A 112,789-nucleotide genomic window follows, 5' to 3' on the forward strand; every position below is an offset into this window, starting at 1 on the left:
GGAGCGAATCCGCACCCAAGGTGTGGTCAGACGGCGAGTTCGGCCACCCGATTCCGGGCGGCCGCCAGCGACTCCGACAGGCGGTCACCGCCGAATTCGTCGTTGCCCACGTAGACGAACTGCAGATCGTCGATTCCGATGAACCCGAACACGGTTCGCAGATAGGGCTCCACCTGGTTGAGGGCGGCCAGCGGTCCATCGGACTGGTATCCGCTGTCGCCGGTCGAGACGATGAAGAACGCCCGCTTGCCCGGCGGCAGCAGTGGCGCATAGGGATCGGGGAGTTCCGGGTCGAAGGAGAAGGTGCGCCCGACGCGCACGACCTGATCGATGTAGGCCTTGAGCATGGCCGGAATCCCGAAGTTGTACATGGGAACTCCCACCACCAGCACGTCGGTACCGAGCAATTCGTCGACCAGTTCGTCGCTGACCGCCAGATCGGCGCGCATTTGCGGGGTCCGCCGCGCCGGTTCGGTGAACGCGGCGGCGATCCAGCCTTCGGTGAGGTGCGGCGGCGGTTCGATGCCGAGATCGCGTCGTGCCACGGTGACCTCGGAATGCTGCTGGACCCAGCGGGTGACGAAGTCGTCGGTGAGGCTGCGGGTGTGTGAGCGGGCGCCGCGCGGGCTGGCATCGAGATGAAGCAACGTGGTCATACCGGGAAGCGTGCCGCAGCGGCGCGCTGCGCGTAAGAACGCACAATTCTGTGACTCGGTACCATTCTTGTCACCATGACTCGACGCAAAGACGACCTGCACCTGGACTGCCCGATCGAGGTGACCCTCGATGTGATCGGCGGCAAATGGAAGGGAATGGTGCTGTATCAGCTGATGGAGGGCACCGCCCGGTTCAACGAACTGCGTCGTGTCATTCCCGGCGCCACCCCGCGCATGCTGACCCTGCAATTGCGCGAACTCGAACGCGACGGTGTGATCACCCGCACCGTGTACCCGGAGGTGCCGCCGCGCGTGGAGTACGAGCTCACCGAGTTCGGCCGCAGCCTCGGTCCGCTGCTGGAATTGATGGAGCAGTGGGGCGAGCGGTACCTCGTCGAGATCCGCGATGCCGTACCCGCTCGGGTCGCCGAAGCCAGCTGAGTACCGGGCGCGGCCGCGCGCTCAGCCGCGCAGTGCGTCGACCGCGAGCCGGGCCGCCCGCGACATCGCCAGGTCGACATCGATACGGCGCGAACCCAATTCGTCGGTGCGGGCGAAGATGGCCAGCGCGTAACGGCCGCCGTCCGGGTACTCGACCATCCCGGCCTCCATGTGCAGGCCGGGCAAGGTCCCCGTTTTCGAGGCTACCCGCACTTCGTCGGGGAAGCCGGCGGCTATCCGGGTCCAGGATATTTGGTGCCGCAACAGGTTTCGCGTCGCCGCGCACGCCGCCGCGGTTCCGGCGGCATCGCGCCAGATCAGGCTCAACAGCCGGGTGATCTCCCGGGCGGTGCTGGAGGTGGTGTGCTCCGGCTGGAAGACCCGCATCTGTGCCACCTGCCCCGGGGTGAGCGTCGGGTAGATCGCCGCGAACTCGCCCCCATTCCGTGCGCCCACGTCGGCGAGCATCGATTCGAGCAGCTGACGGGGCCCGCCGATCACCCGGGTGCGGTCCAAACCGAGTTCGGCGGCGAGCAATCCCGGTGTGTCCCTGCCGATCCGGTGGAGCAAGAGATCCGCGGCGGTGTTGTCGCTGACCGACATCGCGAAGTAGGCCAGGTCCCGCAGCGACACCTCGATATCGTCCGCGCACCCCGCGGTGCCCCAGCCGCCGAGCCGGTCCTCGGCGCGGATCAGCACCCGCTCGGTGGGATCGATCTGGCCCGCGTCCACTTGCCTGCAGAACTCCAGCACCAGCAGGATCTTGAAGATCGACGCGATCACCACCTGTTCGTCGCCGCCCAGCGTGATCTCCCGGCCGTCGGCGATATCGACCGCGTGCAGCGTGCCCCGCACCGGCACCTCGTCGAAGACCTCCCGAATGCGTTCCGATGCTGCCACTCCGCCACGATAACCGGGGCTCATACGCGATCGCATATCGTGGGTCGGGTGGACCTCGCCCGGCATTTGCACTACTTCCTCACTGTCGCCGGTGAATTGCATTTCGGGCGGGCCGCCGAGACGCTCGGCATCGCGCAACCGCCGCTGAGCCAATCGATCCAGCGCCTGGAACGTGAACTCGGGGCTCAGCTGTTCGACCGTTCCCGCCGGAGCATCTCGCTCACCGCGGCCGGAGAGCTGCTGGTCGAGGAGGCCCGCGCGCTGCTGGCCGCCGAGCAGCGCCTGCGCACGGTGCTGCGCAAAGCGGCGGCGGGCGAGCTCGGTATGTTGCGCGTCGGCGTGCTCGCGGAAACGCCCGCGCCCACCTTGCAGGCGCTGCTGCGGCTCTTCGCCGAGCAGGCGCCGGCGCTCACCCTCGACCTGCAAGAGCTCACCACCGCCGAACAACTCCGGCTGCTCGCGACCGCGGAACTGGATGTGGGACTGGTGCTGCAGCCGATCGATGCCCCGGAACTGGTCCAGGGCCCGACCGCGGCGGTCCCGCTCGGCGTGGTGCTGCCGCGCACCTCGCCACTCGCCCGCCTCGCCGAGGTGGACCTGAGCGACCTCGCCGGCCACGACCTGATCCTGCCGCCCCGGGCGACCGCCCCGGGGTGGCATGACCACGTGCTCGAGGTATGCCGCACCCGCGGCTTCGAACCCGCGCGAATCCGGCACGCCCGCAACCCGGAATTCGCGCTCGGCCTCGTGCTGGCCGGCAACGGGGTGACGTTCCTGCAGGAAACGCTGGCCCGTCGCGAACCGCGGGCGGCCTGGCGGCCGCTGTCCGATCGCCCGCTCGTGCGCCGCGTTGTCGCGGTGTGGTCCGGGGCCGCCGCGCATCCGGCGGTGCCGCGCTTCGCCGCGGCCGCGACGGCCGTGCTCGCCGCCGACAACCTGCCGACGCCCCTGCTCACGCCCGACGCCGGTCAACCCTGGTCCGTCGTCTACTCGCGGAACCCGGTCGATCCGCTGCGATGATCAGCGGAGAACGGCGGCAACGTCTTTCGCCGCCGCGGCGACCAGCGGGTTGTCCAATGGGGCGTTCGCGTCCGCGTGCGTGGACAGCACGGCGATCACGATCGGAGCCCCGCCACCGGCCGGCCAGGTGACGGCCACGTCGTTGGCTGAACCATAGGCACTGGAGGTGCCGGTCTTGTCGCCGGTCGTCCAGTCGGCGGGCAATCCCGCCCGAATCCGGCTGCCGCCGGTGGTACTGGCTTTGAGCCACGCCACCAGTTGGTCGCGCTCCGGTGCGGGCAATGCGTCACCGAGGGTCAGCACTTGGTAGTCGCGGGCGATCGCGGCCGGTGTCGTGGTGTCGCGCTCGTCACCCGGGATGGCGGTATTGACTTCGGGCTCCCAGCGATCGAGCCGCGACACCTGATCACCGATGCCGCGCAGGAATTCCGTGACGGCCTGCGGTCCACCGAGCAGCTTCAGTATCTCGTTGGCCGCGGCATTGTCGCTGTAAGCGATTGCGGCGTCGCACAATTCGCGCACTGTCATTCCGGTGGCGATCCGTTTGCCGGTCACCGCCGAACCTTCGGCTTTGGCCACGTCGGCCTCGGTGAAGCGAATGACCTGTTCGTAGTAACCGCTGGCCAGCGGATGCGTTTTGAGCAGCGCCGCGCAGGCGAGCGTCTTGAAAGTGGACAGCATCGGGAATCGCTCGTCCGCTCGATGGCCGACGGTTTTCCCGGAGCCGGTGTCGATCCCGAACACCCCGAGCCGCGCTTGATGGCGGCTTTCGAGATCGGCCAGCTGAGAGGCAACCGCCGGGGCGGAGGAGACGGCCGCCGGTTCGGTCGCGGTGCTCCCGCACGCACCCGCCAGGGGCAGCAGTGCCGCCAGCAGCAGCACCATCGATTTGTTCTTGATCATGGGAACACGACAACACGCCATCGGCACGGCTGTCCAAGACCAAACCGGGTGTCTGCCGATATCTGAACTCATATCGGACCAGCGTGAGCCAGGTGACGAAATATCCGGGACCACCTCGGACGTTGCAACCTCGTATGCCCTTCGCACTCTCGATCCTGGATCTGGCGACCGTCACCCGCGGCCAGACCGCACGGGACAGCTTCCACAACAGCGTCGCCCTCGCGCAGGCCGCCGAACGCACCGGCTACCGCCGGGTCTGGTACGCCGAGCACCACAACATGCGCTCCATCGCCTCGAGCGCCACCAGCGTGCTGATCGGCTATGTCGCGAACCACACCGAATCGATCCGCCTCGGCGCCGGCGGCATCATGCTGCCCAACCATTCACCGCTGGTGATCGCCGAGCAGTTCGGCACCCTGGAATCCCTGTTCCCGGGCCGGATCGACCTCGGGCTCGGCCGCGCGCCCGGCAGTGACCAGAAGACGATGTACGCGCTGCGCCGCGATCCGGCCACGGCCGAGAACTTCCCGCGCGACGTACTGGAGTTGCAGGGCTACCTGACGGGGAACACGCGCGTCTCCGGCGTCCAGGCCGTGCCCCGCGCCGAAACCGTTGTCCCCCTCTACATTCTGGGTTCCTCGCTGTTCGGCGCACAGCTCGCCGCCCACCTCGGCCTGCCCTACGCCTTCGCCTCGCACTTCGCGCCCGACGCCCTGCACGAGGCCGTCGCCGTCTACCGCGACACCTTCAAACCCTCCGAACAGCTGGCCGAGCCCTACGTCATGGCCGGAATCAACGTCTTCGCCGCCGAGGACCACGACGCCGCGGTCGAACAGAAAACCATCGCCTACCGCACCCGCGCCCGCGCCATGATCGCCCGCGGCCCCGCCGCCGGCGACTTCACCGACGAGGAAATCGACGCCTTCCTCGCCTCGCCCAACGGCAGTCAACTAGCCGGCATGACCCGCTACACCGCCGTCGGCACCCCCACCGAAGTCCGCGCCTACCTCGAGGACTTCGCCGGCTCCATCGCCGCCGACGAACTGATCACCACGCACCAGGCCGGTGAGATCGACGACCGCGTGCGCTCGGTGGAGTTGACCGGCCAGGTGCTGGCGGACGTGTCCGCGTCGATCTGAAGGGTCCCCGCTGGGGTAGGTGGTCAATCCCACGCGAACAACCGCCAATAGGGCAACGGCGGCACTTTTGCGCCCGGATCGAGGTCGAGCGGCTCGACCTCGACCTGGTAACCAGGATTCCAAAGCCTTAAGGCCACAACGAATCGCGCGATCACATCCGGTGGCGCGGTATAGCTGAGGGTCGGGTGTTTCGGTGCTCCGAAATCGACTTTGACCACTCGTCGTGGCAATCCGTCATCGGTGTTCATGCGCGCCCCTGCCCTTGCGGTCGGTCGTTCACCCCGTGGCCGGCCTCGAACCATCCTGTCGATGGGGTCTGGCTGCCCAGCCTTCCTGCGAGGATCGCCGCTGAGCAGTGGCACCGGCAGTGGCACGCCGACTCGGTCGCCTGTCCGGATGCTGGTCCGGCAGTAGTGGCATCGGGGGTGGCATTCGCGCCGCTGTGGCCGCAATGCTGGCGGCTCTCGACCGCACAAGGGGAAGATCGACAGATGGGCAGCGGTACCGGCGACCTGATCCGGCAACTTCGCTTGGCTAAAGGGTGGTCCCAAGGCAGACTCGCCGATGAGTTGTGCAAGTCGTCGGGCGCGAATATCGGTCGCGAATACATTTCGCGGCGTTGGGAATCCGGCGAGACCGAGCCGTCGTCGTTCTGGCTGCGGCACCTGGCGACTGTGTTGGATTGCGCACCGGAAATGCTGGCGGCCGACGTGCACCGCCGGGAGTTCCTTTCGCATCTGGCCGCGACAGCGGTCGCGCCCGTCGTCGCCTCGGACCTACTGGCGCAAGGCTTTTCGGCACGCCTGCATCGTTTCGGACCCGGCGTCGACGAATGGGAATCCAGGCTGGCCATCTACGGCACCGACTACATGAGCCAGGGTGCGGCCGACATTCAGCGCCGACTGGCCGCTGACCTGGTCGTGCTGCAGCAACAACTGGACACCCCGCGCCTGTGGGCCGTGGCCGCCCGGCTGATGACCTTATTCGCCAAGACGTACCCCGGTTCGGATGGCACCAAGGCGATCCGGTGGTACGAGATGGCCGCCGTCGCCGCCGACCGGTCCGGCGACACCACGATCCGGGTGTGGGTTCGCGGCCGCGCCGCCATCGCGCTCGGCTACGAAGGGGCCGCGTTGCCGGTCGCGCACAAGTTCGCTGACGAAGCCCTCGGCATCGACGACCGACCGAGCCTCGGCCGTCTCAACGCACTGTGGGGCAAAGCGCACGCGGCAGCGATCCACGGTGATCAGGGCACAGCGATGGCCCTCGCCGATGCCGGCCGCCGCGAATTCGACCGTTCCGGATCAGTGGACCAGACCTCCGACTACGCGGTGCCGTGGTGGCGTGTGAACGTCTTTCAGTCACTGCTGGCCGCCCGACTCGGGGACGAGCGGCTGGCAACCGCCGCCCAGGAGGCAGCGCGCGCCGAACTGCCAGCGACACTGCCCCGCTTCCGAACCCACCTCGACATGCACCAGGGCTTGATGCTGGTTCGAGCCGGCGATCCCCGGGCAGGCATGAAACTGGCACATGCCGCACTGGACGCGCTTCCCCCGGAGAAGCACTCCCTGACATTGCGGTTGCTCATGGATGAGATCACGAGAACCTCAGCCCATACCCGGCGGCCGTAAGAACGCGATCGGTCTCCTATGCCGAGCGGGCTCCTACCCCGCGTGCGGCAACGTTCCCGAGCGGAATCGGCCAGGCGCGAGTCCGTGCTGCCGTTTGAAGGCGGCGGCGAACGCGTACTCGGAGGTGTATCCGACCTGGTCGGCGATGGCGGCCAAGGTGGCGTCGGTGTCGCGCAGGAGTCGGGCGGCGGTGGTCAGGCGCCACCAGGTGAGGTACGCCAAGGGGGCGCGCTCCACGAGGGCGGTGAATCGGCGGGTGAGGGTGGCGCGGGACATTCCCGCCAGCGCGGCCAGTTCCGGGATGGTCCACTGGTGAGCGATGTTCTCGTGCATCGCGCGCAGGACGGCCGCGATCCCTGGATCGTGCAGGGCCGCAGCCCATCCGGTGGCGGGGTGGTTCGTTTCGCCCAGCCAGGTGCGCAGGATCAGCAGGAGCAGCACGTCCAGGAGGGCGATCACGGTGCTGCTGCTGCCCGGCCGGTCGTGCTCCAGCTCGGCGGCCAGCAGTTCGACGGTGGCGCGGACCGAGGCGTCGTGGCCGAGTCGGGCGGGCAGGTGCAGGACCGGCGGCAAGCCGTCCAGTAGCGGGTGGGCTCGGGATGGGTCGAGTTGGTATGCGCCGCAGAGCAATACCGTTTCGGCATCGGTCTCGCCGGGGATCGCGGTCAGTGCGTGCCCGATGCCGTGCGCCAGGAAAGCGACGTCTCCGACGCGCAGGGTGCTGGGTGCGCCGTGGTCGGGAACGAGCAGGCAGGAACCGGCGAGCACGATGTGGAACCCCGCGCCCGGTGCCGCGGGGAAATAGTCGTGCCAGGGTGCGACGCGCCGAGTGTGTGAGGAGTGCGGCACCCCGATCCGCATCGCTGAAATCACGTCGCTCAGGACATCCACCAATCCAGTGTGGCACAGGCGCAGTCATGAGCTTTTCGCGTATCAATCTGAGCTCGGGAATCATTGGCTGACTCGAGCGTCCTGCCTACGGTGAATTCATGTCGAATCACACCATTGCTGTCTACGGCGCCAGCGGTTTCCAGGGTGTCCTCGTGCTGGCCGAACTCGCTCGCCGCAACATCACCACCCGCGTCACCGGCCGCGACGCCGACAAGCTCAAAGCGGCTGCGGCACAGGCAGGTATGCCCGGCGCGGAGGTGCGCGCGGCCGAAATCGACGATCACGCCGCGCTGGTGGCCGCCTTCAGCGGCGCGGATGTGGTCCTCAACTGCGCGGGTCCATTCACTCCCACCGGTGACCGTGTCCTCGCCGCCATTATCGAGGCCGGGGCGCACTATGCCGACACCTGCGGGGAGCAACCGTTCCTCCAGCACGTCTACGAGACCTATTCCGCCGCAGCCGAATCCGCCGGTGTCACCATCGTCCCCGCCGCCACCGACGGCGGTATCCCGGGTGACCTGCTCGCCCACCTGCTGGGCGACCACCTCGGCCCGCTCGCCGAACTCACTTCCGTGCACCGCTTCGGCGGCGAGACGACCATGTCCCGCGGCTCGCTGCGCACCATGCTCGGCATTTCCGATGCTATGACCGACGGGGGAGTGGCCTACCTCGACAATGCTTGGCAGCACGGGCCTTTCGCCCCCTTCGTACCCGTGATTCTTCCCGGTGCGCCGGAACCCGTTGCCCTGGCGCCCTTCCCACTGCAGGAGCCCGTCTCCGTACCCCGTCACCTCCAGGTGCGCACCGTTCGGGGCGCGGTGGAGGAGTCCACCCGCGCGCTCTTCGCGACCCCGTTGACGGACGACATGATCGAGTCCCTGCCGGTCGGCCCGGACGACGCGCAACGGGCAGCCTGCACCTGGACCATCGTGCTGGACGCCGTCGCCGAGGACGGCCGCCGCGCACGCGGCGTCGTCACCGGACCCGACACCTACGGCACCACCGCGCTGACCGCCGTGGAAGCGGCGCTGCGGCTCGCCACCAGCCCGCCGTCCGCCGGCGTCCTCGCGCCGGCGCAGGCGTTCGACCCGGCCGATTTCCTCGCGGCACTGCGACCACACGGCCTGCGCTGGACCATCGAAGATCGCTGATCACGTGAGCTGTTTCACTGCGGGCTCGTGCGATGGCGAGGGGCATCCGCACCGCTGATGGGCACACACCAATTCCCATCCGGACCAGATGTTCGTGGCCGTGATGGCGTGCTACTGGCCGAGCAATGGCGAGACGGCGGCTCAGCGCTCGCCGGCCTGACGGTGGCAGGATTTCCGAACGCCTATTTGATCGTCGGCCCGAACTCCTGCAACAACGTGATCCGCGCTCGCCGACGTAACGTCGGCGAGCGCGGTCCCACCATTTACCCGAGCGGGCCGCACGGATACTGAGGGGTCGGATGCCCCGCGCTGCCGCCCCACCAGAGTGCCCATTGGAACATGCAAACCAGCCCGGACGCGCTGGCGCTACCCGTCGTCGATCCGCTTGCCCCGGGGCCGGTCTCGGCCAGTGCGGTAGGCGCGCCCACTCCCAGCATCGCGCATGCGCCGACTACCGATACGGTGGCGATCGCCCGTCGAAAACTCATATGGCTCTGTCCTTTTCGATCTGTTGATCCCGACCTCGGTCCATCAAATCCATACGGCGTTTGCTGGGCAAGACCAGGGTTCCCCGGGCAGAGGATGCTTTGGCATAGCTCGGCCGGACCTTGCCCACGCGGGCGCAGGACCTTGGCCGTACGCGTACTGCACCGACAGATCGCAGGGCAGCTCGGCCACGTGCCCGGTGGCTTTGACGTTCTATTCGGTCACCCCACACATCGTGCACCGGCACGCATGCCATCGCCCAGAACCCCGAGCCGGAAATCGAGCTGACGTGCCCGGAGGCCGATAATCGCGATCACGGTCGGCCCAAGGGCGCAGGATCGGCCTGTCAACCGAACAGCACGGGCAGCTCTGGATGAAGCCGGTGGGCATGGAAACATCTGGATCTGGTGCTCGAGGATCCGTGTTGTGGACAGGGGCGGCAGTTCATCGATGTAGAACCAGTCGACGGCCGCAGTCTCTAGCGGATCTGGTACGCCGCCGTCGACGATGACGTCGCAGAGGTAATACATCTTCAGCACGGAGAACAGCAGCGGGGGTGGGTGGCCCTGGGTGTCACGGTCCAAGGCAGCCACTAGCTTTCGCGGCTCCACAGTGAGCCCGGCTTCTTCCCGCACTTCCTTGACCACAGTTTGTGCTGTGGACTCGCCAGCGTCGCACCTGAGAATGCCCCGCTCAGCGCGATTGAGGGAGCTGAAGCTCTCGCCGCGATCCGGACCCTCGTTGTGAACCGCGACCTTCGCGCGGCAAAACGAATGCTACGAAGAGCAGAGAAGCGAATGGGAGAGCAGACCTCGGGGAGTAGTTCTCGAGATTGCTGGCACGCTGCGCCTCAACAACCACGATGACGCGCTCCACAAAATACGAATCCTGTGGCTGCGAAACACGCAGTACCGTCCGTTGATCGAAGCCTGTATACCGAAAATCGATAACCGCCAACATATTCCCCGCCAATCATCATCTGGCGTCGACCTGTACGCACAACTCATAAATTTCTGGTGTGACAACAGCGGACCTAGCAACACCGACCAAAGCGACCGCAACACTGGCTACATTGACGAGATCTGACATCGTGATCTAGTTGATCTTCGTCCGAACTTCCCGATCTGAGCTCGGGACAAGCGTTCCACCGGCGAGCTGCCGCAACACTCTCCGCATTGAATTTGAAAACTCGGAGTCCTGCTACGCGGGGCGGTCGGCAGTGACCGACCATCCGGGGCTGCAGGTCGTCTCCGGTCAGCTGGCTTGCGACATGGTCGACCGGCGACTTGGGTAACGGCAGGATAGCGATAGAAAGCTACTCGGAAAAGCTCAGTGCCCTTCCTCGATCGCTCGCCATCGCTCCACGGAGGACGCTGTCCCGAGTTCCGCTCGTGCTGCAGGGTTCTCGGCGTAGAACGTTAGATAGCGGAAGAGAGTGGTACCGTCGACTGAATAGCGCGGGCATTCCAGGAAGATCCAGCCAGCGAGAGGCAGGCGGTCCAATTGCCACAGCCGTCGTGTCTTGCCGTTTAGTTCCAGGCTCGGTGTGGTGAAGCGCGGCTCCGTGCCGGCCACGCCGGTCACGATGATCAGTGGCACCCGTTCGAACGCAGTACCCACTTTGGCAAAGTCCCAGCCCAGGGATGATTGCGAACTCCAGCCGTAGTGGATTATCTCGGTTTCGGTGATCGCGATTCGGCCGCGCCGTAGTCTTCCGGCGACAGCAAGCATTGGTGTGGATCCAGAGAATAATCCGATGCTGGCAAACACCACGACCAGTGGCCAATGGGTACGCCAAGCGGCTCCTGCAGTCTCGATTGCGGCAGCAGTGAATATGGTCGCGAAACACAGCCAGAATGCTTGATACAGCCCAAAGTAGGCACTCGAGCCAGGCACAACCGTTGCTGGTATGCCGTGTTCTCGATCAAGCCTGACCGCGGACCGGTAGGCAATTCTGAGATCCGCAAGGATTCCCAACGCGAGGACGAAGACCATCGCGAGACCGAACAGTGCAACATATTTCGAGACAACCTGTGCCGCAGCATCCCCACTGCGCCACATAGCCAGCGCGCCGACAGCGCAGAGAACAACTAGCCCGAAGAGTACGACCGTCGACATGACGCGCTTTGTTACCTGCCGGGGTGATCCTGGCCATGGACGACGAGGCTGGTTTTTCTCAGAAGATTGCATTCCACGCCTTCGAGACACCGCCACCGATCGCGTTACCAGCCCCCTCGAGCGCGTTCGCTCCGCCGTCAACCGCGCTGCTCACGCTTAAACCGTTCGTGTACATCGAATCGATCGCTCCCGAGGTGAAGAGGCCTACCGCCGCCCCGCCGAGCGCCCCAACGGCAGTTCCCACAACGGGTACCGGTATTAATGTGCCGATCGCCGCACCCGCGGCAACCGAGGCAGCGAAACCGCCTACTCCGGAGACAATGGCCTGCTCGGGGTCTTTTCCGTTATAGATGTCATATGCGACACCCACGACTGCTAGCGCGCCACCTGCTCTCAAGCCGATCTTCGCGCCGTTTGCTTTGGCCTTTGCGGCATCGTCTAACGCCTCGCCAGCGTTTTTGAACAGTGTCCGGCTCCAGTCAACGTCTCGATAGAGGGCCGCTCGCGGGGTGCCTGCTGGGGCATTCTTGGCCTCGATCAGCGTTTTGAGAGCGTCACTGGACAGCACGGCCGAATTTGCCAGAAGCGTTGACGAGTGTTTTGTAAACAGGGTGCCTGCGGCGCCGTTTACCAGATCTCCAACGACGACAAACCACTTATCCTTGACATCGTTCTGCATGTTTTTCCACGTAGACCCCCAGAAACCCTCCTTTCCCCGTACTTCTTCCGCCGCCTGTGCGGCAGTGTTGTAAGCCGCTATCTTGTCGCCGTCGCTCTCGCTAGGCTTCTCGATGACCTGTTCCTTGACGGACAGACCCGCAGCGGTGGCGTTCCTGCGAATCGTCTCCATGTCCGCCTGCGCCTGTTGCACTTGACCCGCGAGAGTGTCGAACTCCGTGGCGTATCCCCGGACCTTGGTAACAAATTCGTCGGTCTTCGTGGCCGTGTTCCGCACTTTTGTTGCGAAGGCATCACCCGCCGCACCCTCCCAAGCGGAATCAGCTTGGACCTTCACTTTGGCGAGATCGTCTGCAGAGGCCGACAATTGGCTAGCCAACGTGTCACGGAGCCATGCAGCTACGGCGCGAATGCTCGTAGGGTCACCGTCGATCTTGGTATCAATAGACATTGCTACCCCAGCTTCCACGTCTCAAGAATAATTGTGTCAGCTATGGTGTCGTCCTGTTCCTTGTATTTCTTTGCAGCCTCCGTGACAGCATCAGCGCTCGCAGCCAGGCCCACTACGAGTTGTCCGGCACCGTCCAGCACCACCGATAGGATGGCCAACACGGACGGCGTTACAGTTCCGGCGTCGATGCTGTCTGGTGTTTTTTTGCTCGTGCCATCGAGTTCCGTACTCGACGTCGCGAGCGTAGTTGCGATGGTTGCCAGCGTGTCCAGATCGATATTCATCTCTGTCATGCTCGCGGGTTCCCTCTATGCTCTTCGGGAATAAAAACATCCAGGAGCAGGATGTCGAAAGGCCGAGCCTGATATAGAGCATCAAGCGAAACCGTGGTAGTCCACATCCATGGCTGATCACTTCCGCAACATTCATGAAGACGATCCAGAGCCGAGTAGGCCATGCACGCAATCCGGCCGTCACGGGTCTTTCTCATCATGATCTGCGCGTCTTCAATTTCTTGAACCTCCGCCAGCACCGGCAGGTAGACGACTGGAGGAAAGTTCTTTGGCATGGGTTTGGGGGCAGGCCGCATCCCGATGGCCGACGCGTCGGGACGTGCAGGGGCTCCCGGCGCCGGAGGGGTTGGATCGGCAGGATAGGGGGCCGACTCCGAGCGGGGCGTTCCGTAGGAGGAGGCCTGGCTGTAGGAGGCGGGCGGGGCGACGTCCCGGGATGGAGCGGCGTCCGCAGGAGAGGATTTGGGCGTCGGCCGGAGCGGCACCTCATCCCAATCTTCGTCAGGGTCGTCGTAGTGGTTGTAGAAGGGCTGGCCAGCCATCACTGCACCTCTTCGTAGGCGCTGGCCGATGATGCGGACAACGTGATCTTCTCCGGAATCGGCATACCCCCCGTTCGTGTGCCGCCGCCACTGAGCGGACACCACCGGTCGTTTGGTTGACCAAACGTGTCGCTCCGAGGCACTATACGAAAGTCAGTGTGCACGAGCAAACATCGCTCGATGCCCACAGGTTCGCTGCCAAATTCGCCGACCTTCCGGCGGACGCGCGTTACGGCGTGAGTCTCGACTGGAGCAGCGTCATCGAAGGCGATGTCAACCGCATCGAGATTAACAGGCGAACCATGTAAGGCCGAGCCACTTCGGCCTGCTCCGGAACTGAGTCCTCCTCGCGAAGCAGACCGAGCGGAGTCACTAAAAGTGTGCCAGGACCGCTCCCAATTTGGGTGGCACCGATTCGGGGATTGCTGCGTCCAATCTTGTATGAGCGACCACTCTTTAAGGGATCGGTGCGCGGCACCCCTGGACAACGAGGAGCGCCCGCGCGCGGGCTCTGGCCGTGCTGCCGGTACGCCGGGTCGGATGTCCAGATCCGACTAACCACACCGACTTCGAGGACAGGCCCTAGTGCGCAGCTGGGGCACGCGGATGGGGCCGGAATCGCGACTCACTACTACATCGATCCCAACGGCTACGGTAAGCGACTGGTGGTCGACAACACGGACGCCCTCGAAGACCTCAAACCCACGAAAGTTGGAGCAAAGTTGGACTCTGAGGCCCTCGCCGTGTGATCTACGGCCCATGACCTTGGTGTTTTGGGCCCCCCGGGTAAAATCGGTGGTTCTTGTGCTCGATTCGCCGCACAATCGAGCAGCAACCGCCCAGCACCGCCCAATCCGTAAGGAGCCCGTCTGTGATCACCGCGACCGACCTGGAGGTCCGGGCCGGAGTCCGCACCCTGTTGACGGCCCCGGGGCCGGCGCTGCGGGTGCAGGCGGGCGACCGGATCGGTCTCGTCGGGCGCAACGGCGCGGGCAAGACCACTACGCTGCGCATTCTGGCGGGCGAGGGCGAGCCGTACGCCGGAAAAATCGTGCGCTCCAGCGATATCGGCTATCTGCCGCAGGACCCGAAAGAGGGCAACCTGGACGTGCTGGCGCGTGACCGCGTGCTGTCCGCGCGCGGGTTGGACACCCTGCTGCACGATATGGAGAAGCAGCAGGCCCTGATGGCGGAGACTGCCGACGACAACGAACGCGACAAGGCGGTCCGCAAGTACGGCCGGCTGGAGGAGCGCTTCTCCTCGCTCGGCGGCTATGTCGCCGAGAGCGAAGCTGCCCGCATCTGCAACAGCCTGGGCCTGCCCGACCGGGTGCTCGGCCAGTCGCTACGCACGCTGTCCGGTGGTCAGCGCCGTCGAATCGAATTGGCGCGCATCCTGTTCGCCGCTTCCGACGGCAGCGGCGGTCGTTCGGACACGGTGTTGCTGCTGGACGAGCCGACCAACCACCTCGACGCCGACTCCATCACCTGGCTGCGCGGCTTCCTGCAGAGCCACGACGGCGGCCTCATCGTCATCAGCCACGATGTGGAGCTGCTGGCCGACGTGGTGAACAAGGTGTGGTTCCTGGACGCCGTGCGCGGCGAGGCCGACGTCTACAACATGGGCTGGAAGAAGTATCTCGACGCCCGCGCCACCGACGAGCAACGCCGGGTTCGTGAGCGCGCGAACGCGGAGAAGAAGGCGAGCGCGCTGAAGGCGCAGGCCGCGAAGCTGGGCGCGAAGGCCACCAAGGCCGCCGCGGCGCACCAGATGACCAAGCGTGCCGACAAGCTGATGGCGAGCCTGGACGAGGTCCGGGTGGCCGACAAGGTAGCGCGGATCAAGTTCCCGGAACCCGCGCCGTGCGGCAAGACGCCGATGATGGTCAAGGATCTGACCAAGCTCTACGGCTCGCTGGAGATCTTCACCGGTGTCAATTTCGCCATCGACAAGGGCAGCCGCGTGGTCATCCTCGGCCTCAACGGCGCGGGCAAGACGACGATGCTGAAGCTGCTGGCCGGCGTCGAGACGCCTACCGCGGGCGGTCTGGAGCCGGGCCGTGGCCTCAAGGTCGGATATTTCGCGCAGGAGCACGACACCCTGGACGACAACGCCACCGTGTGGGAGAACATCCGGCACGCCTCACCCGACGCCGGGGAGCAGGAGCTGCGAAGCCTGCTGGGCGCGTTCATGTTCAGCGGACCGCAGCTCGAGCAGCCCGCGGGCACGCTCTCCGGTGGTGAGAAGACCCGGCTGGCGCTGGCGGGCCTGGTGTCCTCCTCGGCCAACGTGCTGCTGCTCGACGAGCCCACCAACAACTTGGATCCGGTCTCACGCGAACAGGTGCTCGATGCGTTGCGCACGTATCAGGGTGCGGTCGTTCTGGTGACGCACGATCCGGGTGCGGCGGAGGCTTTGTCACCGGAGCGGGTCATTCTACTGCCGGATGGCACGGAGGATCACTGGTCGGCCGAATACTTGGAACTTATTCAGCTTGCGTGATTTTCATCACAAACACCCGTTGATCACGGCCGCATAGTTGCTTAGCCTGGAATGACGCGCTGCTCGGCGACTCGGAGGTAGCCATGAGCGATCGGCCATCATCAGGCAAGTCCACATTGGGTAAGGGCACCCGCGTCACGGGGAAGTCACGTGACCGGTTGCAATCCCAACTCAAGAAGCAGTACGAGGCGGGTGCCAGCATCCGGTCATTGGCGCGGGCGACGGGGCGCTCCTACGGCTTCATCCACAATGTGCTGGTGGAGTCGCATGTGCAGCTCCGCAGCCGCGGCGGCGCCAACCGGCGCAAGGCACAGTAGGAACTAGTACCCCGGAACCGCTCCGTCACCCTCGACCAGCAGGTTGGCGAGGCTGCGGAACATAGGCAGGCCCGTCTTGATCTCGAGATAGGCGAATTGGCCCTGCGGATTGACCTCGAGGAAGTAGTACGCACCATCGAGGCCGAGTCGCAGGTCCAAGACGCCGAAACTCAGGCCCAGCGCGCCCATCAGGGTGGCCAGAGACTTGCTGACCGAGGCGGGCAACTGTTCCCGGCTGAACTCGACCGAGGTGTCGAGGCGGGAATCGACGCGCCCGACACCTGCCTGCGAGTCGATTCGTACCGCCCACTCGACCCCGTCCACCCAGACCACGCGCAGATCGCACTCGGCGTCGATGTAGTCCTGGAACGTGGTCGGGGCGGAGCGGATGCCCGCCAGTTTCGGGAAGTCGGCGCGGGTGATGATCCTGGTTTCGGCGAATTCACCGCGGCCGGTGCCGGTGCGCTTGTAAACCACTGCGCCGGGCCGGGATTCGGTGAAGCTCCGGGCCTCGTCGGGATCGTTGGTGATCAGTGTCTCCGGCACCGAGAACCCGGCCCGCTGCGCGGTTTCCAACTGCACGATCTTGCGGCTCGCGGTGCGGTCGGCGCCGGGGTCGTTGATCCAGGCAGCCGGGATGGACCAGAGCAGGCCCTGGATGAACCCGTCGCATTCGGCCTGCCGGAACGCGTCGTCGGAGGCGCGCACGCCGCCGGGCACCTGCGCCGGATGCGGCCGTCGCCACCACACCGAGCGGACGTCGTCCAGGCCCAGCACGTGCGACATGGAGCGGGAGGTGCCGTGCCGGTCCAGCCGGAAGCTGCCGGACTCGCGCGGGAAGTCACGCAGGTCGAGATGAATCGGGTTGAGCCCGTGGTGTTCCCGCAACGTCGCCGCCATCGCGGTGGCGTGCAGATCGTCGGTTTCGGAGACGATGAGGACCGAACCGGGGCGGCGCGCCACCATGGCGGATCAGTCGAGACTGTCGCAGCTGATGCCGTCGTCGCTGCCGTTGTGCGATTTGGTCTGGCAATAGGTGAAGGTCGCGCCGTTGCCGCCCGCGACGTCGACGAGCTGCAACCGGTCGGCCCATGATGCCGTGAGTTGTTGCAGCAGTTCGTCACCCAGCGCCGCCGACGGTTCCGCGGCGAGAGTCATCGGCCGGTTGACCAGATCGATCCGACGGCGCTGGGTGAAGTCGGCGAACGCGCCGGGGCGGATGTCGACCAGCACCGAATCACCGGCGGTCGCGGGGCCGGCCAGGGTCGCCGAATCCAGGATGCGCAGCACGTCGGAGCGGCGGAAGGTCCACGTCCCCTCCTCGACCCGCACACTGATGTCGCACGGCGATTCGGCCACCAGAACGCCCTGCAGAGCGGGAATGCGATCGCCCGACGGCACGGAACCCGGGAGATTGATTGCGTCCGTCATAACGTGCACTCCGATCTGCTCGCGATTAGCCAGGGCCCCCGAGCGGGAACTGGATCATAACGCGGGCAGATCCCTGTTCGGCCCGGTTCGAAAGATTTCAGCACCGGTGGCAAACCGGGTCCAGGAACCGGATGGGCTTGCACCGAAAGATTTTCGGTGACCTGCCACCCAGCATCGAGCAATCCGGGAGCTATTTCCGGGTGGCAGATTTTCCGGGCGAATTGCCCAGAATTGGCGGCGCTTTCGCGAGGAAGTGTGTTATTGCAGGCCGAACAGCTCCGGGCGCTCGGCGAAGGCGCGGAACCGCGCCCGCGGATCGGCCACCAGCTTGCGTGCGGTCAGGTCCATCACGCCGCCGGTCACTGTCACCAAGGCGGAGACGGTGCCGTCGAGTTTGCGGATTTCCTGGCGCATCCGGAAGGTCTTGCCCTCGGTCCATTCGAATTCGCAGGTCACCGTGATCTCATCGCCGGCGCGGAGCTCCCGCTGGTACTTGATGTTGTTCTCCAGGACCACCGGGGCGTAACCGGTGGTCAGCAGTTTGTCCTGCCCCACTCCGGCGGCGCGCAGCAATTCCCAGCGGGCGTGCTCGGCGTACTGCAGATAGACGGCCTGATTCACGTGGCCCAGGCTGTCGAGTTCGTAACCGCGTACGGTAATGGGGACAGAGAAGGTCATGCCCTGGCGAACCTGCCCGGACCGCGGGTTTGTTCCCGTTTCACCTGATAGCTGGACCACATTTCCGCGGCGCGGCTCTCACCGCCGGTTCGCGTTGCGCTCGGCCCACCACTGCGGCGCGTCGACGAAGTGGTTGTCGAATTCCTCCTGGGAGGCCAGCAACTCCTCGAAAGTGGACTCGCCCTTGCCGATCCGGTCCAGCAGCCGGAAGTACTCGAACCGTTCCACGCCCGGCATGAGCGCGATCAGGATCCGCGCCGAGCTGTCCGGGCCGGCGCCGAACGCGTGCGGCATGTACTTCGGCACCACGATCGACCCGCCCGCGCCGACAGTGACGATCTTGTCCCCCGTGAGCACCTGCAGATCACCCTCGGCGACGTAGAACAGCTCGTCGGAGGTGGTGTGGAAATGCGGCGCGGCCCCGTCCGCGCCCCGCGCCATGGTGACCTCCACGGTGCTGACCGCGCCGCCGGTCTCGTTCGCGTCGATGAGCAGCCGGACCTGGGTGGCGGGAGTGCCGAGGATCTCGGCTTCGTGAGGCTGACGGATGGCGGCGGGGCGGGTGGCGACGGTGCTCATGGGAACTCCAGGTCATTCGCTGGTTGATAATTCGTTACCGAACTATATCTTGGCGAATAGAATCCTGTCCATGGGCGAATCGAAAAAGGACGCGGTCGACCTCATCGCGGACCAGTGGCATCGGGAGCGACCGGAACTGGACCTGCGGGCGATGGCCATCCTGGGCCGGCTCGGCCGGCTCATGGCCGTCGCCATGCCGAAGATCGAAGCGGTGTTCACCGCACACGGCTTGCAGGTGGGTGAGTTCGATGTGCTTGCGGCACTGCGCCGTTCGGGGGAGCCGTTCGAGCTCAACCCCTCGGTCCTCGCCGACACCCTGATGCTGTCCCGGGCCGGTATGACCGGCCGTTTGGATCGGCTGGAATCCGCCGGTCTGGTCCGCCGCCGCGCCGACGCCGCCGACCGCCGGGCCGTGCGCGTGGCACTCACCGAGCAGGGCCGGGAATTGATCGACCGAGTCGTCGGCGAGCACATCGAGAACGAAACCCGGTTGCTCGCCGCCCTTTCCGCGCGGGATCGCGGTGAACTCGACCGCATCGTGCGAGTACTACTGGAAAGCTTGGAGGCGGAGTCCTAGCGCGACCCCGCCTCCAAGCCGGGCAGCAGGGTCACGGTTTATCCGGCTTCACCGCATCCTTGATCTTGCCGACCAGTCCCGCCTCGGTGCCGAACGCGTTCGAGCGGGGTTCGCCCTGCGAGCCGTCGTAGGTGACGTACAGCTTCGGGTCGGGCGCCGGAGCGGAAGCCTTCTCGCCCAAGGGCTGCGGGTCCCGGATGAAGCCGTTCTTGTGCACGCCGTCGGGAGCCATGCCGGTGGCCCACATGCCCTGATCGGACTGCGTGCCATCGGACAGATGCCACAGGCTGGTCGCGTGTTCGGAGTGTTCCTCGTCGAGCAGCGCGTTCGGTGCGATGGTGTCCTCGATGCCATCGGCCTTCAGCTGGGCGATAGCGGACAACCAGAGGTTCTGGTGATAGGTGTCGCGGGCCAGGTTGAACTTCAACATGTCCTTGACGCCCGGGTCGTCGGTCATGTGGTACAGCCGTGCGGTCTGGATGCGACCCTGGGACTCGGCGGTCACATTGGCCCGGAAGTCGGCGAGCAGATTGCCGCTCGCGACGATGTAGCGCCCGTTCCACGGGACGCCGTTGCTGTCCGACAGTGTCGGCCCGCCGCCGGAAACGATCGCCTGCTGCGGATCCATGCCACCGAGCACCGCGGCGACCACCGGGTCGGCCATGGCTTCCTGGGTGGCCTTGGTGGCGGGCGCGCCCTCCAGCAGGCGGGCCACCATGGTGGCGATCATCTCGACGTGACCGATCTCCTCGGTGGCCACGTCCATGATCATGTCTTTGTATTTGCCCGGCATCCGGCAGTTCCAGCCCTGGAAGAGGTACTGCATGGTGACGGTCATTTCACCGAAGGCGCCGCCGATCAGCTCTTGGAGCTTGCGTGCGTACACCGGGTCGGGCTTCTCCGGCTTGACATCGAACTGCAGGTGATCGGTGTGACGGAACACAATGGCCTCCGATGACTCGAATGTGGATCCTTTCGCGCCACGGATACCGCCACCCGTCAGGGTTAAACGCGGTCGAACTCGAATTGTTTTGTGTCACAATCAGTTTCGGTTCGATACGACTGATCGCAGCTAACCGCGGAACCGTCCGACCGCCAGATCGGCCAGCCGGGACAGCGATTCGGTGTTCCGCGGGGAGAGCAGCAACCCCTGCAGGGGACTCGGCAGCAATCGCCCCGGCCCGCCGCTGACCTCCTCGGTCATCCGGATCTCGGTCGCCTCGTCACCGGTCAGCTCGAGCCGAATCGACGCCGTCCCCGCCGGCCACGCCCGAGCCTTCAACTCGAGCAACCGGGGCGGGTCCACCGCGACCACCTCGGTGGTGTCATCGATGGTCAACGGCCACGGCCCCACACTGTGATGAATCCGCGACCCCACCTGCGGCCAATCCGAATCGACATCCCGAATATGCGACGCCCCCACCACCCAGTTGGCATACAACCACCCGTCGGCCAGCACGTCGAACACCTGCTTGACCGGCGCATTCACGACAAACCTGACTTCGACCATCAGCCCACCGCTCCCTTCGGCCCGGCAGGTCGCCGGGCAGTCCGACTCGTGCGTACTACCTCCGCCGACCGCCGGTAAACCTGACCGGACATGCCTCACAGAGGGTTCAGGCGTCAGTTTTTCGCAGGTGAACGGATACCCGCGTGATTCGGGAGCAAAGCGAGGAAGTTGCGGATCAAGGCTCGGTCGTCGTCGGCTCGGTGGGCGACGTAGATCGTTGTGTCCGCGTCGGTTCCGGAGAGGGGGATGATGCGGACCGAGGTGGGGGCGGTGAAGGTGGCGCTGCGCGGGGCGATGGTGACGCCCAGGCCTTCGGCGACGAGGTACATGATCGTGGTCCAGGTGTTGCCCTCCTGGACTACGCGGGTGCGTCGACCCGTCTCGAGCAGGGGCGCGAGATTCTTTTCGTAGGCGAGAGCGCCTGCGGCCCTGGGGAAGAAGACGAGCGGGTTGTCGGCGAGTTCGGCTCCGGTGATGGTCGAGCGACCGGCGTGCGGGTGATCGGCGGGCAGGACCGCGACGAACGGCTCGGTGATCAAGGGGGCGACGTGGAGTCCGGGCAGGTCGTCGGGGTCTCGCACGATCGCGGTGTCCAGCCCGCCGTTGCTGAGTTGTTCCATCATCCGGGAGGTGTAGCCCTCGATGAGATCCACCTCCACCAAGGGGTAGCGCTCGCGGAACAGGCGTACTCCGCGCAGCGGCTCCAGCGGCAGCACCGAGGGCACGAAGCCGAGATACAACCGGCCCTGGCTGCCCTGCCCGACGCGGGCGACCTCGTCCAGGTCGCGGGCGGCATGACCGAGCACCGCGGCCGCGCGTTCGCGCAGGACCGCGCCCGCGGGAGTGAGGGCGACGCTGCGCGAGGTGCGGTCGAGCAGACGCGTACCGAGCAGGGTTTCCAGCCGCTGGATCTGCTGGGTCAGGGCCGGTTGGGCGATGTGCAGTCGCGTGGCGGCGCGCCCGAAATGCAGTTCGTCGGCGACCGCCAGGAAGTAGCGCAGGTGGCGGAGCTCGACACCGTCGATCATAAGTTGATCTTATCGATCGCAGTAATCAAGTATTGGACGTTATGGTTCGCGGGCGGGCATGCTGGTCGAGTGCCTCAGCAAACGAAATCCCTCGCCTCTGATCAGCGCGGTTCCCTCGTCGTAACGCCCATGCGGAGCGCCGCCGACGCGCGGGCTTTCAAGGAGATCAACGAGGAGTGGATCCGCGCCTACTTCTCCCTGGAACCCGCGGACGCGCATCTCCTCGACAATCCGGAGACCGAGATCGTCGCGAAGGGCGGGCAAGTGCTGATCGCCCGGGACGGAGAGGAGATCGTCGGGTGCGGTGCGGTGGTGCCGGAGGGCCACGGCGTCTACGAGATCTCGAAGATGGGCGTCTCGCCGCAGCACCGGGGCCGCGGCATCGGCCGTCTCGTGCTGGCGGCCGCGATCGACTACGCCCGCGGGCAAGGCGCGACCACGCTGTACCTGGAAAGCAACAAGCGGCTCGCCAACGCGGTGCACCTGTATGAGTCGGTCGGGTTCGTCCATGTGCCGCCGGGGAGTCTGCGGCAGAGTCCCTACTCCCGCGCCGATGTATTCATGAAGTACGACCTGACCGATTGACTATCGATGCGCCAGGTGGACGGGGGCGTGGTCGAGCCGGTCCGCCAGGCGAACGCTGCGCTGTGCGGACGCGCGCAGCAACGCGGCCGCCCACACCCGCAAATGGGGTGTGCGCGGTGCGGCGTCGGCGCGGACCGGTGCGCACGGCAGTGCCGAGTTGGCTTGGCTCCGTACGGCTTTGACGGCCAGGTCGGCGGCGATGGGTAGCATGACTATTCCTCTCCGGTGGGTCGGCTGGGCGCCGGGCCGGTGCTGGATCGGATGACCAGCTCGGTGGGCAGCACGACGCGTTCTTCGGTATAGGACGGATCGAGCAGCATGCGCCCGAGCAACTGCCCCTTGGTTCGGATCGGCTGGCGGACGGTGGTCAGGCCCGCGCTCGCCGCGGCCGGGATGTCGTCGAATCCGGTGACCGAGATATCGCGCCCCGGCACCAATCCGCGCCGTCGCATCGCTTCGAGTACGCCGAGGGCCAGCACGTCGCCGGCGGCGGCGATGGCGGTCGGCGGGTCGCGGCGATCCAGTACCAGCTCGGCGGCGGCAATGCCGGATTCCATCGAGTTGTGGCCGCCGCTGACGACGGTGAGTTCGGCGTGCGCGCCGAGCCCGGCCCGCAAACCCCGCACCCGCTGCCGCGCGTTGTTGTAAAGCACTGAGGTATCGGTGATTTCGCACGGTGTCGTGGTCGCTCGCCCGCAATCGACCACCATGGCGATCTCGGTATGGCCCAGCTCCGCGAGATGAGCGCCGACCCGGTGTGTGGCGGCGAATTCGTCGATCACCACCCGCCGTCCGGGGAAGTCGTCGTCGGAATGCGCGAACGGCAACCCGCGACTCGAAATAACCTCCAGCGCAGGATGATTCGCATCGACACAGTAGGCGGCAACCCCGTCGACCACGGCGTTGCGCACCGTCTCGACCGACTCCCGGATGGCCTCCGCGTCCGCTCCCGGTTCGAAGCGCGGCAGCGGAATCAGCAGTAGGCCGGTTCGCGTCCGCTCCGCGACTTCACTGAGCCCGGCGAGCAGTCCGACGGCGAACGGGTCGGAGAACGCATAGGACAACTCTTCGGTGAGCAGCAGCCCGATCGCACCGGCTCGCCGCCCCCGCAGCGTGCGGGCGGCCGCGTCCGGACCGGAGTATCCGAGCTCGCGGGCCGCGCTGAAGATCTGTTCCCGCAGGGCGGCCGAGAGTTGCTCGGGTTTGTTGTAGGCGTTGGACACCGTGGACATCGAAACGCCCACCGCCGCTGCCACGGACTTCATGGTCGCCTTGGGCGGCATGGGATTTGCACCTGTCTGTATCGATTTACTAAATCGTTCTACTAAAACGATACAGAAGAGAGCGGTGCGCCGCCAGGGCGAACTTTCGGGAGTCGGTTCAGTCCTTGCGGCGGACCGAGGCTTCGACGAGATCCAGCACGGCGGAAAGGTTTTCGTTGGTGTGGCCCGAGGCGATGCGGGCGATGAGACCATCCAGAACGAGGTCCAGGTAACCGAGCAGGACATCGGTGGGCACGTCGTCGCGAAGGGCACCGGCGGCCTTACGGCGTTCCAGGCGGGCGAGCGTGGCGGCGGTCAATTCGGCGGAGCGCTGCGTCCAGCCGGCTCTGAAGTCGGGGTCGGTGCGCAGGCGTCTGGCGATCTCCAGCCGGGTACCGAGCCAGTTGAACTGCTCGGGGTGGGCCAGCATGTCGCGCATGACCTGGACCAGGCCCTGGTTGGCGGCGACGTCGGCCATGCGTTCGGCGTCCTCCTGGGCGAGGGCGAAGAACAGGGCGTCCTTGTCGCGGAAGTGATGGAAGATCGCGCCGCGGGACAGGCCGATGGCCTCCTCGAGGCGGCGCACGGTCGCGCCGTCGTAGCCGTACTCGCCGAAGCAGCGGCGGGCGCCGTCGAGGATCTGGTTGCGCCGGGCGACAAGGTGATCGTCGCTGACCTTGGGCATGGGCGGACTCCTCCGAGCGCTGAGACTTTTTAGTGCGTGGGGCAGTACCGGAAAGCGTTGATGCGGAGAGGTCCGCGCACCGCACGTAATGCGGTGCGCGGACCCAACTTTCAGCAGGCGGTGTGGTGACTAGCCGCGAATCATGTTGCGCAGCACGTACTGCAGGATGCCGCCGTTGCGGTAGTAGTCGGCCTCACCGGGGGTGTCGATCCGGACCACCGCGTCGAACGACACCTTTTCGCCGTTCTCCTTGGTGGCGGTCACCTTCAAGGTCTTCGGAGTCACACCCTCGTTCAGCTTGGTGATGCCCTCGATATCGAAGGTCTCGGTGCCGTCCAGCTTCAGCGACGCGGCCGACTCGCCGGCCGGGAACTGCAGCGGGATGACGCCCATGCCGATGAGGTTCGAGCGGTGGATGCGCTCGAAGGACTCGGTGATGACGGCCTTGACGCCGAGCAGGCTGGTGCCCTTGGCGGCCCAGTCACGCGAGGAACCGGAGCCGTATTCCTTGCCACCCAGCACGACCAGCGGGATGCCGGCCTTCTGGTAGTTCTGCGAGGCGTCGTAGATGAACGCCTGCGGGCCGCCCTCCTGGGTGAAGTCGCGGGTGTAACCGCCCGAGACGTCGTCCAGCAGCTGGTTGCGCAGCCGGATGTTGGCGAAGGTGCCGCGGATCATCACCTCGTGGTTACCGCGACGCGAGCCCAGCGAGTTGTAGTCCTTGCGCTCGACGCCGTGCGAGTCGAGGTACTGCGCGGCCGGGGTGCCCGGCTTGATCGGACCGGCCGGGGAGATGTGGTCGGTGGTGACCGAGTCGCCCAGCAGCGCCAGCACGCGCGCGCCCTTGATGTCCTCGACCGGGGTCGGGTCCATCTGCATGCCGTCGAAGTACGGCGCCTTGCGGACGTAGGTCGAGTTCTCGTCCCACGCGAAGGTGTCGCCCTCGGGGGTGCTCAGGTTCTTCCAGCGCTCGTCACCCTCGAAAACGGTGGCGTAGGACTTGGTGAACATGTCCCGGCTGATCGCCGTCTTGATGGTGTCGTCGATTTCCTGCGCGGACGGCCAGATGTCCTTCAGGAAGACGTCGTTGCCGTCGGTGTCCTGGCCCAGCGGATCGGTCTCGAAGTCGAAGTCCATCGTGCCCGCGAGCGCGTAGGCGATGACCAGCGGCGGCGAGGCCAGGTAGTTCATCTTCACGTCGGGGGAGATGCGGCCCTCGAAGTTGCGGTTGCCCGAGAGCACCGCGGTGACCGACAGGTCGTTGTCGTTGATCGCCTTGGAGATCTCCTCCGGCAGCGGGCCGGTGTTGCCGATGCAGGTGGTGCAGCCGTAGCCGCCCACGTAGAAGCCCAGCTTCTCCAGGTACGGCCACAGGCCGGCCTTCTCGTAGTAGTCGGAGACGACCTGCGAGCCCGGCGCCATGTTGGTCTTCACCCACGGCTTGGAGGACAGGCCCTTCTCGACCGCGTTGCGCGCCAGCAGGGCCGCGCCCAGCATGACCGACGGGTTGGAGGTGTTGGTGCAGGAGGTGATGCCCGCGACCACGACGGCGCCGTGATCGAGCACGAAGTCACCGCGCTCCGGATCGGAAACCTTGACCGGCTTGGACGGACGCCCGACATTGCCGTTGGCGGCCGAGGGCAGCACCGCGTCATCCTCGGCGAAGGACAGCACGGCGGGATCGGAAGCCGGGAAGGACTCCTCGATGGCTTCGTCCAGATTGGTGTGCGGGGTGACCGACGCCGGGCCGCTCTCCGCGTCGTTGGTGTAGTTGTGGATGTCCTTGCGGAACGCGGTCTTGGAGTCCGACAACAGGATTCGGTCCTGCGGGCGCTTCGGGCCGGCGATGGAGGGCACCACGGTGCTCAGGTCCAGCTCCAGGTACTCCGAGTACGCGGGCTCCTTGTCGGCGTCGTGCCACAGGCCCTGTTCCTTGGCGTACGCCTCGACCAGCGCGAGCTGCTCGTCGCTGCGGCCGGTCAGGCGCAGGTAGTTGATGGTCTCCTCGTCGATCGGGAAGATCGCCGCGGTGGAACCGAATTCGGGGCTCATGTTGCCCAGGGTGGCGCGGTTGGCCAGGGGCACCTCGGCGACGCCCTTGCCGTAGAACTCGACGAACTTGCCGACCACGCCGTGCTTGCGCAGCATGTCGGTGACGGTGAGCACCACGTCGGTGGCGGTGACGCCGGGCTTGATCTCACCGGTCAGCTTGAAGCCGACGACGCGCGGGATCAGCATGGAGACCGGCTGGCCCAGCATGGCGGCCTCGGCCTCGATGCCGCCGACGCCCCAGCCCAGCACACCCAGGCCGTTGACCATGGTGGTGTGCGAGTCGGTGCCGACACAGGTGTCGGGGTAGGCCTGGCCGTTGCGGACCATGACGGTGGGCGCCAGGTATTCGATGTTGACCTGGTGCACGATGCCGACGCCCGGCGGGACGACCTTGAAGTCGTCGAAGGCGCCCTGGCCCCAGCGCAGGAACTGGTAGCGCTCGCCGTTGCGCTCGTACTCCAGGTCGACGTTGCGCTCGAGGGCGTCGGCGCGGCCGAACACGTCGAGGATGACCGAGTGGTCGATGACCATGTCGGCGGGGGAGAGCGGGTTGACCTTGCTCGGGTCGCCGCCGAGGGTGGTGACGGCCTCACGCATGGTGGCGAGGTCGACGATGCAGGGCACGCCGGTGAAGTCCTGCATGATCACGCGGGCCGGGGTGAACTGGATTTCGGTGTCCGGCTCGGCGGAGGGATCCCAGTTCGCGATGGCGCGTACGTGGTCGGCGGTGATGTTCGCGCCGTCCTCGGTGCGAAGCAGGTTCTCCGCGAGCACTTTCAGGGCATAGGGGAGTTTCTCGGTGCCCGGCACGGCCGAGAGACGGAAGATCTCGTAGGAGTTGCTTCCGACCTCGAGGGTGCCCTTGGCGCCGAAAGAATCGATACTCTTCGTCACGTCAGCTCCACTCGTCTGTGAGGGTGGCCGTCGGCGGGGCTGTGCCGTCGGCCTACGTCTTCGGAGGATTCCAGCCCCGTGAGGTGCTGGTTCCTCGCATGCCTGAGCTTAACAGTACGCTTGTCCTGTGAAACGCCCGGGGGCCGCTCGACCGGGGCGTGGCGGCGACGGGGGTGGCCGGTTCGCGGGCGTCGCGCCACCAATGCGAGACTGCCTCGCGTACTGTGCTTTCGAGCTATTCGGGGTGAGTGCACCCCGTAGTGATGGATGCCCGTCGCCTCGCCTGCCGATGCGGCTCGACAGACCGGATGGAAGATGACCGTCTCGCACACTTCGGTGTTCCGACCCATGGCCGCGGAACTGCCGCCGCCCGTCACCGATAAGACGATCAGGAGTGTCATCGTTCCTGATCTTGCGGACGATCACGTCGCGAATCTGACCAACAAGCCCATGCCTCAGCTCGCGACCATCGCCGCCGACGCCCGGTCCCAGGGGATCGAGCTCAGCATTGTGGTGGTTCCCGGCAATCCCGGACACGACTCGAGCCTACGTGACCTGGCCACCGAGGTCGGCAAGCGCGAACAGGGCACCGTGGTGGTCTTCAGCGACGACTGGGTCGGCACGTACAGCGATTCGATCAGCCGGGTCCGGCTCGAATGGGCCGAGGACGCCGCCAAATACAAGGGTGGCGGGCACACCACCGAGGCGGCGCAGATCTTCGTCGACCGGCTGGAAACAGGTGATGGACTGTCCTGGACCGCGATTACCAGCGTGTTGCTAGCGGGTACGGTCCTGGCCATCGGTGGGCTGTATCTGGTGAAGTCGCGCCGCCGGAATGTGGAGAACGGGGATGCGGTGCCGGTGTCCAGTTCTTCTCGCCCGTAGTTTTCCGAACGGTCGGTCCGCTTTCCGTCATTTCTCCCATTGCGGGGTTGGATAACGCGCTGACCAGCATGAATTACATCGCTGTGATTCTGTTACTAGAGTTTCTTTAGTGACTGAAGTGTCCTAAGGTTCCTGTGAGCTCAAAACCGCCAGGCTGGATTTCGAATCCATGGAGGTGCGATGCGCAGGAACGGCGATCCCGTCACACGACGCTCCACTTCGGTCGCCCTCGGGTTGCTGATCTGCGCGGTAATGCTCGCGGCGGCGGGGCCGAGTAGAGCCGTGCCGCCCGCGCCACCCAATCCCAGCGACGGTCAGATCGCCGAGGCGGGCGCGCAGGTCGAGGCGCGGGTGGGCGAGGTCGGCGGACTGATCAACGAGGTCGCCGCGGCAGATCAGCAACTGCACGAGCTCGACGCCGCGGTCGCCGCCCGGCGGGAAGCGGTGAACAAGGCGCTGGTCGACTTGCGGATCGCCCGGGAAGCAGCCGACGCGGCCGCTGCCCGGGTGCTCCAGACCCAGAGTGAATTGACCGGTGCGGCAACCGAAGTCGAGCAGGCCCGGAAGAACTTCGACAGCTTCGCCACCCAGGCCTACACCCGGCCCGGCATGGACTCCATGCTCAGCCACCTGGGCGCGGCAAGCCCTGGTGACGCCATTGATCGCTCGCAGATCGTCGGCCTGGTCACCAAGAACAAACAACAGATGCTCACCGAGCTACGACGGGCTCAGATCGAGCTGGGCAACAAGAACTCCGTCGCCCGCCGGGCGAAAGCCGAAGCCGACGCCGCCGCGGCCGCCGCCGAACAGAAGCAGCGCGAAGCCGAACAGGCCGTCGCCGCCGCCAAGGCCGAACTGGAACAGCAGACGGCCCGGCGCGATCAACTGCTGCGCGACCGGGCCGCCGCCCAAGCCCGCCTGGAGCAGGCGCGCACGAATGTCGCCGGGCTGCAGGGCCAGCGTGAGGCGTTCGTGGCCTGGGACGAGCGGCGCAAAGCCGAGGAAGCCGCCATGCACCGCGCCGCCGCCAAGGCCCGCGCCCGCGCCGGCGGCGACCAGCAGTCGCGGGACCGGGCCGCCGCGCTCGCCGACGGTCACCGCCCGCACGCCTCCTTGGGCGACGACGGGCAACCGCGCCGCAGCAAGACGCGCCCGTCCCAGCCGTCGGTGCGCGGCTCGGCGGCCATCGAGATCGTGGTCGACCGCGCCCTGTCCCAACTGGGCGTCATCTACGCCTGGGGCGGGGGCGACGAGAACGGCCCCACCCTGGGCATCCGGGACGGTGGCGTCGCCGACGCGCACGGTGATTTCGAGAAGGTCGGCTTCGACTGCTCCGGGCTGATGATCTACGCCTTCGCGGGCGTCGGCCTGTCGCTGCCGCATTACAGCGGCTACCAATACACCATGGGCACAAGGGTTCCCGTCGAGGATCGGCAGCGTGGAGACATGCTGTTCTGGGGACCCAACGGCAGCGAGCACGTCGCGCTGTATCTGGGCGACGGGCAGATGGTCGAAGCCCCGCAATCCGGTGACGTGGTCAAGGTGACCTCGGTCCGCGAAGGCGGCCTCATGCCGTACGCGGTGCGCCTGATCGACTGACCAGCGCTACACCGCTTCGTAGACGGCCCCGATCTCCGCCATCCGTTCGATGACGTAAGCCGGGTCGTGCAAGGACTCCGGGGTGTGAATGCCCGGGGGCACGGCTTCGCCACGCAGGCCGAGCAGGCGTTCCACGTTCAGGGCCAGCGCGAGCGCGGTCAGCGGACGCTGTCCGGCGGGGTGCATCAGGTAGTGGCTGGTGGCGAGCGCGGTGCCTGCCGGGCCGGTGCCCGCCAGGTCGATCCGCAGTTCGGTGGCAGCCGCGTCGCCGCGGCGTCGGCTCGCGGATTCACCGATGGCCAAGTCGAAGCGGACGTTCGGTGCGCCCGTCGCGAAGGCGAGACTCGGTACGTCGAGGATGGCGACGCTCTGCCCGGCCAGCGAGGTGCCGTCGATACTGGCAACGCGGGTCTGCGCCTCGGCCTCGGCGATCCAGGTGAAAACGCCGTCCCGGCGAACCAATCCTGCCGAGGTGACGGTTGCCCAGCGCTCCAGATCCGCCAGGCCCGCGGGGCCGCCCGCGTCCGATTCGTCGAGTACGGCGCTGATCCGGACGGCATCGACCCGCTCGAATGCGCGGGCCGCGTCGAGGGTTACGAGGACCGCGAGACCCGCGAGGTAGTGGCTGGCCACCACGACCGGTGCCGCGTTCGCCCGCTGCGCGCTCGCCACGATCTCCGGTCCGATGTCGACCATGCCGCTGGAGATGCTGAGGTAGGGCAACCCGCGGTTCTGGGCGTAGACGAGGCCGTTGCGGTGGCTGTCCCACAGTGTCGCTATCACCGCCGAGTGGTCGCGGTCGGCCGGTAGGCCGAGGTCGTCGCGGGCCAAGTCGATGGTGACCGCGTCCGCGACTCCGAGTTGGTCGGCGACCCGTTGCGCGCGTTCGAGGTTCCGGCCCGCGATGGTCAGCGGCAATTCCGGATACCACCGGCGCAGGATCGCGGCGGTGTCCGAGCCTGCTTGGCCCGATCCGCCCATCATCAGCACTGATTTCTCCACGGTGTGTCCTTCCGGTGGGATTAAGCTACAGAATGTAACCTACACTTTGTAGCTTAGACTGGGCTCGGACCGCAAGAGAGGAAGAGATGCCCACATCACCGCAGCGCTTGTCCAAGCAGGCCAGGCGGGAGCAACTGCTCGACACCGCCATGGCGATCGTGCGCGGCCGTAGCGCGGACGATCTGACGCTGCTCACCCTCGCCGAGGCCGCGGGTGTCAGCCGGCCGATCGTGTACGACCACTTCGGAACCCGCCCCGGCCTGCTACTGGCGCTCTATCAACGGCTCGAGGAGCGGCATCGCGCCGAGACGGCGCGGGCGTTGCGGAGCGCGGCGCCCAACGCGGACGCGATCGCTCGGGTGCTGAGTGACGCCTACTTCGCCTGCGCCGTCGACATGCCGGAATTCACCGCGATCTCCGCCGCGCTGAAGGGGAATCGCGAGATGGAGGCTCGCCAGCGGGAAATGCTCGAGCACTACACCGAACTGATGGCCGCGGCACTGCGGCCATATACGTCCCTGGCCCTCGCTGCGCTACGACTGCGCTGCGTCGGCGTGCTCGGTGCGGCGGAAGTGATTGCCGCCGAATTGAATTCGGGGCGGACGACCATAGCCGAAGCGGCCGCCGCGCTGACCGATCTGATCGCGGGCTGCCTCGTCGTCCGGACCGGCGGATAGCGGCGGTCGTGGCCGCCGCCATCCGCCGGGTGCTGGACTATGCGTCGGCGAGCGGGGTCAGCGCTGCCTGCATCGCGACGCCGTCGACGTAGGTGTGTTTTTCCAGGACCTGCCCCTCTCCGACCAGCACCAGATCCATCAGATCCACATCGACCGCGTTGCCGACGGCCGAAGTGCCCGACAGCTTCCACTGGACGGTCCAGAAATCCGCACCGACGCGCAAGTTCACCAGGTGGAAAGTCAGGTCGGGCACCAGGCTGAAGGTGTCGGTGGCGGACGCGCGGATCTCCGCGCGCCCGCGGGCGGGCTTGCCTCCGGAATGCAGGTGGAAGATCGAGTCCTCCGAGTGCATCGCGGCGATGCGGTCGGGGTCGCGGTCGGCCCAGCAGGCGTGATAGCGCTCGAAGAGGTCTCGGGTTGCTTCAGACATAGGGGAAACTTTCTCAAGATACAAACAGGCTGACTGTATGTTCCAGCATCGCCGGAGCGCCGGTCAAGAGGTGCAATAGACTTCGACTTCGCCATGAACGCTGATCGCCGCACCCAAGCCGAACGCTCGGCCTCGACCCGCGCCGCGGTGATCCGCGCGGCGCGAGAACTGTTCGGCCGGTACGGGTATGGCGCGGTGAGCACGGTCGCCGTGGCGGCGGCCGCGGGCGTCAGCCGCGGCGCGCTCTACCACCAGTTCTCCGACAAGCGAGATCTTTTCGAGGCGGTCTTCGAAGACTTGGAACGCAGCCTGGTCGGCACGATCAGCGACGCTGTCGACCGGGCGCAGGCCCCCGACCCGCTCGCCGGTCTGATCGTGGGATGCCTGGCCTGCCTGCAAGCCTCCACCGCGCCGGACGTGCAGCGCATCGCCTTGCTGGACGGGCCCGCGGTGCTGGGCTGGCGTCTGTGGCGCGAAACTCAGGTCCGGTACACCGTCGGCTTGGTGGAAGACGCGCTGGCCGCCGCCATCGCCGCGAACCAAGTGCGCCGGCAGCCCGTCCGCCCCCTGGCGCTGGTCATCGTGGGGGCACTGCACGAGTGCGCCCAAATTCTCGCCCATTCCGAAGATATCGCCGCCGACACAGTGACTGTTCGCGGCGTCGTCGAGCAGCTCGTCTCCGGCCTGGCGCTCGAGGGGAAACATTACGAATTCCCGTGATAGCGGAGCCGGTTGCGGCGAGTAGCGACATTCAATGGAATAGTTGGGTCAGCACGCACAGGACCAAAGCGAAAGCGGGGATGTTGGTGACTTCGACGGGATCGGGGACGGCAGGCGGCGGAGCCGACGGGGTGGGCAAGTCCGGCGTGAGCGGGACGGCCATGGCGAAAGACGCACCGGAGTCCCCGTCGGGCGCCCTGGAACGTGACGTCCAGACCCTGGAGAAGGCGATCTACGAGGTCAAACGAGTGATCGTGGGCCAGGACCGCCTGGTCGAGCGGCTGCTCGTCGGCGTGCTCGCGCGCGGCCACGTGCTGCTCGAGGGTGTGCCCGGCATCGCCAAAACCCTTGCGGTGGAAACCTTCGCGAAGGTCGTGGGCGGCTCGTTCTCGCGGGTGCAGTTCACGCCCGACCTCGTGCCCACCGACCTCGTCGGTACCCGCATCTACAGGCAGGGCCGCGAAGAGTTCGACACCGAACTCGGTCCGGTCGTCGCGAACTTCGTGCTCGCCGACGAAATCAACCGCGCGCCCGCCAAGGTGCAGTCGGCCTTGCTCGAGGTAATGGCCGAGCGGCATGTGACCATCGGCGGCAAGACCTACCCGATGCCGAATCCGTTCCTGGTGATGGCTACTCAGAACCCGATCGAGAGCGAAGGCGTGTACGCGCTGCCCGAGGCGCAGCGTGACCGATTCCTGTTCAAGGTCGTCGTCGATTACCCGTCGGTGGAAGAAGAGCGCGAGATCATCTACCGGATGGGTGTCACCCCGCCGGAGGCCAAGGCGATTCTCGAACCCGAGGAATTGATTCGGCTGCAGAAGGTCGCGGCCAATACTTTCGTCCATCACGCGCTGGTCGATTACGTCGTCCGCGTGATCGCCGCGACCCGTACACCGGCCGAGTTCGGCATGCCGGATGTGGCGAGCTGGATCTCCTACGGCGCCTCGCCGCGCGCCAGCCTGGGCATCATCGCCGCCGCCCGCGCGGTCGCCCTGATCCGTGGTCGCGACTACGTGGTGCCCCAGGATGTCGTCGAGGTCATCCCGGACGTGCTGCGCCACCGTCTGGTGCTGTCCTACGATGCGCTCGCCGACGAGGTCAGCCCGGACGACGTGATCAAGCGCGTGCTGCAGACCGTCGGCCTGCCGCAGGTCGCGCCGCACGCCGTGGCTCCGAACGCCGCGCCCGCCCAGGCTCCGGCCGTGCCCGCGGGCAATAGTGCCGCCGCGCCGCAGAAGATCCCGCAGCCTCCGCAGGGTGCGCCGGCGATGTCGCAGGCGTCCGGCAACAACCAGCCCAAGTGACGGCAGCACGAGCAACGATGGCATCGCATGCACCACCCTCGTTTCGCGCGGGCGAGCTGACCGACCCGAAGCTGACGGCGGCGCTGAAAACCCTGGAGCTCACCGTGCGCCGCCGCCTCGACGGCGTGCTGCACGGCGACCATCTCGGGCTCATCCCCGGCCCGGGTTCGGAACCGGGGGAGGCGCGCACCTATCAGCCGGGTGACGATGTGCGGCAGATGGATTGGTCGGTCACCGCCCGAACCACCCATCCGCACGTGCGGCAGATGATCGCCGATCGTGAACTGGAAACCTGGATGGTGGTCGACCTGTCGGCCAGCCTGGACTTCGGCACCGCGAACTGCCAGAAGCGCGACCTCGCGATCGCCGCGGCGGCGGCCATCACCCATCTCACCAGCGGCGGCGGCAATCGGATCGGCGCGGTCGTGGCCACCGGGGAACAGCTGGTGCGCATTCCCGCGCGCAGCGGCCGGGTGCACGCGCAGTCGCTGCTGCGCGGTATCGCCACCACCCCGCACGCCCGCGACGGTGTGCGCGGCGACCTGCTCGGCGGAATCGAGTCGCTGCGCCGTCCGCAGCGCAAACGCGGTCTGGCCGTGGTGATCTCCGACTTCCTGGGCGATATCAATTGGCAGCGTTCGCTGCGCGCCATCTCCGCCCGGCACGACCTGCTCGCCGTCGAGGTGCTGGATCCGCGCGATCTGTCCCTGCCCGATGTGGGTGATGTGGTGCTGCACGATCCGGAGACCGGACGCACCCGCGAGTTCAGCGTGACGCCCACGCTGCGCGCCGATTTCGCGGCCGCCGCCCAGCGGCACCGGCAGCAGGTCGAGCAGGCGCTGCGGTCCTGCGGCGCACCGGTGCTCACCTTGCAGACCGACCGGGACTGGATCGCCGACGTGGTCCGGTTCGTGTCCACCCGGCGCCACAGCTTCGGCGCCCCGAGCGGACGGGCCCCGCGTCAGTGAGTATTTCGCATTTCACCGCGCTGATCTGGCTCGGTTTCCTCGCCGTGATCGCGCTCATCCTGCTCGGCTATGTGCTGGTGCAGCGCAGCCGGCACAAGCGCATGCTGACCTTCTCCAATATGGAGTTGCTGGAGAAGGTCGCGCCCGCACGGCCCTCGCCGGCCAGGCATGTGCCGATCGCGTTGATGCTGGTCGGGTTGGTGCTGCTCACCATCGCCGCCGCCGGGCCGACCGCGGTCAAGAAGGTGGCGCGTAACCGCGCGACGGTCATGCTGGTGATGGACGTGTCGCTGTCCATGCAGGCCACCGACGTGCAGCCGAGCCGGTTGCAGGTGGCGCAGAAGGCGGGCAAGGAGTTCGTCGACGGCCTGCCGCAGGGACTCAACATCGGTTTCATCACCTTCGCGGGTACCGCCTCGGTGATGGTGTCGCCGACTGTCGATCATGAAGCGGTCAAGGTAGCCATCGACAACGTGCGATTGGCCGAGCGCACCGCGACCGGTGAGGGCATTCTGACCGCGATCCAGGCGATCGAGACGCTCGGCACCGTCCTGGGCGGTGGGTCCGAGCCGCCGCCGGCTCGCATCGTGCTGATGTCCGACGGTAAGCAGACCGTGCCGTCGTTCGAGGATGTCGACAATCCGCGGCACGAGTTCGTCGCCGCCCGCCTGGCCAAAGCCAAGAACATCCCGATCTCGACCATCTCCTTCGGTACCGACTGGGGTGCGGTGGAGATTCCGCGGGAGGGCGGCGGCCAAGACGAGGTGAAGGTCCCGGTCGACAACGAGGCGATGCGGGAGGTCGCGAAACTCAGCGGCGGCGAGTTCTACACGGCGTCCTCACTCCAGGACTTGACCAGGGTGTACGACACCTTGGAGGAACAGATCGGCTTCGAGCTGACCCGTGGCGATGCCAGTCGTCCGTGGCTGTTGTTCGGCCTGCTGATCACTTCCGCCGGTGTGATCACCGGTCTGCTGCTGCGCCAGCGTCTTCCGTAATCACGGCGCGCTCCGCATTGTGGGCGAACACAACACAAGCCCCGAAACTCTGGGGTGCCCGGGCGGTGACGCGCGAACTCGAACAGATAGGTTGAAGCCCATGTCGAATGTCGATCCGCAGGCTCCGCTCCTGACGTCGAACAGCACATCCCGGTCGGTCCTGGTGACCGGCGGTAACCGCGGCATCGGTCTCGCGGTCGCGCAGCGTCTGCTCGCCGATGGTCACAAGGTGGCCGTCACGCATCGTGGGTCGGGGGCGCCGGAAGGCCTCTTCGGCGTGAAATGCGATGTGACGGATGCCGCGGCGGTCGATCAGGCGTTCAAAGAGGTCGAGGCGCACCAGGGGCCGGTCGAGGTCGTGGTGGCCAACGCGGGGATCGTGGACAACACGCTGTTCATGCGGATGACCGAGGAGTCCTTCACCAAGGTCATCGACGCCAACCTCACCGGCGCGTGGCGAGTTGCCCAGCGCGCCAACCGCAATATGTTGAAGGGCCGCTGGGGCCGGGTCATCTTCCTGGGCTCGGTGGTCGGCCAGATCGGTGCGCCGGGTCAGGTCAACTACGCGGCGGCCAAGGCCGGTCTCGTCGGCATGGCGCGCGCGATCACCCGTGAGGTCGGCAAGCGCAATATCACCGCGAATGTGGTGGCGCCGGGCCTGATCGACACCGACATGACGCGCGAAGACATGACCGAGGAGATGCGCAAGACCGCGCTCGACTTCATCCCCGCGGGCCGCATCGGCCAGGCCGAGGACGTCGCGGCCGCGATCAGCTTCCTCGCTTCCGACGACGCCTCCTACATCTCCGGCGCGATCATCCCCGTCGACGGCGGCATGGGCATGGGCCACTGAGCTCGTTTCACCCGATCGCACCGTCCCGCAAGAACTTCCAACGAGGAGAACCGACCAACCCATGAGTGGACTGCTCGCCGGCAAGACCGTCCTCATCACCGGCATCATCACCGATTCCTCCATCGCCTTCCACGCGGCCGCGGTCGCGCAGGAGCAGGGCGCGAAGGTGATCATCACCGGTATCCCGGAGCGGCTGCGGCTGATCGACCGAATCGCCAAGCGGTTGCCGCAGGAGGTGCCGCCGGCGATTCCGCTGGATGTCACCAGCGAGGAGAACCTGGCGGAGCTGGCGGGCAAGCTGCGGGAGCTGGCGCCCGAGGGCATCGACGGCGTGCTGCACTCGATCGCCTTCGCGCCCAAGACCCTGATGGGCCCGGACGCGGTGTCGTTCCTGGACGCACCGGGCCCGGACGCGGCGCGGTCGTTCGAGATCTCCGCCTGGTCCTACGCCTCGCTGGCGCGCGCCGTGCTGCCCGTGATGAACGAGCGCGGTTCCATCGTGGGCATGGACTTCGATCCGCGCACCGCCATGCCGTACTACAACTGGATGGGTGTGGCCAAGGCCGCGCTCGAGTCGGTGAACCGGTACGTGGCGCGAGAGGTGGGCGAAGCCAAGAAGATTCGCTCCAACCTGATCGCCGCGGGCCCGATCAAGACGCTCGCCGCGAAGGCCATCGCCGGCACCGCCACCGATGACGCCAAGCAGCTCGACATGCTGAACACCTACTGGGACGGCGCGTCGCCGATCGGCTGGGATGTCGACGACCCGCGCGCGGTGGGCAAGTCCATCTGCGCGGTGCTGTCGGACTGGCTGCCCGCCACCACCGGCTCGATCATCTACGTCGACGGCGGCGCCTCGCACAACACCTGGCTGCCGACCGACGGTTTCGGCGCGAACTAGGAGAGCAGCCGTGGCCGCCGACGCACTGCTGCTGCTGTCCTTCGGCGGCCCGGAACGCCCCGAGGACGTTATGCCGTTCCTGGAGAACGTCACCCGAGGGCGGGGGGTGCCGCGCGAGCGCCTCGAAGAGGTCGCGCAGCACTACTTGCACTTCGGCGGGGTCTCGCCGATCAACGCGCTCAACCTCGGCATCATCGCCGCGGTCGAGCGCGAATTGGCCGCCGCCGGCATCGATCTGCCCGTGTACTTCGGCAATCGGAACTGGCATCCGATGGTGGAGGACACCGTCGCGCGGATGACCGCGGACGGTGTCGGGTCCGCGCTGGTGTTCCCGACTTCCGCGTGGGGCGGGTACTCCGGCTGCCTGCAGTATCAGGAGGACATCGCCCGCGCGCGGGCGGCGGTCGGCGACGGCGCGCCCGACATGGTGAAGTTGCGGCAGTATTTCGATCATCCGCTGTTCATCGACGCGTTCGCCGACGCCATTCGCGCCGCGGTGCGGCAGATTCCGGCCGATCGGCGCGATCGGGTCCGGTTGGTGTTCACCGCCCATTCCATCCCGGTCGCCGCCGACGTCGCCGCGGGCCCACCCGCCGACGGTGGCCACCTCTACAGCCGTCAGGTGGCCGAAGCGGCTCGATTGTGTGCCGCCGCAACCGGATTCGGCGATTACGACCTGGTCTGGCAGTCGCGGTCCGGGCCGCCGCAGGTGCCCTGGCTGGAACCCGACATCGTCGACCACCTGGCGGAGTTGTCCGGCAAGGGCATCGACGCGGTGGTGGTCTGCCCGGTGGGCTTTGTTTCCGATCACCTCGAGGTGATCTGGGATCTCGACAACGAGGCGAAGGACAAGGCCGAGGAGCTGGCGATGGCCTTCGCTCGCGCCGCGACCCCCGGCACCGACCCGCGCTTCGCGCGCATGGTGGTCGAGTTGATCCGGGAACACCTGAGCGGCACCGAGATTCGACGCCTCGGCGAGGTACCCGGCTACGGCTGCACGGTCGACGGCACGCCCTGCGCTGTCGGCTGCTGCGCTGTCGCCCGACCGGCGCGCCGTTAGCGGTGTGCCGGGAGGTTTGTCCGGGTACCGCGCGTCCTGTCCGCGGCGTGCGTTAGCATCGGTGCGTTCCTCGGCCTATGGGCCACAAATCTTTTCGACGGGGGAGGCCCATCGTTGTTCGGTGATGTCCTGGCCAATGCCAATGTGCTGGCCGTGCGGACACTGCAGTTGACCTCGGTCACCGAGACCTTCGAGGCGCGCCGCGGTGGTGGCGGCAGCAGCAGCAACGGCAGCTCCTGCAACCCCGAATACGAGGATTGCGACGACAACAGCTGGATCCTGTGGGTGATCCTGGCGATCATCGTGGCGGTCGGGCTCTTCTTCCTGATTCGGTTCATCCTGCGGCAGCAGGCCAACCGTCCGTCGCCGCCCCCGTTCCAGCCGCCGCAGCAACAGTATGGTCAGCAGCCGTATCAGGCGCCGCAGCAACAGTTTCCGCCGCAGCAGTACGGCCAGCAGCCGCCGCCGCAGTACGGGCAACAACCTCCGCAGGGCTACCCGCCGCAGCCCTATGGTCAGCAGCCGCAGTACCCGCAGCAGGGTTATCCCCCGCAGGGCTACCCGCAGCAGGGCTATCCGCAGCAAGGCGGCTACGCGCCACAGCAATACCCGCCGCCGGGGCAGTTCCAGCAGAAGTATCCCCCGCGCTGAGCCTCCTGCGTCGCGACGGGTGACGCCGCTTCGTGGGGCCGCGAGCGATCAGCGGCCCCCACGAGCGGCCGCGTGCACAGCGACCAGGCGGGCCGCGCGCAGGGCGTTCCAGAGCGGCCGCAGCAGATCTTCCTGGGCGTTGATCGCGGTCGCGGAGGTGGGAGAGGACGCCGGTTCCCGTTGGGCCACCGTGAGAATCGCGGCCACGTGATCGGCGGTGTCCAGGATTCTCCTGGCGCGTAACGGAATCGACTCGGGGTAGTCGTGGCGGGAGTAGGCCGCGAGCTCGGCCTCGATGAGTTCGCGGGGGTCGGCGTCGGAATCGCCGCCCACCGAGGTGGTGTGCAGTTTCATCAGAGCGTCGGCGGCGTCCCGGACCGCTTCGCGCATCGTGTACTCGGCCTCACCGAGCGACATCTCGTCGATCGGGGCCGGGGGGATCGGGACCGTGTAGACGGTCCACTGCAGCGAGCTGTCGTCTTCCAGGTAGGGGATCAAGCCCGTGCCTTCGCCGCCGGGCACACCGATCAGCAGGCCCTGCTCGGCCTCGATGGCATCGGCGGCGAATTCGGTGCCGACCGGCAGGCCGCGCACGTCACCCGGGACCGGCAACACGAGCCGCAGCTGCGAGCCCGGCTCGGCCATGGCTTCGCGAATCACTTTCAACAGAGCCATGACTCCGCTGCCGGTGGTGTTGCCGTGCGCCGACCACGGCAGATCGGTGCGGCCGCCGGTGACCGGGTCGCCCGCGGCGATGGTGTGGCGCGGGGCCCAGGCGTGTAATGCCTCCAGGACGTCGTCGGGCGCGCTGGAACCGGCCAGCCAGGAGCCGGCCCACACCGTCAGGGTGGCACTTGGAGAGCACATAATTATCGAGCATAAAGGGTCCGCGCGAGCAGCCCTGGTTACTCGGGCTCGGTGACGAAGTCGATCAGCCGTTCCACCGCGCCGATCAAGGGCGCCTCCAGGTCGCGGAACGAATCCACGGCGTTGTAGACCCGCCGCCAGCCCTCCTGCGGAGTGCCCCAGCCGAGGCGGCGGCAGATACCGGTCTTCCAATCCTCGCCGCGCGGCACCGAGGGCCAGGCCTCGATACCGACGGCCGAAGGCCGCACCGCCTGCCAGACGTCGATGAACGGATGACCGGTGACCATGACGTAGGGGCCGAGACCGGTCGTCAGCTGGGTCTCCTTGGAGCCGGTGACCAGATGGTCGACGAGCACGCCCACCCGCTGACCGGGGCCGGGTTGGAATTCGGTGAGCCGTTGCGCGAGGTTGTCCAAACCCTCGAGATGTTCCACGACAACGCCTTCTACTCGCAGGTCGTGCCCCCAGACCCGTTCCACGAGCGCGGCGTCGTGCACGCCCTCGACCCAGATCCGGCTGCCGCGCGCCACTCGCGCGCGCAACCCCTCCACCCGGGTGGACCCGGACGCGGAGCGGGTGGGCTGCTTCGGCGCGACGGCGGCGGGCTTGATCAGTGTCACCGGCTTCCCGTCGATGAGGAAGGCGGCTTCGCGCAGCGCGAACAGCCGGACCGCGCCGCGCGCGTCCTCCAGTTTCACGAACTCACCGTCGTAGCTGCGGTCGAATCCGACTACCGCCCCGCAGAATCCGGTCGCCGCGTCTTCTACGACCAGATCGGGTTCGGCCGGCACGGCCGGTACCGCGCGTTTCTTGGCGCGGGAGTGTCCGGAGAAGATGTCGCCGCCGTAGATGTCGCGTCCGCTCACCCCGCTGAAGTTAGCACCGTCGCCCTTGCCTGCGGCGCGGCCGTCCTGCCATGTCGTGCGCGTGATGCGCCGATTCCACACGGACGCTTGGGGATTGGTCCTCGTCGCCGCGCGATATTGTCTTGCAATCTCGCGGGCTCCCGAGATCGATGGCGGCGCACTACAGTGGGGGTGTGGCGGCAATCGTTTGGCTGGTCGCGGGGATTCTGCTCGTGGCCGCCGAGATGCTCACCGGTGATCTGGTGCTGGTGATGCTGGGCCTCGCCGCGCTAGGCACAGCCGGGGTCAGCGCCGCCGTCGACACCCCGGTCGTCGCCGATGCCGTGATTTTCGGGGCGCTCTCGTTGTTGCTGCTGCTGGGATTGCGTCCGGTGCTGCGGCGCCGATTCGGAGCGCCGCCGCCGGTGTCGACGAATGTCGACGCGCTGCTGGGCCGGGAGGCCTTGGTGCTGGAGCAGGTCGGCGCGCACGCGGGCCTGATCAAGTTGGGCGGGGACACCTGGACGGCACGGCCGATGGATCCGGCCGACGTCTATGAGCCGGGTAGCACCGTGTGTGTCTGGAAGATCGACGGCGCCACCGCCGTCGTGTGGAAGGGGCCCTGAAATGGCTTTGCTCATCGTTGCCGCCGTCCTGGTCTTTCTGTTCGCGGTGATCGTGTTCAAATCGGTCGCGCTGGTGCCGCAGGCCGAGGCGGCCGTGATCGAGCGGCTCGGCCGGTATCAGCGCACCGTTTCCGGTCAGCTGACCTTCCTGGTGCCCTTCGCCGATCGCATCCGCGCCAAGGTCGACCTGCGCGAGCGGGTGGTGTCGTTCCCCCCGCAACCGGTGATCACCGAGGACAACCTGACGCTGCACATCGACACGGTGGTGTATTTCCAGGTCACCAGCCCGCAGGCGGCGGTCTACGAGATCAGCAACTACATCGCCGCGGTCGAGCAGCTCACGGTGACCACGCTGCGCAATGTGGTCGGCGGGATGACCCTCGAGCAGACGCTGACCTCGCGCGATCAGATCAACGGCCAGCTGCGCGGCGTGCTGGACGAAGCCACCGGGCGCTGGGGTCTGCGGGTGGCGCGAGTGGAGCTCAAGAGCATCGATCCGCCGGCCTCGATCCAGGAGTCGATGGAAAAGCAGATGAAGGCGGACCGGGAGAAGCGCGCGATGATCCTCACCGCCGAGGGCCAGCGCGAATCCTCGATCAAAACCGCCGAGGGTGCGAAGCAGGCACAGATCCTGTCCGCCGAAGGCGCCAAGCAGTCCTCGATCCTGGCGGCCGAGGGCGAGCGGCAGAGCCGGATCCTGCGCGCCCAGGGTGAACGCGCGGCCGCCTATCTCCAAGCTCAGGGTCAGGCCAAGGCCATCGAAAAGGTCTTCGCCGCAATCAAATCCGGCAAGCCGACCCCGGAATTGCTGGCCTACCAATACCTGCAGACGCTGCCGATGGTGGCGCGCGGCGACGCCAACAAAGTGTGGTTGGTGCCCAGCGATTTCGGCAAGGCGCTGGAGGGGTTCGCCAAGAGCTTCGGCACCCAGGGCGAAGACGGCGTATTCCGTTACGAGCCACCGGAATCGGACGGTTCGGAGACCAGGGTCGAGGACGATGCCGAGGTCGCCGACTGGTTCGATACCGCGCCCGACCCGGCCATCGAGAAGGCCGTGCGCGCCGCGGAAGCCACCGCGCGCGCCCCCGTCGAGGGCTACGGCGTTCCGCCCGAGCTCGCCGCGCAGGCCTCGCCGCATCAGCAGGTGCTGCCGCAGCAGGAAGACCAGCCGGAATTGACGAACAAGCCCCCGGCCGAGAAGTCCGCGGCGGGGGAGCGTCCGGGCCATGGACACCCGTGGCAGGCACCGGAAAACCACCGGCAGTAGACAGACCGGTCCGACCCGCCGGATCGCAGTGCGAGACAATGCGAATCAGAGGTTCGTGACGGATGTGAAGTAGCCCACGCATATTCGGCACGACGTTGGGTATAACGCCCCTCGGCTCAGGCCTCGATCTGAACCATTCGCATGAGGAAAGGGGCCGTTGGCCGATGCTCGACGAGCGGCGCGCGGAGCGCGGAGACCTCGACCGGCCGGTCGGCGTCGGATGGGACCGAGAGGCGACGCTGCTACTGGTCGAAGACGATCCGGCCGACGCGCTCCTGGTGGAGGAACTGGTCGCCGACGTCGGCCCCGGATTGCGGCTGGAATGGGCGCGTTCGCTGGCCGAGGCCGCTCAGCGCCTCACCGAGAGTTCCCCCGACTGCGTGCTGCTCGATCTACATCTGCCCGACGCACAGGGTCTGGAAGGGCTGGCCCGAGTGCGGGCCTGCGCCGATGAGGTCGCGGTGGTGGTGCTCACCGGCCTGGATCAGGAGCAGACGGGCTTGGCCGCGGTCGCCGCCGGGGCGCAGGACTACCTGGTCAAGGGCCGGGTGGAACCCGAATTGTTCGGCCGCGCGGTGCGCTATGCGATTCAGCGTAAGCAGGCGGAGCGGGCGACCGCCGAGCTGCGGGTCAGTCAGATGCGGGCGCGGGAGAACGCGCGCCTGGAACGCGGTCTGCTGCCGACCCCGTTGCTGCACGGCCCGCGCCGAGTCGACGTGGTCGCCCGGTACCGGCCCGGCCGCGCCCAGTCACTGCTCGGCGGGGACTTCTACGACGTGGTGCAGATGTCCGACGGCACCGTGCACGCGGTGATCGGCGACGTTTCCGGGCATGGTCCCGACGAGGCCGCCACCGGGGTGGCCCTGCGCCTGGCGTGGCGCACCCTCGTGCTCAGCGGCATCAGCGGCACCCGCCAGCTGGAACTGCTGGAGCAGATGCTGCTGGCCGAACGGACCGGGGAACAGACCTTCGTCACCGCGACGACCCTGGTGTTGTATCCGGATCAGCAGCGGGTGCGGATCATCCGGGCCGGGCATCCCGGTTTGCTCGTCTGTTCCGCCGACGGCGTGGACTGGCTCGAGGTGCCGGGTGGCCCGGCGCTCGGATTCCTTCCGGGACAGGCGGTTTGGACCACACACGACCTGCCGCTGCCCGTCGGCAACGGCTTGGTGCTGTTCACCGACGGCTTGTTCGAGGGCCGCATCGGGCCCGGCTCCGAGCGGCTGGGCGAAGAGGGACTGCTCGAGCTCGCGCGCCCGCTCGCCGACCGGGCGCCGGAGGACTTCGTCGATGAGCTCATCGACCGCGTCGAACTGGCCACCGGCGGCTGGGACGACGACCTCGCCGTCATGTATCTGCACTGGACAACAAGGAGTTCCGAGAACCGATGACACCGTCCCTCGAACGACCCCGCGGCGCCGGCCGGCTGACCGTGGAAGGCTGGTTCCAGGTGGTGCTGGCGTCGATGATCCTGTTGGCCGCGGTCGGCACCATCCTCGGTGCGCAGGTGATCAAGGACACCAACCGCGCCAGCGATCGGCTGCTGAACAAATCTCTGCCCGCCGCCGCCGAGACCTACCGTCTGCAGAGCGCGCTCCTGGATCAGGAAACCGGCCTGCGCGGCTTCGCCATCGCCGGCGACCGCGCGTTGCTGACCCCCTATACCGAGGGCAAGATCACCGAGGCGGCCGCGATAGCGCGGCTGCGTGAACTGCTCGCGGGCCGGGACAAGTTGCTGGCGGACCTGGACGCGGTGCAGAGCACCGCGCAGAGCTGGCGCGACGACTACGCGGAACCCGTGGTCGGCACCGCGGCCGTCGGTCCGTTCTTCGCGCCGAATGTGGTGCGCGGCAAGGAGATCTTCGATGCGCTGCGCACCCGGTTCGTCATCCAGAACGCCGATCTCGATGCCGCGATCGAGCAGGATCGCGCCGAGCTCGCGGATACCCGCCGGGTCCGCGACACCGTGCTGGGCGGCATCGTCGGGGGGTTCGTTCTGCTCGGTGTGGTGATGCTGATCCTGGTGCGCCGCCTGGTCGCGCGCCCGCTGAAGTATCTGGAAGACGCCTCCGCCCGGGTCTCCGCCGGTGAATTCGACCATCACATCACCGTCCGCGGCCCCGCCGACCTGGCGACCGTCGCGCGGTCGGTCGAGGCGATGCGCCGGCGGATCGTCGCGGAGCTGGCCGCCTCGCGCGGCCAGGAAGCCGTCCTGGCGCAGCAGGCCACGGATCTGGACGCGCAGACCGTCGAACTGCGCCGGTCCAACGCCGAGCTGGAGCAGTTCGCCTATGTCGCCTCACACGACCTGCAGGAGCCGCTACGCAAGGTGGCGTCCTTCTGCCAGCTGCTGGAGAAACGCTACGGCGATCAGCTCGACGACCGCGGCAAGCAGTACATCGACTACGCCGTCGACGGTGCGAAGCGCATGCAGGTGCTGATCAACGATCTGCTCACCTTCTCCCGCGTCGGCCGGGTGAACGACAGCAATGTGCCCACCGACCTCGGCCAGACCTTGGACAAGGCGCTGAGCAACCTGGCCACGGTGATCGAGGACACGGACGCGCGCATCGAGCGGCCGGAGGAACTGCCCGAGATCGCCGGCGATCCCACGCTGCTCACCATGCTGTGGCAGAACCTGATCGGCAACGCCATCAAATTCCGCCGGCCCGAGCAGGCGCCGGTGATTCGCATCGAATGCGCGGCCGGCCCGGCCGAGTCCGGGGGCTGGGAGTTCACCGTCACCGACAACGGCATCGGCATCGCACCGGAGTTCGCCGACAAGGTGTTCGTGATCTTCCAGCGGCTGCACAGCCGGGACGAGTACAGCGGCACCGGTATCGGTCTGGCACTGTGTAAGAAGATCGTCGAGTTCCACGGCGGCACGATCCGAATCGACACCGGATACACCGAAGGCACGCGGTTCTGCTTCACGCTGAACCCGGCTGTCATCGAGGAACCAGCTGTCATCGACCAAGGAGTACCCGCATGAGTCTGCCCGGCCGCCCCATCGACATCTTGCTGGTCGAGGATGATCCCGGCGACGAGCTGATGACCCGGGAAGCCTTCGAGGACAACAAGATCGGCAACACCCTGCACGTCGCACACGACGGGCAGGAGGCGCTGGATTTCCTTTATCGGCAGGGTGAGTTCGCCGACGCGCCGCAGCCGGACCTCATCCTGCTGGATCTGAACCTGCCCAGGTACGACGGGCGGCAGGTGCTCGAGAAGATCAAGTCCGATCCTGATCTGAGCCATATTCCGGTGGTGGTGCTCACCACATCGGCCGCGGAGGAGGACATCCTGCGCAGCTACCGTTTGCATGCGAACGCCTACGTGACGAAGCCGGTCGACCTGGACCAGTTCGTCGCCGCCATCAAGCAGATCGACGACTTCTTCGTCCAGGTCGTCCGGCTTCCGCCACGGTGACCTAGCTGGCGGTGGGCTCGCCCACCGCCAGCGCCTCAGCGAGCGAATCGAAGACCGCCAGCATCTGGTCCAGCCCGGTCAGCTCCATCGGCCGCCGCGCCGCGTCGGTCGCGACGATCCGCAAATCGGTGCTCGGGTACGACCGGGACGCGCCGAGCAACACGCTCAAGCCCGCGGAACCGAGGAACCCGACATCCGACATGTCGACGACAACCGTCGTCGGGGACTTACGCAACACTTCGTTCAGCCCGGCCTCCAGCTGCGGCGCGGACGCCATATCGATCTCACCGCGCACCGCCACGATCACCGTGGCCGCCTCGGTCCGCGATCCGATCTCCAGCGACCCCGGGCCACTTTCAGCACTCACTGTCCACCTCCTGTGACGCGTAACTCCGCGGTGAACTTACCCCATCGCGCCTACCCTAATCGTCAACAGTCACAGTGCTCCAGCGCCTTCCCTCGAGCGTTCGGTCCATGATCACCATGCGAGGTATGGCTGCCGCGGAATCGGGTATGCCTCCCTCGAGCAGGGAGGTGAACCATGACGAATATCCACCGACCAGCGCCTTTGGACCTGATTTTCCCCGCCGAGCCGACCCGGCTGGCCGAGGCCCGCCGTGCGCTTCGAGAATGGCTGGCAGACCGCGCTGTCGATTCCGACCAGGCCTACAACATCCTGGCCGCCACCGACGAGGCCTGTGCCAATGCCATCGAACACGGCTGCCGTGACCGTCAGGACGGCTCGGTGCGTCTGCGCGTCTGCGCCGACGCGGACTATCTGCGGGTCACCGTGCGTGACAATGGCCACTGGAAGCCGCCGACCCCCCAGCACGACAACTATCGGGGCCGGGGCCTGAACATGATGCGGGCGTTGATGGATCAGGTCAACGTGCAGCCCACGCGTGACGGCACCGTTGTCGATATGCACACCAAGCTATCGACAACGGCGCGGCGCACCGCCGACAACCGCGGTCTGGTTTCGCACTGAGACTCAGTCGGCAGGGTCCCGTGGTCGCGGTCGCGGGCCGATGGCGTCCAGGAGGGCGTTGACATCGTCACCGAAGCCGTTGCCGACTTGTTTCGGAGTTTTGTTGGGGAAGCGTTTGGTGACGTGTTCCTCCGCGGCTGAGCCCTCCAGGACATAAACCGGTTCCGGTTTGTTCTGCAATGGCCGCACCACGTCGTCGAGGTGCTGTTTACGGCTGTCCAGAAAAGGCCCGATGACGTCCTCGCCGGCTGGGCAAACGGCCATGCAGTAGCCGGCTTTGTAGTTCGGTTTGAAGGACAGGCTCTGCCACATCGAGAACGATTCGCCGCGGGTGACCCGCTCGTTGTACTCGGCGCGGTTGTCGCTGTCGGCGATCGTCTCGGCCCAGTCGGTGAAGCCGCCCATGAATTCCCGGTAGTTGTGCGTGTAGCACGCCTGGAAATCGAAATTGTTCTCCATGATCGCGCCGACCGGGCAGGCGGAGACGCAGAGTTTGCATTCCAGGCAGGGGTTGTAATCCAGCGGGGCGGTGGGCTCGTCGATCACCGCGTCGGTGACCACGGTTCCGAGCAGAATGAAATTGCCGAACTTGGGGTGGATTACGTTGCGATGTATCCCCATAACACCCAAACCGGCGGCCTGCGCGATCACCTTGTGCTCGAGCACCCAGATGCGGCCGGGGAATTGGTCGACCTCCATCGGATAGCCGGGCGCGGGATAGACCGCGCGATAGCCCGCGTCCTGTAGGGCGCGGGTGATCCGGCGGGACACCTCGTTGGTGTCGTCGTCGGCATGGTTGAACTCGGCATTGGCGAGACTGCGCTGCGGGGCGCGCAGGTTGTCGCGGTTCATCCGGACACAGAACGCGATGTAAGTCGTTGCGCTGGGCAGAATTCCGCGTGCGTGCTCCAGTTCCGCGGCCACGCTCGGATCCGTCGCCGCGACGAAACCCACGTCGTCCGCGCCCGCTTCGAGGCAGATCTCGCGCAGCCGCGCGGCCGCCAGCACCGGCGCCGGTGCGGCCCGCTCGCGTTCACGCATCTTGACGACGGTGGGATGGTCTGCCAGCCGCCGCTGACCCGTTGGTTCGTTGTCCTGTATTGACATCGGCCCTCCTGGTATCGCTGAAACCGATCCGGTCTCCCTTGATAAGACCGGTCGGCGGCCCGAAAGTCATCGGAACGAATCCTTTTGCCGCGGAGAGTGTGTGGCGCCGATCTTGCCCCGGTGCGCGGCCCGATTGGTAATACTGGGTGCGGCCTGCGAATCGGAGGACGATGGGGAGTAGACGGGCACTTCTGCGAACCGGCGCGATACTGCCGTTCGCGGCGGCGTGCGCACCGGAAGTGCTCGGGCGCTCGCGTGCGGTGCGCATCGCGGTGTCGTGGAGCGGATCCGAGCTCTCGGCGTTCCAGCGCGTACTGGACACGGTCGCCGCCGGACTCGCGGTCGAGGTGATCCCGCTGGGTGACGATATCGAGACGGCCTTCACCGCCGGCGGGCGGTCGGCGCCGGACATCGTGATGCTGCCGCGGGCGGGGCGGGTGCGCGAACTGGCCGAGCAGGGCAAACTCGCGCCGGTTCAGGACTACCTGTGGTACGAAATCCTCGGGAGTGGGAAGCCCTACCCGGACTATTGGCGAAACCTGCTGGGATACAAGGAAAAACTGTACGGTGTGCCGTTCAAGGCGGCCGACAAATCATTGGTCTGGTACGACCGCGATCTGGTCGAGAAGTACCGCCTCGGTGATCCGCCGAGCTGGACGCTGCCGCAATGGAAAGAGCGCATGGCGCGGTTGTCGGGCGAGCCGACGCGTCTGCTCGCGCTGGCGGGGGCCGATGGGTGGGTGCTGACCGATCTGTTCGAGAACCTGCTGATGGCGGTCGATCCGAAAAGTTATGTGCAACTGGCCGATTCGAAACCGCCTCGCGAGTGGAGCGGGTCCGCCGTGCGCACGGCGCTCACGCATTTCGCCGATCTCTGCGCGGACCAGCGCGTCTTCCCCGGCGGCATCGGCGCTGCCCTCACCCGCGACTTTCCGGCCGCCGTGCACGAGGTATTCGAAAGGCAGGCAGCGGTATTGGTGGTCGCGCCCGATTTCGCGGAACCGATCGTCTGGCGCAGCCTCAAACGCGTGGGGCGGGACAAGAAGGCGATCGGTGTCGCACGGTTTCCCGCGGCCGACGCGGGCGGTCAGCGTCCGCAGATCGTCGGTGGCGATGTCATCGTGGTGACGAAGGACGCCAGTGCCGGCGCCGCGAAGGTGGTCGAGAAGCTGGCTTTACCGCAGGCTCCGGCGGCGTGGATCAAGCGGGAGGGCGGGTTCCTCGCCGCCAATCTGTGGACCGAGGCGCAGTATTCGGAGGATCTGCGCCGGGCGGCGCGAATCATGCGCGAGCGGAGCACCGATGCGCTGAATCCCGTCGACCTGTCGGACCGGATCGGCGCGGTCGGCGGCCGAAATGGTTTGTGGCGCGTGCTCACCGAATTCCTGGTCGCGGTGGTGAACATTCCCCCGGCAGACCGCGACCGGATCGGTGCCGCGGTCACCGACGCGATCGCGAAGCTGACCGAACTGGAGCGGCGGCGATGACCCGATCGCACGAACTGACAATTCACGGGCTGGAGTTGGAGCTCGCGCCCCGCCGAATGCGCGGAACCCTCGTCCCCGGACGACCGCCTCGCCGCTGGCCCATCTGGTTGGCGTTCGCGGTGGTGTTCGTCTTCCTCGCGGGATTGCTGTGGGCGTTCGGGATGACGGTGTGGACGGCTTATGCCGCACATCCGCGAGTGATTCCGGGGTGTCTGCTGGCAGGGCTCGGCGTGGTGATCTCGATCGAATCGTGGAGTGGGAGCGGCCGCGGCAGTGGGGGCAACAGCGGCGGCAACAGTACCAGTGGCGACAGTGGGGGCAGTGAGAGCGGATCCGGCGGGCAGACTGAATCCGGCGGCAGTGGGAGCGAGACCGGCGGCGGCAACGAACGCTCATGGCGGGTTGGGGCAGGCCGCGCGGCGGTGCGGTTATGTGGTGCGCTGCTCGTCGCGGCGGGTGTTCTGCTCGTCGCGTCGGAACTGCGCAAACCGGTCATGCTGGTCTACCTGGGCACGGTGGGATTCGCCGGGGCCGGCTATCTGCTGGTGGTGAATCTCGGCTTGCTGGTGGCGTGGTGGACTCGGGGGATGCGGTGGGCGTGGCGCCCGTTGCTGGTGACCTTCGGCATCTCGACCCTGGTGTCCGGTGTGGCTTTCCGGCTGATCTTCCAGGAGCTCGGCGAGTGGCTGGTGCTCGATCGCCTCTGGCAGTACCAGCTGCTGTTCTTCCTGATGGGGCTGTCGGCTTTCGTGTGGACGTGGCTCGGCTTCGCGGTGGGCGTGTTCCGGGCGGGCGTGCGCGCCCTCGAAGCCAATCCGGCGTTCGGCGGTGACCTGCCGGCGATCGACAAGCTGGTGCCGCCGTGGCGCACGTTTCATCAGCGGCTGCGTCCGGTCCGGCTGGTGGTCAGCCTGGTGGTGCTGGTGGCCGCGGGCCGGGTCTTCGACGCGGTGCTCATCGGTGTGCCCGGTTCCCTGCAGGACCGGGTGCAGTCGGCGACGGTGCAGTGGTGGCGGCTGGCCACCGAGGGCGAACCCGGTGCGGCGGCCGCGCAGTCGCTGCCGCTGGTGGTGTTCGTCGGGTGTGTCGCGTGGTGGGCGCAGCGGCCGATCCACACCCAAGATCGGAGTCTCACGGCGATCCCCGAGCCGGGCCGGGAGGTGCCGCGCGAGGCCCGGTCCTTACCCGCCCGGGCCACGATGGGACTCGTGCTGGGCCTGGGCGCGCTCACGCCGATCGGCGTGCTCGTCTGGGCGAGTGCGAACGGGCCGCAGGGTCTCGGGGTGGCGACGCTGGTCGAGACGCTGTCCGATGACGCGCTGCGGCGGGCACTGATGACCACGGCGGAAGTGGCGGTGGTGGCCACGCTGACGGTGGTCGGGTTGGCGGTGCCGGTGGCGTATCAGCTGGCGGCGTGGTCGCCGTCCCACACGCTGTATTGGCGCGCGACCATGGTGGTGCTGGTCGTGCTGGCGGTGCTGCCGGTGCAGAGCTACCTCGGCAGTCTCGACCAATTCTTCGACGACAGTGGGCTTTCCGGCACTCGGCTGCCGCTGATGACGGTGCATGTGGCGGCCGGGTTGCCGATCTCGATCCTCATCCTGCGCGGTGCGCTGCTGTCTCCGTCCGGTAGTCGCGAAGCGGATGTTCTGCACGGACTGGGGGTGCGCGCACCGACCCTGGGGCGGATCTGGCGGGCGGCGGGCCCGGCGCTGATCGCGGTGGCGGTCCTGGAGTTCGTGCAGGTGTGGAACGACTTCGTCGTCGGGCTGATCGTCAACGGCGCGGGCGCGAGCCCCTGGTCGCTGCTGCTGTGGGGTGAGGCGCGCCAATTCAGCGAGAACACCGGGCAATTGGCGGCCGGGGCACTGCTGTCGTCCTTGGCTCCGGTCGCGCTGGTACTGCTCACGTGGCGACGCTGGCTGCTGCCGGGTCTGATCGGCAAGGTGCTGTGATGGAGCGACCTGCCGACGCCACGCCCGCGATCGGAGCCGGGCGTTCCCCCATCACCGAAGGATTGGCGGTCTCCGCCGCGGTGGGCGTCAGCGGCGCGGCGAAGATCTTCGGCGACTGGATGGTCGACTCGGTCGGCAAGAGCCCGGCGTTCGTGTTCCTGGGCCAGCTGCTGAGCTGGCTGTGGTGGGTGCTCCCGCTGCTCGGGGCGGGCTGGTGGTTGTACGCGTTCGTCACCGACCGGCGCGAACGTAGCCGGGTGGCAAGGGAATTGGAGTTGATCGAGCAGTTGGTGCCGCCCGGGCCTGCGGTCAGTATGTCCGGGGGTCACCAATGTCCGTCGGCACCTGATCTGATCTTTGAAGAAATGGACCAGCTGTGCCTAACGATGGCACGACTGCTGCATACGCTTCCCCTTCGTGAGTACGACAGCGCGGCGCTCTTGGCGATGGTCGGCGCTGTCGTAGAGGTTTTGCCGCGAGTCGACGTGCAACCTCGAGCGACGCCTCAGAATTCGATACCTGCCGTGACAGCGAAGTACGTCTTGGATCGCCTCGTCACGGCGCATGTACTACGTCCGGGTGGCCCGCACGGCTATTGCGTCCACAAGGGTCTGTGGTCGGCGCAGTTGCCGAGTAGCCAGTCATCGGTCCAGGAGAGCATCGAGCAGATGCGGAATGTCGCGGTTTCGGTGCTCCTCGAGTACTGGGCGCAGGTTACCGGCCGATGGGCGATCGCGCTGGGCACTCAGGAGCTCGCGGTTGGTGCCCGGCGTTGGTTCGAGGGTCATCACGGCTATCTGCTAGAGCTGGTCGGGGCGTTCGCGAGATTCGATCCGCTTCCCTATGACGCGGTTCCGTCCCTGGCACGGCTGGTAGACGCGCTCGATGTGTGGAATGCGGCCCTCGGCAAAGAGGAATTCGAGACACAGATCGAAAGCTTCGTCCCGAGGCCGGTGAACTTCCTGGATCAACTAGCCGAGAAGAACTATGTATGGATGCGCGCGGGTCGGCTCAACGAGCGGCCACGGTTCTACAACACACGAGCGCTGGCCCCTGGTAACGAGGCTCGAAAGCTACACCGCGAAGCCCTCGATCAAATCGGCACCGACACCTGCAATTGGGAACAGACGGTGGAGAAGCTCGAGAAGGCGTGGTGGCGGCTGCCGCGCAAAGATCTGGCCGGAGAGGTCTGCATCGCGATCAATCTGGCGATCGCCCACATCGTGCAGGGCCGTTTCGAGGCCGCCGCGGCACAAATCGAACTAGCCGAAACCCTCGCTCGCCGCGGCGATCCCGGTGGGCTCGCGCACGTCTTCGAGATCTACGGAGCGCTGTACTGGGCGCGAGGGGAGGAGCGCCGGGCCTTTACTGCATGGCAGTACGCCCTGGAGCAGTACCGCGCGCTGGCGGATGATCTCGGCGCCGGACGGTGCCAGCAGCACATCGGTCGCGCGCTGCTGGCTGCCCCGCGATACGCGGGCGTACTGATGGAACCTGAACCGGGCACCGAGTTGACTGAGGACAATGTGCGCAGCCACGCGCACGCCCGACTGGACGAGGCCTCCGCGCTGCGTTCCCGGCCCCCTGACGCGTCGCCGACCGGATCACCGCCGCCGTGATAGTTCAGAGCCCTTCGGCCGAGTCGGCACACCACCGAAATTGGATCGGCGGCACGATATCTCGCTTTGCCACACATGACGAGCACGCCATCACGGAAACGGATGGTGATGAACGTCGGCGCGCGCTGCCGGGCGCCGGTAAACCGGACCACCATGCGGTGGCGCGGGATTGTCGCCAGCTCTCCCGCACCGCCGCATGGTGATCATTCAATCAGCTGTCGCGCGGCGCGTGGGCGGCTGACACTCGGGGCCTATTTGCTGCACATGCGCGGGTCGCTCACAAGACACCTCGGTGTATCAGTACCCAGGGCACGGACCTCTCCACGATATCGTCCCAGACAGTGCTTGAACAGCCTGTCCCCACTCTGGAGATCACGAATTCACTTGCGCCTCTGGCGAACACGCTGCGCAACTTTGCGTTCGCAGGCATGCTTGAAGAGGGTGGCAACGGGCGGGCAGGATGGTGGTCGAGGTGGACGACGCTGCGATGGACGCGTACTCCCGCACGGTGATCGAGGTCGCGGGGTCGGTGACCCCGCATGTGGCCAGCGTGCGGACCCGGCGGGGGAGCGGATCGGCGGTGGTGTTCACCGATGACGGATTCCTGCTCACCAACGCGCACGTGGTCGGGTCGTCCTCGGGCGGCGAGGTGGTGTTCGCCGACGGTGTCGAATCCCGGTTCGACGTGGTCGGTATCGATCCGCTGTCGGATCTCGCCGTGCTGCGTGCCCGCGGTGGTGCGCCCGGCGCGGTGCGTCTCGGTGACGCCGACAAACTCGTGGTCGGGCAATTGGTTGTCGCGGTGGGCAATCCGCTGGGGTTGGCGGGTTCGGTCACCGCGGGCGTGGTCAGCGCGCTGGGCCGGGCGGTCCCGGTCGCCTCCCGCCGCGCGGGCCGCGTCATCGAGGACGTCATCCAGACCGACGCCGCCCTGAATCCGGGCAATTCCGGTGGGGCGCTTGCCAATTCGGCCGGACTGGTGGTCGGCATCAACACCGCCGTCGCGGGTATCGGTGTGGGCCTGGCGATTCCGATCAACGCCACCACCCGCCGCATCATCGGCACACTGCACAGCGACGGCCGAGTACGCCGCGCCTACCTCGGCCTGGTCGGGGTCCCCGCCCCGCTCCCCGCCGCCATCGCCACCCGCACCGGCCAGCGCGCCGGCGTGCGCATCATGGAGGTCGTCCGTGGTGGCCCGGCCGAACAGGGCGGCCTGCGCCGCGGCGACCTGGTGCTCAGCGTCGCCCGCGCCCAGGTCCACGACGCCCAGGGCATCCAGCGCCAGCTCTTCGGCGACGCCATCGGCAAACCGATGCCCGTGACGGTATTGCGCAACGGCGCGATGGTCGACGTCTTCGCGATCCCGATCGAACTGACGGTGGATTAGCGACTACAGCACCAGATTGCGCAGCCGTTCCCAGTCGAGGTGAATGCGGATCGGCAGGTCTACGGCGCTGTCCCCGTCTTTGAGTTCGCGGACGAATTTGTATTGCCCCGCCGCGTGGTCGAGCGCGTACAACTCGATGCCGTTGACGTCGTTATCGGCGAGGGTCACGATCCAATACCACGGAATTCCGGCGTCGGCGTACTCGGCCATCTTGTCGACACGGTCTGTCTTGGTGTGGCGGGGCGAAACTACCTCGACGATGACTTTGAGGAAGCGGGCCGGGAGCGGTCGCAATTCGTCAGGGGCACACTCGAACAGCGCCGCGTCGGGACTGCGGATCGTTGTGCTCGGAACCTCCCAGAGAACGACGTCGAAATCGCCCGAAACGTCGAGACAATCCTCAGGGTTGGCGCGTAAGTAGTCGCGTGCGGCGTCTTCGAGCATATTGACCAATACACGCGCCGCTTTTTGGTGCGCCCTCGTCGGTTCCGCGCAGCGCACAGCGTTGCCGTCCACTACCTCTACCAGGCGACAGAAATCTTCGGGAAGCTTCCGCCAGATTTCGACGGTGATCGGCTCTGGCTGAAGGTTGCCGGAGTTGGCCCAGTCGTAGATGGCGGTCACGCCGTGAAGGATACCTAATCGTCGGCGCGGAATCCGGAATCAGTGGGGCTGACCTGGGTCAGTCATGTTCATCGATGGGCGGGTCCGGTTGCCAGCGGGCGTCGACGATCAGGCCGAGGATGCCGATCGCGAAGCAGACGGCGGTGATGACGTACATCGCGGGATGGGTTCCGCCGGTGAGGGAATCGGCCAGGATGACGGTGCCGACGGTGCCGGGGAGGGAGCCCAGGACGGAGGCGATCAGGTACGGCCAGAAGCGGATCGCGGACAATCCGCAGCAGTAGTTGACGATCGAGAACGGGGCGATGGCGATCATGCGCAGGGATCCGACCGCGAGCCAGCCGCGGCGGGCCAGTCGCTGGTTGATATTGCGGACGGCGGGGTGGGTGAGCCGGGTGGCCACCTGGTCGCGATCCAGGGCGCGCACCAGCAGCAGCGCCATCGCGGCCGCTGCCGTCGTCGCTACCAGGGCTACGACGAGACCGAGCCCCGCGCCGAAGAGCACGCCACAGCTGACGGTGAAGACCGAGCGGGGCAGCGGGGCCACGGTGGCGACGGCGTAGATGGCGCAGAACAGCAGTGGGAACCACGGTCCGAACGAACCCGCCCACTCCTGGATCTCCAGCGGAGTGGGCAGCGGCACCAGCGATGCGGCCACGAAGAGCGCGGCGATCAGCGCGAGCAGGGCGATGATCCGCGGATTGCGTAACAACTGCATCGCGACCGTTCGCGCGGCGCGCTGGGGCTGGGGTACGTGCCCCCCGTCGGCCTGCTCGATCAGCTCGCTCACCGGGGCCAGGTTACCGGTTGGTAGTGGCGGCCATGGTCAATGGCGGTGCGAGCTCCAGCTAGCATCAGAAGTGACGGGACGAATGCTCGTTAACCAAAATGCTCGCTGAGCTGGGCGAATATGGCGGTATCGGGTGCGCACTGCAGGTGCGCTCGTGGTCGAGTGGAAGAGGGATGGCAGCTATGCCTAATGCAGATCCGGTGCCCGCGGGAACGGTAGCCGACGAAGTCGGCGGGGTGGATGAAACACTGCACGCCGCGTGGCGTAAGGGCGTGGCCGGGGTGCTGGCGAAGGCCCGCAGGGTCGAGGTCGCCGATTTGCCGGACGAGCCGGAAAAGCTGCTCGAAGAGACCACCTACGACGGGTTGACGATCGCCCCGCTGTACACCCGCCGGGACGAGTTGCCCGAGCAGCCACTGCCCGGTGCTTTCCCCTTCGTGCGCGGCGGCACCGCCACCCGCGACGTGCACCGTGGCTGGTACGTCAGCGCCTTCGTGGCGGGCGACGGGGCGTCGGCCAACCGAGAGATGCTGGCGGGCTTGGCGAACGGTCTCAGCGCGGTCTGGCTGGGCGCGGGGACGCGCGGCGTGCCGGTCCCGGAGTTGCCGACGGCGCTGTCCGGCTTGCTGTTCGAGCTCGCGCCCTTGACCTTGAGCGCCGGTAGCGAGGTAACAGCCGCCGCGGCAGCGGTTTTCGCGGCCCTCGACGGATACGAGACCGCTGATCGCGCCGCGATCCAGATCGCACTCGGTGCCGCGCCGCTGACCAGCCGCTTCGCCGGAATCGATGACGTAGAGCTCGCCGAGGCGGTGGAACTGGCCGGTAAGTCGATCGCCCGCGCGGAGACCGTGCGGACGATCACCGTGGACGGCACGGTGTTCCACGATGCCGGCGCCGCCGAAGCGCAGGAGCTGGGCGCGGCCGTTGCCGCCGGTCTGGAGTACCTGCGCAAGCTGACCGCTGCCGGATACGACACCGCGACCGCGCTGCGCCAGCTGGAGTTCCGCTTCGCCGCGACCGACGACCAGTTCGCCACCATCGCGAAATTCCGTGCTGCGCGCCAACTCTGGGCCCGAGTCGCCGAAGTGTGCGGACTGCCGGCCTTCGGCGGCGCACCACAGCACGCCGTGACCTCGGCCGCCATGATGAGCCAGCGTGACCCGTGGGTGAACCTGCTGCGCAGCACGCTCGCCGCGTTCGGCGCGGGCGTCGGTGGCGCCGACACCGTGACGGTGCTGCCGTTCGACTCCGCGCTGCCGCCGGGCGAACTCGGTGTCTCGAAGTCGTTCTCGGACCGCATGGCTCGCAACACCCAGCTGCTGCTGCTCGAGGAATCCCACCTCGGTTTCGTGCAGGACCCGGGCGCGGGCTCCTGGTACGTGGAAAGCCTCACCGCCGACCTCGCCGCCAAAGCCTGGGAGTTCATGCAGGAACTGGAAACCGCGGGCGGCTACCTGGCCGCACTGGACTCGGGTCTGCTCGCCGAGCGCATCGCCGCGACCAAGGCCGCGCGGGATGCCGATGTGGCGCACCGGAAGACGGCCGTCACCGGTGTCAACGAGTTCCCGAATCTGGGCGAGAAGCCGCTCTCCGCGGCGGCGCGTGAGCCGGGCCGGGTGGCCCGTTACGGCGCGGCGTTCGAGGAGTTGCGCAACCGCTCCGATGCCTACCTTGCCGAGCACGGTGTTCGACCGAAGGCGCTGCTGGTGCCGCTGGGCAGCGTTGCCGAGCACAACGTGCGGGTTACCTTCATCGCGAACCTGCTCGCCTCCGGCGGTATCGAATCGATCAATCCCGGTCCGCTGACGGTGGACGGAATCGCGGCGGCCGCAAAGGAATCGGGGGCGCCGATCGCGGTACTGTGCGGTGCGGACAAGCGCTACGGCGAAGAAGCGGGCGCGGCGGTGACGCAGTTGCGGGCCGCGGGGGTGGACACGGTGCTGCTGGCGGGTGCGGCGAAAGCCGTTGCCGCACTGGAGGAGTCCGAGCGTCCCGACGGATACCTGGCCGCGCGGATCGATGCGGTCGCGGCCCTGTCCGGCCTGCTGGAGAAGGTGGGAGCCTGATGACAATGTCGGAAATCAAGCACGTGATCGGCAATTTCGCCGAGGTGCCCCTGCACGAGCACGCGCCCGAGCCCGCCGCGGTGGACGCCGCACAGGTGCGGGAGTACGTCGCGGGTGCGGCCGAAGCTAATCACTACACCCCGGACCAGCTGTCCTGGTCTACCCCCGAGGGTATCGAGGTGCCGCCGGTCTTCACCAAGGCCGACCGGGATGCCGTTGCGGCCGAGGGTTATCCGCTCGACAGCGTGCCCGGTATCGCGCCGTTCCTGCGCGGGCCGTACCCCACGATGTACGTCAATCAGCCGTGGACCATCCGCCAATACGCGGGTTTCTCCACCGCCGCCGACTCCAACGCCTTCTATCGCCGTAATCTGCAAGCCGGGCAGAAGGGCCTGTCGGTCGCCTTCGACCTGGCCACGCACCGCGGTTACGACTCCGATCACCCGCGCGTGCAGGGTGACGTCGGTATGGCCGGTGTCGCCATCGACTCCATCCTGGACATGCGCCAGCTCTTCGATCACATTCCGCTGGACCAGGTTTCGGTGTCGATGACGATGAACGGCGCGGTGTTGCCGATCCTCGCGCTCTACGTCGTGGCCGCCGAGGAGCAGGGTGTCGCGCCCGAGCAGTTGGCCGGAACCATTCAGAACGACATTCTGAAAGAGTTCATGGTCCGCAACACCTACATCTACCCGCCGAAGCCGTCGATGCGGATCATCTCCGACATCTTCGCTTACACCAGCGCGAAGATGCCGAAGTTCAACTCCATCTCCATCTCCGGCTACCACATCCAGGAAGCCGGCGCGACCGCCGATCTGGAGCTGGCCTACACCCTCGCCGACGGCGTCGAGTACATCCGCGCCGGGATCGACGCGGGCATGGCGGTCGACAAGTTCGCGCCGCGGCTGTCGTTCTTCTGGGCGATCGGCATGAATTTCTTCATGGAGGTCGCCAAACTCCGGGCGGGACGACTGCTCTGGAGTGAACTGGTCGCGAAATTCGAGCCGAAGAGCGCGAAATCGCTGTCGCTGCGCACCCATTCGCAGACCTCGGGCTGGTCGCTGACCGCGCAGGACGCCTACAACAATGTGGCGCGCACCTGCATCGAGGCGATGGCCGCCACCCAGGGGCACACCCAGTCGCTGCACACCAACGCCCTGGACGAGGCGCTGGCGTTGCCCACGGACTTCTCCGCGCGGATCGCCCGCAACACCCAGCTGCTGATCCAGCAGGAGTCCAACACCACGCGGCCGATCGACCCGTGGGGCGGTTCCTACTACGTGGAATGGCTGACCCACCAGCTGGCCAACCGGGCCCGCGCGCACATCGCCGAGGTGGAGGCGCACGGCGGTATGGCCCAGGCCATCGGTGAGGGCATTCCGAAACTGCGGATCGAAGAGGCCGCGGCCCGGACCCAGGCGCGGATCGACACCGGGCAGCAGCCCGTCATCGGCGTGAACAAGTACCAGGTGGAGCAGGACCAGCAGGTCGAGGTCCTCAAGGTCGAGAACTCGCGGGTGCGGGCCGAGCAGATCGAGAAGCTCGAGCGCCTGCGCGCCGAACGGGATCCCGACGCGGTGCGCCGTGCGCTGGCCGAATTGACCCGTGCCGCGGCCTCTTCCGAAGGCGGCATGGCGAACAACCTGCTCGCCCTGGCCATCGACGCCGCGCGCGCCAAGGCCACCGTCGGCGAGATCTCCGACGCGCTGGAGCAGGTCTACGGCCGGCACCAGGCCGAAATCCGTACGCTCTCCGGTGTGTACCGCGACGAAGCCGGAAAGGTCAGCAACATCAGCAAGGCCATCGAACTGGTCGAGGAGTTCGCCGAAGCCGAGGGTCGCCGTCCGCGCATCCTGGTCGCCAAGATGGGCCAGGACGGGCACGACCGCGGCCAGAAGGTGATCGCCACCGCGTTCGCCGACCTCGGCATGGATGTCGATGTGGGCCCGCTGTTCCAGACCCCGGAGGAGGTGGCGCAGCAGGCGGCGGACAACGACGTGCACATCGTCGGTGTGTCCTCGCTCGCGGCCGGCCACCTCACGCTGGTGCCCGCCCTGCGGCAGGCACTGGCCGATTCCGGGCGGCCCGACATCATGGTCATCGTCGGCGGCGTGATTCCGCCCGACGATTTCGCCGAGCTCTACGAGGCCGGTGCGGCGGCGATCTTCCCGCCCGGCACGGTCATCGCGGACGCTGCGATCGACCTGCTGAAGAAGCTGGGCGCTTCGCTCGGGCACGAGATCGGTGGCGACGGCGCGTAATGCAGAAGCGCGTCATTGATGTAGACGCACTCGCCGAGGCGGTCCGCGACAACGAGCGGGCCGCCTTGGCGCGTGCCATCACCCTGGTCGAGTCGACCCGGGCCGACCACCGGCAGCAGGCGCAGCAGTTGCTGTTGAAACTGTCGCCGGCGTCCGCTTCCTCCGCGACCGCGGTGGTGTCGAATCGTGTTGGTATCACCGGTGTTCCGGGTGTCGGCAAGTCGACCTTCATCGACGCGCTCGGCATGCATCTGATCGGGAAGGGCCATCGGGTCGCCGTCCTCGCGGTCGACCCGTCCTCCACTCGCACCGGCGGCTCCATCCTCGGCGACAAGACCCGGATGGCGCGACTCTCGGTGGAGCGCAACGCCTATATCCGGCCCTCGCCGACCGCGGGGACCCTCGGCGGTGTCGCCAAGGCGACCCGCGAGACCATCGTGCTGCTCGAAGCCGCCGGCTACGACGTGATCCTGGTGGAGACCGTCGGTGTCGGCCAATCCGAGGTCACGGTCGCGAACATGGTCGACGTGTTCTGCTTCCTGACCCTGGCTCGCACCGGAGATCAGTTGCAGGGCATCAAGAAAGGCGTCCTGGAACTCGCCGATCTGGTCGCGGTCAACAAGGCCGACGGCAAGCACGAGATGGAAGCCAAGTCGGCTGCTCGCGAACTGTCCGGCGCACTGCGCCTGATCCATCCGCACGACGCGCTCTGGCGCCCACCGGTTCTCACCATGAGCGGCCTGGAAGGCGTTGGCCTGGACAAGTTCTGGGACACCGTCCTGGAACATCGCCGCGTCCTCACCGACGCCGGCGAGTTCGACGAGAAGCGCCGCCGCCAGCAGGTCGACTGGACCTGGACCATGGTGCACGACCAGCTGTTGCGCCGCCTCGCCGACAATCCCCACGTGAAAGCCATTCGCGCCCAAGTGGAAAAGCAGGTTCGAGAGGGCACGCTGACCGCTGCCTTGGCCGCCGAGCAACTGCTCGACGCCTTCGACAGCTGAACGCGGTCAGTTCCCGTACTGCGCGGTCTCCGGTCGTTCGATGAGCACGACGTGCGCCGGGCTGTCGGCGACTGGGCGATGCCGCACGCCCTTGGGGACGACGAACAGTTCACCGGCTCGCAGCACGGCGGCCGGCCGGCCTTCGAGTTCGATCCGGAACGAGCCGTCCCAGCACAGGAACAACTCGTCCTCGTCGTGGTGGTGCCACGGGAATTCACCGTCGAGCCGGGCTACCCGGACGACGGTGTCGTTCACGAGGGCGAGTTCCCGCTGCTGGAACGGGCCGGGCAGGGCCGCGATCGCATCGGGGACGGAGACGGTGGCTGTGGGGTTTTCGCTCATGCGAGCCATCTTCTGGGCGGCCGGTGCGTTAGCACAGAGCCAATCCGGCAGAATTGGTTTGGTTATGGAGCCAATTGACGTGCCGGAGCGGCTGGGCCGCTGGTCCTCGGGTCGCGGACCCCTGTATGTGCTGCTGGCGGCACGACTGCGGCAGCTGATCGACGACGGCGAACTGCCTCCGGGAACGTCGTTGCCGCCGGACCGGCAGTTCGCGGCGAACCTCGCGGTGGGTCGCAGCACCGTGGTGGCCGCCTACGATCTGCTGGAAGCCGAGGGGCGCATCGTACGGCGGCAGGGGAGCGGAACGCGCGTCGCGGGATCGTCGAATTCGGCGATACCGGACACCACGGGCGCGCCGATGTTCTTGCACTTGATCGAGCCCCGAGCCGAAGTGATCTCGCTGGCTTGCGCCGCGCCGGAGGCGCCGCCACCGGAGATCGCCGGGGCGTACGCTCGCATTGTTCCGAAGCTCGCCGCGATGACGGCCGAAATCGGTTACCACCCAGCGGGTTACGCGCCACTGCGCGCCGCCGTTGCCGAACGCTACACCCGGCTCGGTGCGCCGACTCGGCCGGAGCAGATCCTCGTGACCAACGGTGGACAGCAAGCGCTGACGCTGCTCGCTCGCGCCTACCTCCGTCCGGGTGACCGCGTCCTGCTCGAAACCCCCACGTATCCGGGGGCTTTGGAGGCATTCCAGGAGGCATCGGCGGTACTGCACCCCTTGCCGCTCGGCTTGGCCGGTTTCGAGTCGGCGGCCCGCACGCATCATCCGAAGCTCGCCTATGTGACTCCCACCTTCCAAAACCCTACGGGTGCCGTCCTTTCCGCACTGGTCCGGCGCAGGCTCGCCGAATCCGCCGAATCCGCCGGTGTCCCGCTGATCGTCGACGAAGTCCTGGCCGACCTCGCCTTCCCCGGCGAATCCATTCCATCGCCACTCGCCGCCGAGGTGGATTCCGTCATCACGATCAGTTCGCTGAGCAAGAACCTCTGGGGCGGCCTGCGTGTCGGTTGGGTCCGCGCCGGCCCGGCTCTGATCGCGCGCCTGGCTCGGCTGCGCGCGGTCGGCGACCTCGGCGGGAATCTGCCCGCCCAAATGGTCGCGACTCATCTCGTCGCCGACCTCGACACCCTGTGCCGCGAAAACGCCGCCGGCCGGAAAACCGCCCACGACACCCTGCTGGCGGCCCTGTCCGCTGATCTTCCCGACTGGCGGGTCACCCCGGTCCGCGGTGGCCAATCCCTCTGGTTCCGCCTCCCGCACGGCGACGGCGGTTCCTTCGCTCAAACGGCCCTCCGCCACAATGTCGCCATCCTCGCCGGTAGCGGCCTCGACATCACCGGCAACAGCAATGAGCACATTCGCATCCACTTCCGCCATCCCCCGAATGTCCTGCGCGAGGCCGTCTCCCGCCTCGCAACCGCCTGGCACGCCTACCGCCCACCGGCCCACCCCACCGCCACCGCACCGTCCTTCGCCATCTAGCGCCTGCGGCCACAGCCGACCACCGACATCGACTTAGAGAACGAGCACTTATATATGCGAGCAGATATCGAACGCGCTGCCCAGGGGTAGCGACGTGAATCTCCGTCCTGCTCCTGAGCTCAACTTGTTTGCGAACCCTCCCGGGACCCCCGTGCACAGTGTCGCCCGATCCGACCGGCGACTCGAGTCCACTCATGCCGATGCGCGTAGTTGAGCGTCCAGAGCGGTGGCGAGGTCGGTGGCGGTGTCCGGCTGTAGTGCGTTGGCGCGGAACAGGAGTCGGTACCAGAGCACGCCGAAGGCCTGTTCGACGGCGAGGTCGACGGCCGCGGTGGCGGGGACTTCCCCGCGCGTCCGGGCGCGCTCGATGAGCTCGGTGAGAGCGGTGCGCCGCTGTGTGAGAAAGCCGTCCAAGGCATCGGCGAGGCTTGGGTCGTCTTGTGCGGCGATGGCGGCGGTGAGCAGGGCGCGGCGGTTTCGTTCGGTGCCTGCCGCCTCGAAGGTCGCTCGCAGGAATTGTTCGAGATCTGTGCGCAAGCTGCCCGTGTCCGGCGACGGTACGGCGTGGTCGGCGCTGTGCACCAGCGCGTCGAGCAGGACGGCGTCCTTGGAGGACCACCAGCGGTAGATGGTCTGGCGACCCACTCCGGCGTGCGCGGCGAGCCGATCGATGGTGACGCCCGCGGTGCCGTGTTCGGCGAGCAGTTCGGTTGCGGCACTGAGGATCGCCGCCCGGGCCTGCTCATTGCGGCGGGAACCGGTGTGGGCGCGGCGTGTCGTCGGCATGAGTTTCAGTATAGCTTGACGAGACTGACAGTCTCGACAACACTCGACGTATGGCTTCCGCAACTAAAGCGTGGCGACTTCGGTTCGACCGCTTCTTCCATCGCAAACTCGCGAACCCGATCACCACCCGAATGTCCGATCAAATTCTGTTGGAGACTCTCGGCCGCAAATCCGGCAAGCTGCGCCAGACGCCGGTCGGCGGGAAGATCGAGGACAAGCACTTCTGGATGGTGTCCAATCACGGTGGACAGTCCGATTACGTGCGCAATATCGAGGCCAACCCGTCGGTCCGGGTCCGTGTCGGCGGCACCTGGCACAACGGCATCGCGCATCCGCTGCCCGAGGATGACGCTCTGGCCCGGCTGAAGACCTTGCCGCGGATGAACAGCGCGATGGTCCGCGCCCTCGGCACCCATCTGCTCACGATCCGCGTCGACCTCACGAACTGAAATCGCGGAGGTCAGTCCTGGGTCGAGTCGCGGCCGACGTCGAACATCTTGTGATAGACCGATTTCGCCTCGTCGACGACCGCATCGCTGACCGCCGCCACGGGCACGATGTCGGTCACCAATGGTTCGTGGTCGGGGCCGTAGCCGACGACGCGGCCGGTCAGCAGCCACGGGTAACGGCCGTCACCCTGTTCCGCGAGGTTGACGTATTTGCACAGTCGCCGGGCCACCCACTCCCGGGACGGGCGCGGCCACCAGGGTTCGGGCGCCACGGTGGTCACCGACCATCCGGGCAGGTCGACACCCGCCTCGAAGTCGCGGCTCCGCCCCGATTCCGCGTCACGTTGCGGCCCGTGCGAGACGCGCAGATAGATGGCCTCCCGGCCCGAGACGAAATCGGTGAGTTCGTCGAGACTTTCGATCGTCCGCATTGTTCTCCTCATTGAGACTCCATCGAAGGATCGGCACCTGTTGTCGGTCAGCGCTGCGTCCGGGTGCTACCGACCGGTGCTGAGATGAAACGATTGGCTTTCGCCTTGATGGTGTCGGGGGTGACCGCATTGAGCACACCCATCGCCTTCGTGACCAGCGAGGCGGCGAACACCTGCTGTTTGTCACTGAGCAACGCCTCGATGCCCTGGCGCGCCACCTCGGCCGGATCCTCCTTGGGTCCGCGCCCGACGCGGGTGCCGAGCATCTTGGCGCGGCGGAAGAAGTCGGTGTCGGTGGGGCCGGGCAGCAGTGAGGTCACCGTGATGCCGTTGTCACGCAGCTCCTCGCGCAATGCCTCGGCGAAGGAGTGGACAAAGGATTTGGAGGCGTTGTACACCGCCTGGTCCGGTCCCGGCATCGTCGCGGCGATGGACGCGGTGAACAGCAGTTTGCCTGTTTTGCGCTGCGCCATGTCGCGGGCGACGAGTTTGGCCAGATGCACGGTCGACCGGACATTCAGCGAGACGATATCGAGTTCGTCCGCGAGTTCGGTCTCGAGGAACCGTCCGCCGCGCCCGACACCGGCGTTCAGCGCGACGGCGTCGAGACCGCGGTTGTCCGCCGTCGCCGCTTCGTAGAGTTTCTCGACACCCTCGGCGGTGCGCAGGTCGGCCTGGACCGGGCGCACCACGCTCTCGCCGCGCCGCAGGGATTCGGCGGCACCCACGATGGCTTCGTCCTCCGCGGCGACGATGACGTCGTAGCCGCGCTCGACGAACTGTTTCGCCAGCTCGAACCCGATACCTCGCGACGCGCCGGTGACCAATGCAAGGGGATGTGTGGCAGTCATGCCATACGCCTACCCGCGACGAGCCATCTCATTCGAAGCATCCGGTCACGGCTCATCCCTGGATGCTGTGGTTTGCGACATTGTTGCGCGGCGGACTGTTTTCCCCTCGTGATGGCGGGTACCTGCCGGTTGACGAAAGGAGGCAGATCATGACCGACCCGAATTCCACCTATGACCCTCCGCAGGACACCGGCGCCCCGGACGCCGTGGAAACCGATCCGGCGGCATTGAGCAGCGCGGAAGACCTCGACGAGGATCGACTGCGCCAGGATCCGCAGGAAGGCGGCATCGAACCGCCCGAGCATTGGACCGGTGTCGACAAATACGGCATGACGCCGTGGGAGCAAGCCCACCCACAGCCGCTGGAGGAGCGCCTCGCCGAGGAGGAGCCCGACGTCATCGCCGACATCGAGCCCCGCGATCCGGATGTGGACGAGCCCGACCGACTGGATATCGACCCGGCCGCGACCGAACTCGCTACCTCCTCGTATGAGGAGGATCTCGGGATCTCCGCCGATGTGGCCGGAGGCTCTGTGTCGCAACAGATCCGGGAACCCGAACCGCCGGAGTGATCGGAACGCCGCACCGGAATCCGCGCGCACGCCGAGAGCGGGTCATCCGGTCATCCGGAGGGGTGAACGCCCCCATTAGGGTGACGGGGCGACTCTCGAGCGAGCGAAAGTGATGGTGTGTGACGGTGAACGGCTACCCGGGTGCGGGGACTCCGCCACGGCGGAATGACCGCAAAATCCTCATCCAGGTGCTGGTGGCGGTAGCGCTGGTGGCCGTGATCGCCGTGGTCGGCGCGGTGCTGGTGTTGCGCGAGCCCGCCAAGGCGGTAGAGGCGGTCGCCGAACAGGTCCAGCCCGGGGCGCCGCGCAATGTCGGCCCTGACGGTGCGGTGCGGGTGGGGGATTCCGACGCGAACGTGGTCGTGCGTCTCGTCGCGGATCTCCAGTGCCCGGCCTGCCAGGCGTTCGAGAAGTACAACGGTGCGGTGCTCGAGGATGTGGTGGCGAAGGGTGAGGCGGCCGTCGAATACAGCATCATCAGTTTCCTGGACCGCGCCTCCACCGACCAGTACTCCTCGCGTGCCGCGAACGCGTCCTACTGCGTCGCCGACACCGGTACCGGCAACTACCAGCAGTGGCTGGCCGCCATGTTCGAACAGCAGCCGCACGAGGGCGGCGCCGGCCTGCCCGACAGCACCCTGATCCAGATCGCCGAGACCGCCGGTTACACGGATCCGGCTGTCGCACAATGCATCACCGCACGCACCTACGACAGCTATCTGCGGCAGAAAACCCAGGACGTGTTCGCCACCGGCGTGAACTCCACCCCGACCGTGCTCGTCAACGGCACCCAGGTCCCCAACCGCCAACTGGGCACCGACAACGGCCTCGCCGCGGCCATCGCCGCCGCCCGCTGACACCCCGCCCCTTACCCCACAGCCGGATTCGGCCGAAATTGTCGGCCGATGGAACCTGTGCGGCCGCCCGTGCGTCTCTATGATCGAGCGGAACCAGCGGAAGGGGCGCAACGGTGGCGACAGCAAGCCCGTTCGGGGCATACATCGAGGACGCGAAGACGGGGGCGCTGGCGGTGCGCATGGAACCGCAGGTGTTCCTGGACATCGACAAGGCGTGTCAGAAGTTGATCGATGATCTGGCGATCATCCAGTACGACGCCCGTGCGCTCGGAGAGCGGCCGTATTGGGGCCTCGGCGAGGACAACCCCCGCCTCTGGTCCGCGATCGAACTCGTGAAACTGTTCCGGGAGAAGGCGTTCGGCGGGCCCAACAACGCCTACGACACGATCGGTGAGTACATCACCGTCGCGGGGGAACTTCAGACCTTGTTCAACACGATCCGCGAAACCTATGAGCGGACCGACGAAGATTTCGCCCGCCGGATTCGCGAGCTCCGCGTATGAGCGCCACCAGGGGCGTCCGCAGGCCCAGCCGGCACAACGGTGCCGCGATAGCCGCCCGGCTGGTGGGCGCCGCCGCGCTCGCTCTACTGGCCGCCTGCGGCAACGACAACGGCGCTACCCCCGCCACCAGCTCCACCAGCGCCCAGTCGACTTCCAGCGCGAAAACCACTGCGGCATCGACGAGTGCGCCCGGCACAACCAGTGCCTTCGATCCTTGCACGGCGTTGACAGCCGACTTCTTGGCCGAACACCAGTGGGACGCCCGGAAACCGGAGCCGCGCCAAACCAACGCCGGCGCTTCCACCGCCAAGGGCTGCGTCTACCTTGCGCGAGCGCGGTACACCTTCGGTGTCGAGACAACCACCACGACGCTGCCGCAGGTCCGCGAAAAATTCCCCACCGCAGCCGATCTCACCATCGGCGGCCGAAAGGCGTTGCGCTACGAAGCGCGCCCGGACGTCCCGGGCGGCTGCACGGTCAACCTAGAGATGAAGTCGGGCTCACTCTCCATCCTGGTCGACGACCCACGCGGCACCCACCCCCGCGGCCTCAGCCCCTGCGACAACGCCGAGGAGATCGCCGAGGCGGTGGCACCGCTGCTGCCGGCAGGAAGCTGAGCGCCCTGCCTGAGCACGCGGGGATCAGGCTGCTGCGACGGTGAATCTGGTTCGGGGATGGGCGGGTTTCTCCGCTTCGTCGAGTAGTGCGACGGCGAAGTCCTCCATGGAGATTGTCGAGCGCCCCGCGGTGTCGGTGAGGAGTTCGTCGCGGCCGAGGCGGTATGTGCCGGTGCGCGTGCCCGGGATCAGTTCGGCGGGTGGACTGAGATAGGTCCAGTCGGTGTGGGTGTCGGCGCGGACCAGGGTGAGTTGTTCGGCGCAGGCTTGTGCGATGGGGCGCAATTCGGTTGGAAAGTCCGGACTTTCGTGGAGAGTGCGGCCGTTCGGCACGGTGAGGGTCGCGGCGCCGCCGACGATGAGCAGGCGGACATCGGTATGGGCGAGTGCCTTCAGCATGGCGGCGGTCACGCCGACCAGATCGGATTCCGAGCCGACCGGAGGACGGGTTGCGGTGATGACGAGATCCTGTCCGGTGCTGAGCCGTTCGATATCGGCGGGTACGGACGCGTCGCCGACAGCGAGGTGCGCTCCGGCGGGTACCGCACCGGCTCGGGCGAGGTCGCGGACCACTGCGGTGACGTCGTGTCCGCGCGTCAAGGCCTCGGCCACGACTCGGCTGCCGACCTCGCCGGCTGCCCCGAATACCGTGATACGCACAATCTTTCCTTCCACTCATGGTTACTTAGCTCTAAGGAACATAGTTTAGGACTAAGGAAGTCCCGCTATGAGATAGCTCACCGCTGAGGTATTCGCTAGGCTGCGACAGTGACCGATCATGTCGACCGGGTGCTCGCCCAATGGCAGACCCAGCGTCCGGACCTCGACGTTTCGCCGATGGCGGTGCTGGGCCGGCTGAGCAGGCTGAGTCAGTTCGCCGGCGTCGAGTTGCGCAAAACCTTTGCCGCGCACGGCCTCGACGCCGCTTCCTTCGACGTCCTGGCGACGCTGCGCCGGAGCGATCCGCCGCACTGCCTCACCCCGACCGAGCTGATGCGCTCGGCGATGGTCACCTCGGGCGCGATCACCCAGCGCCTGGACCGCCTGGAGGAGCGCGGGCTGGTCACCAGGTCGCGCAGTGCGTCCGACGGCCGCGGCATCAAGGTGACGCTCACCGAAGCGGGCCGGGCGCTGGTCGACGCGGCGCTACCCGACCATGTCGCGACCGAGGAGCGTCTCCTGGCCGCGTTGACCCCGGCCCAGCGCGCCCGTCTGGCCGCCACTCTGCGCACCGTCCTCGAATCCCTCGGTGACACAGCGTGACCGCTTCGCCCTGAGCAGAACACCGGCCGCCGAACAACCGGGCGAACTACCGTGTGCCGCAACGAGAGGAGCCCGCATGACCGCAGTGACGTTCTCGATCCAGGGCAATCTGGCCGGGGTCGAGTCGTGGACGGAGTTCGCCCAGGCCTGTGAGCGCGACGGTTTCGACACCCTGTTGCTGCCGGATCACCCGGGCGCGTGTGCCGCCCCGTTCGTGACACTGGCCGCCGCGGCCGCGGTGACGCAACGAATTCGGTTGGGCACCAATGTGATCAACGGCGGCCTGTGGGAGCCACTGCCGCTGGCGGTGGAGGTGGCGACGCTGGATCTGCTGTCGGGCGGCCGGGTCGAGTTGGGGGTCGGTGCGGGGCACAACCCGTTCGAATGGTCCATGCGGGGAGCCGAACGTCCCTCGGCCTCGGCGCGGATCGCGCGGATGATCGAACTGACCGGCCTCACCCGTAGCTTGCTGGCGGGCGAGAAGATCTCCGCCGAAGGGGACTATTTCACGCTGCGAGAGGCCGAACTCGCCGTCCCGCGCCCAGTCCAACAGCGGATACCGCTGCGCGTCGGCGGCAACAACCCGCGCCTGCTGCGCTATGCCGCGGCCACGGCCGACATCATCGACTTCACCGGACTCGGCCGCACCCTCGCCGATGGCCGCAACCACGAAACCCGCTGGGGCGTCAGCCAAATAGACGATCAGGTGGACCTCGTCCGGCAAGCCGCAGCGGCCGCGGGACGCGCCCCGCACTTCGAGGTGCTGGTCCAGCATCTGGAGATCACCGACGACGCGGAAGCGGCCGCCGCCACCTTGGCCGCGGAGATCACCGGCGCCACCGCGCGGGATCTGCTCGACGCGCCGTACGTCCTGATCGGCACCCTGGACGAACTCCGGGCCGAGATCCTCCGGCATCAGAAGCGCTGGGGCTTCGACAACTTCGTCGTCCGGGGTGCGCATCGCGCGGCGGCGGCCGGGCTGCTGGCCGCGCTGCGGGGGTGAACTGACCGCCGTCCAATACCGTGATCAGGCCTGCTCACTGCCTATTGTGATCTCGAGTGCAGAACCAAGCGATAGCCCGGCTACCGGAACTTTCGGACTGGTCAGCCGCGTTGAAGCCGGTAAGACGCCATCGCGGCGATCACTAAGGAGTGCACCAATGGCCTTCCTCGGTACCCTGCTCGGTTTCGTGACCACCGTCTTCATCGTCCTGCTGATCGCCAGGATGGTGCTGGACTGGGTCATGATCCTGGCCGACCGGCCGACGTGGGCGGAGAAGCCCCGCCAACTGGTCACCACGCTGACCGAGCCCGTGCTCGCGCCGGTCCGCAAGGTGATCCCGCCGATCCGGTTCGGTGGGACGGGCATCGACCTCGCGTTCACCGTGGTGTTCATCGTCGCGCTCATCCTGCGCACGTTCTTCTACAGCTTGGGCTGAGTCCTCACACCTTGATCCCGGCCGCGCGGTCGGGATCGTCTGCTGTTCGGACCACGGTGACCGGATGGCCGCGCCGCCGCCACGGCAGCCACCAGTTCGCCGGACCCATCAGCTGCACCAGCGCCGGAACCAGCAGCATGCGCACCAGCGTCGCGTCGAGGAGCAGGGCGGTGATCATGCCGACGCCGATGAACCGCATGGGGGTCAGCGGTGACAGCGTGAACGCACCCGTGACGAACACCAGCAGCACCGCCGCGGCGGTGATCACCCGGGCGGTCTTGATCGTGCCGATCCGCACCGATTCCGCGGTGTCCGCGCCCGCCTGATGGGCTTCGGACATCCGCGACAGCAGGAACACCTCGTAGTCGGTGGACAGGCCGAAGATCACGGCGATGATCAGCACCATCATGCCCGCGTCGATCGGGCCCGCGGTGACACCGAGGAGACTGCCGAGGTGACCCTGGTTGAAGATCCAGGTCAGCACGCCGAAGGTGGCGGCGAGACTGAGGAAGGCCATGGCAACGGCCTTGAGCGGCAACACGATCGACCGGAACGCCACCAGCAGCAACAGCACCGTCGCGAGCACCATGGTCGCGATCATGAACGGCATCCGGGACAGGATGGCGTCGATGCCGTCGCGGGCCGCGCCGGTGTCGCCGCCGACCTCGATCGTCGTGCCCGCCGGCGGCGCCACCTCTCGCATGGCGCGGACCGTGTCCTGGGCGGCGGGGCTGCGGTCGCCCGCGTCGAGGAAGGCGTGCAGCACCACGAAGTCGCCGGTGCGGCCGACCTGTACGACCGAACCCACACCGGGGACGGCATCCAACTCCCGCAACGCCGCGGCCAGCTGCGCCGACTGCGGCACCGCCCCGTCCACTCCGCGCAGCACGGCGGTGGCCCCGGTTTTGGCGCCGGGGAACTTCGCGCCGAGCTCGTCGACCGTCTGGCGCATGGCGTTGTCCGCGGGCAGCGCTCGATGGTCGATCTCGCCGAGCCGGATGTCCAGCACCGGCGCGGCCAGCAGCAGCAGGAGCGCACCGACCGCCACGGCGACCGTCCCGGGCCTGCGCAGCACGGCGTCCACCACCCGGCCCCAGAACTGTTCGGTGCGATCCTGACGGGCCGCCTTCTTCGGTTTCGGCCGGCCGATGCGATTGCCGAACAACGCCAGCAGGGCCGGCAGCACGGTCAGCGACAACAGCGCCGCCAACGCGACCGCGGCGATGGCGCCGAAGCCGAGCGAACGCAGCACCGCCTGCGGATAGACGAACATCCCCGCGAACGCGCAGATCAGCAGCAGGGCGGAGAAGGCGACGGTGCGGCCCGCGGTGGCGCAGGTGCGCTGGATCGCGCCGGGGACGTCCCGCCCTTCGCCGATCTCCTCCCGGAACCGGTTGACCAGGAACAACCCGTAGTCGATGGCCATGCCGAGCCCCAGTAGCGAGGCGATGTTCACGGCGAACGTGCTCACCTCGGTGAACTCGGTGAGCACCCGGATCGCGCCCATCGAACCGGCCACCGCGAGCAACCCGACCACGACCGGCAGTGACGCCGCGACCACGCCGCCGAATACCAGCACCAGGATCAGCAGCGTAATGGGCAGCGAAATCGATTCCGCGACAACGAGATCACGCTGCGACTGGGTGGTGATCTCGGTGGATACCGCGCTGTAGCCCGACAACCGCGTATCGATGCCGGGAACGCGCAGGGCCGCTTCGAGTTCCGGGTAGACCGCGAGGCGGGCGCTCTCGTCGCCCGCGGTGAACACCACCGCGATGGCCTGTTTCCCGTCGGTGGAGCGCAGCAGGGCCTTGCGCGGCGGCGGACTGTTCCAGTAACTCTCGACCGGCTTGGCCAGCAGCTTCGGATCGATGTGGTCGAGCCGCGCTTTCACGTCCGGGCCGATGTCGTCGACGGTCTTTCCCTCCGGCGCGGTGTACAGCGCGATCAAATCGGCGTTCTGCGGACCGAAGTGCGCGCTCACCAGCTGATCGACCTGTGCCGATTCACTGTGCGGATCGGTGAACCCGCCCGCGCTGAGGTTCTTCGAGGCGCCGACGCCGTAGAGGCCGAACAGACCGATACCGGCGACGACCAGCGCCAGCACCAGCTTGGGGTGCGCGATGACGAATCGGGCCCAGGCGGTCATCGAGTGCCGCCGGAGTGGGTGGTTCGGTGGCCGGATGCGATGGTGGTGCTCAAGTGTGCCTCTGCTGCGGTCTCGTGGGATCGACTCGCTGATTCTGTCCGGTCCGGGGTGGTGTCTGGGGCAGCGGGTCAGGATCGGACGGAAAGTTCCTGTTCGAGCATCTGGACGATACGGTCGAGCAGATCTTCCAGACGCTGCTCGAGTCCGGCGCCGTTGCGCGCCGAGACGGTCAATTCGGTGCGTCCGTCGAACTCCATCAACCCGAACAGCAGCGGCATGGCGACGCTGTGCTGCGGGAGCGTGAAGACGGCGGTCGGCTCGAAACCGGGGACGGCGAGCTCGTCGCGGGTGAATCGGCCCATATGGGAGACCGTGGCCGAGGCCAGGTTCCGGCCGTGGTCGGCCCCCATGCGGTTCAGTGATCGCAGCAGGGCGCGGTTGGCGGCGTCGGGAACCATGGTGATCTTGGTGGCGGCCATCTGGTTGAGTTCGCGGCGCTCGGCCAGACCGGACTTGATCTCCGCCTTGACGGCGGTCCACGGCGTGCCGGGTTCGATGTCCAGAAACAGCGGCAGCGCCAGGTTGGCGGTGGAGCGCAGGCCGGGATCGTGGCGGCGCAGATCGACCGGCATCATGATGCGCGAGGTCCCGGCGGTCCGGTCGGCCAGCAGCGCGGCGACCCGGGCCAGCGCCCCCGCGCCGCTGGCCTGGATTGTGCGGCGCCGCAACAGGTGTCGCGGCGCGTGCGGCTCCTGGCGGCCGTGGCCGAGCGCGCAGCGGTAGGTCGGCACCATCGCGGCCGGCCGGCCCGGCGCGCCGATCCGGCGCACCAGTTCGGCGTCGGCGATCGGGTCGGGCAGTTCGGCCGGTGTTTCGCCGCGCAGGACCCGCAGCACGCTGGTCGCGAACAGGACCATGCCCCTACCGTCCATGACGCCGTGAAAGACGCGGAATACCACCGTGGTCGGCGTGCCGGTCAGCAGCAGTACTTCGACGGTGGAATCGGGCGACGGGCCGATCGGTCCGGTCAGCACCGGATCCGTCTCGAGTTTCGGCTCCGCGAGCGAGTGCCCGGCGACAACGCGGACAGCCGGGGCGATACCGCTGTCGATCCATTCCTTACCGCGCCGCACCAGGCGCGCACCGGGACACGCTCGCGCGGCGACCTCGACCGCCTGCCGCAACTGTTCGGCGTCGATGGTGCCCTCGCCCGGGATGACGAGCTGCATGAGAAACGGCGGCGCCATATCCCGCATCGGGAAGTACATGCGCTCGGTGGGTGAGATCGCCCGGCGGAAAGTCATCGCACCTCCTTGGTGAGTTCGGCTACGCCGCCCTGGGTTTCGAGCCAGGCGAGGAAGCCGGCCAGACCGGTCTCCCGGTCCATGATCGGCCGATAGCCGAAATCGCGGGTGGCGGCGCGGGTGTCGTAGGTGGCGCTGCGAGTCATCAGCGCGACCGCGTAGCGCGACAGCGGGGGAGACCAGCGAGTCGCGATGAACGGTATGCGCCACAGGGTTTCGATCGTGGCGACGAGGGCGTTCAGTACCCGCGGGTTCGGCCGCCGGGTCGGTGGGTCGTATCCGAGCCGACCGGCGACCTGACCGAGGAATCGCCACACATCGGTTCGCTCGGCGTCGGCGACGAAATAGGCCTTGCCGCCCACCGCGTCCGAGCCGGCCGCTCTGACGCAGGCCTCGACGATATTGTCGACATGGCACAGCGAGGCGTAGATGTCGCGGCCATAGGACAGATCCGGCAGCGTCCCGGCAGCCGTGCGGCCGAGCAGGCGCACGATCGGCCCGGAACGATCCCCCGCGCCCCAGATCGCCCGCGGTCGCAGCGCGCAGGTGCTGAATTCCGGTGTGTGCGCGGCTAATACGGAGCGCTCGGCGGCAGCCTTGGTTTCGGAGTACAGGTTCAGGTAGCGCCGCGGATACGGCACCGACTCGTCGACATCGAGCTGATCGCCACCGGCGTAGTCCATCATGGCGCTGGGACTGGAGATGAACACGAACCGGGTGGCGCCGTTGCGGCGCGCCGAATCCAGCAGATGCTCGGTCGCGGTGACGTTTTCGGCCCAGAACTGCGCCCGGGTACCGCGTTCGTCCACGCGCGCCGCGCTGTGGAACACCACATCGATACCGCTGGTCGCGGCAGCCAGGGAGTCCGGATCGGCGAGGTCGCCGTACACCAGCCGCACCTGCTCCCGAGCGGCACCCAGGTCGGCCAGGTCGCTGGTGGGCCGCACCAGAATCGAGACCTCGTGTTCGCCGTCGGCGACGAGCCTGCGCACCAAGGCGCCACCCAGAAAGCCGGACGCGCCGGTTACCAATACCTTCATCGCGTCTCCAGGTCGGGAATGGTCCGGATGTTCGCGACCGCGTCCTGCGTTCGCCAGTAGGTCAGGCCGAAGATTTGGGTCAGCACAGCGGTTTTCACCGGATCGCGGCCGTCGGCGGTACGAAGCGCCGCCGGGATCTGCGCCGCGTGCACGACAATGCTGAGGAACGCGTCGATCCACCAGAGGACCCGCAGCGCACGGTTGCGCGGTGCCCGGCCCGCCACTCCGGCGAGCAACCCGCCGAAGAGATAGATCCAGCCGAGAACCGGAATCGCCTGTAGCGCAGACGGTTTCATGACGCATCCACCTGCTTGGCCGCCCACACCGCGAGCTGTTCGCGGCCGATCTTGGCGTTGTGCCGAATATCGACCGGGAAGCCCGGATGGACGAGGAAGTGCTCGATCGGTTTCGTCAGCTCGAATTGCGTTGCGCGGCTGAGTAGTCCGCTGATGGTCGCGCCCCGGTCCGCGCCCTCGGCCAGTTCCACGCACAGCACCGGTCGCTGCGCGCCACGGTCGCCGACACCGACCAGCGCAGTCCGGGAGACGCCGGGCAGCGCATTGAAGATCTGCTCCACCTGCACCGTGAACATCGGACCGTCGGCGGTCCGCACACGCTGACTCTTGCGCCCGCAGAACCAGATCCGGCCCGCGTCGTCGATCCAGGCGAGATCGCCGGTGCGATGCCAGATCACGGCGCCGTCGGCGATCTTGCCTGCCCGGTTGGCTTCGTCCGGCCAGTAGTAGCGGGTACTGACATTCGGACCGGAGACGACCAGTTCGCCGATACCGCGAATCTGCTCCAGGTTTCCGGCGAGCGCTTCCGCGTCCGCCCAGGTGGCGATCGGCTCGTCGGTGATGGCGACCAAGCGGGCGCGGACCCGATCGGACGGTCGTCCGATGCAGGTGCCGTCACCCCGGTGAGCGCGCTCGACGAGACCGTCGAGGAGTTCGCGGGATTCGATGGTCGACATCGGCAGCGCCTCGGTGGATCCGTACCCGGCGAACACCTGGGCGTCCGCGCGCAATACCGCGCGTAAACCGGCGATACACCAGTCCGGCACCGGCGCACCGCCGGAGAAGATGCTGCCCAAGGTGCTCAGATCCGCCGGATTCGATTCCAGGTGCCGCAGCAGCGGAATGAGCAGCGCGGGCGAGGCGAACATGGTGCGCACCTCGAATCGCCGGATCGCGTCCACCACATGCGCGGGATCGGTGGAGCCGACCTTGCTGGGTATCAACGGCGGTAGCACGCATCGGGAGCCGAGCAGCAGATCGAGAATCCCCACCAGCGGCAAGGTGATCAGCGAGGTGTCCGGCGCCACCGCACCGCGCGCGGTGTGCACCTGCTCCACCATGGCGGCCAGATTGCCGTGGGTCAGTGCTACGGCCTTGGCGGGACCTGTACTGCCCGTGGTGAATCCGATGACGAGCGTGTCCGCCGGATCGGCCGGGACTCGCTCCAGCAGTACACCGGTCGGCGTGCGGCCCCAGCTGTCCAGGGTCGGCCCGCCCCAGAACCAGCGCTTGCCGACGGTGACCACGGTGCGGACCCGCCGGAAACTTCGCGGGAACAGCACTCGCAGCGCGTGCGCGGGTGGGATGCCGATGAACGCCTCCGCTTCGACCGCGCGCAGGCAATGCACCATCCGGCGCACTCCCATACCCGGATCGATGACGACCGGTACCGCGCCGATCTTCAGCAGTGCGAACAGGATCGCGTACAGCTCGGGGCTGGGCAGCACCAGCACGATGGTGCGGGTGCCGCTGTCCACGCCGGACACGATCAGCCGTTCGGCGATCGCGTCCGACCACGCGTCGAGTTCGCGGTAGGTGAGTTCGCGGTAGGCGGGTAACCCGCCGGGGCCGGTCCCGTCCGGGTAGATCACCGCGGCCCGATCCGGTTCCGCGCGGGCGAACGCGCGGAACCGATCGATGGCCTGCCAGTAGGTCGCTGTCATGCGGTCAGCCGGTACAGCACGGCCGCCGCGGCAGGCCCGGCGCCCGCCGCCACGAACAGCACCCGGCTGTACCCGCCCAGCGAATCCCGCGCCACCGCGTGGTCATAGGCGAGCGGCAACGCCGCGGTATGCGGATCGCCGTCGGACAGATCGGGGGTTCGCACCGCGTCCTGGTCGATGCCGAGGGCGTCGGCGAGCAGCTTCGGGAACTGCGGCGACGGCGTGGAGGCGATCAACGCGATACCGGAAAGATCCTGATCGGCCAGCGCCGCCCGCGCCGCCTGGACGGCCACCTCGAGCAGCCGGTCGGTGAAATCCGGGTCGCGCTCGACCGTCATCACTGTGCGCCCGACGGTGCCCATGGTGGCGGTGTCGACGTAGGACTGGACGGCCGGGCCGCCCGGCCCGGTCGCGGTGTGCACCTCGCCGAAGCCTTCGGTGTCGTCGCAGCGCTCCAGCAGCAGCGCGGCACCGGCTGTGGCGTAAGGGAATTCGTCGTCCGCGGCGAAGCGGGTGAGCGAGGGATGGGTGTCACCCGAGACGATCAGCACGTGCTCGGTGCTGCCGGTCGCCAGGATCGAGGTCGCGACCTGCACCGCGTTCAGCACGCCGACCGCGCCGTTCATCAGGTCGAACGAGAAGGTCCGGGCGTCGTCCTTGGCGTGGTAGTCCAAGCCGATCCCGGCGGCCTTCTGGATCAGCGCCGCGATGGCCGGCTCCACGGTGTTGGAATCGCGGAACACGCCCGTGTTGATCAGCACGCCCACCTGCTCGGGCCCGATCCCCGCGCGCTCCAAGCTGATTCGCGCGGCGTGGCCGCTGTGCTCGACGATGCTGTTGGTGCCGTTGCCGCGGCTGGTGCCGGTGGCCTTGATGCGCACGCCCATGTCAGAACCTCAGACCTTCAGCGACGAGATGGTGGTGGACAGGAATCCGGCGACCACGCCGGAGGCCGCGGGGACCATCAGCACCTTCGAACCCGCGGCGATGTTCTGCTCGCCGAGCTGATCGTGCAGCACGATGAAATGTGAAGTGGTGGAGGTGTTCCCGTATTTGTGGATGACGTTGAGGTCGGGCGGCATCGGAGTGCCGAACTCGCGGGCCGCGATCGCGTTGGCGTAGGGCACGGCCGCCGCGCCGAACTGGTGATGAATGATGTAGTCGAACGCCTCGTCGCCGAAGGTGCTGTCGCGCTGCTCCAGGAAGGAGCGCTGCGCGTCCGGCCACAGCATGAAGCGCGCTTCGTTGTGCATCTTGCGGTTGTCGGTGTACAGCGCTACGCCGGGAGTTTTGTCGCTGGGCATGCCCAGGCACAGGTGCGAGTGCTCCGCGGCGGTCAGTAGCTCGATGTAGTGGATCTTGTCGGCATCGTCGACGGCCTCGTCGAGCACGACCGCGCAGCCCGAGTCGCCCACCGACAGCGACGCGAATTGCAGATCGTATTTCTCCGAGATCTCTTCGACCGCGGTTTCGGCGATCGGAGTAATGGCCTCTCCGCTGACCACCAGTCCGTTGCGGACCGCGCCGGAACGGATCATCCGATCCAGAATGTAGGTGCCGGTGAGCATTCCGGCGCAGGCATTGGAGACGTCGAAGGTAATGGCCTTCGTGGCGCCGAGCCGCTTTCCGATGAACGAGGCGAACGACGGCTCCATGTACATGCGAGTCGCGTCTTTGCTGCGGGTGATCGAGGTCGAGATGATCACGTCCAGCTCCGCCGCACCGTAGCGTGACCTGGACAAACAATCTTCGGCGGCCTTCATGGCGAGGGTGAGGGAATCCTCGTAGCTCTCCGGGCGGGTGTCGTGCACCCGCCGTTCTCTGATGCCGGTGATCTTTTCCAGATCGAATGCGGGGGCTTCTTTCAACCGCGCGATCAGGTCATCGGTCGAGACGATATTGGAAGGCAGATAAGCGCCGATGGATTCGAACCGAGAATGCGACACATGGGCTCCTGGGAAACGCTGACAGATAAGACCGGCGGATCGTCGGTGATCATCGGCGGGCGGAACATTACCCGAGGGTAAGTATCGATCGGAGAATCGTGGAGTGTGCCGAATGTCTCTCGGGGGACCCAGCTTCCAGATATCTGTGTCATGAAGTCTCACAAACTTCAACGCCTCTGGCTATGGCGGTCATCCCTGTCGGGAGCTGGAGCGCGATCTGCTGGCGACCGGCTGGCAAATCAACTGGTGCGAGGGCCGCTCTCGGCGGATGCTGATGAGGTCACGGGGTCGGTTGTGAGTGATGTCACGGCGGTGGGCCGGGACTACCTGCGCTACTACGGGATTCGCTCGATTGCGGTGGGAAACCGGCCGCCCCGCTCGCCGGTCACCCGCGGAAGGGGCTACTGGACAGCCTCGGTCAGCGAGCGCCGTCGCGCCCCGCGCACCAGGCTCGATAGTCTGGAGGTATCGAGGGCGGCGCCGACGGCCCGCCGTGTCCGCGGCCGGGTGCCGCGCCGACCGGAGGAATGACGAGCTATGACCACCGCTGACGAGCACGTCGACGTGCTCATCGTCGGCGCCGGACTGTCCGGCATCGGCGCCGCCTACCACTTGCGGAAGGCCTTCCCGCACAAGAGCTATACGATCCTGGAGAGCCGCGAGAATCTCGGCGGCACCTGGGATCTGTTCCGCTATCCCGGAATTCGCTCCGACTCGGATATGTACACCCTCGGCTACCGGTTCCGGCCCTGGCTGGGAGAGAAGTCCATCGCCGACGGGCACACCATTCTCGACTATCTGCGCGACACCGCCGTCGAGAACGGCATCGACCGGCACATCCGCTACCGGCACAAGGTGGTGCGCGCCGAGTGGTCCTCCGCCGAGAACCGGTGGACCGTGCGCGCCGAACGGGGCGACGCGGGCGAGTCCGTCACGCTGACCGCGGATTTCCTGCTCTCCTGCGCCGGCTACTACCGCTACGACGAGGGCTACACCCCGGATTTCGCGGGCATCGAGCGCTTCGGTGGCGCGGTCGTCCATCCGCAGCATTGGCCCGAGCACCTCGATGTCGAGGGCAAGCGGGTGGCGCTGATCGGCAGCGGCGCCACCGCCGTCACCCTGGGCCCCGCGCTCACCGACCAGGGCGCGCACGTCACCATGGTGCAGCGTTCGCCCAGTTATGTGATCTCGATGCCCGCCGCGGACCCGCTGGCGCTGCGGGCGCGAAAGTTCTTGCCGCCCAAGGCTGCCTACGCGGTGGCGCGCGCGAAGAATGTCGCCCTGTCCACCGCCGTGTACCAGTTCAGTCAGCGGTTCCCGGACAAGATGCGTGCCCGGATCCGCGCTTGGCAGCAGCGCTGGCTGCCGCCCGGCTACGACATCGACACCCATTTCACCCCGCGCTACAACCCGTGGGACCAGCGTCTGTGCCTCTCGCCCAACGGCGACTTCTTCCGTGCGATCCGCAAAGGCAAACTCGACGTCGTCACCGACACCATCGAGACCTTCACCGAAACCGGACTCCAGCTGAGCTCCGGGCAGACCCTGGACGCGGACATCGTGATCACGGCGACCGGACTGAATCTGCAGGCTTTCGGCGGCATGGATCTGCTGGTCGACGGCGAGACCGTCGAGATGGCCGACCACCTGGCCTACAAGGCGATGATGCTGTCCGACGTCCCGAATTTCGCGTTCGTCGTCGGCTATACCAACGCCTCCTGGACGTTGAAGGCCGACTTGGTCTCCGAGTATGTCGTACGGCTGCTGCGGCACATGGACGACCACGGTTACGCCCGTTGCGTTCCGGTGCACGATCCGTCGGTCGGTAAGGCGCCGTTGTTCGCGAACTTCATGCCCGGCTACGTCCTGCGCGCCGCGGCACTGTTCCCGATGCAGGGCGACCGCGCGCCCTGGAAGCTGCGGATGAATTATCTCCGCGATCGGCTCGCGCTGCGGCACGGCTCGATCAGCGACAGCGCCATGCGGTTCGAACGTGCCGAGCGGCGCGACCCGGTGCCCGCCGCCGGGTGACGAGCGACTCCCGGCAGCACTCCCAATGTAAGTAACAACTCCATGGAGAAGTTCACCGGCCGGAAGTAGCGTCCGGCCGGGTGCCGATGACGACGGTGGCGTAGAACTCCTCGGATTCGGCGACCCGCCCGGTCAGACCGTGCTCGGTGAGCACCGCCAGCGCCACCGGCGCTTGTGCCGCACTGGATTCCACGAAGAGGTGACCGCCAGGCGCGAGCCAGTCCCGCGCGTCGGCGACCACGCGCCGGAAGGTGTCGAGGCCATCGGGTCCGCCGTCGAGGGCGGTGCGCGGTTCGTGGTCGCGGGCCTCGGGCGGCATCCGGGCGATCATCTCCGAGGGCACGTACGGAGTGTTCGCGAGCAAGACGTCGATGCGGCCGCGCAGTTCGGCGGGCAGCGGCTCGAACAGGTCGCCCTCGTAGACCGGAGCCCGCAGCGCGGCGAGATTGCGGCGCGCGCACCGCACCGCGACCGGCTCGATATCGGCGGCCGCCAGCTCGACCGCTATACCCTTCTCGGCCAGCGTCGTCGCGAACGCCAACCCCAGTGCGCCGGAACCACAGCACATATCGACCGCCACCGGCCGCCGCGCGATCATCCGGGCCGACTCGACGGCCTGGTCGACCAGGAACGCCGTCCGTTGGCGCGGTATGAATACTCCCCGGGACACCTCGACCCGCATGCCACGGAACTCCACCCAGCCCAGCACATACTCCAACGGCCGGCCTGCGACCCGTTGCGCGACAAGCGCATCCAGATCAGCCCCGGTTTCTGCGGCCGCCTCGATCAGCAACCGCGCCTCGTCCTCGACGAACACACACCCCGCCGCCCGCAACCGGGCCACCACATTCCCACTGTCCGCTGCCGTCACCCGGCCATCCTGCCCTGCCCACCTGCACCGCTCCAACGAATATCGGCAGCGCCGGAGTATGGCGGTTCCGGCTGACCGCGAGCGGCGTGCGGGTACCGGTGGTGCCCGACCCGGCGCAACGCGCGGTGGCTGAACCTAGCGAGCGGTGGCGAGCTGGAAGGTGCGTGTGGCGTCGAGGTAGATGCCGCGCTGGGCGTGCCTAGCCGGGGGCGGCAGCTGGGAGACGAGCTGCTCCATGGACGTGGTCGCTCCGACGACGCGCGTGCCCGCCACCATGAAGTCGGCCACGGCCCGGCGAATGTGATTGGGAGAGGTCACCACGACGGCGCTGTCGGCACCCAGGTCGCGCAGCACCCGCGTGCTGAACAGAGCGTTCTGCACGGTGGAGGAGGCGCGGGTCTCGATGTGGATGCGGTCGGCGGGCACGGCCCGGCCGACCAGCCAGTTGCGCATGGCCTCGGCCTCGGTGATCCCGTTCTGCGGTGCGCCGCCGGTGACGACGATCGGCGAGAACGGCGCGGCGATGGCCTGGATCCAGGCGGCGGTCAGCCGGTTGACCAGCTCGGGTCGCAGACCGCCGTCGGGCAGCAGCCCGTAGCCGAGCACGACGATGCCGGTGTTCGGGCCGATCAATGCTGGGAGCGGATTGGGCAGCGTGCCCGCGGCGGCGCCGACCGCGTGGATGACACCCTGGGTGCCGCCGGCCATCGCGGGATCGATGCCGTTGAGCCGCGTGAGCGAATCATGCACGGCGGGTAGGTCATTGGCGTAGTGCGACCAGATGGCGTGCAGTGCCAGGGCCTCGGCGTCACCGGGGTTCGCGTCGATGACCGCCCGCAGGTGGGCGCGGCCGGCGGCGTCGTCGCCGTCGGTGAAGGCCCGCTGGGCGGAGTTGTAGAGGGCGTCGATATCGGCGTCGGCCTGGGCGGGCGCGCCGGTCAACCCGGCGAGGGCGGTGGCCGCGAACACGGCGGTGACGAAGGGTTTCCAATGCCTCGAGATCTTCACTACAGGTGACACCTTTCCGCTGGTGCCGAGCGTCGGGAGCTCGGCAACTGGGGTATGCGGGTACGTCAGCTGGCAGTTAGCCGGTGGCAAGCACCATCACGATACGACTGGTCGAGGCCTATACAGCGCAATTGCCAGGGGGGTTTCGGCGGTTTGTTCCGGGAAGCCGGTCAAACCGGGCGGAACCGACCGCCGGGCGCGCGGAGCCCGCGCGGCCGCGCCCATTAGGCTGTGCGAACGTGGATACCGCCTCGTTGACCGGCAAGGAACTCGCCGCCGCCATCAATGCCGACACCAAGCAGCGCGCCGCGGCGCGTACCGCGCACGGTCCGGCCCCGCGCCTGGCCCTGGTCGTGGCCACCGACGATCCGGCCAGCGCCTGGTACGTGAACTCGTTGCGCAAGGCCGCCGAACGGCTCGGGATCGCTTGTGACCGAATCGATCTCGGTGCCGACGCGACCGCCGAGCAGATCCGCGCCGAACTCGGCGCGCGCAGCGCGGACCCGGCCGTGGACGCCATCATGCTGCAAACCCCGCTGCCCGAGGGCGTCGCCCTCGACGACGTCAGCTCCTCGATCGCGGCCGCCAAGGACGTCGACGGCGTCAGCCCGCTGTCGCTGGGTCTGCTGGCGTCCGGCCTCGACGGCTTCGTGCCCGCCACCTCCGAGGCAGTGGTCGAATTGCTGAAGCACCACCGGATTCCGCTGCGGGGCCGGCACGTGGCGGTCGTCGGCCGCTCCAATATCGTCGGCAAGCCGCTGGCGCAGCTGTTGCTCGCCGAGGACGCCACGGTCACCGTGTGTCACTCCCGCACCGCCGACCTGGCCGCGATCACCTCGACCGCGGAGATCGTCGTCGCCGCGGCGGGTCGTGCGGGCCTGGTGACCGGCAAGCACGTCGCCGACGGCGCGGTAGTCATCGATGTCGGCACCAACGAGGCCGCGGACGGCGGCATTGTCGGTGACGTCGAGGCGGAATCGGTGCGCGGCAAGGCGTCCGCGCTGAGCCCGGTGCCCGGCGGTATCGGTCCGGTCACCACCGCGCTGCTCATGCGGCACGTGGTGGACGCCGCCGAGAAAGCCGCGAACTAAGCCGGTTTGATCGCGGTGATCAGTGTCTTGCCGCCGTTGCGCTCGGTCACGACGAGCTGCGCGTTGTAGGTGAACGCGTTGCCGTCGGGCCGGTGCTCGGTGACCACGACGATGTACTGCCCGACGAAGGCGCTTTCGGTGACGGCGACGCAGTGCGTGGTCCCGGCCGGCACGCTGTCGATGCCCTGCTGCAGCGCCGCCACCGAGGACACCGCGGCGTCCGAAGCGACCAGGGCGCGGGCTTTCTCGGCGGAACGTTCCACATAGAAGGCGTGCTGGAAGGCGAAGATCGCGCCGGGCCCGGAGTCGACGCCGCCCACGCCGTTGCCCTGAATGCGGTTGCCCACCCGCTCGTTCGGGCACACCGCCGCGGGGGGAGTGACGGAGGCGGGCGCGATATCGATCTCCGTCGAGGTGTTGGAGGCCACCGACTGCGGGGTCGGTCCGCCCTGGAACATGAAGAACGCGGCACCCAGCACGACGGCCGCGAAGAGTGATCCGGCCAGCGGAACCAGCCAGCGCGGCACCGGCGGCCGCCCCTTGGATCGGTCGACCAGCTGGGAGAAGCGGTCGCCCTCGAAGTACTCCGGGTCGCGCGACCGGGCGGATCTGCTGGATTCACGGCTGATCCAGTCGGACCATTCCCCCTGGTAGTCCTGATTGCCGCCGCGCCGTGCCGTCGTATCCGGTCGATCCATTACCCCACCTTCATCAGGTCCTACGCACTCCGCGAATGCGGTCCATCCAGTGCCGCAAGAAAATCCACGCGAAATCTGGACCAACGTCGAGACTAGTGGACGTGACCGGGGGAGCAGGGGTCCCGACTCGCGGATGGCCTAAGTGCGCCTACCCGGCGCGTCGCGGCTCGTTCGGGCCGCAGTCCTCGGGCGAATCCACGTCCAGCAGCGCCAGCAACTCGCGCAGCGTGTCCCGCTGCGGTGGGGACAGCGTCGCGAACAGGTCCGCGGCGGCGCGGCGGCGGTCCTCGGCCATCCGTTCCAGCACCGCGCGCCCCGCCTCGGTCGGCGTGACCAGTGTCGAGCGCCGGCTGGCGGGATCGGCCGCGCGGGTGACCAGGCCCGCGGTCACCAGGGAATCGACCACGGTGGTGGCCGAACGCGGGACGATGTCGAGTCGTTCGGCGAGCGCGGCCATCCGCAGCGGCTCGGTCGAACGGCCCAGGATGCGCAGTGCCCGCGCCTGTCCCGGGGTGAGCCCGAGTGGGGCGAGCCGGGCGTGCATGCTGCGGCGGATCCGGCGCGCGGTGCGCAGAAACAGGTCGGGCAGGTCGTGTTCGGAGCCGCTGTCCATGACGCTGACCATAGCTCATTGTTCTTTTGGCAACTATGAGTCATACTCAGCTTCGTGGCTCAGCCCTGTTCCGAAGGAGGCGCCTTTGCAGCCCACTGATCAGGTTCGCCGGATTCTCCGGCTGTTTCGTCCCTACCGCACTCAACTCGGCGGCGTCGCCGCACTCGTCGGGCTCTCCTCGCTGGTCGGCCTGGCCTCACCCTTCATGCTGCGCGCGATCCTCGACGACGCGCTCCCGCACGGCCGCACCGGCCTGCTCGGCCTGCTCGCCGGCGGCATGGTCCTCGTCGCCGTGCTGACCAGTACCTTCAGCGTGCTGCAGACCTATATCTCCACCACCGTCGGCCAGCAGGTGATGCACGATATGCGGTCGGCGGTCTATGCGCATTTGCAGCGCATGCCACTGTCGTTCTTCACCAGCACGCGCACCGGTGAGGTGCAGTCCCGCATCGCCAACGACATCGGCGGCATGCAGTCGACGGTCACCTCCACCGCCACCTCCCTGGTCTCCAACTTCACCACCGTGCTCGCCGCCGTCGTCGCGATGTTCGCGCTGGACTGGCGGCTCACCTTGATCTCGCTGGCCATGCTGCCGTTCTTCGTCTGGATCAGCCGCCGTGTCGGCAACGAGCGCCGCAAGATCACCAGTCGGCGCCAGCACAAACTCGCGGGGATGTCCGCGATCGTGGAGGAGTCGCTGTCGGTCAGCGGCATCCTGCTGGGCCGGACGATGGGCCGCTCGCCGGCGCTGGTCGCCGACTTCGCGCGGGAATCACGTGGTCTGGTCGACCTGGAGATCCAGGCCAACATGGCGGGGCGGTGGCGGCAGTCGGTCATCCAGATCGTCATGTCCGCCATGCCCGCGGTGATCTACTTCGCGGCCGGTCTCACCGCGGCGGGCGGCACTCCGCTCGTCTCGATCGGCACGCTGGTCGCGTTCACCACATTGCAGACCACCCTGCTGCGGCCGACGGTGATGCTGTTGCAGACCGGGGTCGAGGTGCAGGCTTCGATGGCACTGTTCCAGCGGATCTTCGAATACCTCGATCTGGAACCGGATATCACCGAACCCGCGAAGCCGGTGTCACTGCGGAAGGTGCGCGGCGAAGTCCGCTTCGATCATGTCGGCTTCTCCTACGGGGCGGACTCCGGCGACGTCCTGGCGGACATCGACGTGACCGTGCCCGCCGGGACCAGCTTGGCCGTCGTCGGCGAAACCGGTTCCGGGAAGACGACTCTCGGCTATCTCGTCGCCCGGCTCTACGACGTCACCAGCGGACGCCTCACCATCGACGGCGTCGACGTGCGCGATCTGAGTTTCGCCGACCTGGCCGCCGCGGTCGGGGTGGTGTCGCAGGAGACGTACCTCTTCCACGCGTCGGTGGCCGACAATCTGCGATTCGCCAAACCCGAGGCGACCGACGCGGAATTGCGGGCCGCCGCGCGGGCCGCGCAGATCCATGACCACATCGCCGCCCTGCCGCAGGGGTACGACACCAAGGTGGGCGAACGCGGTTACCGCTTCTCCGGCGGTGAGAAACAACGTCTCGCGGTGGCGCGCGCAATCCTGCGCAACCCGCCGATCCTGGTGCTCGACGAGGCGACCAGCGCGCTGGACACCCGCACCGAACGAGAGGTGCAAGCGGCCATCGACGCGCTGGCGGAGGGTCGCACGGTAATCACCATCGCGCACCGGCTCTCGACCATCCGGGACGCGGATCAGATTTTGGTTCTGGACCAGGGCCGGATCGCCGAACGCGGCACCCACGCCGAGCTCATCGAGCTCGGCGGGCATTACGCGGCACTCATCGCCCGGGACGAACCGGCGCGAATCGCTGCCTGATCACCAGTGCAGGGTGACCGGGTCACCGATATCGAGGACGTTGTACACCCACTGGGCGTCCTCCGGAGACAGGTTGATGCAGCCGTGGCTGACGTTGTCGTAGCCCTGGGAATCGACCGACCAGGGGGCCGAGTGGATGAAAACGCCGCCCCAGGTCAGCCTTTCGGCGAACTCACCCTGGATGACATAGCCCTCGGGCGAGCTCAGCGGGATGCCGATCGTGCGCGAGTCGAAGGTCACCGAGCGGAACTTTTCCAGGACGGGGAAGGTACCGGCCGGGGTTTCGAAGCCGGGTTTACCGTAGGAGGCGTTCATGGTGCGGGGCACGCCGCCGACGGTCACGGTGAAGGTGTGGTTCGACATATCACCTTCGGCGAATGTCCCTGCACTGGTTCGGAATTCCGTGGGCGCGGCCTGTACGGCGCCGGGCGCCCCGAGAACGGTCAGAGCGAGGACCGATAGCGCGAGGAACAAGTATCTGAGTGCGCTCCTCATGACTTCCACCCCTTTCGAGATGGTGTGGTACGCGAAAGACCAGTCTAGCCCCCTATCAGAAGGGCCGACGGTTCAATGTTGAGCTATACGTCTTTCGAGTACCCGCTGCTCGCCGCTTGACACACCCTCGGGCTCAGCTGCTCCGCACGGCGTGCAGCACGTCGGCGTGCAGTGCGTCCGCGCGGGCGGCCAGCGCCTCGACGCGCATCAGCGCGGGCGCGAACTCGTCGCCGTGAACGGCGTCGAGCGAAGCCACGTTGATCTCGATATTGAGCCGGGAGCTCGTCGCGGCGGCGCGGGCGGCATCCGCGGCGGCGCCGATGTCGGTCACCACGTTCGGGTTACCGATCGGCAACAGCTCGGCCGCCAGCGACAGGATCTCGTCGGCCTCGTCGACGACGGCCGAGGGCACTCGCGCCGCGCCGATCAGCGCTTCGGTGATCGCCTCCGCCCGGCCTTCGGATTCCTTGGGCAACTTGTAGGCGGCGCCGACCGCGGTGAACGCCGCGGCGTCGGCGTCGACGAGGGCCAGCGCGCGTGCCCGGCAGGCGTCGGCTGCCTCGATGACCCGGTCGATCACCGGCTTGTGCTCGGCATCTTTGGCGCGGGTGGTGTAGCGCGCGACCATCGCGATCAGCGCGGCGCCCTGTGCGGCGTGCAGCGCGGCCACCGCGCCGCCACCGGGAGCCGGCACCTTGGCGGCGAGCTCACCGAGATAATCCGCGACGGTGCTGGCACCGAAGGAGGGCGCGGTTCCGGTGGATGCGTTGCTCGGCTGCGACACGGGTGGTTGGCCTTTCGTTGCGGCGATGACGTGGAGAGCTACCGGTAACGCTACCGCCCGGTGCACGGCAACCAGCGAGCGGCGGTTAGGTTGAGACCCATGCGGATCGGATTGGGCATCAACTATTCGGGCGGCTTCAAAGAAGCGGCCGCCGAAGTGGCCGACCTGGAGAAGGCCGGACTCGACATCGTCTTCGTGCCGGAGGCGTACTCGTTCGACGCGGTCAGCGCGCTGGGCTACCTGGCCGCCAAGACCGAGCGCCTGGAGCTGGCCTCGGGCATCCTGCAGATCTACACCCGCACCCCGAGCCTGACCGCGATGACGGCGGCCGGCCTGGACTTCGTGTCGGAAGGCCGGTTCACTTTGGGGCTCGGCGCCTCCGGTCCGCAGGTGATCGAGGGCTTCCACGGCGTGCCCTACGACGCGCCGATCGGCCGTACCCGGGAACTGGTGGAGATCTGCCGCAAGGTGTGGCGCCGGGAGAAGCTGGAGTACCAGGGCAAGCACTACCAGATCCCGCTGCCCGCCGACCAGGGCACCGGCCTGGGCAAGTCGCTCAAGCTGATCAATCACCCTGTGCGCGAACGGATTCCGATTCTGCTGGCGGCGCTCGGCCCGAAGAACGTGCAGCTGGCCGCGGAGATCGCCGAGGGCTGGCAGCCGATCTTCTTCCTGCCGGAGAAGGCGAAGCGGGTCTGGGGCGAATCGCTGGATGCCGGTCTGGCCAAGCGTGATCCGAGCCTGGGCGAGCTCGACGTGTACGCGGGCCCGGCGCTGGCGATCGGCGAGAACGTCACGCCGCTACTGGAATTCGTGAAACCGCACCTGGCGCTCTACATCGGCGGCATGGGCGCCAAGGGCAAGAACTTCTATCACACCCTGGCCACCAATTACGGCTACGGCGCCGCGGCCGACAAGATCCAGGAGCTGTACCTGGCGGGCAAGAAGGAAGAAGCCGCCAAGGCCGTGCCGGACGACCTGGTGCGCGACATCTCGCTGGTCGGCCCGGCCGGATACGTGAAAGAACGGGTCGCCGCGTTCAAGGAAGCCGGTGTGACCGTGTTGAACGTGGTTCCGATGGCGGCCACCGCGGGCGATCGCGTCAAACTGATCGAGCAGCTGCGCGAACTCGTCTGACACCGCGCGCACGCCGATGGCCGGGATCCCTCGACGATCCCGGCCATCGGCGTTTCTACCGGGGGGTCAGGAGGTGAAAGCGGCCAGCGCGTCGTCCAGCGTGGAGTACAGCGAGAACACCTGATCCAGGCTGGTCATCTTCAGCTGACGGCTGGTGGCGGGCCCGTCGGCCACCACGGCGATGGTGGTGGCGTCACCGGCGCGCTGGTGCGCGGCGACCAGCGCGGCCATGCCGGCGGAAGCCAGGAAGCTGACGCCGGTGAGATCGATGATGAGGGCACGGGGCTGGTCGGCGAGCACGCCCTCGATCGCGGTTTCGAGCGCCGGTGCGGTGGCCAGATCGACCTCGCCCGCCACGGTGAGGACAGTCGTGCTGTCGTGCACCGCGACCGCCGTGGTCATCGTGTCCGAAAGTGGATGCGCGTCTCCGGAAGTGTTGGTCACGGTCACCAACCCTACCGGCTGGCTGGGGGCCGTGGTGCCGCTCCGATCACCGGCCCCCGCTGTTTGCTCCCGGCCGGCCCGGGTATGCGGCCGTAGACCGGCGTCGTTCTCCGGAACGGCGATCGCACCCGGCCGGGCAAACGGCTCGGCCGGGACGACGAAAGAGGTTAATGATGAGCAGTTTGGCAGCCACCGTCGACGTCGAGGTACCGGTTCGCACCGCCTACAACCAGTGGACGCAATTCGAGACCTTCCCGCAGTTCATGGAAGGCGTGGAGCAGGTGCAGCAGCTCGACGACCGGCACACGCACTGGAAGATTCATGTCGGCCCGTCGACGCGCGAATTCGATGCCACGATCACCGAGCAGCATCCGGACGAGCGGGTGGCCTGGCGCTCCGACAGCGGCCCGAATCACGCCGGTGTCATCACCTTTCACCGGCTCGACGACACCCACACCCGGGTGACCGCCCAAATGGAGGTCGACCCAGAGGGATTCGTGGAGAACGCCGCCGACAAGCTCGGCGTGCTGAAGCATCGTGTGCACGGCGACATGCAGCGCTTCAAGAAGTTCATCGAGGGCCAGCACCACGAGACCGGTGCCTGGCGCGGTGACATTCCGCGCCCGGACGCCCGATAACACGCTCCTGTCGGTCACCCTTCCAGCCCGGCGAACTCACGATGCGCTGTCAGATTTGGCGGTTCGTGCCCCGAAGCGGGTTCGCCACCGGCGATTTGATCGCCGGGAGGGTGACCGACATGCGTACCCGGGTGCCCGGCTCGGTGTGGTCGATCTCGAGTTCCTCGGTGAGCGCGCGCATCATGTCGATGCCGCGGCCGCGGTTCCCGGGGTCGGCCGAGCGGGGCTTCCAGGTGCCGGTATCGCGCACCAGGATCGTCACCCGCTCGGTGTCGCACTCGGCGGTGAGCAGGACTTGGTTGTCCGCCGCGCCGTTGCTCAGGTACGCGTGCTCGATGCTGTTGCTGCAGGCTTCGTTCGCCGCGGCGACGAGGTCGGACGCCAAGTCGTGCGGTACGGCGGCCGCGGCCAGCCACCCTTTGAGTTTGCGGCGCAGCGCGGCCAACTGGTCGGGATCCGCGGGCACTTCCAGATGCAGGGAGGCCGGGGGCTGGCGGTAGACCACCATGGCGACGTCGTCGTCGTAACCCGCCGCCGGGCGAAGCCGCGAGAGCACCGCGTCGGCTACTTCGCGAGGGAGTTTGCCCGCGGTATCGGCCAGCACCGCGGAGATCTTGGCGAAGCTCTCATCGATGTCGACGCCGCGATGTTCGACCAGGCCGTCGGTGAACAGCACCAGGGTCGACCCGGGAGTGAGCGCGGTGGTGGCTTCCGGTCGCCGGGGTGTGTCGAAGGTGGCCAGCGGGACCGCCCGCCCGCCTTCCAGTAGTCTTCCCGCCACTCCGACATCGGCGAGGATCGGCGGCATGTGCCCGGCGCTCGAATAGCGCACCAAGCCGCGTTCCGGATCCAGGACCGCCGCGCAGACGGTGGTGCACATCGCGCCCGGGATCCGCGCGGCGACGGCGTCGAGTTCGGCGAGCAACTGCGCCGGGCCCGCGCCGCGTAGCAGCAAAGCCCGTGCGGCCGTGCGCAATTGGCCCATCACCACCGCGGCCGACAGACCACGGCCGACACAGTCGCCGACCACCACGCCGATGGTGCCGTCGTTGAGCGGCACCACGTCGTACCAGTCGCCGCCGATCTCCAGCGGCGGTAGCGCGGGCTCGTAGTGCACCGAGAACCGCGGAGGCAACTCGATCGGTCCGAGCATGGCGCGCTGCAGCGTCAGCGAGGTGGAACGAGCCTGATCGAAGTTGCGGGCGCGCTGCACGGCCAGGCTCAAATGGCCGATCAGCAGCGAGAACAGCGTCCAGTCGGCGGCGGTGATAGCGCGCGGCGCGGCGAAGCGCAGCCAGAGCGCGGCATCGCCGACTTCGCCCAGCGGGGCCACGATGCCCTCGGAGCTCTCGGTGCCCTCCGGGATCGCGAAAAGGCTGCGCGGCGGACGCCGCCGGGCTCGTTCCAGCAGCGCGGTGGCGCGGTCGTCCAGTTCGGGGGCCTCGATATTGCGCGAATTGCGTTCCACCGCACCGGAAACGTAGACCTCGGGACGGGTATTGCGGTTCGGCCAGACCGACACCACCGCCGATTCCGCGCCGACGGTGCGCCGCAATTCGTCCAGACCCACCGCGAGCACCTCGACCACGCTGGTGGCCGCCCCGACCGCGGTCGCCAGCCGGGACGCGGCCTGATCGCGGGCCTGCGCATCGTGTTCGGCGGTGACGTCGCGGATGGTGCCGACGAAGATCTGCTCGTTGTTCTCCGGCTTGATCAGCGATGACGTGCTGACCGCGAGCCAGACGTCCCGGCCGTCGCGATGCCGGACCGGGATGACGAACCGCTGCGCCACCGTACCCAGATCCGGGTAGCGCGGCCCGGTCGGCAGCGACCACGGATGCGGCAGTGGGTAGGGGAGCCCGGCGGCGCCGTATCCGGTGAGCGCGCCGAACGCCGAGTTGACCTCGATGATGGTGCCGCGCGAATCGGCGACGAAGAAACCGTCCTGCAGCGATTCCACCAGCGCGGTGCGGAAGGCGTCGCGGCCCGCGAGATCATCGGCGCGGGAACGCTGTTGCTCGTAGCGGCGCAGGCCGCCGAGATAGCCGCGGGTGGCGATATCCAGCGCGGCCATGGTCTGGAGCAGGAACTCCAGCGCCGGTTCGGCGATCGGCTGCTCGGGGCTGTCGTTCGTCGCCACAAACCGGAAATGGTGTTCGGTAAGATCGAGCAGGCTGACGTCCTCGACCAGGGCCCGGCGGCCCAGGTCGTAACCTTCGGCGAGACTGGCGTGCGTCGGCGAATCCAGGTGGCGCCGTAGCGCGTTCGCGTAGGCGTCCAGAAACGCCGCCAGCACATCACTCATTGCGATCCGTTCGAAGTCCCGCCGCGATGGCGGGCGGCCAAGACCAGGGCGTCGTCGGTGTCCTTGGAATGCCGGCTGAGAATCTCCGCGGTGATCTCGGCGGTGGACTTGGAAAGGTCGATACCGTCGACGGATTCGGCGACGATCCCGTCGGTCGACATGAGCAGCAGATCACCGGCCCGCACCGGCACGGTCTGCGCTTGCAGATTCGGCGGCAGCCGATAGCCGACGATGCCGCCGGTCATCAGCACCGTCGCGCGCACGGTGAGCCCGGCCGGGCCGACGGTGAGTACCCGCGACTCCACATTGCCGACACCCAGCCAGTCGATGCTCTCGGCACAGTCGAACAGCGCCAACGACACCGCGGCGCCACGGGTATCGGCCATCGCCCGGTGACACAGCAGCATCAGCACATCGAGCGGTTCGGCGCGGTTCTCCGACAGTACCTGTGCCGCACGGTCGGCCGCGTCGGCGGCCGGAGCGCCGTGACCCAGCCCATCGAGCACGCCGAAAAGCACGGAGCCGCCGCCGGTTTCGAGGACCACGCAGCGGTCACCGGATACCCGCTGCCCAGGCAGTGCGCGTCCGGCCACCGCCCATTCGATCCGACCGACGAAGCCGTCCTCATGCACCGGCGGGCACCCACTTCCACATTTCGATCAGGGTGCCCCGCCCGGGGGCGGAGTCGATGATGAGCCGGTCCATCAGCCGGCGCGCGCCCGGCAGGCCGAGGCCCAGACCACGTCCGGTGGAGTAGCCGTCGTCGAGCGCGCGGGCGATATCGCGGATGCCCGGGCCCTGGTCTTCGGCTTGCACCACCAAGGCCTGTCTGCCGTCGCGTTCGTCGACGAGCAGGCGGACTTCGCCGCTGCCCGCGTAACTGGTGATGTTGCGGGCGATTTCGGAGATGGCCGTGGAGATCATGGTGCGGTCGGTGAGGGAGAAACCGAGCCTTTCGGCGAGTTCCCGGCCGGCCTGACGCGCGATCACGATGTCACCGGACACCTTTACCGCGATCACCATGTTCTCAGCGGCCACTGTCACGACCGTCTCGCTGGTGCCGTTTCGAGGCCTTGCGGTCCAGCCACGCAAGCCCTTCTTCCAGGTCCAGGGCGGTGTGCATGTCCTCGAAGGTGAGGCCCAATTGCACCATGGCGAAGGCGACTTCCGGCTGCAGTCCGACAATCACCGTTTCGGCGCCGCGTAACTGCGTCATGTGCGCGATGGTACGCAGCGATCTGGCCGCGAACGAATCCATCACATCGATCGCGGTGACATCGACGATGATGCCGTGCGCGCGATATTTGGAGACCTGCTTCATCAGGTCGTCCTGCAGGCGCTCGGTGTCGGCGTCGGTCAAGGCTGATTGAACCGACGCGATCAGATACGTGCCCTGCTTGAGAATGGGTACCGGCATCAGCCCGCCCGACTACCGTCCGTCGCGTTCGGTCAGGAGTCGATCGGTCACGCGAGTGACTTCATAGCCCAGCAGGCGCTCGGCCTCTTCGATACCACCCTGGAGGTCGCCGACGGCGTTCATCTTCGACAGATCCAGGCCGATCGTCACCAGGGTGAGCGCGATCTCCGAGGACAGGCCCGTGATGATGACGTTCGCGCCCATCAGGCCGGAGGCGTCGACGGTCTGCACCAGGTGGTTGGCCACCGTGGAATCGATCTGCGGCACACCGGTGATGTCGATGACGACCACTTTGGCGCGGTTGGCGCGGATGGCGCGCAGCAGCTGCTCGGTGAGCTGGCGGGCGCGCTGGCTGTCCAGCACGCCGATGATCGGCAGGATCAGCAGCTGTTCGCGCACCTGGAGCACAGGCGTGGACAGCTCGCGAATCGCTTCCTGCTGCTGACGGATAACGCGCTCGCGCTCCTGCACGAACGAGATGGCCACCGTACTCGCGATGCGGTTGGCGGCCGGTTCGTAGGCGTCGAGCACCTGATTCAGCAGCTCGAAGTTGGTCTGGTACTTCTCGAACAGCGAGCGGGCGAGCACGTCGCGCAGCAGCAGCACGATGCCGATGACCTCATCGGTCTCGACGCCTCGGGGAATGATGCGCTCGGACAGATCGCGGGCGTAGGCCTGTAGCGCGTCGACGCTACCGGTGACCAGCACCTCGACATAGTTGTCGTACATCGAGGTCGCCTCGGAGAAGATCTCCTCGGGGGTCATCGCGGTCAGCAATTGCGTGTCGGTAATGCGCCTGGCCCATTCCTCCCGCAGTGCGGTGCGGTTCTGGCGCAGGTGCTCCACCAGCTCGGGCAACAGGTTGTCGTCGACCGGGCCGACGGGCAGCGAGTCCGCCGAAAGGCTCATGGACACCTCGGACATGGAAATTCCAGCCCCTTTCGACGGGTGAGTCAGTGCGTTCGTACGGTCGGCCTGCGAGCCGACACCGAGCCTAGTCATACCCCAGCCGCCCTGTCGCCGAAACCTGAGGGTAGCTCGGAGAAGCCCCGCTCCAGCGCCGAGAGGGCTTGCTCGAGGTAAACGGTCAGGTCGGCGTCGGCGCGCGGCCGGTGACCGCCCGCTTGCGGAGCGGGCGGGGTGGAGCGGTTCAACCAGGCGTCGAAGGCGGCGCGGGCCGCGGCCAGGGTGGTCCGGCCGACGGCCAGCGGGATCAAATCGTTCTCGGCGGCGCCGAGCCGGCGGGCGGCGAAGGAACTGACCGCGCGTTCCCAGGCGTCGTAGTGCGCGCCGGCGGTGGCGGCGAGCGCGGGCACGCTGGCGATCAGGTGCATGCGGGTGCGCAGCTCAGGGATGTCTTCGGCGCGATAGGTATTGACGTCCACCACGACTCGGCGCACCGCGGTCATCATCGGCACCGTGTCCGCGATGGTGGCGAAAGCGGCTTCCAGGGCGGCTATCTCGTCGTCGAACTGGGACCAGAGCACTTCGGCCTTGGTGGGGAAGTAGCGGAAGAAGGTGCGCCCGCTGATGCCCGCCGCCGCGGCGATCTGCTCGACCGTGGTGTTGTCGAAGCCGTGCGCGCTGAACAGTCGCATGGCGATCAGTTCGAGTTCCCGCTTGGTGGTGCCGCGGGGGCGGCCGCGGGTGGTGGTGCCCTGCCCTGTCACGAAAATCATTATGACAGTGCGGAACGTATTGATTATGTCAGCGAGTGACGTTAATCTCGCCTGGTGGTAGAACGCGTTTCAGATCTGGCCTGGCCCGAGGTGGGCGCACGGGCGGAGCGCGGCGTGATCCTGGCGGTCCCGGTGGGCTCGACCGAGCAGCACGGGCCGCATCTACCGCTGTCCACCGACACCGATATCGCTGTGGAACTGTGCCGCCGATTGGCCGAGCGCAGGCCGGATGTGCTTGTCGCCCCAGCGATTCCGTACGGCTCCAGCGGCGAGCACGCCGGATTTCCCGGCACGCTGTCGATCGGGCAGGCCGCGCTGGAACTGCTGATCGTGGAGCTGTGCCGTTCGGCCACCGCGACTTTCGACCGCATCGTGCTGGTCAACGGGCACGGCGGTAACGCCGCACCGCTGGAACGCGCGGTGCGCCTGCTGCGCGGCGAATCCCGCGACGTGCGCCTGTGGGGGCCGCGCTACCAGGGTGACCTGCACGCGGGCCACTGCGAAACCGGCATGCAACTCGCGCTGGACCCGGCTCGGGTACGCGTCGCGCGCGCGGAAGCCGGTGACCAGCGCCCGCTGACGGAGATCTTCCCGCTGCTGGCCGCCGGTGGCGTGCGCGCGGTGAGTCCGAACGGCGTGCTGGGTGACCCGACGCACGCCACCGCCGCGGACGGCAGCCGACTCCTCGACGAACTCGCCACGCAGGTGGAAAAGGACAGCCGGTCCTGGTGGCCGGTCGAGCAAATCAGACACAGATAGGGCCGGACAATGAATCCCTGGTTCGAAACCGTCGCCGAGGCGCAGCGCCGCGCGAAGAAACGGCTGCCGAAATCGGTGTACGGCGCGCTCATCGCCGGCTCCGAACGCGGCCAGACCATCGACGAAAACCAGCAGGCGTTCACCGAGTTGGGTTTCGCGCCGCACTGCGCGGGCCCGATCGGAGAGCGCGATCAGTCCACCACGGTGATGGGGCAACAACTGTCCATGCCGGTGCTGATCTCGCCGACCGGTGTGCAGGCGGTGCATCCCGAGGGTGAGGTGGCCGTCGCCCGGGCGGCCGCGGCGCGCGGAATCGCCATGGGGCTCAGCTCCTTCGCCTCGAAGCCGATCGAAGAGGTGATCGCCGCCAACCCGGCCACCTTCTTCCAGCTCTACTGGTGCGGCAGCAAAGAGGAGATGGCCGAGCGGATCGGGCGTGCCGCGGCGGCCGGTGCGGTCGGGCTGATCCTCACCCTGGACTGGTCCTTCTCGCATGGCCGGGACTGGGGCAGCCCGGTCATCCCCGAGACGCTGGACCTGCGCGCGATGATGCGATTCGCGCCGCAGACGCTGGCCAGGCCGCGCTGGCTGGCCACCTACCTGCGTGCCGGGCACATCCCCGATCTCACCGCCCCGAACATGGCCGTCGGCGGCAAGGCGGCGCCCGGCTTCTTCGGCGCCTACGGCGAATGGATGGGCACGCCCGCGCCGGACTGGGACGACGTGCGCTGGATCTGCGAACAGTGGGACGGCCCGGTCATGCTGAAGGGCATCATGCGGGTCGACGACGCGCACCGCGCCGTCGACGCGGGCGTGGCCGCCATCTCGGTGTCCAACCACGGCGGCAACAACCTCGACGGCACCCCCGCCGCGATCCGGGCGCTGCCGGTGATCGCCGAGGCGGTCGGCTCGCAGGTCGATGTGGTGATGGACGGCGGCATCCGCCGCGGCAGTGATGTGGTGAAGGCCGTGGCGCTGGGCGCCCGCGCGGTCATGCTCGGCCGCGCCTACCTGTGGGGCCTGGCCGCCAACGGGCAGGCGGGCGTGGAGAACGTGCTCGACATCATGCGCGGCGGCATCGACTCGGCGTTGCTGGGCCTGCGCAAAACCAGTGTTGCGGAACTGGATCGGAGCGATCTCGTGGTGCCGGACGGTTTCGAACGGGCGCTCGGCGTACCCGTCCGGCCGCAGGCCGTCCCGGATCAGATGGTCGCGGGCTAGCTCGACGCCGGTGCGTTACTCGGCCACCCCGCCGCCGCCGGCGGGCGTCCCCGAGCGGTGATGGGCGAGCAACGTGTCGTAGATGTCGGCGAGCGCCGCCAGTTGATCGCGATCCAGCGCGTTGATCATGTGCCGGCGCACGCTGCGCGCGTGCGCCGGCGCGGCACTGCCGAGCAGGTCGGCGCCGTGCGGGGTGAGCCTGGCGGCAGTGCGGCGAGCGTCGTCCGGGATCGGTTCCCGGATGACCAGTCCGCGCTTCTCCATCCGGGTGATCTGATGGGAGAGCCGGCTCTGTGACCATTCCAGGCGCTCGGCCAGGTCGGCGAAGGTCAGCCGGTGGTCGGGCGACTTCGACAGGCTGGCCAGGACCGAGTATTCGACGTAGGTGAGATTGGATTCGCGGGAGGAATCGCGCCCGACGGCGGCGGCGATGAGGTCACGGGTGCGCACGAAACCCAGCCAGGCTCGCATCTCGACCTCGTCGAGCCATATCGGTTCCGTCATGGCAGCCTCCCAACTCCCCGACGTGCCGATCGAAGGACCGCGCGGTGGCCTTCGCCTGCGACAACGTCAGACCTGAGAGGTAGCACCACCGGGTTGAACGTGCAACCTTTTGTGACTACTACCAGGGTCTTAGGATTGCCTAACCCCGGTGGGCGCCGGTCCGGTGGCTAGGCTCGCTGTGCTTGTGACCAGTGGTGCAGGCACCCAGCATCGAGTTAGGAGAGCGATCCGTGACCGCGCCGGAATTCCGCTATTCAGATCTGCTGCCGATCGGCGCGGACGACACCCCCTACCGGTTGATCACGACCGAGGGCGTCAGCACCTTCGAGGTCGACGGCCGCACCTTCCTGAAGGTGGAGCCCGAGGCGTTGCGTCTGCTCACCGCCGAGGCTATGCACGACATCAGCCACTACCTGCGGCCCGCGCATCTGGCTCAGCTCCGCAAGATCATCGATGATCCGGAGTCCTCCGGCAACGATCGTTTCGTCGCGCTGGATCTGCTGAAGAACGTCAATATCTCCGCGGGCGGCATTCTGCCGATGTGTCAGGACACCGGCACGGCGATCGTCATGGGCAAGAAGTCCGAGGGCGTACTCACCGGCGCCGACGACGCGGAATGGATCAGCCGCGGTGTGTTCGACGCCTACACCAAGCTGAATTTGCGCTATTCGCAACTCGCCCCGATCACCATGTGGGACGAGAAGAACACCGGCACCAATCTGCCGGCACAGATCGAGTTGTATTCCACCCAGGGCGATCCCGCGCAGCCGTCCTACAAGTTCCTGTTCATGGCCAAGGGCGGTGGTTCGGCCAACAAGTCGTTCCTGTATCAGGAAACCAAGGCCGTGCTGAATCCGCAGCGCATGCTGGAATTCCTGGACGAAAAGATTCGTTCGCTGGGCACCGCGGCCTGCCCGCCCTATCACCTGGCCGTGGTCATCGGCGGCACCAGTGCCGAATTCGCTGTGAAGACCGCGAAATACGCTTCCGCGCACTACCTGGACAATCTGCCCACCGAGGGCTCGATGGCGGCGCACGGGTTCCGCGACCTCGAGCTCGAGGAAGAGGTCTTCAAGCTCACCCAGGAGTTCGGCATCGGCGCGCAGTTCGGCGGCAAGTACTTCTGCCACGACGTACGCGTGGTGCGGCTGCCGCGGCACGGCGCCAGCTGCCCGGTGGCGATCGCGGTGTCGTGCTCGGCGGACCGTCAGGCACTGGCCAAGATCACGCCGGAAGGTGTCTTCCTGGAGCAGCTCGAGCGTGAGCCCGCGCAGTACCTGCCGGAGCAGACCGACGCCATCCTCGGCGGTGACGTGGTCCGGATCGACCTGAATCGCCCGATGGACGAGATTCGCGCCGAATTGTCGAAATACCCGGTGAAGACTCGGCTTTCGCTGACCGGGCCGCTGGTGGTGGCGCGCGATATCGCGCACGCGAAGATCAAGGAACGCCTCGACGCGGGCGAGCCGATGCCGCAGTACCTGCGGGATATGGCCGTGTATTACGCCGGTCCGGCCAAGACGCCCGAGGGCTACGCGTCCGGCTCGTTCGGTCCGACCACGGCCGGCCGCATGGACTCCTATGTCGACCAATTCCAGGCCGCCGGCGGATCTTTCGTCATGCTGGCCAAGGGCAACCGCTCCGCACAGGTCACCAAGGCGTGCAATGAGCACGGCGGTTTCTACCTCGGCTCCATCGGCGGTCCCGCCGCACGCCTGGCGCTGGACTGCATCAAGTCGGTCGAGGTGCTCGAGTATCCCGAACTCGGGATGGAAGCCGTCTGGAAGATCGAAGTGGAAGATTTCCCCGCGTTCATCGTCGTGGACGACAAGGGCAACGATTTCTTCGCCGAAACGCAGAAGCCGATCGCGTTGCGCGTGCGCACGCGCTCCAAAGAACGCGTCTGAGGACATGGCGATGTCACCCCGATCACCGGGGTGACATCGCCGCCGCGGCGGGCACCCTGGATGGGGTAAGCCCCCGTATCCCCGGAGTCGAGGAGCGCGATGAGTACGTCGTTTCGTATCTCGGATTCAGTCAGCCGACGTCTGGTCTCCCGTGCCGTCCGTGAGGGAACGAGTTCGACCGCACTGCTCGATCGGCTGATCCGCGAAGGGGTCGACCAGCTGGAGCACCCGGGCATCGTCTTCCGCGGCCCGGTGCACGACCGGCGCGCGGCGCTGGCGGCCGGGCCCGAGGTCTGGGAAGTCGTCGCCCGGTTACTGGAGCTCGACGGGCCGGTGGAGCAACGGATCACAGCACTCGCTCAGCGATCGGATCTGCAGGACCGCAAGATTCGCACCGCGGTGGCGTACGCGCGCGAGCACGGCACCGAGATCGGGTCGCGCATCGTGCGTCATCGCCAGGCCGCCGAGATGGCGGGAGTGCCTTCCGGGCAGCGCGTTCCGTCATAGCCACGCTGTGGATAAAGTGATCCACAGCACTGGAACAACATGTGGACAACGTCCGTTCCGCCGTTGTTTGCCGCCAAAAGGATTGGGCACCACCAGAAATGAGCGTCCGCGTTCTTGGATGGAGGATCATGCCGATCGAGCAGACCGCCCGGATCGTCCGGGTGCTGGAAGTAATCGTGACGATCCTGGCCGCGTGCTGTTTGGTCTTGGCCTGGATCGTCGATACGCCGCCGGGCATCATGGTGATCTTCGCCGCGGTCATCGCGTACGGGAGCTGGACGTTCACTCATCCGATCGAGTCGTAACCGGGCGACGTCGCGGCACAGCTCCCGAGGCGGACGCGCGGTTCCCGGGAAGGGCGCGGCGCGACGGCTAGGATCGCCGACATGATCGCAAAGTTGGCGATGTCCGCGGTGGCGCTACCGGCGCTGTTCGTCCTGCTCGCGCCCGGCGCGCACGCGGACCAGCGCACGGCGGTGGCCGCAGCCGCCGGAACCGAAGGCCTGACGCCCGCCTTGGCGGCGGCATACACCGAGGCCGAGGAGGCGGCGCGGGCCGAAGGCGTCACCCTGTACATCAACTCCGGCTACCGCTCGCCCGCCGAACAGCAGGCGATGTGGGAGGACGGCGTCGCCACCTACGGCAGCCCGGATGAGGCGCGCCGCTGGGTGCTGCCGCCCGAGGAGTCCACCCACGTCTCCGGGCAGGCGATCGACGTCGGCCCGCAGCCCGGCGCCCAGTGGCTGGAACGCAACGGCAATCGGTGGGGCCTGTGCCGCATCTACGCGAACGAGTGGTGGCATTTCGAGTTGGCGACCGCACCCGGTGGCCTGTGCCCCGCCTTGCGCGCCGACGCGAGCGAGCCGCCACCGGCCCCCGCGTTGCCGCCGCAGGCGATGCCGCCGAACACCGGCAGCGCCGGCCCGCTGCACATTTGGCCTTGGGGTCCTGCCCAGTAAGTTCCGCTGTCGTCTTGTCCATCGCCCCCGGTCAGCTCGCTGATCGGGGGCGATGTGTTGGTCGATAGGCGAGCTCAGACGGCTCCGGCCGGTTCCAGTGCACCCGGCATGTTGTCGAGTGGAAGACCACCTTCGATCCCGTTGGGGACGCGGCGGCGGTTGGGGGAGCCGAGCGCGGTGGTGAGGTCCGTGCCGTCGTGCTCGGCCAGGAGATCGCCGCTGTCCCACACCAGCAGTGTGGCGCTGACCGAGTTCTCCGCGGTGGAGTGGGCCAGGTCGTAGTGGGCGCAGCCGGGTACGTGCGGGTAGGTGATCCAGAGGTCGTAGCCGGTCATGAACAGATCGAGATCGAATTGGACGCTGAGGCCGAGCAGCTCGCTGCGGCCGTTGTCGTCGACGCCGGCGAAGGCTTCGTCGAGGGCGAGCAGCCGAGGCGCCTGGGGATCGGCGGAGTCCAGCATGACGTGGGCCGCCGCGAAGAGCGGCAGGTGCAGGGACACCGACTGTTCGCCACCGGAGAGCGCGCTGTGCCGGGCGACGGTGAGTTTGTCCTCGGTGCCGTCACCGGAGATCAGGGTGAAGGAGAAGACCCGCCAGGTGCGGTAATCCAGGGTGGCGGCGAGGATTTCGGGGTAGGAGCGTTCCGGGTGGGCGGCGCGGGCGGCCCGGATCTCGGCGGCGAAGTGTGATCGGATGGCGGCCAGGTCCTCCGGAGACAGGGCCGAGGCGTCCCGATCCAGCAGTTTGCACACCGCGCGCGCCGCGTCGGAGAGCGAGTCGGCCAGCACCCAGTGCACGCCGATGGTGTTGCCCGAGGACATCCGGCGCTTCTTCATCTCCGCGCCCATCCGGGCGATGAGATCGCGTGCGTCGGTAGTGCGTTCGTGGATCTGCTGGGCCAGGCCGGTGAGCAGCGCGTCCTCCAGGATGCGGCGTTCGGCGTCGGTCAGCAGCAACTCCTGATCGTGGCGGGCCTGATCGATCCGGCTCGCGAAATCGGCCAGCGCGGACAGACCCTGCTCGTCGGCCACCTGGACCACGGTGAGTCCGTCCGCGGCATCCCACTGCAGACGATAGTCGCGGCCGCAGCCGGCCAGGGCGGCGTCGAACTCCTGCAGCGCGGAGGTGACGGCGCTGCGGGTGGACTTGCGGGCCGCCTCCCCGGCCCGCACCGAAGCGGTTGCGCCGACGAGGTTTTCGAACAGTTCGGCGACCTCGTCGGGCAGCACTGTGCGCACCCACTCCGCCGCCTGCCCGCCACCGTGCGGTCCGGTGTCCGGTCCGGCCTGGGTGATCCGGTAGAGCAGCTGCTCGGGCGTGGACCAGGCGGCCTCGCTACTCGGCCAGCGGCTGTCCGCCGGTGCGCCGAGCAGCCGCAGCAGATCCGGCTGGGCGTAGGGGGCAAGGGTTTTCACGTCGGCGAGGACTTCGGTGAGTGCGGTGCCGAGGGCTTCGTGCGCGGTGCGATACGCGGCCTCGGCGTCACCGACCGCTTCGATGGCGGCATTGGCGGCCTTGCGCGCCGCCTTCTGCTCGGCGCGTGCCGCTTCGATCTTCTCCCGGGCCAGTTCGAGATCCCGGTCGATGTCGGCGGCGCCCGCACCCAGCGCCTCGCGCAGCGTCTCCAGTTTGCGGGACTGTTCCTGGTATCCGGCTTCGGCGGCTTCGGCTTCCTCGGCGAACGCCTCGGCGAGGTCCCGGGCCTCGGCCAGGCGGTCCGCGCCTTCCCGTTCGCGCTCCCGCTCCCGGTCGTGCTCGGTGCGCAGCCGCAGCAGACCGGTGCCGGTGTTCTCGAAATGCCGGATGGCGGCGGCGAGCGCGTCGATATCGCGGGGATCGCGCGGCGTGCTGTGTTCGGCGGCGATGGCGCGCAGCTTCTTGTCGACCGTGGCCACCGTGGCCAATGCCTGATCGAGGTCGCTCTCGGCCTGCGTGACGGCTTCGGAGCGCGACCGCATCATGCCCGCCGCCTCGGCGACCGTGCGCAAGGCCGCGGTAACCGCCGAGGGGCGTGGCAGGACCTTCGCGGCGGCGGCGATGCGGGCGAGTTCGGCGGTGGCGGCTGCTTCTTCGGCTGCCGCCCGGTCCGCTGCGGTGGCGGCCGCTTCCAGCGCGGCGGTCAACTCGGTGAGCCGGAGCTCGCGCCGCCGAGCTCGTGCCGTCGCCCCGATGAACTCGGCCTCGGCTTTGTGGTGCCGGCCGACCTGCACGCCCTGGCGGAAGGATCCGGAGGTGCTGACCGCGACGTGGCCGTCGCCGGGACCGGTCGTGTCGTGCTCGTGCAGCGCGATCGACGCCAGGACATCGGAGACGGTCTGGCGCGGGACGGTCAGCTGCTCGGAATCCTCTTCCACCACAAGCACATCGGCGAGCGTGCGGCCCGACGGGCGGGTCGGTGCCGGCACCAGGAACTGCTCGGAGGTGTATTCGGCGGGCAGGTCGGCTTCCGCGCAGACCCAGGCGTCGAGCAGACCCGCGGCATGCAGGGCGGCCTCGATGCCACCGGCCGCGTCGGGGGCTATGTCGTCGGCGAATCGCACGAGCTGCCACAGCGGCCCGCCCGGCCGGTCACCGCGCGCGTCCAGCCGGGTCGCCGAAGGCGGTGGGGCATCATCGCTTTGGGCCGCGACCCGATCTCGTTCGGCGCTCAGCTCGGACATCCGCTCCGCCGCCGCGGCCGCCCGCGACTTGGCCTCCTGGCGGCGATTGCGCACCTCGTCGAGCAGCGGTTCGGCGCGCTCCGCGAGTACCTCGGCGACACCGGCGGCCTCATCGGACCCGGCGTTCGCCAGGGCGGCGTCGAGCGCGTCGAACAAACCCTTCTCGATGGGGGCGTACACCTCTCGGTGCTCGTCCCACCAGGCGCGCAGCGCGGCCGAGGCCTGGGTGCGGGCGAGTGCGACGGCCGCCTCGGCCGCCGCGACCTCGGCCGCCGCCGATTCCCGCGCCGCCACGGCACGGTCGGACTGACGCTGGGCCCGGGTCCGTTCGGTGGCCGCGGCATCCATCAGTCCCAATGCTTTTCGGACCGCGCGGACGTCGGCGTCGCGTGCTTCGGCGCGGGCCCGGACGGCGGCGGTGAGATTGTCCGCGCGCGAGTCCTCCGAGGGCGCGGTCCACTCGATGCCCGCTTCCTCAGCGGCGGCACGCAATTCGTCTTCGCCACGGGCCAGGGCCGCGGCGGCGGTGCGCACGGCCGAGGTAGCCCGTTCCGCTTCCTGCACCCGCTGATCGAGGGTCTGCCGGGCTTTGAGCGCCTTGTCCCGGTGCACGCTGGCGGAGGTCTCCAGCCTGCGCACCGCGTCGGCGAGATCGTCGAGCTGCTGTTTTCCCTCATAGGCGCTGGAGCGCTGCAAGGTTTCCCGGTCGGTGAGCGCCTGCTCGTAGCTGCGGTCCGCGTCGTCCGCGCGGGCCTCGGCGGCGGTGCGCTCGGTTTCCCGGCGCTCGCGCAGCGCGGTCGCGGCGAACAGCGCGGTGCTCGCGTGCGTCACCGCGTCGAGCCGGGTGCGCACCTGGTCCACATCCGTCTTCGCTTGCACCGCAAGGTATTTCCGGTACACCCCGACGAACGCGCGGGTCGCGGTGTCGGCGTGCACCAAACCCTCGAGGTTGCGCCCCACCTCCTCCATATCGCTGAAGGAGCGCGCCGCGTCCAGGATCATCTGCTCGTCGATCGGCCGCAGACCGTCGGTCAGCGCCTGCGAAAGTCCGCGCGGGTCCAGGTTTTTCGCCAGCTGCGGGCGGCGCAGCGTCAGAATCAAGTTGATCAGCTGGTCGTAGCGCTGGGTGCCGAGGCCGAACATGCGCGCGTCGATCGCGGTGCGGTATTCCACGGGTCGGTCCACGATGCAGTCGGTGCCGATCTGCTCGGCCAGCTGCTTACGGGTCAACGGCCGGTCGTCGGGGCCGATGAGGGAGAAATCCACGCCGACCCGGCCGTCGGCGACGAAATACCAGCGCGTCACCTTGTCCGAGGAGCGGGTGGCGCGCATGCCGATGCCGATGGTGACCACTTCCGGGTCGTCCCAGCTGCCGCGCGCGAACTCCATCCAGATGTAGGAGTAGGCCGATTCCTGCTTGCGGTACAGCAGATTCGACTTCATCGTGCGTTCTTCACCGGCGAACGGGTTGAGCCGGCGCGGTTCGATCCGGCCGTCCAGCACGAACGGGAACAGCACCTCCAGCGCCTTGGTCTTGCCGGACCCGTTCGGTCCGCGCAGCACCAGCCGGCCGTCCGCGAAGCAGAACTCCTGGTCCCGGTAGTCCCACAGGTTGACGATCCCGGCGCGGGTCGGGATGAAGCGCACTCCGCCGTGGATAACCGACATGGTCAAACCCCTTCCGTGGCAACGCCCGCGCCCGCGTCGTGCGAGGACACGGACGCGGCGGTGACGAACAGTTCTTCGGTCCGCTTGGTACGGACGGTGACGACGGCGCCCCGGTACCGGGCGAGGGCGGGCAGGATCAGCAAACCTTGCGGGCCTTCGGTTCCCGGCACCACCTGAACCAGACGCAACCGCTCCAGGAGCGCCACCACCTCGGCGGTCAGTCCCGGCACGTCCGCCTGCCATTGCGCGGCGAAGGTGACACCGTAGCGATCGGTGAGCGCCTGCACGGTCTCGGTCACCCAGGCGTAGGCCAGGAACGGATAGGTCGCGGGTTCCGGTGCGTCCTCGGTGCCGTCCGGATCCGCGTCGTCGTCGGCGGAATCGGCGAACGGGAGATCGGCCAGCGGAGCGAACACCGTGGACTCGGGGATCGCGTCATCGAGTCGCGCGATCAGTCCCAGCATGGGGTCGGTGACGGCGGGCCGCCGCGGCAAGGGATGGTCGATATCGAGCACGAGATCGGCGATCTCGCCGGCCAGCAGCAGCGCCACCTGCGCCAGCGTGCCGGTGCCGGGGAATCGGACATCGGACAGGCGTCCCGAAACATCGATCAGCGCAACACCTTCCGCGCGCCGTTCGGCCCGCAGTCCGGTGAACAGCTCTACCTCGGCGACGATGCGCTCCTGGGCGAGCACCGCGCGCTCGTCCGGCGCGAGGTCCTCGGTGTACACGACGGGCCGCTCCACCAGACCGCGCCGCACCCGGCGCGCGGCGTCGGCGGTGGCGGGCTGCCCGGTGGGCTGGGCTTCCTCCCCGAGCAGCCCGGCCACGCTGTGCAGGTGCTGGAGTGCGCGCGGCGGGCGGAAGATCGCGAACACCACCGGTCGATCGATGTCGTACAGCGCTTCGCCCATCGAGGGATCCGATGCCCAGCCGCCCGCGTCGCCGTCGGCGAGGCTGAGCGCGCCGCGGTGGGCGAGCCAGCCGATCGCGTCCACGAACGCGTCTCGATCCGCGGCCCGGTCAGGGGAGAGGTCGAGGCCGTCGATCCGCCCGGTGTAGGCCGCGACCTGATCGGCCAGCTCCGACAACGTGATCTGGTCACCGGCGCGCCCGAGCGCGGCCAGCGCCAGCGACAGATACGCGTAGCGGCGGCGATCGAACACCCGGTCGTTCACGGTGCGCGCGGGTTTGCCCGCATCGAGCCGATCGAGGACGGGAAACAACCGCGCGGTGGTCTCGGTGACTTCCAGGCGGTAGCCGAACAGTTCGGCCAGATCCTCCCGCAGTTCGGTGGCCCAGCGGCGGATGAGCGGCAGCGCGATGCGGTCCGGATAGGTCCGGGTGATCAGGTGATTGGCGAGGATCACCCGGGCCGCGCGCTGGTAGTTGTCCAGTGCGAGCGCGTCGATGCGGCGTGCGTGAATCATGCCCGGCCTCCCTTGTGCCGGGTCGCTCGCACGTCGAGCTTGCGGCCGTTGAGGTGCAGCAGCCCACGGGAGGTGCGGATCACCGTCGACCCCGGATGGGTCGACACCGTCAGGGTGACGCCGTTGTCCGATCCGGTGGTTCCCTCGACCCGCCCGCTCACCGGCACCCAGGCGGTGGAGGCGGCGTCGAGCAGACGTAGTAGCACCTCGGTCTCCCGGTCGTCCAGTTCGCGCTCGTAGATATTCGCCGCGGCAAGGGATTTCGCGGCTTCGGCGCGTGCGCGCTGCGCGTCCAGCTGCGCCTCCCGCAACCGGCGGATGCTGGCGTCGTTGCGCTGGATCCGGGCGGGCGCACCGGCCTGCGGTGGCCGTCCGGTCTCGGCGAGGGTCCGGGAGATCTCCAATGGCGGTGCGTCCCACCAGGAACGAGTCGGGGGAATCAGGTCCGCGTCGGGATGCTCCATGGACAGATGGCGGGGCCGTCCCAGTCCGAACACCGTGTCGAACAACGCGTGCGCGCTGTCGGTGCTGGGCGCGGCGGTGAACCACCCCGCGAGATGCCGCAACGCAGACTCCCGGCTGACGCCGCCGCGCCGGGTCTCGGTCACCCGCCGCAGCAGCGACAGCACCGCGGCGATCGCGCTCATCGTGGCCTCGCGCAACCGGTCCGCCTCGGTGGAGTCACCCGGCTCCGCCGCCACGAACCAGGTCCGCAAGCCCTGCCACCGCGCCCGCCAATCCGCTTGCCGCTCCTGCGGACTCAACAGCACCCGCTCGTCACATCCCGCCGCCCGTTCGATCAATTCGTCGACGCCGGTCTCCTCGATGTCGGCGATCGCGTTGGCCAGCCGCGGCGCGAACCGCGCCAGATCCATGCTGAAGTCCCGCATGTGGGCCAGCAGCGCGTCTTTGTGCACGAGAAACGCCTCGGGCGTGATTTCGGTCGTGCGGACCATATCGCCCAGCGACAGATAGAAATGCGCGGCCCGCGCCGCCATGTCGGTCAGCGCCGCATCCAATCGCCGCAGCGTCCGATAGACCCGCTCCGCGTCCCCGGCGTGGTTCGCCTCCGCCAGCGCGTGCAGATCCGCGAGCAACTCCGGCAGCACCAGCCGCGACAAGGCCGCCTCGTCCAACCGCGCCGCCAGTACTCCCGCTACCGCGCGATAGGCCTGGAACCCGGCCTGGGAGAACTGATACACGTAATGGCGGTTGCGGTACTCGGCCAGCGTCGCCGCCCGGGTCCCGTCATAGGACCGTTCCAGCACGCCCCACTGATGCAGCTGATCCAGCAGCGGTCCGATCTCCGCCCCGGACAGCTCGGCCGCTCCCGCGCTGTTGCGCCGAATCCACTCGGCGACGTCGTCGGCGTGCAGCAACACCACATACGCGGCTCGCGCGCTGTCGAACGCGCGCAACACCCACAGATAGTCAGCGCGCTTCTCCGCCGTAGCGAAGGAGAACAGCCGCAGCCGCTCGTCGCTGAGTTCGAAGTCGGCCCGCGGTGTTTCGTCGAGCGTCGGGCCATCGGCGGAGTCGGTCACCGGGAACAGGGTAGTAGCGGGCGAGTCGCCACCCGACGGAACAACCCCGCGTGTCCGGTTTGCGGCGTGTTCGCGCAGGCAAATTGGAATGGTCGAATCCGGTGGCGGCAGCAGCGGTTGCGGCGGATTCGCTCACTCGGGGGAGAGGGATCGCAGCTGGTCCAGGTAGATTCGGGTGCGGGGATCGCCGGGAAACCGCTCGATGATCTCGCGTGCCGCCTCACCGGCGATCCACATCAAAGACGGCAGTGATCTGCGTTTGCCGGAAAAGGCGCGCATGCCTTCGTCGACCGCGAGTTCCAGGTCGCGGTTGCGGACGGCGACCACGGCGAGCGTCAGATGAGCTTCGGACACGCGCATGGGATTGCGGATGGTGCCGTCGGCGCGGGTGGAGTTGCGGATGACTTCACGCGCATAGGTTTCCGCGAGCTTGTCCTCACCGGCGACGCGGCAACAATCCATCGCGTAGAAATCGAATTTCTGCGGGTCGACGACGAAATGGTTGTCGAGATTGATGGGCGGATCGAGTCGCTCCAAGATCGCTCGGCCGGTGCCCAGGGACCGCTCGACCTCCGCGCGATCCCCGATCCGGGCCCAGGCCTTGGCGCGCTGGGCCGCCAGCTGGACACCGACGCCAAGGGAGCTGGACACCTCCAGCGCACCATCGGCAGCCTCTATGGCACCCCGGTAGTTACCTTGGGTCAACGCGAACCAGGCCGCCATTTCCGCGGCCCAGCCGGTGATTTCGGTGTGGTCGGCTTCGAGTCCCAGGGAGCAGGCGGCGCGGCGAGTGGCCTCGGCGGAGGTGCGACGGCCCAGGTCGTAGTCGACGCAGCCGACCAGCAGGGCGACCCAGCCTGCGAGCACGAGGATTTCGCGATGCTGGGCCAGGGTGAGACGACCGTCGAGCAGCGAGGTGATGCGGCGCAGCCAGGCCGTTCCCTCGCTGTGCAGGGAATGCGGGTCGGCATAGGGATATTCGCAGCACAGGCGTTCGGCGGTGATCCGGATGGCGTCCAGGGTGGCCGCGGACACGTCGGACATGCGCAGTCGCCCAATGAATTCCAGCGTGTCCATGCCCGTGGCGGAGAGCAGCTCGTCGTCCCGGTTGGGCCGGGATTTGGGGAAGAACGCCGCGGTCACGGTGTCGAAGGCGGCGGCGATGATGGGGGCGTAGAAGTCGTCGGGGCGGGACTCGCCCGACTCCCAGCGCCGCCAATTGCGCAGCAGCGTACTGTCTGTCGGCAAATTGTGCGACGACTTGGCGCGCATCACGCGCACGGCGTCGGCTTGGGACCACCCCCTGGCGTCGCGCTCGGAGCGCATCCGGACAGCCCAGACGGGTCGATCGTCTCCAGCGGCCACTGTGCAAGTATCGCACCAGTTAACGTTCAGCGGACCGAATAGGGCATAGAGATGTCACTGGGTTGACACCTGCTTTTGCAACATGGCGTCCGACATCCTGGACAGGGAGCGGCTACAGTTTGCCAACCCACTGCCCCACTGTGCTTTACCCCTTCAGCGGGACATCCAAAACAATGCACTCAGCGACCCATAACCAACGGAGGTTCGGGTGGAAGCGTTGATCTATGGATACTTGCGAGACGATCTTGCCGACGGCCACAGCGCGGAACTCGAGGATGCGATGAGCATGCTCGCGGAAGCCGAAGGGCTGTGCTTCGCCGCTACTTTCCATGAATCGACTTCGGGTGACGGCACGGCGTTCGCCGAGCTGACGCAGGAACTCAAGCGCGCCGACGCGCACCACGTAGTGGTTCCTTCGCTCGATCACTTTGCCGGCCAGACCATTCCCCGCGACATTCTGATCGCGAAGCTGGCTCAGGACGCGGCGGCCCAGGTGTGGACCGTCGAGGACTTGCAGGGACCACCCGGCGGCCGCGGCTGAGGTTGCCCGGCGAGCGCGGCCCGCGGCCGCGCCCCCGCGCCTGTTGATTACAGCCCGAAACTCCCGGGACCCCGCCTGCGCAGGTACTTTTCGAATTCCGCCGCGATGGCGTCGCCGTCGACCTTGGCGATGGCCTCGTTCATATCCACCGCCGCGTCGCCGCGCTCCTCCAGCGAACGCACGTACTCGCTGATCTCCTCGTCGCCGACGGTCATCTCGTTGACGGCGTCTTCCCAGTCCTCGGCCTGCTTGGGCAGTTCGCCGAGCGGCACCTCGATATCGAGCACATCCTCGACTCGGTGCAGCAACGCGATGGTCGCCTTCGGATTCGGCGGCTGCGACACGTAATGCGGCACCGCCGCCCAGAACGAGACCGCGGGCACACCGGCGCGCACACACTGGTCCTGCAGCACCCCGGTAATACCGGTCGGTCCCTCGTAGCGGGTCTGCTCCAGGTTGAACCGCTCGGCCGCTTCCTTGCTGTAGGCCGACCCGGTGACCGGAACCGGGCGGGTATGCGGAGTATCGGCCAGCAACGCGCCGAGGATGACCACCGTCTGCACGCCCAACTGCTCGATCATCGCGAGCAACTCACCGCAGAAGCTGCGCCAGCGCATATTCGGCTCGATACCGCGCAGCAGCACCACGTCGCGCTCGCTGCCGGGCGGCGAACACACCGACAAACTCGTGGACGGCCACTGGATTTCCCTGGTCACGCCGTCGACCTGGCGCACCGTCGGGCGGTTCACCTGGTAGTCGTAGTAGTCCTCGGAATCGAGTTCGGCTAGCGGTTCGGCGTCCCAGATCAGTTCCAAATGCTCGACCGCGCCACTGGCCGCGTCACCCGCGTCGTTCCAGCCCTCGAAGGCCGCGACCAGCACGGGATCCCGCAGCGTCG

At 67.5% G+C, this 112,789-nt stretch carries 113 protein-coding genes and 2 pseudogenes (1 of these 115 only partly in view); 55 read left to right on the forward strand and 60 right to left on the reverse strand.

All coding sequences use genetic code 11. The annotated features are described in order from the left end of the window. Positions 1-26: 26 nt before the first annotated feature. The gene (locus BJ987_RS18515; protein ID WP_209891513.1) at positions 27-656 is read right to left on the reverse strand and encodes an FMN-dependent NADH-azoreductase; all 630 of its coding nucleotides are present in this window, start codon (positions 654-656) and stop codon (positions 27-29) included. Positions 657-731: 75 nt separating this feature from the next. On the opposite strand from BJ987_RS18515, the gene BJ987_RS18520 reads away from it, so the two are divergent. After that, positions 732-1,097: a winged helix-turn-helix transcriptional regulator gene (locus BJ987_RS18520; protein WP_209891516.1), complete on the forward strand. Its 366-nt coding sequence runs from the start codon at positions 732-734 to the stop codon at positions 1,095-1,097. A 21-nt stretch (positions 1,098-1,118) separates the two neighbouring features. Here BJ987_RS18520 and BJ987_RS18525 read toward each other — a convergent pair whose 3' ends face one another. Then, on the reverse strand, positions 1,119-1,997 hold the full coding sequence (locus BJ987_RS18525; protein WP_307869665.1) for a serine hydrolase: 879 nt from the start codon (positions 1,995-1,997) through the stop codon (positions 1,119-1,121). Positions 1,998-2,045: 48 nt separating this feature from the next. Between BJ987_RS18525 and BJ987_RS18530 the strand changes: the two genes are divergently transcribed. Next, positions 2,046-3,017, forward strand: coding sequence for a LysR family transcriptional regulator (locus BJ987_RS18530; protein ID WP_209891519.1), 972 nt, complete (start codon positions 2,046-2,048; stop codon positions 3,015-3,017). Here the strand turns inward: BJ987_RS18530 and bla are convergent, their stop codons facing one another. Further along, positions 3,018-3,920 (reverse strand): class A beta-lactamase, encoded by a 903-nt coding sequence (gene bla, locus BJ987_RS18535; protein WP_245366028.1) that lies wholly within the window; start codon positions 3,918-3,920, stop codon positions 3,018-3,020. Positions 3,921-4,054: 134 nt separating this feature from the next. Here bla and BJ987_RS18540 point away from each other — a divergent pair, with 134 nt between their 5' ends. Beyond that, positions 4,055-5,059 (forward strand): LLM class flavin-dependent oxidoreductase, encoded by a 1,005-nt coding sequence (locus BJ987_RS18540; RefSeq protein WP_209891525.1) that lies wholly within the window; start codon positions 4,055-4,057, stop codon positions 5,057-5,059. Between the two features lie 23 nt (positions 5,060-5,082). Here BJ987_RS18540 and BJ987_RS18545 read toward each other — a convergent pair whose 3' ends face one another. After that, a complete protein-coding gene (locus tag BJ987_RS18545; protein WP_209891529.1) occupies positions 5,083-5,307 on the reverse strand; it encodes a hypothetical protein in 225 nt (74 codons plus the stop codon). 243 nt (positions 5,308-5,550) lie between these two features. Here BJ987_RS18545 and BJ987_RS38230 point away from each other — a divergent pair. Then, positions 5,551-5,694, forward strand: a pseudogene (locus BJ987_RS38230) (helix-turn-helix domain-containing protein); the annotation flags it as partial. Positions 5,695-6,723: 1,029 nt separating this feature from the next. Here the strand turns inward: BJ987_RS38230 and BJ987_RS18555 are convergent. Then, entirely contained in the window at positions 6,724-7,581 is an 858-nt protein-coding gene (locus tag BJ987_RS18555) for an AraC family transcriptional regulator (protein WP_209891535.1), read from the reverse strand. A 98-nt stretch (positions 7,582-7,679) separates the two neighbouring features. Here BJ987_RS18555 and BJ987_RS18560 point away from each other — a divergent pair, with 98 nt between their 5' ends. Beyond that, positions 7,680-8,732 (forward strand): saccharopine dehydrogenase family protein, encoded by a 1,053-nt coding sequence (locus tag BJ987_RS18560; protein WP_209891538.1) that lies wholly within the window; start codon positions 7,680-7,682, stop codon positions 8,730-8,732. A gap of 707 nt (positions 8,733-9,439) precedes the next feature. On the opposite strand, the gene BJ987_RS18565 is transcribed toward BJ987_RS18560, so the two are convergent. The 5 genes from BJ987_RS18565 to BJ987_RS37335 all read right to left on the reverse strand — a co-directional run bounded on the left by BJ987_RS18565 (position 9,440) and on the right by BJ987_RS37335 (position 13,300). Next, positions 9,440-9,904 (reverse strand): NUDIX domain-containing protein, encoded by a 465-nt coding sequence (locus BJ987_RS18565; RefSeq protein WP_307869902.1) that lies wholly within the window; start codon positions 9,902-9,904, stop codon positions 9,440-9,442. A gap of 643 nt (positions 9,905-10,547) precedes the next feature. Next, positions 10,548-11,336: a hypothetical protein gene (locus BJ987_RS18570; protein WP_209891543.1), complete on the reverse strand. Its 789-nt coding sequence runs from the start codon at positions 11,334-11,336 to the stop codon at positions 10,548-10,550. 58 nt (positions 11,337-11,394) lie between these two features. Continuing rightward, positions 11,395-12,483 carry a WXG100 family type VII secretion target gene (locus BJ987_RS18575; protein WP_209891546.1) on the reverse strand — a complete coding sequence of 363 codons (1,089 nt, stop codon included), beginning with the start codon at positions 12,481-12,483 and terminating at the stop codon, positions 11,395-11,397. Next, positions 12,468-12,749 carry a hypothetical protein gene (locus tag BJ987_RS18580; RefSeq protein ID WP_209891549.1) on the reverse strand — a complete coding sequence of 94 codons (282 nt, stop codon included), beginning with the start codon at positions 12,747-12,749 and terminating at the stop codon, positions 12,468-12,470. Before BJ987_RS18580 ends, BJ987_RS18575 begins: the two co-directional genes overlap by 16 nt. Before the next feature lie 5 nt (positions 12,750-12,754). Further along, positions 12,755-13,300: an SAV_915 family protein gene (locus BJ987_RS37335; RefSeq protein ID WP_245366029.1), complete on the reverse strand. Its 546-nt coding sequence runs from the start codon at positions 13,298-13,300 to the stop codon at positions 12,755-12,757. A gap of 158 nt (positions 13,301-13,458) precedes the next feature. Here BJ987_RS37335 and BJ987_RS18590 point away from each other — a divergent pair, with 158 nt between their 5' ends. The 3 genes from BJ987_RS18590 to BJ987_RS18600 all read left to right on the forward strand — a co-directional run bounded on the left by BJ987_RS18590 (position 13,459) and on the right by BJ987_RS18600 (position 16,120). Further along, positions 13,459-13,608, forward strand: a complete 150-nt coding sequence (locus tag BJ987_RS18590) for a hypothetical protein (RefSeq protein ID WP_209891552.1) — start codon at positions 13,459-13,461, stop codon at positions 13,606-13,608. 563 nt (positions 13,609-14,171) lie between these two features. Next, entirely contained in the window at positions 14,172-15,803 is a 1,632-nt protein-coding gene (locus BJ987_RS18595) for an ABC-F family ATP-binding cassette domain-containing protein (RefSeq protein WP_209891555.1), read from the forward strand. 83 nt (positions 15,804-15,886) lie between these two features. Then, positions 15,887-16,120 carry a helix-turn-helix domain-containing protein gene (locus tag BJ987_RS18600; RefSeq protein WP_209891557.1) on the forward strand — a complete coding sequence of 78 codons (234 nt, stop codon included), beginning with the start codon at positions 15,887-15,889 and terminating at the stop codon, positions 16,118-16,120. A gap of 3 nt (positions 16,121-16,123) precedes the next feature. Here the strand turns inward: BJ987_RS18600 and BJ987_RS18605 are convergent, their stop codons facing one another. The 4 genes from BJ987_RS18605 to BJ987_RS18620 form a co-directional block, all read right to left on the reverse strand. Then, positions 16,124-17,086 carry an MvdC/MvdD family ATP grasp protein gene (locus BJ987_RS18605; RefSeq protein WP_209891560.1) on the reverse strand — a complete coding sequence of 321 codons (963 nt, stop codon included), beginning with the start codon at positions 17,084-17,086 and terminating at the stop codon, positions 16,124-16,126. Positions 17,087-17,092: 6 nt separating this feature from the next. Beyond that, the gene (locus BJ987_RS18610; protein WP_209891562.1) at positions 17,093-17,551 is read right to left on the reverse strand and encodes a hypothetical protein; all 459 of its coding nucleotides are present in this window, start codon (positions 17,549-17,551) and stop codon (positions 17,093-17,095) included. A gap of 258 nt (positions 17,552-17,809) precedes the next feature. Then, the gene (locus BJ987_RS18615; RefSeq protein ID WP_209891565.1) at positions 17,810-18,229 is read right to left on the reverse strand and encodes an acyl-CoA thioesterase; all 420 of its coding nucleotides are present in this window, start codon (positions 18,227-18,229) and stop codon (positions 17,810-17,812) included. A gap of 78 nt (positions 18,230-18,307) precedes the next feature. Next, positions 18,308-18,808 (reverse strand): cupin domain-containing protein, encoded by a 501-nt coding sequence (locus BJ987_RS18620; protein WP_209891568.1) that lies wholly within the window; start codon positions 18,806-18,808, stop codon positions 18,308-18,310. A 70-nt stretch (positions 18,809-18,878) separates the two neighbouring features. Between BJ987_RS18620 and BJ987_RS18625 the strand changes: the two genes are divergently transcribed. After that, complete coding sequence (locus BJ987_RS18625; RefSeq protein ID WP_209891570.1) at positions 18,879-19,385, forward strand: MarR family winged helix-turn-helix transcriptional regulator; 507 nt, start codon at positions 18,879-18,881, stop codon at positions 19,383-19,385. Between the two features lie 31 nt (positions 19,386-19,416). Here BJ987_RS18625 and BJ987_RS18630 read toward each other — a convergent pair whose 3' ends face one another. From BJ987_RS18630 to BJ987_RS18640, 3 genes are all read right to left on the reverse strand, one after another. Continuing rightward, positions 19,417-20,328: a manganese catalase gene (locus tag BJ987_RS18630; protein WP_209891573.1), complete on the reverse strand. Its 912-nt coding sequence runs from the start codon at positions 20,326-20,328 to the stop codon at positions 19,417-19,419. 129 nt (positions 20,329-20,457) lie between these two features. Further along, positions 20,458-20,895, reverse strand: coding sequence for an SRPBCC family protein (locus tag BJ987_RS18635; protein WP_209891576.1), 438 nt, complete (start codon positions 20,893-20,895; stop codon positions 20,458-20,460). A gap of 113 nt (positions 20,896-21,008) precedes the next feature. Next, positions 21,009-21,923 carry a LysR family transcriptional regulator gene (locus tag BJ987_RS18640; RefSeq protein ID WP_209891579.1) on the reverse strand — a complete coding sequence of 305 codons (915 nt, stop codon included), beginning with the start codon at positions 21,921-21,923 and terminating at the stop codon, positions 21,009-21,011. Between the two features lie 129 nt (positions 21,924-22,052). On the opposite strand from BJ987_RS18640, the gene BJ987_RS18645 reads away from it, so the two are divergent. Further along, a complete protein-coding gene (locus tag BJ987_RS18645; RefSeq protein ID WP_209891582.1) occupies positions 22,053-22,508 on the forward strand; it encodes a GNAT family N-acetyltransferase in 456 nt (151 codons plus the stop codon). On the opposite strand, the gene BJ987_RS18650 is transcribed toward BJ987_RS18645, so the two are convergent. The 4 genes from BJ987_RS18650 to BJ987_RS18665 form a co-directional block, all read right to left on the reverse strand. Continuing rightward, positions 22,509-22,718, reverse strand: a complete 210-nt coding sequence (locus BJ987_RS18650; protein WP_209891585.1) for a hypothetical protein — start codon at positions 22,716-22,718, stop codon at positions 22,509-22,511. 2 nt (positions 22,719-22,720) lie between these two features. Then, the gene (locus BJ987_RS18655) at positions 22,721-23,791 is read right to left on the reverse strand and encodes a LacI family DNA-binding transcriptional regulator (protein ID WP_209891588.1); all 1,071 of its coding nucleotides are present in this window, start codon (positions 23,789-23,791) and stop codon (positions 22,721-22,723) included. Between the two features lie 97 nt (positions 23,792-23,888). Beyond that, on the reverse strand, positions 23,889-24,455 hold the full coding sequence (locus BJ987_RS18660; RefSeq protein ID WP_209891591.1) for a TetR/AcrR family transcriptional regulator: 567 nt from the start codon (positions 24,453-24,455) through the stop codon (positions 23,889-23,891). Positions 24,456-24,584: 129 nt separating this feature from the next. Beyond that, complete coding sequence (locus tag BJ987_RS18665) at positions 24,585-27,401, reverse strand: aconitate hydratase (RefSeq protein WP_209891594.1); 2,817 nt, start codon at positions 27,399-27,401, stop codon at positions 24,585-24,587. Between the two features lie 315 nt (positions 27,402-27,716). Here BJ987_RS18665 and BJ987_RS18670 point away from each other — a divergent pair, with 315 nt between their 5' ends. Both BJ987_RS18670 and BJ987_RS18675 read left to right on the forward strand, forming a co-directional pair. After that, on the forward strand, positions 27,717-28,286 hold the full coding sequence (locus BJ987_RS18670) for an Rv1476 family membrane protein (RefSeq protein ID WP_209891597.1): 570 nt from the start codon (positions 27,717-27,719) through the stop codon (positions 28,284-28,286). Positions 28,287-28,466: 180 nt separating this feature from the next. After that, a complete protein-coding gene (locus BJ987_RS18675) occupies positions 28,467-29,885 on the forward strand; it encodes an NlpC/P60 family protein (protein ID WP_209891600.1) in 1,419 nt (472 codons plus the stop codon). Positions 29,886-29,891: 6 nt separating this feature from the next. On the opposite strand, the gene BJ987_RS18680 is transcribed toward BJ987_RS18675, so the two are convergent. Continuing rightward, on the reverse strand, positions 29,892-30,887 hold the full coding sequence (locus tag BJ987_RS18680) for a saccharopine dehydrogenase family protein (protein ID WP_307869666.1): 996 nt from the start codon (positions 30,885-30,887) through the stop codon (positions 29,892-29,894). Positions 30,888-30,973: 86 nt separating this feature from the next. On the opposite strand from BJ987_RS18680, the gene BJ987_RS18685 reads away from it, so the two are divergent. After that, a complete protein-coding gene (locus BJ987_RS18685; protein WP_245366030.1) occupies positions 30,974-31,564 on the forward strand; it encodes a TetR/AcrR family transcriptional regulator in 591 nt (196 codons plus the stop codon). 37 nt (positions 31,565-31,601) lie between these two features. Here the strand turns inward: BJ987_RS18685 and BJ987_RS18690 are convergent, their stop codons facing one another. Beyond that, complete coding sequence (locus BJ987_RS18690; protein WP_209891603.1) at positions 31,602-31,994, reverse strand: nuclear transport factor 2 family protein; 393 nt, start codon at positions 31,992-31,994, stop codon at positions 31,602-31,604. Positions 31,995-32,087: 93 nt separating this feature from the next. Here BJ987_RS18690 and BJ987_RS18695 point away from each other — a divergent pair, with 93 nt between their 5' ends. From BJ987_RS18695 to BJ987_RS18730, 8 genes are all read left to right on the forward strand, one after another. Next, a complete protein-coding gene (locus tag BJ987_RS18695) occupies positions 32,088-32,714 on the forward strand; it encodes a TetR/AcrR family transcriptional regulator (protein WP_209891605.1) in 627 nt (208 codons plus the stop codon). 80 nt (positions 32,715-32,794) lie between these two features. Continuing rightward, on the forward strand, positions 32,795-34,018 hold the full coding sequence (locus tag BJ987_RS18700) for an AAA family ATPase (RefSeq protein ID WP_372446877.1): 1,224 nt from the start codon (positions 32,795-32,797) through the stop codon (positions 34,016-34,018). Positions 34,019-34,035: 17 nt separating this feature from the next. Next, positions 34,036-34,986: a DUF58 domain-containing protein gene (locus BJ987_RS18705; RefSeq protein ID WP_209891607.1), complete on the forward strand. Its 951-nt coding sequence runs from the start codon at positions 34,036-34,038 to the stop codon at positions 34,984-34,986. Next, positions 34,983-35,984 (forward strand): VWA domain-containing protein, encoded by a 1,002-nt coding sequence (locus BJ987_RS18710; protein WP_209891610.1) that lies wholly within the window; start codon positions 34,983-34,985, stop codon positions 35,982-35,984. The genes BJ987_RS18705 and BJ987_RS18710 overlap by 4 nt, the downstream gene beginning before the upstream one ends. Positions 35,985-36,084: 100 nt before the next feature. After that, positions 36,085-36,837, forward strand: coding sequence for a 3-oxoacyl-ACP reductase FabG1 (gene fabG1 / locus BJ987_RS18715; RefSeq protein ID WP_209891613.1), 753 nt, complete (start codon positions 36,085-36,087; stop codon positions 36,835-36,837). Between the two features lie 61 nt (positions 36,838-36,898). Beyond that, a complete protein-coding gene (gene inhA, locus BJ987_RS18720) occupies positions 36,899-37,738 on the forward strand; it encodes an NADH-dependent enoyl-ACP reductase InhA (protein ID WP_194813858.1) in 840 nt (279 codons plus the stop codon). A gap of 10 nt (positions 37,739-37,748) precedes the next feature. Further along, positions 37,749-38,798, forward strand: a complete 1,050-nt coding sequence (locus tag BJ987_RS18725) for a ferrochelatase (protein ID WP_209891616.1) — start codon at positions 37,749-37,751, stop codon at positions 38,796-38,798. Positions 38,799-38,912: 114 nt separating this feature from the next. Beyond that, entirely contained in the window at positions 38,913-39,449 is a 537-nt protein-coding gene (locus BJ987_RS18730) for a hypothetical protein (protein ID WP_209891619.1), read from the forward strand. Positions 39,450-39,497: 48 nt separating this feature from the next. Here BJ987_RS18730 and BJ987_RS18735 read toward each other — a convergent pair whose 3' ends face one another. Both BJ987_RS18735 and BJ987_RS18740 read right to left on the reverse strand, forming a co-directional pair. Continuing rightward, a complete protein-coding gene (locus BJ987_RS18735) occupies positions 39,498-40,316 on the reverse strand; it encodes an Rv1486c family protein (RefSeq protein WP_209891622.1) in 819 nt (272 codons plus the stop codon). Positions 40,317-40,354: 38 nt separating this feature from the next. Further along, on the reverse strand, positions 40,355-41,182 hold the full coding sequence (locus BJ987_RS18740; RefSeq protein WP_209891625.1) for a DUF3097 domain-containing protein: 828 nt from the start codon (positions 41,180-41,182) through the stop codon (positions 40,355-40,357). A 173-nt stretch (positions 41,183-41,355) separates the two neighbouring features. Here BJ987_RS18740 and BJ987_RS18745 point away from each other — a divergent pair, with 173 nt between their 5' ends. The 5 genes from BJ987_RS18745 to BJ987_RS18765 all read left to right on the forward strand — a co-directional run bounded on the left by BJ987_RS18745 (position 41,356) and on the right by BJ987_RS18765 (position 46,483). Then, entirely contained in the window at positions 41,356-41,787 is a 432-nt protein-coding gene (locus tag BJ987_RS18745; protein WP_209891627.1) for an NfeD family protein, read from the forward strand. Position 41,788: 1 nt separating this feature from the next. Next, entirely contained in the window at positions 41,789-43,054 is a 1,266-nt protein-coding gene (locus BJ987_RS18750) for an SPFH domain-containing protein (protein WP_209891630.1), read from the forward strand. Between the two features lie 164 nt (positions 43,055-43,218). Continuing rightward, positions 43,219-44,445: a PP2C family protein-serine/threonine phosphatase gene (locus tag BJ987_RS18755; RefSeq protein WP_209891632.1), complete on the forward strand. Its 1,227-nt coding sequence runs from the start codon at positions 43,219-43,221 to the stop codon at positions 44,443-44,445. Continuing rightward, positions 44,442-46,046, forward strand: coding sequence for a sensor histidine kinase (locus BJ987_RS18760; protein ID WP_209891635.1), 1,605 nt, complete (start codon positions 44,442-44,444; stop codon positions 46,044-46,046). The genes BJ987_RS18755 and BJ987_RS18760 overlap by 4 nt, the downstream gene beginning before the upstream one ends. Next, positions 46,043-46,483, forward strand: a complete 441-nt coding sequence (locus tag BJ987_RS18765) for a response regulator (protein WP_209891640.1) — start codon at positions 46,043-46,045, stop codon at positions 46,481-46,483. The genes BJ987_RS18760 and BJ987_RS18765 overlap by 4 nt, the downstream gene beginning before the upstream one ends. 1 nt (position 46,484) lies before the next feature. Here the strand turns inward: BJ987_RS18765 and BJ987_RS18770 are convergent, their stop codons facing one another. Beyond that, entirely contained in the window at positions 46,485-46,850 is a 366-nt protein-coding gene (locus tag BJ987_RS18770) for an STAS domain-containing protein (RefSeq protein ID WP_209891643.1), read from the reverse strand. A 174-nt stretch (positions 46,851-47,024) separates the two neighbouring features. Here BJ987_RS18770 and BJ987_RS18775 point away from each other — a divergent pair, with 174 nt between their 5' ends. Next, on the forward strand, positions 47,025-47,471 hold the full coding sequence (locus tag BJ987_RS18775) for an ATP-binding protein (protein WP_209891645.1): 447 nt from the start codon (positions 47,025-47,027) through the stop codon (positions 47,469-47,471). 3 nt (positions 47,472-47,474) lie between these two features. On the opposite strand, the gene BJ987_RS18780 is transcribed toward BJ987_RS18775, so the two are convergent. After that, positions 47,475-48,578 carry a 4Fe-4S binding protein gene (locus BJ987_RS18780; RefSeq protein ID WP_209891648.1) on the reverse strand — a complete coding sequence of 368 codons (1,104 nt, stop codon included), beginning with the start codon at positions 48,576-48,578 and terminating at the stop codon, positions 47,475-47,477. A 170-nt stretch (positions 48,579-48,748) separates the two neighbouring features. On the opposite strand from BJ987_RS18780, the gene BJ987_RS18785 reads away from it, so the two are divergent. The 4 genes from BJ987_RS18785 (at position 48,749) to BJ987_RS18800 (ending at position 55,029) form a co-directional block, all read left to right on the forward strand. After that, positions 48,749-50,065 carry an ABC transporter substrate-binding protein gene (locus BJ987_RS18785; RefSeq protein WP_209891651.1) on the forward strand — a complete coding sequence of 439 codons (1,317 nt, stop codon included), beginning with the start codon at positions 48,749-48,751 and terminating at the stop codon, positions 50,063-50,065. Beyond that, complete coding sequence (locus tag BJ987_RS18790) at positions 50,062-52,020, forward strand: ABC transporter permease family protein (protein ID WP_209891655.1); 1,959 nt, start codon at positions 50,062-50,064, stop codon at positions 52,018-52,020. Before BJ987_RS18785 ends, BJ987_RS18790 begins: the two co-directional genes overlap by 4 nt. Continuing rightward, entirely contained in the window at positions 52,020-53,639 is a 1,620-nt protein-coding gene (locus BJ987_RS18795) for a hypothetical protein (RefSeq protein ID WP_209891658.1), read from the forward strand. Before BJ987_RS18790 ends, BJ987_RS18795 begins: the two co-directional genes overlap by 1 nt. A 460-nt stretch (positions 53,640-54,099) precedes the next feature. Then, positions 54,100-55,029, forward strand: coding sequence for a S1C family serine protease (locus BJ987_RS18800; RefSeq protein WP_209891661.1), 930 nt, complete (start codon positions 54,100-54,102; stop codon positions 55,027-55,029). Positions 55,030-55,032: 3 nt separating this feature from the next. Here the strand turns inward: BJ987_RS18800 and BJ987_RS18805 are convergent, their stop codons facing one another. Beyond that, a complete protein-coding gene (locus BJ987_RS18805; protein ID WP_209891664.1) occupies positions 55,033-55,653 on the reverse strand; it encodes a Uma2 family endonuclease in 621 nt (206 codons plus the stop codon). A 58-nt stretch (positions 55,654-55,711) separates the two neighbouring features. After that, positions 55,712-56,371: a TVP38/TMEM64 family protein gene (locus BJ987_RS18810; protein WP_209898683.1), complete on the reverse strand. Its 660-nt coding sequence runs from the start codon at positions 56,369-56,371 to the stop codon at positions 55,712-55,714. Positions 56,372-56,625: 254 nt separating this feature from the next. Between BJ987_RS18810 and BJ987_RS18815 the strand changes: the two genes are divergently transcribed. Genes BJ987_RS18815 through meaB form a run of 3 tightly spaced genes read left to right on the forward strand, consistent with a single transcriptional unit; the run spans position 56,626 to position 61,774 of the window. Then, the gene (locus BJ987_RS18815; RefSeq protein WP_209891667.1) at positions 56,626-58,509 is read left to right on the forward strand and encodes a methylmalonyl-CoA mutase family protein; all 1,884 of its coding nucleotides are present in this window, start codon (positions 56,626-56,628) and stop codon (positions 58,507-58,509) included. After that, positions 58,509-60,770 (forward strand): methylmalonyl-CoA mutase, encoded by a 2,262-nt coding sequence (gene scpA, locus BJ987_RS18820; protein WP_209891670.1) that lies wholly within the window; start codon positions 58,509-58,511, stop codon positions 60,768-60,770. Before BJ987_RS18815 ends, scpA begins: the two co-directional genes overlap by 1 nt. Beyond that, positions 60,770-61,774: a methylmalonyl Co-A mutase-associated GTPase MeaB gene (gene meaB, locus BJ987_RS18825; RefSeq protein ID WP_209891673.1), complete on the forward strand. Its 1,005-nt coding sequence runs from the start codon at positions 60,770-60,772 to the stop codon at positions 61,772-61,774. The genes scpA and meaB overlap by 1 nt, the downstream gene beginning before the upstream one ends. A 6-nt stretch (positions 61,775-61,780) precedes the next feature. Here the strand turns inward: meaB and BJ987_RS18830 are convergent, their stop codons facing one another. After that, on the reverse strand, positions 61,781-62,116 hold the full coding sequence (locus BJ987_RS18830) for a cupin domain-containing protein (RefSeq protein ID WP_245366032.1): 336 nt from the start codon (positions 62,114-62,116) through the stop codon (positions 61,781-61,783). Positions 62,117-62,180: 64 nt separating this feature from the next. Here BJ987_RS18830 and BJ987_RS18835 point away from each other — a divergent pair, with 64 nt between their 5' ends. Then, positions 62,181-63,605: an aminotransferase-like domain-containing protein gene (locus tag BJ987_RS18835; RefSeq protein WP_209891679.1), complete on the forward strand. Its 1,425-nt coding sequence runs from the start codon at positions 62,181-62,183 to the stop codon at positions 63,603-63,605. A 192-nt stretch (positions 63,606-63,797) separates the two neighbouring features. Here BJ987_RS18835 and BJ987_RS18840 read toward each other — a convergent pair whose 3' ends face one another. Beyond that, positions 63,798-64,391, reverse strand: coding sequence for a TetR/AcrR family transcriptional regulator (locus BJ987_RS18840; RefSeq protein ID WP_209891682.1), 594 nt, complete (start codon positions 64,389-64,391; stop codon positions 63,798-63,800). A gap of 50 nt (positions 64,392-64,441) precedes the next feature. Here BJ987_RS18840 and BJ987_RS18845 point away from each other — a divergent pair, with 50 nt between their 5' ends. Continuing rightward, positions 64,442-64,840 carry a nitroreductase/quinone reductase family protein gene (locus BJ987_RS18845; RefSeq protein ID WP_209891685.1) on the forward strand — a complete coding sequence of 133 codons (399 nt, stop codon included), beginning with the start codon at positions 64,442-64,444 and terminating at the stop codon, positions 64,838-64,840. An 11-nt stretch (positions 64,841-64,851) separates the two neighbouring features. On the opposite strand, the gene BJ987_RS18850 is transcribed toward BJ987_RS18845, so the two are convergent. Together BJ987_RS18850 and BJ987_RS18855 are read right to left on the reverse strand one after the other, a co-directional pair. After that, the gene (locus tag BJ987_RS18850; protein ID WP_307869668.1) at positions 64,852-65,271 is read right to left on the reverse strand and encodes a DUF6098 family protein; all 420 of its coding nucleotides are present in this window, start codon (positions 65,269-65,271) and stop codon (positions 64,852-64,854) included. Positions 65,272-65,318: 47 nt separating this feature from the next. Beyond that, positions 65,319-66,122: an SDR family NAD(P)-dependent oxidoreductase gene (locus BJ987_RS18855; RefSeq protein ID WP_209891691.1), complete on the reverse strand. Its 804-nt coding sequence runs from the start codon at positions 66,120-66,122 to the stop codon at positions 65,319-65,321. A 149-nt stretch (positions 66,123-66,271) separates the two neighbouring features. Here BJ987_RS18855 and BJ987_RS18860 point away from each other — a divergent pair, with 149 nt between their 5' ends. The 4 genes from BJ987_RS18860 (at position 66,272) to BJ987_RS18875 (ending at position 68,671) form a co-directional block, all read left to right on the forward strand. Beyond that, a complete protein-coding gene (locus tag BJ987_RS18860) occupies positions 66,272-66,694 on the forward strand; it encodes a hypothetical protein (RefSeq protein ID WP_209891694.1) in 423 nt (140 codons plus the stop codon). Positions 66,695-66,819: 125 nt separating this feature from the next. Next, positions 66,820-67,551 (forward strand): DsbA family protein, encoded by a 732-nt coding sequence (locus BJ987_RS18865; RefSeq protein ID WP_307869669.1) that lies wholly within the window; start codon positions 66,820-66,822, stop codon positions 67,549-67,551. 113 nt (positions 67,552-67,664) lie between these two features. After that, a complete protein-coding gene (locus BJ987_RS18870) occupies positions 67,665-68,054 on the forward strand; it encodes a hypothetical protein (RefSeq protein WP_209891700.1) in 390 nt (129 codons plus the stop codon). Next, positions 68,051-68,671: a DUF3558 domain-containing protein gene (locus BJ987_RS18875; protein ID WP_209891703.1), complete on the forward strand. Its 621-nt coding sequence runs from the start codon at positions 68,051-68,053 to the stop codon at positions 68,669-68,671. Before BJ987_RS18870 ends, BJ987_RS18875 begins: the two co-directional genes overlap by 4 nt. Before the next feature lie 24 nt (positions 68,672-68,695). Here BJ987_RS18875 and BJ987_RS18880 read toward each other — a convergent pair whose 3' ends face one another. Further along, positions 68,696-69,331: an NAD(P)-dependent oxidoreductase gene (locus tag BJ987_RS18880; protein WP_209891706.1), complete on the reverse strand. Its 636-nt coding sequence runs from the start codon at positions 69,329-69,331 to the stop codon at positions 68,696-68,698. A 108-nt stretch (positions 69,332-69,439) separates the two neighbouring features. Between BJ987_RS18880 and BJ987_RS18885 the strand changes: the two genes are divergently transcribed. The 3 genes from BJ987_RS18885 (at position 69,440) to BJ987_RS18895 (ending at position 71,373) form a co-directional block, all read left to right on the forward strand. Then, a complete protein-coding gene (locus BJ987_RS18885) occupies positions 69,440-69,934 on the forward strand; it encodes a MarR family winged helix-turn-helix transcriptional regulator (RefSeq protein ID WP_307869670.1) in 495 nt (164 codons plus the stop codon). A 76-nt stretch (positions 69,935-70,010) separates the two neighbouring features. Next, positions 70,011-70,937 (forward strand): TIGR03621 family F420-dependent LLM class oxidoreductase, encoded by a 927-nt coding sequence (locus BJ987_RS18890; RefSeq protein ID WP_209891709.1) that lies wholly within the window; start codon positions 70,011-70,013, stop codon positions 70,935-70,937. Between the two features lie 157 nt (positions 70,938-71,094). After that, positions 71,095-71,373: a YggT family protein gene (locus BJ987_RS18895; RefSeq protein ID WP_209891712.1), complete on the forward strand. Its 279-nt coding sequence runs from the start codon at positions 71,095-71,097 to the stop codon at positions 71,371-71,373. Positions 71,374-71,377: 4 nt separating this feature from the next. On the opposite strand, the gene BJ987_RS18900 is transcribed toward BJ987_RS18895, so the two are convergent. The 7 genes from BJ987_RS18900 to BJ987_RS18930 all read right to left on the reverse strand — a co-directional run bounded on the left by BJ987_RS18900 (position 71,378) and on the right by BJ987_RS18930 (position 79,772). Then, positions 71,378-73,522: an MMPL family transporter gene (locus BJ987_RS18900; protein ID WP_209891715.1), complete on the reverse strand. Its 2,145-nt coding sequence runs from the start codon at positions 73,520-73,522 to the stop codon at positions 71,378-71,380. Between the two features lie 128 nt (positions 73,523-73,650). Further along, positions 73,651-74,826: a peptide synthetase gene (locus tag BJ987_RS18905; protein WP_209891718.1), complete on the reverse strand. Its 1,176-nt coding sequence runs from the start codon at positions 74,824-74,826 to the stop codon at positions 73,651-73,653. Next, positions 74,823-75,866, reverse strand: a complete 1,044-nt coding sequence (locus tag BJ987_RS18910) for an NAD-dependent epimerase/dehydratase family protein (protein WP_209891721.1) — start codon at positions 75,864-75,866, stop codon at positions 74,823-74,825. The genes BJ987_RS18905 and BJ987_RS18910 overlap by 4 nt, the downstream gene beginning before the upstream one ends. Beyond that, the gene (locus BJ987_RS18915; protein ID WP_209891724.1) at positions 75,863-76,162 is read right to left on the reverse strand and encodes a hypothetical protein; all 300 of its coding nucleotides are present in this window, start codon (positions 76,160-76,162) and stop codon (positions 75,863-75,865) included. The genes BJ987_RS18910 and BJ987_RS18915 overlap by 4 nt, the downstream gene beginning before the upstream one ends. After that, complete coding sequence (locus tag BJ987_RS18920; protein WP_209891727.1) at positions 76,159-77,826, reverse strand: fatty acid CoA ligase family protein; 1,668 nt, start codon at positions 77,824-77,826, stop codon at positions 76,159-76,161. The genes BJ987_RS18915 and BJ987_RS18920 overlap by 4 nt, the downstream gene beginning before the upstream one ends. Next, on the reverse strand, positions 77,823-78,713 hold the full coding sequence (locus BJ987_RS18925; RefSeq protein ID WP_209891730.1) for a beta-ketoacyl-[acyl-carrier-protein] synthase family protein: 891 nt from the start codon (positions 78,711-78,713) through the stop codon (positions 77,823-77,825). The genes BJ987_RS18920 and BJ987_RS18925 overlap by 4 nt, the downstream gene beginning before the upstream one ends. 9 nt (positions 78,714-78,722) lie before the next feature. Beyond that, entirely contained in the window at positions 78,723-79,772 is a 1,050-nt protein-coding gene (locus BJ987_RS18930) for a 3-oxoacyl-ACP synthase III family protein (RefSeq protein WP_209891734.1), read from the reverse strand. Between the two features lie 537 nt (positions 79,773-80,309). Between BJ987_RS18930 and BJ987_RS18935 the strand changes: the two genes are divergently transcribed. After that, positions 80,310-81,803 carry a flavin-containing monooxygenase gene (locus tag BJ987_RS18935; protein WP_209891737.1) on the forward strand — a complete coding sequence of 498 codons (1,494 nt, stop codon included), beginning with the start codon at positions 80,310-80,312 and terminating at the stop codon, positions 81,801-81,803. A gap of 52 nt (positions 81,804-81,855) precedes the next feature. Here BJ987_RS18935 and BJ987_RS18940 read toward each other — a convergent pair whose 3' ends face one another. Further along, positions 81,856-82,674: a putative protein N(5)-glutamine methyltransferase gene (locus BJ987_RS18940; protein ID WP_209891739.1), complete on the reverse strand. Its 819-nt coding sequence runs from the start codon at positions 82,672-82,674 to the stop codon at positions 81,856-81,858. 135 nt (positions 82,675-82,809) lie between these two features. Next, on the reverse strand, positions 82,810-83,682 hold the full coding sequence (locus tag BJ987_RS18945; protein ID WP_209891741.1) for a YdcF family protein: 873 nt from the start codon (positions 83,680-83,682) through the stop codon (positions 82,810-82,812). A gap of 239 nt (positions 83,683-83,921) precedes the next feature. Here BJ987_RS18945 and BJ987_RS18950 point away from each other — a divergent pair, with 239 nt between their 5' ends. Further along, positions 83,922-84,773 (forward strand): bifunctional 5,10-methylenetetrahydrofolate dehydrogenase/5,10-methenyltetrahydrofolate cyclohydrolase, encoded by an 852-nt coding sequence (locus BJ987_RS18950; protein WP_209891743.1) that lies wholly within the window; start codon positions 83,922-83,924, stop codon positions 84,771-84,773. Here BJ987_RS18950 and BJ987_RS18955 read toward each other — a convergent pair. Together BJ987_RS18955 and BJ987_RS18960 are read right to left on the reverse strand one after the other, a co-directional pair. Next, the gene (locus BJ987_RS18955; RefSeq protein ID WP_209891745.1) at positions 84,770-85,471 is read right to left on the reverse strand and encodes a DUF8176 domain-containing protein; all 702 of its coding nucleotides are present in this window, start codon (positions 85,469-85,471) and stop codon (positions 84,770-84,772) included. The genes BJ987_RS18950 and BJ987_RS18955 overlap by 4 nt on opposite strands. A gap of 148 nt (positions 85,472-85,619) precedes the next feature. Beyond that, the gene (locus BJ987_RS18960; RefSeq protein ID WP_209891747.1) at positions 85,620-86,084 is read right to left on the reverse strand and encodes a MarR family winged helix-turn-helix transcriptional regulator; all 465 of its coding nucleotides are present in this window, start codon (positions 86,082-86,084) and stop codon (positions 85,620-85,622) included. 85 nt (positions 86,085-86,169) lie between these two features. On the opposite strand from BJ987_RS18960, the gene BJ987_RS18965 reads away from it, so the two are divergent. Then, positions 86,170-87,927, forward strand: coding sequence for an ABC transporter ATP-binding protein (locus BJ987_RS18965; protein WP_245366033.1), 1,758 nt, complete (start codon positions 86,170-86,172; stop codon positions 87,925-87,927). Here the strand turns inward: BJ987_RS18965 and BJ987_RS18970 are convergent. Then, positions 87,928-88,332 (reverse strand): annotated as a pseudogene (locus BJ987_RS18970) (L,D-transpeptidase); the annotation flags it as partial. 223 nt (positions 88,333-88,555) lie between these two features. Then, positions 88,556-89,206, reverse strand: coding sequence for a cyclodeaminase/cyclohydrolase family protein (locus tag BJ987_RS18975; RefSeq protein ID WP_209891757.1), 651 nt, complete (start codon positions 89,204-89,206; stop codon positions 88,556-88,558). Between the two features lie 99 nt (positions 89,207-89,305). Here BJ987_RS18975 and BJ987_RS18980 point away from each other — a divergent pair, with 99 nt between their 5' ends. After that, the gene (locus BJ987_RS18980; RefSeq protein ID WP_209891760.1) at positions 89,306-90,343 is read left to right on the forward strand and encodes an LLM class F420-dependent oxidoreductase; all 1,038 of its coding nucleotides are present in this window, start codon (positions 89,306-89,308) and stop codon (positions 90,341-90,343) included. A 66-nt stretch (positions 90,344-90,409) separates the two neighbouring features. Here BJ987_RS18980 and BJ987_RS18985 read toward each other — a convergent pair whose 3' ends face one another. After that, the gene (locus BJ987_RS18985; protein ID WP_209898688.1) at positions 90,410-90,745 is read right to left on the reverse strand and encodes an STAS domain-containing protein; all 336 of its coding nucleotides are present in this window, start codon (positions 90,743-90,745) and stop codon (positions 90,410-90,412) included. Positions 90,746-90,960: 215 nt separating this feature from the next. Here BJ987_RS18985 and BJ987_RS18990 point away from each other — a divergent pair, with 215 nt between their 5' ends. Next, positions 90,961-91,425 (forward strand): SRPBCC family protein, encoded by a 465-nt coding sequence (locus BJ987_RS18990; RefSeq protein WP_209891764.1) that lies wholly within the window; start codon positions 90,961-90,963, stop codon positions 91,423-91,425. A 49-nt stretch (positions 91,426-91,474) separates the two neighbouring features. Here the strand turns inward: BJ987_RS18990 and BJ987_RS18995 are convergent, their stop codons facing one another. The 6 genes from BJ987_RS18995 to mftR form a co-directional block, all read right to left on the reverse strand. Next, entirely contained in the window at positions 91,475-93,730 is a 2,256-nt protein-coding gene (locus BJ987_RS18995; protein WP_209891766.1) for a SpoIIE family protein phosphatase, read from the reverse strand. Beyond that, positions 93,727-94,362 carry a SpoIIE family protein phosphatase gene (locus BJ987_RS19000; protein ID WP_209891769.1) on the reverse strand — a complete coding sequence of 212 codons (636 nt, stop codon included), beginning with the start codon at positions 94,360-94,362 and terminating at the stop codon, positions 93,727-93,729. The genes BJ987_RS18995 and BJ987_RS19000 overlap by 4 nt, the downstream gene beginning before the upstream one ends. Beyond that, positions 94,355-94,753: an ATP-binding protein gene (locus tag BJ987_RS19005; RefSeq protein ID WP_209898691.1), complete on the reverse strand. Its 399-nt coding sequence runs from the start codon at positions 94,751-94,753 to the stop codon at positions 94,355-94,357. Before BJ987_RS19005 ends, BJ987_RS19000 begins: the two co-directional genes overlap by 8 nt. A gap of 4 nt (positions 94,754-94,757) precedes the next feature. Then, positions 94,758-95,147 carry an STAS domain-containing protein gene (locus BJ987_RS19010; protein ID WP_194813806.1) on the reverse strand — a complete coding sequence of 130 codons (390 nt, stop codon included), beginning with the start codon at positions 95,145-95,147 and terminating at the stop codon, positions 94,758-94,760. 12 nt (positions 95,148-95,159) lie between these two features. After that, positions 95,160-96,071 carry an STAS domain-containing protein gene (locus tag BJ987_RS19015; protein ID WP_194813805.1) on the reverse strand — a complete coding sequence of 304 codons (912 nt, stop codon included), beginning with the start codon at positions 96,069-96,071 and terminating at the stop codon, positions 95,160-95,162. Between the two features lie 74 nt (positions 96,072-96,145). After that, positions 96,146-96,817 carry a mycofactocin system transcriptional regulator MftR gene (gene mftR / locus BJ987_RS19020; RefSeq protein WP_307869671.1) on the reverse strand — a complete coding sequence of 224 codons (672 nt, stop codon included), beginning with the start codon at positions 96,815-96,817 and terminating at the stop codon, positions 96,146-96,148. A 63-nt stretch (positions 96,818-96,880) separates the two neighbouring features. On the opposite strand from mftR, the gene mftE reads away from it, so the two are divergent. Further along, complete coding sequence (mftE, locus tag BJ987_RS19025) at positions 96,881-97,585, forward strand: mycofactocin biosynthesis peptidyl-dipeptidase MftE (protein WP_209891775.1); 705 nt, start codon at positions 96,881-96,883, stop codon at positions 97,583-97,585. A 9-nt stretch (positions 97,586-97,594) separates the two neighbouring features. Continuing rightward, entirely contained in the window at positions 97,595-98,806 is a 1,212-nt protein-coding gene (gene mftD, locus BJ987_RS19030) for a pre-mycofactocin synthase MftD (protein ID WP_209891778.1), read from the forward strand. 15 nt (positions 98,807-98,821) lie between these two features. Here the strand turns inward: mftD and BJ987_RS19035 are convergent, their stop codons facing one another. Beyond that, positions 98,822-99,310, reverse strand: a complete 489-nt coding sequence (locus tag BJ987_RS19035; protein ID WP_209891781.1) for a MarR family winged helix-turn-helix transcriptional regulator — start codon at positions 99,308-99,310, stop codon at positions 98,822-98,824. 230 nt (positions 99,311-99,540) lie between these two features. Here BJ987_RS19035 and BJ987_RS19040 point away from each other — a divergent pair, with 230 nt between their 5' ends. The 4 genes from BJ987_RS19040 (at position 99,541) to BJ987_RS19055 (ending at position 102,683) form a co-directional block, all read left to right on the forward strand. After that, complete coding sequence (locus BJ987_RS19040; RefSeq protein ID WP_209891783.1) at positions 99,541-101,217, forward strand: fumarate hydratase; 1,677 nt, start codon at positions 99,541-99,543, stop codon at positions 101,215-101,217. Positions 101,218-101,316: 99 nt separating this feature from the next. Continuing rightward, positions 101,317-101,724 (forward strand): hypothetical protein, encoded by a 408-nt coding sequence (locus tag BJ987_RS19045; protein ID WP_209891786.1) that lies wholly within the window; start codon positions 101,317-101,319, stop codon positions 101,722-101,724. Positions 101,725-101,852: 128 nt separating this feature from the next. Then, entirely contained in the window at positions 101,853-102,029 is a 177-nt protein-coding gene (locus tag BJ987_RS19050; RefSeq protein ID WP_209891788.1) for a hypothetical protein, read from the forward strand. Positions 102,030-102,110: 81 nt separating this feature from the next. Further along, a complete protein-coding gene (locus BJ987_RS19055) occupies positions 102,111-102,683 on the forward strand; it encodes a M15 family metallopeptidase (protein ID WP_209891791.1) in 573 nt (190 codons plus the stop codon). 74 nt (positions 102,684-102,757) lie between these two features. On the opposite strand, the gene BJ987_RS19060 is transcribed toward BJ987_RS19055, so the two are convergent. The 4 genes from BJ987_RS19060 to BJ987_RS19075 form a co-directional block, all read right to left on the reverse strand. Next, positions 102,758-107,011, reverse strand: a complete 4,254-nt coding sequence (locus tag BJ987_RS19060; RefSeq protein WP_209891794.1) for a TIGR02680 family protein — start codon at positions 107,009-107,011, stop codon at positions 102,758-102,760. Positions 107,012-107,013: 2 nt separating this feature from the next. Beyond that, entirely contained in the window at positions 107,014-108,438 is a 1,425-nt protein-coding gene (locus tag BJ987_RS19065; RefSeq protein WP_209898693.1) for a TIGR02678 family protein, read from the reverse strand. Then, complete coding sequence (locus BJ987_RS19070) at positions 108,438-109,913, reverse strand: TIGR02677 family protein (protein WP_209898696.1); 1,476 nt, start codon at positions 109,911-109,913, stop codon at positions 108,438-108,440. The genes BJ987_RS19065 and BJ987_RS19070 overlap by 1 nt, the downstream gene beginning before the upstream one ends. Positions 109,914-110,117: 204 nt before the next feature. Further along, the gene (locus BJ987_RS19075; RefSeq protein ID WP_307869672.1) at positions 110,118-111,350 is read right to left on the reverse strand and encodes an NsdA family TPR-like regulatory protein; all 1,233 of its coding nucleotides are present in this window, start codon (positions 111,348-111,350) and stop codon (positions 110,118-110,120) included. Positions 111,351-111,558: 208 nt separating this feature from the next. Between BJ987_RS19075 and BJ987_RS19080 the strand changes: the two genes are divergently transcribed. Next, positions 111,559-111,891, forward strand: coding sequence for a hypothetical protein (locus BJ987_RS19080; protein WP_209891798.1), 333 nt, complete (start codon positions 111,559-111,561; stop codon positions 111,889-111,891). Between the two features lie 47 nt (positions 111,892-111,938). Here the strand turns inward: BJ987_RS19080 and BJ987_RS19085 are convergent, their stop codons facing one another. Then, a protein-coding gene (locus tag BJ987_RS19085) for a PAC2 family protein (RefSeq protein WP_209891802.1) crosses the window boundary here: on the reverse strand, positions 111,939-112,789 show its 3' portion. It continues 34 nt past the right edge of the window; 851 of the gene's 885 nt are visible here — the last part of the coding sequence; its start codon lies off the right edge, out of view — the gene reads right to left on this strand; the stop codon is at positions 111,939-111,941.

It is taken from the genome of Nocardia goodfellowii (genome assembly GCF_017875645.1).
Classification (GTDB): domain Bacteria; phylum Actinomycetota; class Actinomycetes; order Mycobacteriales; family Mycobacteriaceae; genus Nocardia; species Nocardia goodfellowii.

Bases quoted from the DNA above. Each gene is read 5' to 3' on its own strand.
- BJ987_RS18995 (WP_209891766.1), bottom strand. From the start codon at position 93,730: ATGAGTGATGTGCTGGCGGCGTTTCTGGACGCCTACGCGAACGCGCTA.
- BJ987_RS18640 (WP_209891579.1), bottom strand. From the start codon at position 21,923: ATGATCGACGGTGTCGAGCTCCGCCACCTGCGCTACTTCCTGGCGGTC.
- BJ987_RS18955 (WP_209891745.1), bottom strand. From the start codon at position 85,471: ATGGATCGACCGGATACGACGGCACGGCGCGGCGGCAATCAGGACTAC.
- BJ987_RS19035 (WP_209891781.1), bottom strand. From the start codon at position 99,310: ATGACGGAACCGATATGGCTCGACGAGGTCGAGATGCGAGCCTGGCTG.
- BJ987_RS18985 (WP_209898688.1), bottom strand. From the start codon at position 90,745: ATGACCACGGCGGTCGCGGTGCACGACAGCACGACTGTCCTCACCGTG.
- BJ987_RS18925 (WP_209891730.1), bottom strand. From the start codon at position 78,713: ATGGGCGTGCGCATCAAGGCCACCGGCACCAGCCGCGGCAACGGCACC.
- BJ987_RS18815 (WP_209891667.1), top strand. From the start codon at position 56,626: ATGCCTAATGCAGATCCGGTGCCCGCGGGAACGGTAGCCGACGAAGTC.
- BJ987_RS18895 (WP_209891712.1), top strand. From the start codon at position 71,095: ATGGCCTTCCTCGGTACCCTGCTCGGTTTCGTGACCACCGTCTTCATC.
- BJ987_RS18695 (WP_209891605.1), top strand. From the start codon at position 32,088: ATGAACGCTGATCGCCGCACCCAAGCCGAACGCTCGGCCTCGACCCGC.
- BJ987_RS19060 (WP_209891794.1), bottom strand. From the start codon at position 107,011: ATGTCGGTTATCCACGGCGGAGTGCGCTTCATCCCGACCCGCGCCGGG.
- BJ987_RS18670 (WP_209891597.1), top strand. From the start codon at position 27,717: ATGACCGTCTCGCACACTTCGGTGTTCCGACCCATGGCCGCGGAACTG.
- BJ987_RS18800 (WP_209891661.1), top strand. From the start codon at position 54,100: ATGGTGGTCGAGGTGGACGACGCTGCGATGGACGCGTACTCCCGCACG.
- BJ987_RS18650 (WP_209891585.1), bottom strand. From the start codon at position 22,718: ATGCTACCCATCGCCGCCGACCTGGCCGTCAAAGCCGTACGGAGCCAA.
- BJ987_RS18900 (WP_209891715.1), bottom strand. From the start codon at position 73,522: ATGACCGCCTGGGCCCGATTCGTCATCGCGCACCCCAAGCTGGTGCTG.
- fabG1 (WP_209891613.1), top strand. From the start codon at position 36,085: ATGTCGAATGTCGATCCGCAGGCTCCGCTCCTGACGTCGAACAGCACA.
- BJ987_RS18615 (WP_209891565.1), bottom strand. From the start codon at position 18,229: ATGACCTTCTCTGTCCCCATTACCGTACGCGGTTACGAACTCGACAGC.
- BJ987_RS18830 (WP_245366032.1), bottom strand. From the start codon at position 62,116: ATGAGCGAAAACCCCACAGCCACCGTCTCCGTCCCCGATGCGATCGCG.
- BJ987_RS18785 (WP_209891651.1), top strand. From the start codon at position 48,749: ATGGGGAGTAGACGGGCACTTCTGCGAACCGGCGCGATACTGCCGTTC.
- BJ987_RS18545 (WP_209891529.1), bottom strand. From the start codon at position 5,307: ATGAACACCGATGACGGATTGCCACGACGAGTGGTCAAAGTCGATTTC.
- BJ987_RS18645 (WP_209891582.1), top strand. From the start codon at position 22,053: ATGCGGAGCGCCGCCGACGCGCGGGCTTTCAAGGAGATCAACGAGGAG.
- BJ987_RS18655 (WP_209891588.1), bottom strand. From the start codon at position 23,791: ATGCCGCCCAAGGCGACCATGAAGTCCGTGGCAGCGGCGGTGGGCGTT.
- BJ987_RS18780 (WP_209891648.1), bottom strand. From the start codon at position 48,578: ATGTCAATACAGGACAACGAACCAACGGGTCAGCGGCGGCTGGCAGAC.
- BJ987_RS18840 (WP_209891682.1), bottom strand. From the start codon at position 64,391: ATGCCGACGACACGCCGCGCCCACACCGGTTCCCGCCGCAATGAGCAG.
- BJ987_RS18890 (WP_209891709.1), top strand. From the start codon at position 70,011: ATGACCGCAGTGACGTTCTCGATCCAGGGCAATCTGGCCGGGGTCGAG.
- BJ987_RS18760 (WP_209891635.1), top strand. From the start codon at position 44,442: ATGACACCGTCCCTCGAACGACCCCGCGGCGCCGGCCGGCTGACCGTG.
- BJ987_RS18855 (WP_209891691.1), bottom strand. From the start codon at position 66,122: ATGACTGCCACACATCCCCTTGCATTGGTCACCGGCGCGTCGCGAGGT.
- BJ987_RS18580 (WP_209891549.1), bottom strand. From the start codon at position 12,749: ATGAATATCGATCTGGACACGCTGGCAACCATCGCAACTACGCTCGCG.
- BJ987_RS18755 (WP_209891632.1), top strand. From the start codon at position 43,219: ATGCTCGACGAGCGGCGCGCGGAGCGCGGAGACCTCGACCGGCCGGTC.
- BJ987_RS18515 (WP_209891513.1), bottom strand. From the start codon at position 656: ATGACCACGTTGCTTCATCTCGATGCCAGCCCGCGCGGCGCCCGCTCA.
- BJ987_RS19050 (WP_209891788.1), top strand. From the start codon at position 101,853: ATGCCGATCGAGCAGACCGCCCGGATCGTCCGGGTGCTGGAAGTAATC.
- BJ987_RS19010 (WP_194813806.1), bottom strand. From the start codon at position 95,147: ATGCCGGTACCCATTCTCAAGCAGGGCACGTATCTGATCGCGTCGGTT.
- BJ987_RS18775 (WP_209891645.1), top strand. From the start codon at position 47,025: ATGACGAATATCCACCGACCAGCGCCTTTGGACCTGATTTTCCCCGCC.
- BJ987_RS18980 (WP_209891760.1), top strand. From the start codon at position 89,306: ATGCGGATCGGATTGGGCATCAACTATTCGGGCGGCTTCAAAGAAGCG.
- BJ987_RS18990 (WP_209891764.1), top strand. From the start codon at position 90,961: ATGAGCAGTTTGGCAGCCACCGTCGACGTCGAGGTACCGGTTCGCACC.
- BJ987_RS18620 (WP_209891568.1), bottom strand. From the start codon at position 18,808: ATGAGCACCGTCGCCACCCGCCCCGCCGCCATCCGTCAGCCTCACGAA.
- meaB (WP_209891673.1), top strand. From the start codon at position 60,770: ATGCAGAAGCGCGTCATTGATGTAGACGCACTCGCCGAGGCGGTCCGC.
- BJ987_RS18675 (WP_209891600.1), top strand. From the start codon at position 28,467: ATGCGCAGGAACGGCGATCCCGTCACACGACGCTCCACTTCGGTCGCC.
- BJ987_RS18605 (WP_209891560.1), bottom strand. From the start codon at position 17,086: ATGGTGGCGCGCCGCCCCGGTTCGGTCCTCATCGTCTCCGAAACCGAC.
- BJ987_RS18905 (WP_209891718.1), bottom strand. From the start codon at position 74,826: ATGACTTTCCGCCGGGCGATCTCACCCACCGAGCGCATGTACTTCCCG.
- BJ987_RS18835 (WP_209891679.1), top strand. From the start codon at position 62,181: ATGGAGCCAATTGACGTGCCGGAGCGGCTGGGCCGCTGGTCCTCGGGT.
- BJ987_RS18765 (WP_209891640.1), top strand. From the start codon at position 46,043: ATGAGTCTGCCCGGCCGCCCCATCGACATCTTGCTGGTCGAGGATGAT.
- BJ987_RS19005 (WP_209898691.1), bottom strand. From the start codon at position 94,753: ATGGTGATCGCGGTAAAGGTGTCCGGTGACATCGTGATCGCGCGTCAG.
- BJ987_RS18700 (WP_372446877.1), top strand. From the start codon at position 32,795: ATGTTGGTGACTTCGACGGGATCGGGGACGGCAGGCGGCGGAGCCGAC.
- BJ987_RS18790 (WP_209891655.1), top strand. From the start codon at position 50,062: ATGACCCGATCGCACGAACTGACAATTCACGGGCTGGAGTTGGAGCTC.
- BJ987_RS18795 (WP_209891658.1), top strand. From the start codon at position 52,020: ATGGAGCGACCTGCCGACGCCACGCCCGCGATCGGAGCCGGGCGTTCC.
- BJ987_RS18845 (WP_209891685.1), top strand. From the start codon at position 64,442: ATGGCTTCCGCAACTAAAGCGTGGCGACTTCGGTTCGACCGCTTCTTC.
- BJ987_RS18685 (WP_245366030.1), top strand. From the start codon at position 30,974: ATGCCCACATCACCGCAGCGCTTGTCCAAGCAGGCCAGGCGGGAGCAA.
- BJ987_RS18915 (WP_209891724.1), bottom strand. From the start codon at position 76,162: ATGAAACCGTCTGCGCTACAGGCGATTCCGGTTCTCGGCTGGATCTAT.
- BJ987_RS19055 (WP_209891791.1), top strand. From the start codon at position 102,111: ATGATCGCAAAGTTGGCGATGTCCGCGGTGGCGCTACCGGCGCTGTTC.
- BJ987_RS18860 (WP_209891694.1), top strand. From the start codon at position 66,272: ATGACCGACCCGAATTCCACCTATGACCCTCCGCAGGACACCGGCGCC.
- BJ987_RS18735 (WP_209891622.1), bottom strand. From the start codon at position 40,316: ATGTGCTCTCCAAGTGCCACCCTGACGGTGTGGGCCGGCTCCTGGCTG.
- mftD (WP_209891778.1), top strand. From the start codon at position 97,595: ATGAATCCCTGGTTCGAAACCGTCGCCGAGGCGCAGCGCCGCGCGAAG.
- BJ987_RS18935 (WP_209891737.1), top strand. From the start codon at position 80,310: ATGACCACCGCTGACGAGCACGTCGACGTGCTCATCGTCGGCGCCGGA.
- BJ987_RS37335 (WP_245366029.1), bottom strand. From the start codon at position 13,300: ATGGCTGGCCAGCCCTTCTACAACCACTACGACGACCCTGACGAAGAT.
- BJ987_RS18850 (WP_307869668.1), bottom strand. From the start codon at position 65,271: ATGCGGACGATCGAAAGTCTCGACGAACTCACCGATTTCGTCTCGGGC.
- BJ987_RS19045 (WP_209891786.1), top strand. From the start codon at position 101,317: ATGAGTACGTCGTTTCGTATCTCGGATTCAGTCAGCCGACGTCTGGTC.
- BJ987_RS18635 (WP_209891576.1), bottom strand. From the start codon at position 20,895: ATGGTCGAAGTCAGGTTTGTCGTGAATGCGCCGGTCAAGCAGGTGTTC.
- BJ987_RS18750 (WP_209891630.1), top strand. From the start codon at position 41,789: ATGGCTTTGCTCATCGTTGCCGCCGTCCTGGTCTTTCTGTTCGCGGTG.
- BJ987_RS18810 (WP_209898683.1), bottom strand. From the start codon at position 56,371: ATGCAGTTGTTACGCAATCCGCGGATCATCGCCCTGCTCGCGCTGATC.
- BJ987_RS18660 (WP_209891591.1), bottom strand. From the start codon at position 24,455: ATGCCCAAGGTCAGCGACGATCACCTTGTCGCCCGGCGCAACCAGATC.
- inhA (WP_194813858.1), top strand. From the start codon at position 36,899: ATGAGTGGACTGCTCGCCGGCAAGACCGTCCTCATCACCGGCATCATC.
- BJ987_RS18625 (WP_209891570.1), top strand. From the start codon at position 18,879: ATGGGCGAATCGAAAAAGGACGCGGTCGACCTCATCGCGGACCAGTGG.
- BJ987_RS18910 (WP_209891721.1), bottom strand. From the start codon at position 75,866: ATGAAGGTATTGGTAACCGGCGCGTCCGGCTTTCTGGGTGGCGCCTTG.
- BJ987_RS18920 (WP_209891727.1), bottom strand. From the start codon at position 77,826: ATGACAGCGACCTACTGGCAGGCCATCGATCGGTTCCGCGCGTTCGCC.
- BJ987_RS18540 (WP_209891525.1), top strand. From the start codon at position 4,055: ATGCCCTTCGCACTCTCGATCCTGGATCTGGCGACCGTCACCCGCGGC.
- BJ987_RS18600 (WP_209891557.1), top strand. From the start codon at position 15,887: ATGAGCGATCGGCCATCATCAGGCAAGTCCACATTGGGTAAGGGCACC.
- BJ987_RS18570 (WP_209891543.1), bottom strand. From the start codon at position 11,336: ATGTCGACGGTCGTACTCTTCGGGCTAGTTGTTCTCTGCGCTGTCGGC.
- BJ987_RS18875 (WP_209891703.1), top strand. From the start codon at position 68,051: ATGAGCGCCACCAGGGGCGTCCGCAGGCCCAGCCGGCACAACGGTGCC.
- BJ987_RS18560 (WP_209891538.1), top strand. From the start codon at position 7,680: ATGTCGAATCACACCATTGCTGTCTACGGCGCCAGCGGTTTCCAGGGT.
- BJ987_RS18520 (WP_209891516.1), top strand. From the start codon at position 732: ATGACTCGACGCAAAGACGACCTGCACCTGGACTGCCCGATCGAGGTG.
- BJ987_RS18610 (WP_209891562.1), bottom strand. From the start codon at position 17,551: ATGACGGACGCAATCAATCTCCCGGGTTCCGTGCCGTCGGGCGATCGC.
- bla (WP_245366028.1), bottom strand. From the start codon at position 3,920: ATGATCAAGAACAAATCGATGGTGCTGCTGCTGGCGGCACTGCTGCCC.
- BJ987_RS18960 (WP_209891747.1), bottom strand. From the start codon at position 86,084: ATGGACAGCGGCTCCGAACACGACCTGCCCGACCTGTTTCTGCGCACC.
- BJ987_RS18705 (WP_209891607.1), top strand. From the start codon at position 34,036: ATGGCATCGCATGCACCACCCTCGTTTCGCGCGGGCGAGCTGACCGAC.
- BJ987_RS19015 (WP_194813805.1), bottom strand. From the start codon at position 96,071: ATGTCCGAGGTGTCCATGAGCCTTTCGGCGGACTCGCTGCCCGTCGGC.
- scpA (WP_209891670.1), top strand. From the start codon at position 58,509: ATGACAATGTCGGAAATCAAGCACGTGATCGGCAATTTCGCCGAGGTG.
- BJ987_RS18690 (WP_209891603.1), bottom strand. From the start codon at position 31,994: ATGTCTGAAGCAACCCGAGACCTCTTCGAGCGCTATCACGCCTGCTGG.